110 protein-coding genes, 3 tRNA genes and 1 other RNA gene (2 of these 114 only partly in view) are annotated in these 114,004 nt (G+C 64.9%); 59 read left to right on the forward strand and 55 right to left on the reverse strand.

What is annotated here, in order from left to right; all coding sequences use genetic code 11:
- The 7 genes from CH292_RS16210 to CH292_RS16240 form a co-directional block, all read left to right on the forward strand.
- Window positions 1-189, forward strand: the final stretch of a protein-coding gene (locus CH292_RS16210; protein ID WP_019662840.1) for a tRNA adenosine deaminase-associated protein. It extends 375 nt beyond the left edge of the window; 189 of the gene's 564 nt are visible here — the last part of the coding sequence; the start codon falls outside the window, past its left edge; it ends in the stop codon at window positions 187-189.
- On the forward strand, window positions 186-638 hold the full coding sequence (locus tag CH292_RS16215) for a nucleoside deaminase (protein ID WP_094655240.1): 453 nt from the start codon (window positions 186-188) through the stop codon (window positions 636-638). Before CH292_RS16210 ends, CH292_RS16215 begins: the two co-directional genes overlap by 4 nt.
- A gap of 92 nt (window positions 639-730) precedes the next feature.
- A complete protein-coding gene (locus tag CH292_RS16220; RefSeq protein ID WP_033190058.1) occupies window positions 731-928 on the forward strand; it encodes a CsbD family protein in 198 nt (65 codons plus the stop codon).
- 58 nt (window positions 929-986) lie between these two features.
- A tRNA-Ser gene (locus CH292_RS16225) sits at window positions 987-1,077 on the forward strand.
- A gap of 102 nt (window positions 1,078-1,179) precedes the next feature.
- Window positions 1,180-1,896: a siderophore-interacting protein gene (locus CH292_RS16230; protein ID WP_094655241.1), complete on the forward strand. Its 717-nt coding sequence runs from the start codon at window positions 1,180-1,182 to the stop codon at window positions 1,894-1,896.
- A 235-nt stretch (window positions 1,897-2,131) separates the two neighbouring features.
- Entirely contained in the window at window positions 2,132-2,707 is a 576-nt protein-coding gene (locus tag CH292_RS16235) for a TetR/AcrR family transcriptional regulator (protein WP_019662846.1), read from the forward strand.
- 18 nt (window positions 2,708-2,725) lie between these two features.
- Entirely contained in the window at window positions 2,726-3,214 is a 489-nt protein-coding gene (locus tag CH292_RS16240) for an FBP domain-containing protein (protein ID WP_094655242.1), read from the forward strand.
- A gap of 42 nt (window positions 3,215-3,256) precedes the next feature.
- On the opposite strand, the gene CH292_RS16245 is transcribed toward CH292_RS16240, so the two are convergent.
- Genes CH292_RS16245 through CH292_RS16255 form a run of 3 tightly spaced genes read right to left on the reverse strand, consistent with a single transcriptional unit; the run spans window position 3,257 to window position 5,645 of the window.
- On the reverse strand, window positions 3,257-3,712 hold the full coding sequence (locus CH292_RS16245; protein WP_094655243.1) for a hypothetical protein: 456 nt from the start codon (window positions 3,710-3,712) through the stop codon (window positions 3,257-3,259).
- 20 nt (window positions 3,713-3,732) lie between these two features.
- Window positions 3,733-4,638: a S9 family peptidase gene (locus CH292_RS16250; RefSeq protein WP_094627898.1), complete on the reverse strand. Its 906-nt coding sequence runs from the start codon at window positions 4,636-4,638 to the stop codon at window positions 3,733-3,735.
- On the reverse strand, window positions 4,635-5,645 hold the full coding sequence (locus tag CH292_RS16255) for a PHP domain-containing protein (protein WP_033190063.1): 1,011 nt from the start codon (window positions 5,643-5,645) through the stop codon (window positions 4,635-4,637). The genes CH292_RS16250 and CH292_RS16255 overlap by 4 nt, the downstream gene beginning before the upstream one ends.
- Before the next feature lie 119 nt (window positions 5,646-5,764).
- Here CH292_RS16255 and CH292_RS16260 point away from each other — a divergent pair, with 119 nt between their 5' ends.
- Window positions 5,765-6,451 carry a YceI family protein gene (locus CH292_RS16260; RefSeq protein WP_037143157.1) on the forward strand — a complete coding sequence of 229 codons (687 nt, stop codon included), beginning with the start codon at window positions 5,765-5,767 and terminating at the stop codon, window positions 6,449-6,451.
- Here the strand turns inward: CH292_RS16260 and CH292_RS16265 are convergent.
- Window positions 6,432-7,343, reverse strand: coding sequence for a sterol desaturase family protein (locus CH292_RS16265; protein ID WP_176458756.1), 912 nt, complete (start codon window positions 7,341-7,343; stop codon window positions 6,432-6,434). The two genes, CH292_RS16260 and CH292_RS16265, sit on opposite strands and share 20 nt — an antisense overlap.
- 208 nt (window positions 7,344-7,551) lie before the next feature.
- Between CH292_RS16265 and CH292_RS16270 the strand changes: the two genes are divergently transcribed.
- The 6 genes from CH292_RS16270 to tgt all read left to right on the forward strand — a co-directional run bounded on the left by CH292_RS16270 (window position 7,552) and on the right by tgt (window position 16,099).
- Entirely contained in the window at window positions 7,552-8,007 is a 456-nt protein-coding gene (locus CH292_RS16270) for an Rrf2 family transcriptional regulator (protein WP_179277984.1), read from the forward strand.
- Window positions 8,008-8,111: 104 nt separating this feature from the next.
- Window positions 8,112-8,768, forward strand: coding sequence for a TetR/AcrR family transcriptional regulator (locus CH292_RS16275; RefSeq protein ID WP_019662854.1), 657 nt, complete (start codon window positions 8,112-8,114; stop codon window positions 8,766-8,768).
- Window positions 8,769-8,771: 3 nt separating this feature from the next.
- The gene (locus CH292_RS16280) at window positions 8,772-11,066 is read left to right on the forward strand and encodes an MMPL family transporter (RefSeq protein WP_019662855.1); all 2,295 of its coding nucleotides are present in this window, start codon (window positions 8,772-8,774) and stop codon (window positions 11,064-11,066) included.
- Window positions 11,067-11,149: 83 nt separating this feature from the next.
- Window positions 11,150-12,880 carry an ABC transporter ATP-binding protein gene (locus CH292_RS16285; protein WP_019662856.1) on the forward strand — a complete coding sequence of 577 codons (1,731 nt, stop codon included), beginning with the start codon at window positions 11,150-11,152 and terminating at the stop codon, window positions 12,878-12,880.
- On the forward strand, window positions 12,877-14,832 hold the full coding sequence (locus tag CH292_RS16290) for an ABC transporter ATP-binding protein (RefSeq protein WP_020111046.1): 1,956 nt from the start codon (window positions 12,877-12,879) through the stop codon (window positions 14,830-14,832). The genes CH292_RS16285 and CH292_RS16290 overlap by 4 nt, the downstream gene beginning before the upstream one ends.
- A gap of 28 nt (window positions 14,833-14,860) precedes the next feature.
- A complete protein-coding gene (gene tgt, locus CH292_RS16295) occupies window positions 14,861-16,099 on the forward strand; it encodes a tRNA guanosine(34) transglycosylase Tgt (RefSeq protein ID WP_019662858.1) in 1,239 nt (412 codons plus the stop codon).
- On the opposite strand, the gene CH292_RS16300 is transcribed toward tgt, so the two are convergent.
- From CH292_RS16300 to CH292_RS16330, 7 genes are all read right to left on the reverse strand, one after another.
- Window positions 16,056-16,796, reverse strand: a complete 741-nt coding sequence (locus CH292_RS16300; RefSeq protein WP_019662859.1) for a MerR family transcriptional regulator — start codon at window positions 16,794-16,796, stop codon at window positions 16,056-16,058. The two genes, tgt and CH292_RS16300, sit on opposite strands and share 44 nt — an antisense overlap.
- Before the next feature lie 32 nt (window positions 16,797-16,828).
- Window positions 16,829-18,418, reverse strand: coding sequence for an NAD(P)/FAD-dependent oxidoreductase (locus tag CH292_RS16305; protein WP_094655246.1), 1,590 nt, complete (start codon window positions 18,416-18,418; stop codon window positions 16,829-16,831).
- The gene (locus CH292_RS16310) at window positions 18,415-19,335 is read right to left on the reverse strand and encodes a reductase (protein ID WP_019662861.1); all 921 of its coding nucleotides are present in this window, start codon (window positions 19,333-19,335) and stop codon (window positions 18,415-18,417) included. Before CH292_RS16310 ends, CH292_RS16305 begins: the two co-directional genes overlap by 4 nt.
- A gap of 1 nt (window position 19,336) precedes the next feature.
- Window positions 19,337-20,152, reverse strand: a complete 816-nt coding sequence (locus CH292_RS16315; RefSeq protein ID WP_019662862.1) for an SDR family oxidoreductase — start codon at window positions 20,150-20,152, stop codon at window positions 19,337-19,339.
- Window positions 20,153-20,283: 131 nt separating this feature from the next.
- Window positions 20,284-21,033 (reverse strand): queuosine precursor transporter, encoded by a 750-nt coding sequence (locus CH292_RS16320; protein WP_094655247.1) that lies wholly within the window; start codon window positions 21,031-21,033, stop codon window positions 20,284-20,286.
- Window positions 21,034-21,094: 61 nt separating this feature from the next.
- Window positions 21,095-21,976: a tRNA glutamyl-Q(34) synthetase GluQRS gene (gluQRS, locus tag CH292_RS16325; RefSeq protein ID WP_094655248.1), complete on the reverse strand. Its 882-nt coding sequence runs from the start codon at window positions 21,974-21,976 to the stop codon at window positions 21,095-21,097.
- Window positions 21,977-22,046: 70 nt separating this feature from the next.
- The gene (locus CH292_RS16330; RefSeq protein ID WP_094655249.1) at window positions 22,047-23,021 is read right to left on the reverse strand and encodes a LysR family transcriptional regulator; all 975 of its coding nucleotides are present in this window, start codon (window positions 23,019-23,021) and stop codon (window positions 22,047-22,049) included.
- A gap of 77 nt (window positions 23,022-23,098) precedes the next feature.
- Between CH292_RS16330 and CH292_RS16335 the strand changes: the two genes are divergently transcribed.
- Window positions 23,099-24,511, forward strand: a complete 1,413-nt coding sequence (locus CH292_RS16335; protein WP_037183203.1) for an MFS transporter — start codon at window positions 23,099-23,101, stop codon at window positions 24,509-24,511.
- Window positions 24,508-25,254, forward strand: coding sequence for a 3-hydroxybutyrate dehydrogenase (locus CH292_RS16340; protein ID WP_033190068.1), 747 nt, complete (start codon window positions 24,508-24,510; stop codon window positions 25,252-25,254). The genes CH292_RS16335 and CH292_RS16340 overlap by 4 nt, the downstream gene beginning before the upstream one ends.
- A gap of 86 nt (window positions 25,255-25,340) precedes the next feature.
- Here the strand turns inward: CH292_RS16340 and CH292_RS16345 are convergent.
- Window positions 25,341-25,425: transfer RNA gene (locus tag CH292_RS16345), tRNA-Ser, on the reverse strand.
- Between the two features lie 139 nt (window positions 25,426-25,564).
- On the opposite strand from CH292_RS16345, the gene ffs reads away from it, so the two are divergent.
- Window positions 25,565-25,659: signal recognition particle sRNA small type (gene ffs, locus CH292_RS16350), an RNA gene on the forward strand.
- Between the two features lie 35 nt (window positions 25,660-25,694).
- Window positions 25,695-26,984, forward strand: a complete 1,290-nt coding sequence (locus CH292_RS16355) for an aminotransferase class I/II-fold pyridoxal phosphate-dependent enzyme (protein ID WP_037164420.1) — start codon at window positions 25,695-25,697, stop codon at window positions 26,982-26,984.
- Window positions 26,985-27,059: 75 nt separating this feature from the next.
- Here the strand turns inward: CH292_RS16355 and CH292_RS16360 are convergent, their stop codons facing one another.
- The gene (locus CH292_RS16360) at window positions 27,060-28,586 is read right to left on the reverse strand and encodes a DHA2 family efflux MFS transporter permease subunit (RefSeq protein ID WP_094655250.1); all 1,527 of its coding nucleotides are present in this window, start codon (window positions 28,584-28,586) and stop codon (window positions 27,060-27,062) included.
- 126 nt (window positions 28,587-28,712) lie between these two features.
- On the opposite strand from CH292_RS16360, the gene CH292_RS16365 reads away from it, so the two are divergent.
- The 6 genes from CH292_RS16365 (at window position 28,713) to CH292_RS16390 (ending at window position 35,440) form a co-directional block, all read left to right on the forward strand.
- On the forward strand, window positions 28,713-29,360 hold the full coding sequence (locus tag CH292_RS16365; RefSeq protein ID WP_019662871.1) for a TetR/AcrR family transcriptional regulator: 648 nt from the start codon (window positions 28,713-28,715) through the stop codon (window positions 29,358-29,360).
- Between the two features lie 108 nt (window positions 29,361-29,468).
- Window positions 29,469-30,776, forward strand: a complete 1,308-nt coding sequence (locus CH292_RS16370) for a lipase family protein (RefSeq protein WP_230595752.1) — start codon at window positions 29,469-29,471, stop codon at window positions 30,774-30,776.
- A 122-nt stretch (window positions 30,777-30,898) separates the two neighbouring features.
- Entirely contained in the window at window positions 30,899-31,552 is a 654-nt protein-coding gene (phoU, locus tag CH292_RS16375; protein WP_019662873.1) for a phosphate signaling complex protein PhoU, read from the forward strand.
- Window positions 31,553-31,605: 53 nt separating this feature from the next.
- Window positions 31,606-32,409: a transglutaminase family protein gene (locus tag CH292_RS16380; protein ID WP_026347385.1), complete on the forward strand. Its 804-nt coding sequence runs from the start codon at window positions 31,606-31,608 to the stop codon at window positions 32,407-32,409.
- A gap of 33 nt (window positions 32,410-32,442) precedes the next feature.
- Entirely contained in the window at window positions 32,443-33,018 is a 576-nt protein-coding gene (locus CH292_RS16385; RefSeq protein ID WP_179277985.1) for an HhH-GPD-type base excision DNA repair protein, read from the forward strand.
- 85 nt (window positions 33,019-33,103) lie between these two features.
- Entirely contained in the window at window positions 33,104-35,440 is a 2,337-nt protein-coding gene (locus tag CH292_RS16390; protein WP_094655343.1) for a DNA polymerase III subunit gamma and tau, read from the forward strand.
- A gap of 101 nt (window positions 35,441-35,541) precedes the next feature.
- On the opposite strand, the gene CH292_RS16395 is transcribed toward CH292_RS16390, so the two are convergent.
- Window positions 35,542-35,781: a hypothetical protein gene (locus CH292_RS16395; RefSeq protein WP_019662877.1), complete on the reverse strand. Its 240-nt coding sequence runs from the start codon at window positions 35,779-35,781 to the stop codon at window positions 35,542-35,544.
- A 285-nt stretch (window positions 35,782-36,066) separates the two neighbouring features.
- Here CH292_RS16395 and CH292_RS16400 point away from each other — a divergent pair, with 285 nt between their 5' ends.
- Window positions 36,067-37,278, forward strand: a complete 1,212-nt coding sequence (locus tag CH292_RS16400) for an acetyl-CoA C-acetyltransferase (RefSeq protein WP_020111033.1) — start codon at window positions 36,067-36,069, stop codon at window positions 37,276-37,278.
- 10 nt (window positions 37,279-37,288) lie between these two features.
- Window positions 37,289-39,439: a 3-hydroxyacyl-CoA dehydrogenase NAD-binding domain-containing protein gene (locus CH292_RS16405; protein ID WP_094655252.1), complete on the forward strand. Its 2,151-nt coding sequence runs from the start codon at window positions 37,289-37,291 to the stop codon at window positions 39,437-39,439.
- Window positions 39,440-39,475: 36 nt separating this feature from the next.
- Here CH292_RS16405 and CH292_RS16410 read toward each other — a convergent pair whose 3' ends face one another.
- The 15 genes from CH292_RS16410 to CH292_RS16480 form a co-directional block, all read right to left on the reverse strand.
- Window positions 39,476-40,156: a GntR family transcriptional regulator gene (locus CH292_RS16410; protein ID WP_179277986.1), complete on the reverse strand. Its 681-nt coding sequence runs from the start codon at window positions 40,154-40,156 to the stop codon at window positions 39,476-39,478.
- A 253-nt stretch (window positions 40,157-40,409) separates the two neighbouring features.
- Window positions 40,410-41,567: a cation:proton antiporter gene (locus CH292_RS16415; RefSeq protein ID WP_094655254.1), complete on the reverse strand. Its 1,158-nt coding sequence runs from the start codon at window positions 41,565-41,567 to the stop codon at window positions 40,410-40,412.
- A 4-nt stretch (window positions 41,568-41,571) separates the two neighbouring features.
- Complete coding sequence (locus CH292_RS16420; RefSeq protein WP_019662882.1) at window positions 41,572-42,051, reverse strand: cation:proton antiporter regulatory subunit; 480 nt, start codon at window positions 42,049-42,051, stop codon at window positions 41,572-41,574.
- A 68-nt stretch (window positions 42,052-42,119) separates the two neighbouring features.
- The gene (gene mihF, locus CH292_RS16425; RefSeq protein ID WP_026347388.1) at window positions 42,120-42,434 is read right to left on the reverse strand and encodes an integration host factor, actinobacterial type; all 315 of its coding nucleotides are present in this window, start codon (window positions 42,432-42,434) and stop codon (window positions 42,120-42,122) included.
- Between the two features lie 235 nt (window positions 42,435-42,669).
- Complete coding sequence (locus CH292_RS16430; protein ID WP_094655255.1) at window positions 42,670-43,140, reverse strand: hypothetical protein; 471 nt, start codon at window positions 43,138-43,140, stop codon at window positions 42,670-42,672.
- Entirely contained in the window at window positions 43,137-44,342 is a 1,206-nt protein-coding gene (locus tag CH292_RS16435; protein WP_094655256.1) for an MlaD family protein, read from the reverse strand. Before CH292_RS16435 ends, CH292_RS16430 begins: the two co-directional genes overlap by 4 nt.
- Window positions 44,339-45,376, reverse strand: coding sequence for an MCE family protein (locus CH292_RS16440; protein ID WP_256978168.1), 1,038 nt, complete (start codon window positions 45,374-45,376; stop codon window positions 44,339-44,341). Before CH292_RS16440 ends, CH292_RS16435 begins: the two co-directional genes overlap by 4 nt.
- Window positions 45,373-46,467: an MCE family protein gene (locus CH292_RS16445; protein WP_094655258.1), complete on the reverse strand. Its 1,095-nt coding sequence runs from the start codon at window positions 46,465-46,467 to the stop codon at window positions 45,373-45,375. The genes CH292_RS16440 and CH292_RS16445 overlap by 4 nt, the downstream gene beginning before the upstream one ends.
- Window positions 46,464-47,441, reverse strand: coding sequence for an MCE family protein (locus CH292_RS16450; protein WP_094655259.1), 978 nt, complete (start codon window positions 47,439-47,441; stop codon window positions 46,464-46,466). Before CH292_RS16450 ends, CH292_RS16445 begins: the two co-directional genes overlap by 4 nt.
- The gene (locus CH292_RS16455) at window positions 47,438-48,448 is read right to left on the reverse strand and encodes an MCE family protein (RefSeq protein WP_094655260.1); all 1,011 of its coding nucleotides are present in this window, start codon (window positions 48,446-48,448) and stop codon (window positions 47,438-47,440) included. The genes CH292_RS16450 and CH292_RS16455 overlap by 4 nt, the downstream gene beginning before the upstream one ends.
- Complete coding sequence (locus CH292_RS16460) at window positions 48,445-49,575, reverse strand: MCE family protein (protein WP_094655261.1); 1,131 nt, start codon at window positions 49,573-49,575, stop codon at window positions 48,445-48,447. The genes CH292_RS16455 and CH292_RS16460 overlap by 4 nt, the downstream gene beginning before the upstream one ends.
- The gene (locus CH292_RS16465; protein ID WP_080732928.1) at window positions 49,572-50,420 is read right to left on the reverse strand and encodes an ABC transporter permease; all 849 of its coding nucleotides are present in this window, start codon (window positions 50,418-50,420) and stop codon (window positions 49,572-49,574) included. The genes CH292_RS16460 and CH292_RS16465 overlap by 4 nt, the downstream gene beginning before the upstream one ends.
- Window positions 50,420-51,229: an ABC transporter permease gene (locus CH292_RS16470; RefSeq protein ID WP_033190078.1), complete on the reverse strand. Its 810-nt coding sequence runs from the start codon at window positions 51,227-51,229 to the stop codon at window positions 50,420-50,422. Before CH292_RS16470 ends, CH292_RS16465 begins: the two co-directional genes overlap by 1 nt.
- Before the next feature lie 3 nt (window positions 51,230-51,232).
- Entirely contained in the window at window positions 51,233-52,780 is a 1,548-nt protein-coding gene (gene fadD5 / locus CH292_RS16475; RefSeq protein ID WP_052083221.1) for a fatty-acid--CoA ligase FadD5, read from the reverse strand.
- A 104-nt stretch (window positions 52,781-52,884) separates the two neighbouring features.
- On the reverse strand, window positions 52,885-53,673 hold the full coding sequence (locus tag CH292_RS16480; RefSeq protein ID WP_179277987.1) for an enoyl-CoA hydratase-related protein: 789 nt from the start codon (window positions 53,671-53,673) through the stop codon (window positions 52,885-52,887).
- Window positions 53,674-53,848: 175 nt separating this feature from the next.
- Here CH292_RS16480 and CH292_RS16485 point away from each other — a divergent pair, with 175 nt between their 5' ends.
- Window positions 53,849-55,075: a TetR/AcrR family transcriptional regulator gene (locus CH292_RS16485; protein WP_020111019.1), complete on the forward strand. Its 1,227-nt coding sequence runs from the start codon at window positions 53,849-53,851 to the stop codon at window positions 55,073-55,075.
- Window positions 55,076-55,078: 3 nt separating this feature from the next.
- On the opposite strand, the gene CH292_RS16490 is transcribed toward CH292_RS16485, so the two are convergent.
- On the reverse strand, window positions 55,079-56,014 hold the full coding sequence (locus tag CH292_RS16490) for a DUF808 domain-containing protein (protein WP_094655262.1): 936 nt from the start codon (window positions 56,012-56,014) through the stop codon (window positions 55,079-55,081).
- A gap of 117 nt (window positions 56,015-56,131) precedes the next feature.
- Between CH292_RS16490 and CH292_RS16495 the strand changes: the two genes are divergently transcribed.
- On the forward strand, window positions 56,132-57,196 hold the full coding sequence (locus CH292_RS16495) for an alpha/beta fold hydrolase (RefSeq protein WP_052083222.1): 1,065 nt from the start codon (window positions 56,132-56,134) through the stop codon (window positions 57,194-57,196).
- Here CH292_RS16495 and CH292_RS16500 read toward each other — a convergent pair.
- Window positions 57,146-58,090 (reverse strand): oxygenase MpaB family protein, encoded by a 945-nt coding sequence (locus CH292_RS16500; protein ID WP_020111016.1) that lies wholly within the window; start codon window positions 58,088-58,090, stop codon window positions 57,146-57,148. The two genes, CH292_RS16495 and CH292_RS16500, sit on opposite strands and share 51 nt — an antisense overlap.
- Before the next feature lie 4 nt (window positions 58,091-58,094).
- Window positions 58,095-59,591: an aldehyde dehydrogenase family protein gene (locus tag CH292_RS16505; protein WP_019662899.1), complete on the reverse strand. Its 1,497-nt coding sequence runs from the start codon at window positions 59,589-59,591 to the stop codon at window positions 58,095-58,097.
- Between the two features lie 159 nt (window positions 59,592-59,750).
- Between CH292_RS16505 and CH292_RS16510 the strand changes: the two genes are divergently transcribed.
- Both CH292_RS16510 and CH292_RS16515 read left to right on the forward strand, forming a co-directional pair.
- Window positions 59,751-60,926: an acyl-CoA dehydrogenase family protein gene (locus CH292_RS16510; RefSeq protein WP_026347391.1), complete on the forward strand. Its 1,176-nt coding sequence runs from the start codon at window positions 59,751-59,753 to the stop codon at window positions 60,924-60,926.
- Window positions 60,923-61,579 carry a GntR family transcriptional regulator gene (locus CH292_RS16515; RefSeq protein WP_019662901.1) on the forward strand — a complete coding sequence of 219 codons (657 nt, stop codon included), beginning with the start codon at window positions 60,923-60,925 and terminating at the stop codon, window positions 61,577-61,579. Before CH292_RS16510 ends, CH292_RS16515 begins: the two co-directional genes overlap by 4 nt.
- Window positions 61,580-61,586: 7 nt before the next feature.
- Here CH292_RS16515 and CH292_RS16520 read toward each other — a convergent pair whose 3' ends face one another.
- Window positions 61,587-62,300, reverse strand: coding sequence for a TetR/AcrR family transcriptional regulator (locus tag CH292_RS16520; RefSeq protein WP_094655263.1), 714 nt, complete (start codon window positions 62,298-62,300; stop codon window positions 61,587-61,589).
- Between the two features lie 85 nt (window positions 62,301-62,385).
- Here CH292_RS16520 and CH292_RS16525 point away from each other — a divergent pair, with 85 nt between their 5' ends.
- A complete protein-coding gene (locus CH292_RS16525) occupies window positions 62,386-63,204 on the forward strand; it encodes an oxygenase MpaB family protein (RefSeq protein WP_094627881.1) in 819 nt (272 codons plus the stop codon).
- An 82-nt stretch (window positions 63,205-63,286) separates the two neighbouring features.
- Here the strand turns inward: CH292_RS16525 and CH292_RS16530 are convergent, their stop codons facing one another.
- From CH292_RS16530 to CH292_RS16540, 3 genes are read right to left on the reverse strand one after another with little or no spacing between them, the layout of a single operon-like run.
- Window positions 63,287-65,641 (reverse strand): FdhF/YdeP family oxidoreductase, encoded by a 2,355-nt coding sequence (locus tag CH292_RS16530; RefSeq protein WP_094655264.1) that lies wholly within the window; start codon window positions 65,639-65,641, stop codon window positions 63,287-63,289.
- Window positions 65,642-65,681: 40 nt separating this feature from the next.
- Entirely contained in the window at window positions 65,682-65,939 is a 258-nt protein-coding gene (locus CH292_RS16535) for an acyl-CoA-binding protein (RefSeq protein WP_026347392.1), read from the reverse strand.
- Window positions 65,940-65,982: 43 nt separating this feature from the next.
- Window positions 65,983-66,561 (reverse strand): TetR/AcrR family transcriptional regulator, encoded by a 579-nt coding sequence (locus tag CH292_RS16540; RefSeq protein ID WP_094655265.1) that lies wholly within the window; start codon window positions 66,559-66,561, stop codon window positions 65,983-65,985.
- An 11-nt stretch (window positions 66,562-66,572) separates the two neighbouring features.
- Between CH292_RS16540 and CH292_RS16545 the strand changes: the two genes are divergently transcribed.
- On the forward strand, window positions 66,573-67,490 hold the full coding sequence (locus CH292_RS16545; RefSeq protein ID WP_026347393.1) for an oxygenase MpaB family protein: 918 nt from the start codon (window positions 66,573-66,575) through the stop codon (window positions 67,488-67,490).
- On the opposite strand, the gene CH292_RS16550 is transcribed toward CH292_RS16545, so the two are convergent.
- The gene (locus CH292_RS16550) at window positions 67,487-68,803 is read right to left on the reverse strand and encodes a class I SAM-dependent methyltransferase (RefSeq protein WP_020111013.1); all 1,317 of its coding nucleotides are present in this window, start codon (window positions 68,801-68,803) and stop codon (window positions 67,487-67,489) included. The genes CH292_RS16545 and CH292_RS16550 overlap by 4 nt on opposite strands.
- On the reverse strand, window positions 68,800-70,224 hold the full coding sequence (locus tag CH292_RS16555; RefSeq protein ID WP_230621072.1) for an FAD-binding oxidoreductase: 1,425 nt from the start codon (window positions 70,222-70,224) through the stop codon (window positions 68,800-68,802). Before CH292_RS16555 ends, CH292_RS16550 begins: the two co-directional genes overlap by 4 nt.
- Window positions 70,225-70,488: 264 nt before the next feature.
- Between CH292_RS16555 and CH292_RS16560 the strand changes: the two genes are divergently transcribed.
- The gene (locus tag CH292_RS16560) at window positions 70,489-70,923 is read left to right on the forward strand and encodes an SRPBCC family protein (protein WP_019662910.1); all 435 of its coding nucleotides are present in this window, start codon (window positions 70,489-70,491) and stop codon (window positions 70,921-70,923) included.
- Here CH292_RS16560 and CH292_RS16565 read toward each other — a convergent pair.
- Window positions 70,920-71,558: a TetR/AcrR family transcriptional regulator gene (locus CH292_RS16565; RefSeq protein WP_256978169.1), complete on the reverse strand. Its 639-nt coding sequence runs from the start codon at window positions 71,556-71,558 to the stop codon at window positions 70,920-70,922. The genes CH292_RS16560 and CH292_RS16565 overlap by 4 nt on opposite strands.
- 107 nt (window positions 71,559-71,665) lie before the next feature.
- Here CH292_RS16565 and CH292_RS16570 point away from each other — a divergent pair, with 107 nt between their 5' ends.
- Genes CH292_RS16570 through recR form a run of 3 tightly spaced genes read left to right on the forward strand, consistent with a single transcriptional unit; the run spans window position 71,666 to window position 73,339 of the window.
- Window positions 71,666-72,355: a siderophore-interacting protein gene (locus CH292_RS16570; RefSeq protein WP_019662912.1), complete on the forward strand. Its 690-nt coding sequence runs from the start codon at window positions 71,666-71,668 to the stop codon at window positions 72,353-72,355.
- A 26-nt stretch (window positions 72,356-72,381) separates the two neighbouring features.
- Window positions 72,382-72,720 (forward strand): YbaB/EbfC family nucleoid-associated protein, encoded by a 339-nt coding sequence (locus CH292_RS16575; protein ID WP_026347394.1) that lies wholly within the window; start codon window positions 72,382-72,384, stop codon window positions 72,718-72,720.
- Between the two features lies 1 nt (window position 72,721).
- Window positions 72,722-73,339 (forward strand): recombination mediator RecR, encoded by a 618-nt coding sequence (gene recR, locus CH292_RS16580; protein ID WP_026347395.1) that lies wholly within the window; start codon window positions 72,722-72,724, stop codon window positions 73,337-73,339.
- A gap of 42 nt (window positions 73,340-73,381) precedes the next feature.
- On the opposite strand, the gene CH292_RS16585 is transcribed toward recR, so the two are convergent.
- From CH292_RS16585 to CH292_RS16595, 3 genes are all read right to left on the reverse strand, one after another.
- The gene (locus tag CH292_RS16585; RefSeq protein WP_094655266.1) at window positions 73,382-74,092 is read right to left on the reverse strand and encodes a type 1 glutamine amidotransferase; all 711 of its coding nucleotides are present in this window, start codon (window positions 74,090-74,092) and stop codon (window positions 73,382-73,384) included.
- A complete protein-coding gene (locus CH292_RS16590; protein WP_019662916.1) occupies window positions 74,085-75,350 on the reverse strand; it encodes a Mur ligase family protein in 1,266 nt (421 codons plus the stop codon). Before CH292_RS16590 ends, CH292_RS16585 begins: the two co-directional genes overlap by 8 nt.
- 91 nt (window positions 75,351-75,441) lie before the next feature.
- Window positions 75,442-76,350 carry an EamA family transporter gene (locus tag CH292_RS16595; protein ID WP_094655267.1) on the reverse strand — a complete coding sequence of 303 codons (909 nt, stop codon included), beginning with the start codon at window positions 76,348-76,350 and terminating at the stop codon, window positions 75,442-75,444.
- 72 nt (window positions 76,351-76,422) lie between these two features.
- Between CH292_RS16595 and CH292_RS16600 the strand changes: the two genes are divergently transcribed.
- Window positions 76,423-77,322, forward strand: a complete 900-nt coding sequence (locus CH292_RS16600; RefSeq protein ID WP_019662918.1) for a LysR family transcriptional regulator — start codon at window positions 76,423-76,425, stop codon at window positions 77,320-77,322.
- A 51-nt stretch (window positions 77,323-77,373) separates the two neighbouring features.
- Here the strand turns inward: CH292_RS16600 and CH292_RS16605 are convergent, their stop codons facing one another.
- From CH292_RS16605 to CH292_RS16620, 4 genes are all read right to left on the reverse strand, one after another.
- Window positions 77,374-77,766 carry an SHOCT domain-containing protein gene (locus CH292_RS16605; RefSeq protein ID WP_094655268.1) on the reverse strand — a complete coding sequence of 131 codons (393 nt, stop codon included), beginning with the start codon at window positions 77,764-77,766 and terminating at the stop codon, window positions 77,374-77,376.
- 202 nt (window positions 77,767-77,968) lie between these two features.
- Window positions 77,969-79,780, reverse strand: a complete 1,812-nt coding sequence (gene leuA / locus CH292_RS16610) for a 2-isopropylmalate synthase (protein WP_094627874.1) — start codon at window positions 79,778-79,780, stop codon at window positions 77,969-77,971.
- A gap of 179 nt (window positions 79,781-79,959) precedes the next feature.
- Window positions 79,960-80,193 (reverse strand): hypothetical protein, encoded by a 234-nt coding sequence (locus tag CH292_RS16615; protein ID WP_019662921.1) that lies wholly within the window; start codon window positions 80,191-80,193, stop codon window positions 79,960-79,962.
- A gap of 107 nt (window positions 80,194-80,300) precedes the next feature.
- Window positions 80,301-82,952 carry a LuxR C-terminal-related transcriptional regulator gene (locus CH292_RS16620; protein WP_256978170.1) on the reverse strand — a complete coding sequence of 884 codons (2,652 nt, stop codon included), beginning with the start codon at window positions 82,950-82,952 and terminating at the stop codon, window positions 80,301-80,303.
- A 447-nt stretch (window positions 82,953-83,399) separates the two neighbouring features.
- Here CH292_RS16620 and CH292_RS16625 point away from each other — a divergent pair, with 447 nt between their 5' ends.
- From CH292_RS16625 to CH292_RS16685, 13 genes are all read left to right on the forward strand, one after another.
- Window positions 83,400-84,665, forward strand: a complete 1,266-nt coding sequence (locus CH292_RS16625) for an aspartate kinase (protein ID WP_094655270.1) — start codon at window positions 83,400-83,402, stop codon at window positions 84,663-84,665.
- Window positions 84,662-85,684, forward strand: coding sequence for an aspartate-semialdehyde dehydrogenase (locus CH292_RS16630; RefSeq protein WP_019662924.1), 1,023 nt, complete (start codon window positions 84,662-84,664; stop codon window positions 85,682-85,684). The genes CH292_RS16625 and CH292_RS16630 overlap by 4 nt, the downstream gene beginning before the upstream one ends.
- A 113-nt stretch (window positions 85,685-85,797) precedes the next feature.
- Window positions 85,798-87,567 carry a multicopper oxidase family protein gene (locus tag CH292_RS16635; protein WP_256978228.1) on the forward strand — a complete coding sequence of 590 codons (1,770 nt, stop codon included), beginning with the start codon at window positions 85,798-85,800 and terminating at the stop codon, window positions 87,565-87,567.
- A 90-nt stretch (window positions 87,568-87,657) separates the two neighbouring features.
- On the forward strand, window positions 87,658-88,239 hold the full coding sequence (locus CH292_RS16640; RefSeq protein ID WP_019662926.1) for a TetR/AcrR family transcriptional regulator: 582 nt from the start codon (window positions 87,658-87,660) through the stop codon (window positions 88,237-88,239).
- Window positions 88,233-89,708, forward strand: a complete 1,476-nt coding sequence (locus CH292_RS16645; protein WP_037164357.1) for an NAD(P)/FAD-dependent oxidoreductase — start codon at window positions 88,233-88,235, stop codon at window positions 89,706-89,708. The genes CH292_RS16640 and CH292_RS16645 overlap by 7 nt, the downstream gene beginning before the upstream one ends.
- On the forward strand, window positions 89,705-91,393 hold the full coding sequence (locus CH292_RS16650) for a GMC oxidoreductase (protein WP_020110990.1): 1,689 nt from the start codon (window positions 89,705-89,707) through the stop codon (window positions 91,391-91,393). Before CH292_RS16645 ends, CH292_RS16650 begins: the two co-directional genes overlap by 4 nt.
- 6 nt (window positions 91,394-91,399) lie before the next feature.
- Window positions 91,400-92,056 carry a hypothetical protein gene (locus tag CH292_RS16655; protein WP_094627871.1) on the forward strand — a complete coding sequence of 219 codons (657 nt, stop codon included), beginning with the start codon at window positions 91,400-91,402 and terminating at the stop codon, window positions 92,054-92,056.
- Window positions 92,057-92,246: 190 nt separating this feature from the next.
- A complete protein-coding gene (locus CH292_RS16660; RefSeq protein ID WP_094655272.1) occupies window positions 92,247-93,764 on the forward strand; it encodes a catalase in 1,518 nt (505 codons plus the stop codon).
- Window positions 93,765-93,840: 76 nt separating this feature from the next.
- Window positions 93,841-94,314: a Dps family protein gene (locus tag CH292_RS16665; protein ID WP_019662931.1), complete on the forward strand. Its 474-nt coding sequence runs from the start codon at window positions 93,841-93,843 to the stop codon at window positions 94,312-94,314.
- Between the two features lie 87 nt (window positions 94,315-94,401).
- A complete protein-coding gene (locus CH292_RS16670; RefSeq protein WP_019662932.1) occupies window positions 94,402-95,079 on the forward strand; it encodes an HAD family hydrolase in 678 nt (225 codons plus the stop codon).
- Window positions 95,076-96,854: a glycoside hydrolase family 15 protein gene (locus CH292_RS16675; RefSeq protein ID WP_094655273.1), complete on the forward strand. Its 1,779-nt coding sequence runs from the start codon at window positions 95,076-95,078 to the stop codon at window positions 96,852-96,854. The genes CH292_RS16670 and CH292_RS16675 overlap by 4 nt, the downstream gene beginning before the upstream one ends.
- Window positions 96,855-96,877: 23 nt before the next feature.
- Window positions 96,878-97,678, forward strand: a complete 801-nt coding sequence (locus tag CH292_RS16680; RefSeq protein ID WP_019662934.1) for an SDR family NAD(P)-dependent oxidoreductase — start codon at window positions 96,878-96,880, stop codon at window positions 97,676-97,678.
- 10 nt (window positions 97,679-97,688) lie between these two features.
- Window positions 97,689-98,660, forward strand: coding sequence for an LLM class F420-dependent oxidoreductase (locus tag CH292_RS16685; protein ID WP_094655274.1), 972 nt, complete (start codon window positions 97,689-97,691; stop codon window positions 98,658-98,660).
- Between the two features lie 131 nt (window positions 98,661-98,791).
- Here CH292_RS16685 and CH292_RS16690 read toward each other — a convergent pair.
- Window positions 98,792-98,865 (reverse strand) — tRNA-Pro (locus CH292_RS16690).
- Between the two features lie 18 nt (window positions 98,866-98,883).
- The gene (locus CH292_RS16695) at window positions 98,884-99,822 is read right to left on the reverse strand and encodes a metallophosphoesterase (protein WP_170947552.1); all 939 of its coding nucleotides are present in this window, start codon (window positions 99,820-99,822) and stop codon (window positions 98,884-98,886) included.
- Window positions 99,823-100,007: 185 nt separating this feature from the next.
- Between CH292_RS16695 and CH292_RS16700 the strand changes: the two genes are divergently transcribed.
- The gene (locus CH292_RS16700; protein WP_019662937.1) at window positions 100,008-100,472 is read left to right on the forward strand and encodes a GatB/YqeY domain-containing protein; all 465 of its coding nucleotides are present in this window, start codon (window positions 100,008-100,010) and stop codon (window positions 100,470-100,472) included.
- Window positions 100,473-100,541: 69 nt separating this feature from the next.
- Here CH292_RS16700 and CH292_RS16705 read toward each other — a convergent pair whose 3' ends face one another.
- Complete coding sequence (locus CH292_RS16705) at window positions 100,542-102,902, reverse strand: transglycosylase domain-containing protein (protein WP_020110986.1); 2,361 nt, start codon at window positions 102,900-102,902, stop codon at window positions 100,542-100,544.
- A gap of 370 nt (window positions 102,903-103,272) precedes the next feature.
- Between CH292_RS16705 and CH292_RS16710 the strand changes: the two genes are divergently transcribed.
- Window positions 103,273-103,596: a WhiB family transcriptional regulator gene (locus tag CH292_RS16710; RefSeq protein ID WP_026347399.1), complete on the forward strand. Its 324-nt coding sequence runs from the start codon at window positions 103,273-103,275 to the stop codon at window positions 103,594-103,596.
- Window positions 103,597-103,602: 6 nt separating this feature from the next.
- On the opposite strand, the gene CH292_RS16715 is transcribed toward CH292_RS16710, so the two are convergent.
- The 3 genes from CH292_RS16715 to CH292_RS16725 all read right to left on the reverse strand — a co-directional run bounded on the left by CH292_RS16715 (window position 103,603) and on the right by CH292_RS16725 (window position 107,158).
- The gene (locus CH292_RS16715) at window positions 103,603-104,727 is read right to left on the reverse strand and encodes an ArsA family ATPase (protein WP_020110985.1); all 1,125 of its coding nucleotides are present in this window, start codon (window positions 104,725-104,727) and stop codon (window positions 103,603-103,605) included.
- A complete protein-coding gene (locus CH292_RS16720) occupies window positions 104,724-105,731 on the reverse strand; it encodes an ArsA-related P-loop ATPase (RefSeq protein WP_094655275.1) in 1,008 nt (335 codons plus the stop codon). The genes CH292_RS16715 and CH292_RS16720 overlap by 4 nt, the downstream gene beginning before the upstream one ends.
- Window positions 105,732-105,796: 65 nt before the next feature.
- Window positions 105,797-107,158 carry a wax ester/triacylglycerol synthase domain-containing protein gene (locus CH292_RS16725; protein ID WP_033190095.1) on the reverse strand — a complete coding sequence of 454 codons (1,362 nt, stop codon included), beginning with the start codon at window positions 107,156-107,158 and terminating at the stop codon, window positions 105,797-105,799.
- 93 nt (window positions 107,159-107,251) lie between these two features.
- On the opposite strand from CH292_RS16725, the gene CH292_RS16730 reads away from it, so the two are divergent.
- Both CH292_RS16730 and CH292_RS16735 read left to right on the forward strand, forming a co-directional pair.
- Complete coding sequence (locus tag CH292_RS16730) at window positions 107,252-107,419, forward strand: DUF4177 domain-containing protein (RefSeq protein ID WP_019662943.1); 168 nt, start codon at window positions 107,252-107,254, stop codon at window positions 107,417-107,419.
- Between the two features lie 2 nt (window positions 107,420-107,421).
- Window positions 107,422-107,874, forward strand: coding sequence for a RidA family protein (locus CH292_RS16735; protein WP_026347400.1), 453 nt, complete (start codon window positions 107,422-107,424; stop codon window positions 107,872-107,874).
- A gap of 4 nt (window positions 107,875-107,878) precedes the next feature.
- Here CH292_RS16735 and CH292_RS16740 read toward each other — a convergent pair whose 3' ends face one another.
- Window positions 107,879-108,724 carry a Gfo/Idh/MocA family protein gene (locus tag CH292_RS16740; RefSeq protein WP_037183172.1) on the reverse strand — a complete coding sequence of 282 codons (846 nt, stop codon included), beginning with the start codon at window positions 108,722-108,724 and terminating at the stop codon, window positions 107,879-107,881.
- Between the two features lie 17 nt (window positions 108,725-108,741).
- On the opposite strand from CH292_RS16740, the gene CH292_RS16745 reads away from it, so the two are divergent.
- Entirely contained in the window at window positions 108,742-109,521 is a 780-nt protein-coding gene (locus tag CH292_RS16745; protein ID WP_019662946.1) for an MBL fold metallo-hydrolase, read from the forward strand.
- Here CH292_RS16745 and CH292_RS16750 read toward each other — a convergent pair.
- Together CH292_RS16750 and CH292_RS16755 are read right to left on the reverse strand one after the other, a co-directional pair.
- Window positions 109,518-110,192: a Crp/Fnr family transcriptional regulator gene (locus CH292_RS16750; RefSeq protein ID WP_019662947.1), complete on the reverse strand. Its 675-nt coding sequence runs from the start codon at window positions 110,190-110,192 to the stop codon at window positions 109,518-109,520. The genes CH292_RS16745 and CH292_RS16750 overlap by 4 nt on opposite strands.
- A 246-nt stretch (window positions 110,193-110,438) precedes the next feature.
- Window positions 110,439-110,690 carry a hypothetical protein gene (locus CH292_RS16755; protein ID WP_019662949.1) on the reverse strand — a complete coding sequence of 84 codons (252 nt, stop codon included), beginning with the start codon at window positions 110,688-110,690 and terminating at the stop codon, window positions 110,439-110,441.
- 80 nt (window positions 110,691-110,770) lie between these two features.
- Here CH292_RS16755 and nth point away from each other — a divergent pair, with 80 nt between their 5' ends.
- The 4 genes in view from nth to marP are tightly spaced (each overlapping or abutting the next) and all read left to right on the forward strand, a layout consistent with a single transcriptional unit that may run on beyond the window.
- Window positions 110,771-111,670 carry an endonuclease III gene (gene nth, locus CH292_RS16760; RefSeq protein ID WP_094655276.1) on the forward strand — a complete coding sequence of 300 codons (900 nt, stop codon included), beginning with the start codon at window positions 110,771-110,773 and terminating at the stop codon, window positions 111,668-111,670.
- Window positions 111,667-112,326 carry a TlpA disulfide reductase family protein gene (locus CH292_RS16765; RefSeq protein ID WP_033190098.1) on the forward strand — a complete coding sequence of 220 codons (660 nt, stop codon included), beginning with the start codon at window positions 111,667-111,669 and terminating at the stop codon, window positions 112,324-112,326. Before nth ends, CH292_RS16765 begins: the two co-directional genes overlap by 4 nt.
- Complete coding sequence (locus CH292_RS16770; protein ID WP_019662952.1) at window positions 112,323-113,033, forward strand: CoA pyrophosphatase; 711 nt, start codon at window positions 112,323-112,325, stop codon at window positions 113,031-113,033. The genes CH292_RS16765 and CH292_RS16770 overlap by 4 nt, the downstream gene beginning before the upstream one ends.
- A protein-coding gene (gene marP, locus CH292_RS16775; RefSeq protein ID WP_094627869.1) for an acid resistance serine protease MarP crosses the window boundary here: on the forward strand, window positions 113,030-114,004 show its 5' portion. 216 nt of this gene lie beyond the right edge of the window; only the first 975 of its 1,191 coding nucleotides appear in the window; it begins with the start codon at window positions 113,030-113,032; the stop codon falls past the right edge of the window. Before CH292_RS16770 ends, marP begins: the two co-directional genes overlap by 4 nt.

Genomic DNA, 114,004 nt, shown 5'->3' on the forward strand with positions numbered 1-114,004 from the left:
CTCGACGACATCGAACCGTGGCCCGAAGGCGACATGGGCCTGCTGTCGGATCTGGGGCTGCCGGAGGCCGTCATGGGCATCATCGTCGCCGAGACCGACCTGTACCCGGACGAGCAGCTCGGCTCCATCGCAGGCCGCCTCGGATTCGCCGACGAGTTGTCCGCTGTGCTGGACAAGCTGCCTCGGTGACCGACGAGGACCTCGTTCGCGCAGCGCTGACCGCTGCGCAGGGAGCGTCCGACCTCGACGTACCCGTCGGTGCCGTCGTGTACGACGCCGACGGGCGAGAACTGGCCCGCGCGGCCAACGCCCGTGAAGCGACCGGCGATCCAACGGCGCACGCCGAAGTTCTTGCACTCCGCGCCGCAGCGTCGCTTCACGGCGACGGCTGGCGACTGGAAGGCTGCACGCTGGCCGTCACGCTCGAGCCGTGCACGATGTGTGCGGGAGCTCTGGTGCTCGCACGGGTCTCGCGCGTCGTGTTCGGGGCATGGGAACCGAAGTCGGGCGCCGTCGGCTCGCTGTGGGACGTCGTGCGGGACCAGCGGCTGGCCCACCGCCCCGAAGTCCGTGGCGGCATCCTGGAGAACGAATGCGGCGACGTCCTACGCCGGTTCTTCGACGCCAGACGCTTATGAAACTCTCATGTTTGTGGCCTCTACCTGTGGGTAAACCGTCGTCGGGGAACGCGGAACACGCGTTCTGAACGACGCATCCTCAGGAGGCAAAAATGGGACTCGACGACAAGATCGGTAACAAGGCCGAGGATCTGGGCGGCAAGGCCAAGGAAGCCACCGGCGCAGCCACCGGCAACGAAGAGCTCCGCCAGGAAGGCAAGGGCGATCAGCTCTCGTCCGCAGTCAAGGACGGCGCCGAGAAGGTCAAGGACGCAGCCTCCAACATCAAGGACAAGCTCACCGGACACTGATCCGGCCGCTTGACCAGGCGATTTAGCCACAGGCCGCTACTGCGGTATTGTTCTTCGCGGTGGCGTGTCCGAGCGGCCTAAGGAGCACGCCTCGAAAGCGTGTGACGGGTAACCCCCGTCCGAGGGTTCAAATCCCTCCGCCACCGCCACAACTCCCCATCTGCATCACGCAGGTGGGGAGTTTTTTTGCGTCACTGTCTCGCGTCGATCTACACAACAAACCACTCGGTTGATTAGGGTACCCTGCCCTCATGAGCAGAGGCGTTGAAGGCATCATCATGAAGGCGTACAAGACGGACGACTACAAGTTGACCGTCACGTCCAGCGAACACGTCAGCGACAAGTACGTTCGCGTCGGCTTCGACGGCGGCGGATTGCTGAAGAACCACCCGGTCCACCCGACGCAATGGGTCCGCCTGTGGATCGACGACGGCACCGGCAAGGAACGCCAGCGTGGGTACACGCTGACGCAGCAGGACCCCGCAACGGACACATTCGTCATCGAATTCGCCGTCCATTACGGCCCCGCGTCGAAGTGGGCCGAAACCGCCGAAGCCGGTGACGTCCTCGAAGCCACCCTGATGCGCGGAAACAACGGTTCCAGCTTCGAGATCCCCGAGCCTGCGCCGTCCGAGTTCTTGCTGTTCGGCGACACCGCATCGCTCCCGGCGATCAACACCATCCTCGACACCCTCGGCGACACTCCGGCGAAGGTATGGCTCGAATGGCAGTACGAATCCGACCCGACCCTCCCCGTCCACGCAGGACCCAACACCGAAGTGACCTGGCTCCAGCGCGTCGACGACGGTCGTCTCCTGCGCGAGCAAGCAGAAGCTCTCACCCCAGCGGCCGACGCCTTCGCCTGGGTCGCATGCGACGGCCGAACCACGCGCTCGATCGTCAAGACCTTCAAAACCGTCCACGGCTTCGCGAAGGACCGCATCAAGTCACAGGCGTACTGGAAGTAGGGCCGGCTCTCCTTCTCGCTTGAATGACCCATTCATGTTGTCTGTCAACATGAATGGGTCATTCATGCGTTCGGGGGTCGCGTCGAACTTCGTTTGAATGAGCCTGCCAAGCTGTCTACGCGTGTGAATGGACCATTCATGCGATGGGTAAACGGTTTGCAGCAAACCTTGCCCGCGTCTACTATTTCCTAGTGTTATTAGGCAAAAGCCGGTTCAGGCTAGGAGGGAGGTAACGATGGCACGCGCAGGCCTCAATGCTGCTCGCCTCACCGCGGCGGCCGCGGACATGGCGGACGAGATCGGGTTCGAGAACGTCACTGTTCTTGCCCTGGCCAAATCGTTCGGCGTGAAAGACGCCAGCCTCTACTCGCACATCAAGAATTTGCGAGATCTCCGGCAACGGGTGGCTGTCGCCTCGCTGTCCGAACTGGCCGATTGGGTATCCGACGCCGTGGCGGGGCGGGCGGGCAGAGATGCGCTCGTCGCGTTCGCCAACGCGTACCGCGATTTCGCCCGTCAACATCCAGGGCGATACAACTCGACTCGATACGAGCTCGACGCGGACGTAGCGCTCGCGAGTGACGCACGCAAACACTCGCACATGTCGCGCGCGATCCTACGCGCGTACAACTTGCCCGAACCCGACGAAACCGATGCAGTCCGATTGCTGGGCAGCACATTTCATGGCTTCATCGAGATCGAGAGCTCGGGGGGATTCGGCTACGGCATCCCCCCGCGAGAATCCGAACAGACGTGGCAGCGAGTACTCGACGTACTCCACCACGCACTCGAAAACTGGCCGAAGGCCTGACGTTCCGGGAGAACACACATGCAGTCCATCACCGAGAAAGAGATCAGACAGTCGTTCGTGAACTGTTCCAAGGGCGACGCCAAACGAATGAACCTGCCATCCACCCTGACCGACACCGACTGGGAACAGCTGGATTTCCTCGGTTGGTCCGACCCGTCGTACGCAGGTCGAAGCTACATCGTCCTACCCAAGGGCGACGAGCTGGTCGGCGTCGCGCTCAAACACGAATCCGGCGGATCCGACCGCGCGCAGATGTGCACCATCTGCACGACGACGCACTCCCGCGGCGACGTATCGCTCATGACCGCCAAGAAGACCGGCGAATCAGGGCGGCGCGGAAACACCGTCGGCACCTACATGTGCACGGACCTACTGTGCTCTCTGTACGCACGAGGCAAGAAGACCCCGGCGCTGGGCAACCGGTACCGCGAGAACCTCAGCACCGAGGAGCGCGTCGTACGGGTTCAGGAGAACATCGAATCATTCATCGCCAGGCTGTACACCTGACAGCTGTACACCTGACAGCTGCTTCACTCCTACCTCCTTGGTTCAGCAGCTGCCGCGACCGGCAGCGTCCAAACCGCGGAGCATCTGCTGCTGGTCCTCGGGAGGGACCGTCGACCAGCTCGAATTGGCCTGCAGCTGTGCGGAAATCCCGTCGACGGTCACGTTTCGTGGAGCGCCGGTGACGGCGAGGGCATCGATCGCGGCAAGGAACTGCTGGCAGGTCTCGACGTACAGTTGCTCGCCGGTGGGCCGGTTCGACCCGTCGCCCTGGTCGATGGGCAATTGCACGGGTGCCGGTGGGGGAGCGTCCGCCGGGGTGGTCTCGGGTACGAAGGATTCGGCCGGAGCGGCAGGCGGCGGCTCCGCAGTCGTGGAAGGGGCGGCCGTCACCGTCGTCGACGTGGAGGATGTGCTGGGCGCGGCCGAGGACTGCTCGTCCGAGCCGCATCCAGCAAGGGCGAGCATCAACACTGCGCCGGTGACGATGGTCCGCTTCATGGCCAACTGTGTACCAGACGTCACTCGACATCGGCCGCGTGGGCAGCAATGGCGACGACCGTCGTGCGCCACGCAACCGAACCGCTGTTCGTGAAGTCCCCGTGCCCGGCTCCCGGCAGAACGACGACGTCGACGGTATCGCCCGCGGCACGTGCGGCGTCGGCATAGGCCGTGCTCTGGTTCACGGACACGGTCTTGTCGGCGTCGCCGTGGATTGCCGTCACCCGTGTGCCGATGGGCAGATGCTCGATCGGTGAGGCGACGCGATACCGGTCCGGAACCTGATCGGGCATACCACCGAGGAACGCGGGCACGAGTTTGTCGCCCCCGATGTTCGCGGCACGTGCCATGTCGAAGACGCCGGCCATGATCGTCGCGCTGCGGGGCATGATCTTCGGCTGCGCGCCAGGAGCCGACGCATCCAGGGTGTGACGCCCCGCCAACCACGCGGCCAGCTGGCCGCCGGCCGAGTGGCCGGCCACATGAACGCGGCCCAGGTCCAACCGGCCACCCGCAGCCTCCTGGACCGTGTTGGCCAGCGCCTCCGTCGCGTTGTCGACGTCGGCGAGCGTGTCGCGGTAATCGCCGGTGCCACGGCGGTATTCGATGTTCCACACGGCAATTCCGCGATCGGCAACGGCTTCCGAGATCGGTCCGAAGTACGACATGTCGTACCGCTGCTGCCACCCGCCACCGTGCACCATCACGACAACAGGCAGGGAGTCCGCGCCGTTGTCCGGCAGATACAGGTCGCCCACGTTGTCCTCGTCGGCGCCGTAGAGCAGTCTGATCGGCGGATCCGCCAGGGCCGGGATCAGTGCGGGAGAAGGCGTCGGAATCGGGGGCGGCGTGTGCACGGTGGATCCACTGCATCCAGCCGTCAACGCTGCCGTCACGAGGAAGGCCGCTAGTCGTGTGAATTTCACCGGCTGCCACCGGTCCAGGCGAGAAGTTCGTCGGCCGACCAGGTGTTGACGACGCGTTCAGCCGGCACGCCCCGAGCTTCGGCGCGTAGGGCCCCGTAGCCCTGCCAGTCGAGCTGCCCGGGCGCATGTGCGTCGGTGTCGATCGAGAACAGGCAGCCCCGCTCGAGGGCGACATCGATGAGGCGCTCCGGCGGGTCCTGACGCTCGGGCCTGGCGTTGATCTCCACCGCGGTACCGAACTGCTTGCATCCCTCGAACACCACGTCGGCGTCGAACTTCGATTCCGGTCTCGTTCCCCGGCCACCCTCGACGAGCCTGCCGGTGCAATGTCCCAACACGTCGACGTGGGGGTTGGCGATTGCGTTGACCATGCGGCGGGTCATCGACTCGGAGTCGGCCCGCAGGTTCGAATGCACGCTGGCGACAACGATATCCAGTTCGGCCAGCAAGCCCTCGTCCTGATCCAGGCTGCCGTCGTCGAGGATGTCCACCTCGATACCGGTGAGAATGCGGAACGGCGCGAGTTCCTCGTTGAGTTCGGCAACGACGTCGAGTTGCTTCCTCAGCCGATCGGCCGACAATCCGTTGGCCACCTTCAACCGGGGTGAATGATCGGTCAACGCGCAGTACTCGTGACCGAGCCGGGCTGCGGTGCGCATCATCTCCTCGATCCCGCTGCCGCCGTCGGACCAGTTGGAATGGGTATGCAGATCCCCTCTGAGGGCAGACCGGAGATCGTTGTCGCCGATCGGCTCGGCCTCGGCACGCTTCTCGGCAAGAAAGTCCGGTACGTCGCCCGAGAGGGCCTGACGGATGATGAGCGATGTCTTGGCTCCGATGCCCGGCAACGCGGACCACGAATCGGCCTTCCGACGCTCGGATCGCGCAGTCTCGCTCAACGATTCGACCACGTCGGCTGCACGCCGATACGCCTTGACGCGGTGAGTGTCCGCGCGCGAGCGCTCGAGCCAGTAGGCGATCTCGCGCAGAGCTTCGATCGGGTCCATGTCCCTATTGTCCAGCAGCGGGGTGGCAGCCCGACACGGCGGTATCGGACAAACTTCTCAGCAAGTTGCCAGGTGCACGAACCCCCACAGGGTTGAAGGTGCAACTAGCATCGCGAGGCATGACAAAGAAATGGTGGATAGCCGGCGCACTCGTCGTCGTGATCGCGCTCGGTGCGTACTTCGGCCCCAAGATCTATGCGTCGTTCCAAGAAGACGACGCGCCCGCCGCGACGGTCTCGACCGAGGGAGCGCAAGCCGCCTCCACCGACGACCTGGACGGAACATGGACCATCGTCCCAGGCGACGCGTCGAACACCACGGCCGCGGGATACACCGTCGACGAGGTGCTCAACGGCTCCGACGTCACAGTTGTCGGCACGACCCCCGAGGTCAGCGGCGACGTCACGATCACGGACAACACCCTCACCGACGGTGAGGTGACAGTGCAGACGGGGTCGATCACCACGGACAGCGACCGTCGCGACAACCAGTTCCGCGGCAACATCTTCGACACCGCCACCTATCCGACGGCGACCTTCACCTTCGACTCGCCCGTCGACCTGGCATCACTTCCCAAGGACGGAACGACGGCCACCGTCACCGCGAACGGAACGTTGACCCTGAAGGACCAGTCCCGTCCTGTCTCCGTCGAGATGGAGGTCCTGCAGTCCGGTGACACGCTCATCGCGTCGGGAAGCATTCCGACGACGTGGACGGACTTCGGCATCGAGCCTCCGTCGCTCGGATTCGTGACCGTCGAGGGCTCGGGATCGGTCGACTTCCTGATCAACCTGAACTCGAACTAGTCTCTTTCGCCTCGGCCCCGCTCGGCGTCCACCCCGGCGGGCCGAGGACGAAACCGAACCGTTCACGCCACGACCGCGATGCCGCTACATCCCGTGCGATGGAGCGGTATTCGTGTGTCTGGAGTGTCCAGATGTTGAATGTGTCGACCTTCTTCGTCAGGCCGTAATGCGGCCGCGCCACCTCGTCGGCGTAGCTGCCGAACAGCCTGTCCCACACGATGAAGATGCCGCCGTAGTTCTTGTCGAGATACTGCGGATCGTTCCCATGATGGACCCGATGATGCGACGGCGTGTTGAACACGAACTCGATCACGCGAGGCAGCTTGTCGATCCGTTCCGTGTGAACCCAGAACTGATACACCAGGTTGATCGAGAAACCCACGAACACCATCCACGGCGGAATCCCCAACAGTGGCAACGGAAGCCACATGACGATTTCGCCACTGTTGTTCCACTTCTGGCGAAGAGCGGTGCTGAAGTTGAAGTACTCACTGGAATGATGCGCCTGATGCGTCGCCCAGATGATCCGCGTGCGGTGCGCAGTGCGGTGATACGCGTAGAAGAGGACATCGACGCCCACGATGAGAATCACCCACGTGTACCAGGCGTCGGCCGGCAAATGCCACGGAGCGACGTACACGTACAAGGCCGTGTAACCGAACAGGGCCAGCGTCTTCCACACCGTCGTCGTCGCAATCGAGACAACACCCATCCCGAGGCTGGCCCGCGCATCGGCCCCCTTGTAGCTGCCCCGGTCGCCGTCCTCGAGCTTGATCGCGGCACACCACTCGATCACCAGAAGCAGAGCAAACGCCGGAATCGCCAACGCCACCGGATCACGTAACGGCTCGGGGAGTGCATTCCAGGCCGACTGAACCCACTCGCCCACCATTCGACTCCTTTGCGTGACACTTGTAGCTGAAGTGTAACGCTTCGACGTGTCGTGGAACACACCCTGCCGACCCTCTTCGAGACCGAACGTGGCATTTGGTCACTTGGAGTGACCGAACGGTTCATTCGGTCCCGAGGGGTTCGGGATTCGCCTATTTCCTATTCGAATGGTAGGAATTAGGGACCATTCGTCGGCCGAGGAGATTGCTGTGCACATTACCGCCAAGGCGGATTATGCCGTGCGGACTTTGCTGGAGCTGGCGGCCGCGGATGGGGTTCCGGGGAAGGCCGAGGCGCTGGCGGGTGCGCAGAAGATTCCGCACAAGTTCTTGGAGTCGGTGCTGTCGGATCTGCGGCGTGCTGACCTGGTGCGCAGTCGGCGAGGGCCCGACGGAGGGTATTGGCTTGCTCGGCCGGCGTCGGAGATTTCGGTTGCGGATGTGATCAGGGCGGTGGAGGGGCCGTTGGCGTCGGTGCGCGGGCAGCGTCCGGAGGATGTCGACTACCCGGGCCCCGCGAAGCCGTTGCAGCTGGTGTGGCTGGCGGTGCGGGCGAACATGCGCGCGGTGTTGGAGGAAGTGTCGCTGGCGGAGATCGTTGCCGACGATGTTCCCACGTTCGTGTTCGAGCTGACTGCCGACCCGGCGGCCTGGGCGCGACGCTGACTCACGTCGGGGTGTGAGCTGATACACCCGTGTGCGTTGGGTGTGACTCAATCGTCAAACTTGCACCCTTCTGCAATAGTGCAGAACTCTGCAACTTCCGTACCTTGGAGTTCGTGACCGCTCCCCGCACTGGCCTTCGTGATCTGAAGAAGGCCGCCACGCGCGACGCTCTAGGCCTCGCAGCAGTTCAGTTGGCGAAAGCGCGGGGACTCGACGCCGTCACCGCCGACGCCATCGCCGCCGAGGCGGGTGTGTCGACGCGGACCTTCCACAATTACTTCGCCAACAAGGAAGAAGCGGTTCTCCACCACATCGAGGCTTCGGCGCTCGAATGGTTCGAGATGCTGCGTGATCGCCCTGCCGACGAGCCCATCTGGGACGCGATGAGACACGTCGCAGTGTCGATCGTGTCCGATCCGGACAAGGACCTCGCGGAGACCTTCGCCGTTGCGCAACTGATCGAAGCGACGCCGAGTGTCATGGCCCGCAAGCTCGAAGTTCACCACTCGCTCATCCGAGTTCTCGGCGAAGCAATTGCCGCGCGTACCGGCACGGACATCGACCGTGACCTGTACCCGAACCTTCTCCAAGCTGCCGTCGGCAATGCCGTCACAGCTGCCTTGACGATTTGGACCGCCGACCCTGAAGGAGATTCTTCGCCGAAACAGCTCGTCGAAGACGCATTCGACCAACTGCAGGCCGGGCTTCCGGACCCTCGCGAAACGAAAACCAGCGCACCGAACACAGACTTCAGGAGCTGACCTGTGGCTACATTTCTCTATCGAGTCGGTAAGTTCGCCTTCCGACGAAAAGGCATTGTCCTCGCCCTATGGCTGGCGATTCTCGTACTGGCAGGCGTCGGCGCCGCCACTCTGTCCGGCCCGACGGCCAACTCGTTCAACATCCCCGGCACTCCGGCGCAGGAAGCTCTCGACCTGCAGAGCGAGCGATTCGGCAACGCCGAGGATCCGCTGACGGCGGTATCGGCGCAGTACGTCTTCAAGGCGCCGGACGGCCAGACTCTCGACACTCCGGCGTACACCGCCGCGATCGACGCGACCATCGCGGACATCGACCAGATCGCCGACGTCGACGCCGCCGCCAAGCCCGGTGGGGCGCAACCGCTCGCCAACCCGGTCGCGGGCAACACCGCCATCGTCGAGCAGTACAGTTCGCTGGCCGAGCAGGACGGAACCCCTGCCGACACCGCCGCAGCCAACGCGGCTGCACTGTCGCCGCTGAGCCCGAACGGCAACATCGGCACGCTCGAAGTTCCGCTGTCCGTCGAGCTCGCCGACGTCACGGAGGACCTGCGCACCTCGCTCGACGAGGCTGCTCAGCCTGCACGTGACGCCGGATTGACCGTCGAGCTGGGCGGCAGCGTCGCCCAGGATGCATCGCCGCCGGGCGGCACGTCCGAGCTCGTCGGCCTTGCTGTCGCCGCCGTCGTCCTGCTGATCATGTTCGGTTCCGCCTTCGCGGCCGGCCTCCCGCTCGTCACCGCCATCGTCGGCATCGGCATCAGCAGCTTGACGATCACCACGGCGTCGGGATTTGCGGACCTGTCCACCTTCACCCCGATCCTCGCGGTGATGATCGGCCTGGCCGTCGCGATCGACTACTCCCTCTTCATTCTCGCCAGGTACAGGCACGAGCTCACGCTCACCGACGACCGAGAGGAAGCCGTCGGACGGTCGGTGGGTACCGCCGGATCTGCGGTCGTGTTCGCCGGCGCAACGGTGCTCATCGCGCTCGTCGCACTGCGTGTCGTCGGCATCCCGTTCCTGTCGCAGATGGGTTACGCAGCCGGCTTCGCAGTGTTCGTCGCAGTCCTGATCGCGCTGACGTTCCTCCCCGCGTTGCTCGGTGTGTTCAAGGGCAAGGCGTTCGGCGGCAAGATCAAGTTCGTCAACACCACCGATCCCGAGGACCCGAACGCACCGCCCACCAACGGTCTCCGCTGGGCACGTGCGCTGGTCAAGCGTCCCGCGATCGGCCTGATCGGCGGCGTCGTACTGCTCGCCGTCATCGCAGGCCCGACGACCGGCCTGTCGCTGGCACTGCCCAGCATCGCCACGTCGGACCCGTCGACCTCGGTCCGAAAGGCGTACGACCTGGTCGACGAGGGCTTCGGGCCCGGCCGCAACGGACCGCTTCTCGTCATCGCCGACGCCTCCGCAACGCCGGAAGCGGATCGCACGGCCGGATTCGGCAAGGTCATCGAGTCGATCTACGAGGAAGACGACGTCGAGAACGCGCAGATCGTCGCGGTGAACCAGGCTGGCGACACGGCACAGATCCTCGTCACGCCCAACAGTTCGCCCAACAGCGATGCGACGAAGGACCTCGTTGCGAACCTTCGTGCAGCAGAGCCGGGCTTCGCCGAGACCGACGGCGTGTCCTACGGCGTGACCGGTCAGACCGCGCTCGAACTCGACGTGTCCGAGCGTCTGCAGGATGCACTCGTGCCGTACCTCGCCGTGGTCGTCGGACTGGCGTTCGTCCTGCTGATGGTGGTGTTCCGGTCGATCTTGGTGCCGCTGACCGCGACACTCGGATTCCTGCTCAGCGTCCTCGCGACGTTCGGTGCGACGGTGTTCATCTTCCAGGAAGGCGGGCTGGGGCTGATCAGCAACCCGCAGCCGATCGTCAGCTTCATGCCGATCTTCCTCATCGGTGTCGTGTTCGGCCTCGCGATGGACTATCAGGTGTTCCTGGTGTCGCGAATGCGCGAAGAGTTCGTCCACGGCACTCCGGCGAAGGACGCCGTCGTCAACGGGTTCAAGTACGGAGCCCGTGTGGTGACGTCGGCAGCGGTCATCATGATCTCGGTCTTCGCGGCCTTCATCGCCGAGCCCGACTCGTTCATCAAGTCGATCGGTTTCGCCCTCGCGGCCGCAGTGTTCTTCGACGCGTTCGTCGTCCGCATGGTCATCATCCCATCGGTGATGGCACTGCTCGGCGACAAGGCGTGGTGGTTGCCGAAGTGGCTGGACAAGATCCTGCCCGACGTCGACATCGAAGGTGCCAAGCTGCAGAAGGCGCCCCCGAAGTCCTGACCAGCCTCGATGGCCGAAGATTGATGTTCACCGGTAGAAATGTGGAGACTGTTACCCATGTGTACGAGTAATCTTCGGCCATCATGCTGATCCCGCTTCTCAAGAAATTTCTCGCTCCCTACAAGGGCGCGATCGCGGGGTTGGTCACCCTGCAGCTCGTGGCCACGGCCGCGTCGCTGTACCTGCCCAGCCTCAACGCCGACATCATCGACAACGGCGTCACGCGCGGCGACACGGGCTACATCCTCACGACCGGTGGGTGGATGTTGCTCGTGTCGCTGGTGCAGATCGTGTGTTCGGTCGCGGCGGTACTCATCGGGGCCAAGGCCGCGATGGGCGCAGGCCGGGATCTGCGCGGTGCCATTCTGCACCGCGTCGGCACGTTCTCCGCTCGTGAGGTCGGCCAGTTCGGTGCACCCTCACTGATCACTCGTAACACCAACGACGTTCAACAGGTCCAGCTTCTGATCGTCATGGGCTTCACCATCGTCGTGATGGCGCCGATCATGTGCATCGGCGGCGTCGTGATGGCGTTGCGCGAAGACATCGGACTGTCCTGGATTCTGCTCATCGCCGTACCTGGCCTGGCCATCGCCATGGGCTTGATCGTCGCGAGAATGGTCCCAGGTTTCCGTGCCATGCAGGTGCGGATCGACGCGGTCAACCGGGTACTCCGTGAGCAGATCACCGGCATCCGTGTCGTGCGGGCCTTCGTCCGCGAACGCAAGGAGATCGACCGGTTCGGCGTCGCGAACGATTCGCTCACCGCCGCAGCACTGCACGTCGGCCGTCTGATGGCGTTGATGTTCCCGACGGTCATGCTGATCTCCAACGTCACCAGCGTCGCCGTCATCTGGTTCGGCGGGCACGCGATCAACAACGGCACCATGGAAATCGGCGCACTGACCGCGCTGCTCAGCTACATCATGCTCATCCTGATGTCGGTCATGATGGCGTCGTTCATCGCCATGATGGTGCCCCGCGCCTCGGTGTGCGCCGACCGCATCAGCCAAGTCCTGTCGACCGAGTCCTCCGTCGTCCTGCCCGCCCAGCCGAAACCGTTCGCAACAGCGCCCGGAATCGTCGAGATGCGAAACGCCGAGTTCGCCTACCCCGGAGCCGAGTTCCCGGTTCTGTGCGGCGTGAACTTCACAGCGGAACCCGGCAAGGTGACTGCCGTCATCGGTGGAACCGGATCCGGAAAATCCACTCTGATCAACCTCGTCCCACGGCTCATCGACGTCACCGCCGGCCAGGTTCTCGTCGGCGGCACCGATATTCGTGACCTGGACATCGATGCGCTCCGGCAGGAGATCGGCCTGATCCCGCAGAAGCCCTTCCTGTTCTCCGGCACCATCGGATCCAATCTCCGCTACGGCAAAGCCGACGCCACCGACGACGAACTCTGGGAAGCACTGGAGATCGCGCAGGGCGCAGACTTCGTTCGCAAGATGCCGGAAGGCCTCGAAACCGAAGTTTCACAAGGCGGCACGACGGTCTCCGGCGGCCAGCGTCAACGCCTGGCCATCGCACGAGCGCTGGTCCGCAAGCCGAGCATCTACCTGTTCGACGACTCGTTCTCCGCCCTCGACCTGACCACCGACTCCAAACTCCGAGCCGCGCTGAAGCCGGTCATGAAGGACGCCTGCATGATCGTTGTCGCCCAACGAGTCTCCACCATCATCGACGCCGACCAGATCCTCGTACTCGACGACGGGCAACCCGTCGGGCTCGGAACACACGACGAGCTCATCGCCACGTGCCCGACGTACGCGGAGATCGTCGACTCCCAGCACGCGGTGGCTGCATCATGACGCGACCGGTCCCTCCCACCAGCCAGCCCACACCCGCACCGCCGAATGCACCGGTTGCGCCGGCGAAACCCGGCAAGACGATAGTGCCGGGAACGAGAGCGAAGAACTTCAAGCCGTCGCTCAAACGCATGATCGGCCTTCTCGCTCCCGAGAAGATGCTGCTCTCGATCATGCTCGTCTTCGCGGCCTCCAGCGTCGTACTGTCGGTGGCGTCACCGACGATCCTCGGACACGCGACCAACCTGATCTTCAACGGCGTGATCGGCGGTCAACTCGAGCCCGGACAGTCCAAAGCGCAAGCGGTGGACGGCCTTCGCGCGCAAGGGCAGGACACGTTCGCCGACCTGGTGAACGGAATGGACGTCACGCCCGGCATCGGAATCGACTTCTCCGCCGTCGGCAACGTCCTACTGTTCGTCCTCGCGCTGTACGTGGTCTCGGCACTGCTGGCGTGGGCTCAGGGGTACATCCTGAACATTGCGTTGCAGCGCACCATCCGCAACCTTCGCGGCAGCGTCGAACGGAAGATTCATCGGCTTCCACTGAAGTACTTCGACTCTCACACCCGAGGAGAACTGCTCAGCCGAGTCACCAACGACGTCGACAACGTCTCGACCAGCCTGCAGCAGACCCTGAGCCAGCTGATCACCGGCATCCTGACCGTCGTCGGCATCCTCGGCATGATGATCTGGATCTCGCCGCTGCTGGCTCTCGTTGCCCTGCTGACGGTTCCGGCGTCGTTCCTCGTCACCGCGGTGATCGCCAAACGCTCGCAACCGCACTTCGTCAACCAGTGGAAATACACCGGCAAACTGAACGGTCAGATCGAGGAGACCTACACCGGACACGAACTGGTGAAGGCGTTCGGCCGCCAAGCCGAGGTCGAGCGCGAGTTCGGCGAACGAAACAACAAGCTTTTCGAGTCCAGCTTCCGGGCACAGTTCATCTCCGGCATGATCATGCCCGCCATCATGTTCCTCGGGAACGTCAACTACGTCATCATCGCCGTCGTCGGCGGACTGCGCGTGGCGTCGGGCACCCTGAGCCTCGGTGAAGTCCAGGCCTTCATCCAGTACTCGCGACAGTTCACTCAGCCACTGACGCAGGTCGGTTCCATGGTGAACCTGGTGCAGTCGGGAGTGGCGTCCGCGGAACGCATCTTCGACCTCCTCGACGCCGACGACGAGGACCCCGATCCTTCTCGCCCTGCCCTCCCGGCCACCGATCACGGCCGCGTCGAATTCGAGAACGTGTCCTTCAGCTACCGCGAAGATCAACCGCTCATCGAGGATCTCTCGCTCGTCGCGGAGCCGGGGCACCTCGTCGCCATCGTGGGCCCGACAGGTGCAGGCAAGACCACACTGGTGAACCTCATCATGCGCTTCTACGACATCGACGCAGGCCGGATCACCGTCGACGGCGTCGACACCCGCTCCATGACGCGAGACGAACTCCGCGAGCGCACCGGAATGGTGCTGCAGGACACCTGGCTGTTCGGTGGAACCATCCGGGACAACATCGCCTACGGAGATCCCGACGCCACCGAGGAAGAAATTCTCGAAGCTGCGCGCGTCAGCTACGTCGACAAGTTCGTGCATTCGCTGCCGGCCGGCTACGACACGATCATCGACGAGGAAGGCAACAACGTCAGCGCAGGCGAGAAGCAGCTCATCACCATCGCGCGCGCGTTCCTGGCGAAACCGCTGATCCTGATCCTCGACGAGGCCACCAGCTCCGTCGACACTCGCACCGAACTGCTCGTGCAGAAGGCAACAGCCGCTCTACGCAGTGACAGGACCAGCTTCGTCATCGCCCACAGGCTCTCGACCATCCGCGACGCGGACCTCATCGTCGTGATGGAGGACGGCCGAATCGTCGAGCAGGGTGACCACGACTCGCTCGTCGGCGCGGGCGGTGCATACGGGCGGTTGTACGCCTCTCAATTCAGCTAGCCAGGGAAGGACGTTTAGGGTTGGGCCTGTGAGCACTCCGAACGATCCCTTCTTCAGCATCGACACCCGGCTGGAGGACCGCCTGGGACGTACGGGGACCATCCACACGCCCCACGGAGACATCGCGACGCCCGCGTTCATCGCCGTCGGTACGAAGGCGACGGTGAAAGCGGTGCTGCCGGAGGCCATGAAGGACCTCGGTGCGCAGGCGGTGCTCGCCAACGCCTACCACCTCTACCTCCAGCCCGGCCCCGACATCGTCGACGAAGCCGGTGGCCTCGGCACGTTCATGAACTGGGACGGGCCGACGTTCACCGACAGCGGCGGCTTCCAGGTGATGTCGCTCGGTGTCGGATTCAAGAAGGTCATCTCGATGGACGCGAGCCGCGTCGAATCCGACGACGTCATCGCCGAGGGCAAGGAACGCCTCGCCCATGTCGACGACGACGGAGTCACGTTCAAATCGCACCTCGACGGATCGCGGCACCGGTTCACTCCCGAAGTGTCGATGCAGATCCAACACCAACTAGGCGCGGACATCATGTTCGCGTTCGACGAGTTGACGACCCTGATGAACACCCGCGGCTACCAGGAGATGTCGGTAGACCGCACACAGGCATGGGCGAAACGCTGTGTCCTCGAACACGAGCGGCTGACGGCGGAGCGCGTCGGGAAGCCGTATCAGGCACTGTTCGGGGTGGTGCAGGGCGCGCAGTACGAGGATCTGCGCCGCAAGGCCGCACACGACCTCGAGACCATCACCGGCGAGACCGGCCGAGGCTTCGACGGCTACGGCATCGGCGGCGCGCTGGAGAAGCAGAACCTCGGCACCATCACCCGGTGGGTGAACGAAGAACTGCCCGAACACAAACCGCGCCACATGCTCGGCATCAGCGAACCGGACGACTTCTTCACTGCCATCGAGAACGGCGCGGACACGTTCGACTGCGTCAACCCGTCACGCGTGGCCCGCAACGCAGCGATCTACGTACCAACCGGCCGATTCAACATCAACACCGCCAAGCATCGTCGAGACTTCACGCCGATCGACGAGAACTGCGACTGCTACACCTGCGCGCACTACACCCGGGCCTACATCCATCACCTGTTCAAGGCGAAGGAGATGTTGGCGTCGACGCTGTGCACCATACACAACGAACGATTCACCGTGAAACTCGTCGACGACATCCGTGAATCCATCCAGCAGAACAGATTCCACGAATTCAAGGACGAGTTTCTCGGTCGTTTCTACGCATCGCGGTCGTGAGATAGTCACCGAGCTCGCGCTGAAGATTCTCGTCCAGAGCCCGGGCGAGCGTCGAGTTCACCGAATACACGGCCAGCTCGCGCATGCGGGTGAGCATGTCCGCCGTCGCGCCCACCTCGGTCTCGCCCGGTAGCCACCCTTCACCGTGCTGGTCGACGATGTGCTGCTTCGCCGTGGCGATCATGTCCTTGGCAACACCGTCGACCGCTGCATGAATACGTTCGTGGACGTCGATGAGCTGCCCGACGGTGAAGCCGTGGCCCGACAACGACGAGAACCCCTCGAGTAACTCCGGGTCGGTGAACACACAGTTCTCACCCTCGACCCGAGCCAGGCCCAGCGCCTCGAGCCGCGCCAATTGGTCACCCTCACCGAGGAATTCGTCGACCAGCGCCAGTGGAATCTCCACCGAGTCCTGGCGGGACCACTGCTCGGTGACGGCATTCTGCAACCCGAGGACCTCCGCGAGATCCTTACCGTTCTCCCACCCACTGATGAAGTCGCTGATGTGCGACGTCGTGAAACCACGCTGCAGCAGAATGTCGATCAACTTCAGACGCGCCAGGTGCGTGTCGTCGTAGATTCCGACGCGACCACGCTTCTCGGGAGGAGGCAACAAGCCACGTTCACGGTAGGCGCGCACGTTCCGGGTGGTGGTACCGGCCGCATGGGCCAGATCGTCGATCCGATACTCCACCCGTGATCCTCCCGACAGCCTGCCTGTGTCGGTTACACGGTAGCCGCACGGGCGGCGGTCACCCTCGCCCGGTACTCGGTGACGGTGTAGTCGTCGTAGTTCACCGACTTCAGCTGCCCGACGTACTGGCTCGCGAAGCCGGGGAACATGGTCGCGTTGAAACCGTCCTCGGTGAGATACCAGCTCGAGCAGCCGGAATTCCACGTCGTCCGCTGCAGCCGACGCTGCAGATCCGTGTTGTACTCGCTCTGCTTGTCCGCCCTGACCTCGAGTACCGAGTTCCGTGCGATCGCGTGGGAGATGGCGTCGACGAGATAGTCGATCTGAGCCTCCATGTAGACCAGCGCGGAACTGTGCCCCGGACCCGAGTTGGGGCCGAACGTGAAGTACATGTTCGGGTAGCCCGCGACGCTGATGGACTTGTACGCCTTCGCGCCCGAGCTCCACTCGTCGGCCAGCACGCGGCCGTCGCGTCCGGTGATGGGAACCGGCGTGCCCGTCTTGGACACGTCGAATCCGGTTGCGAAGACGATCACGTCCGCCTGATGTTCGATACCTTCGACGGTGCGAATTCCCTTGGGTGCCAGACGCGCGATCGGCCAGGTCACCAGAGTGCAGTTGTCCCGCTGCAGTGCCGGATAGAACTCACTCGTCATGAGCAGTCGTTTGCATCCGGCCCGGAAATCGGGAGTGAGCTGCCGTCGAAGCCAGGGATCTCGAACCTGTCGCCGCAGGTGCAGCTTGCCGACGGCTTCGACGACGCGGGTGAGCGGCGAATTCCAGACGACGCCGAGGGCGACGGACTCGTGACCCCAGAACCAGGCCTTGCGTGCGATCGACTGCGCAGCCGGGAACTTTCGGTACAGATCCTTGGTGGTCCGACGAGTGGTCAGATTGGTGCGGGGGAGGGCCCAGCCCGGCGTGCGCTGGAAGACCTTGACCGACTGCGCTACCTTGACCAGCTCCGGCACGATCTGAACACCCGACGCCCCGGTCCCGATGACGGCCACCTTCTTGCCGGTGAAGTCGAACTCGTGATCCCAACGAGCGCTGTGGATCTTGTGGCCCTCATATGTGTCGAGGCCGCGGATGCCCGGGAAGCTGACGTTCGCCAACGGGCCCGACGCCATGACGACAGACCGTGCACGTACCGAGGGGTGATCGTCGAACGTGACCTCCCACAGTGACGATGCCTCGTCCCAATGGACACCGGTGACGTTGTGCCCGAAGCGCAGCATCGGACGCAGGGCGAAATCGTCGACCATCCGCTCGATGTACTTCAGGATCTCGGCGCTACCGGAATACGTGTGCGACCAATCCGGATTCGGGGCGAAACTGTACGAGTACAGCCTCGACGGGATGTCACACGCCGCGCCGGGGTAGGTGTTGTCACGCCACGTGCCGCCCGGAGCCGATCCCCGCTCGAAGATCGCAAGGTTCTCGATTCGCTTCTGCTTGAGTCGAATTGCGGTACCGATCCCGGCGAAGCCGCCGCCGATGATGGCTACATCGAGCGGGAGTGGAGCCTGCTGGAATGACCCATGGGACGGGAGTGGAGCCTGCTGGAATGACCCATGGGACGGGAGTGGAGCCTGCTGGGATGAGAGCTGCGTTTCGCTCATGCGACTGGCTCGTAGGTGAGTTCCTTCGACCAGGTGGGCTGGGGGCGCAGCAGCTTCTTCGGGTACTTGGCCGTTGCTCGGACCAGGGCGTCGGCGAACTTGTGGTACGGGTGCGCGCGGTTGATGACAACGCCGGAGTGCCAGCTGATGAAGCGGTACATGGGCAGACGCTTCGGGAATTCGCTTCTCTCGCCGACTTTCTTGAACCTCCGCATCGCGGTGTAGAGGCGTTCCTCGTCGACACCCATGGCCACGATGTTGTCGCGCATCTTGTTCAGCAGTGGGATGTAGCGGAGGGTGCCGATGATCAGCGACGGATTCATCCAGGCTCCGACGGTCTCCACCAGGATTTTGCGCATCGTCGCGTGCCCCAGGAGTTCGATGACCTGGAAATCGACTGCAAGATGGCGTGATTCGTCGGAGTTGATCTTCTTGAAGACCTCCTGGCAGACCGGGTCGTCGATCTCGTCGACGATGAACTTGACCAGTGCGCCGTCGAGTGCGACCTCGAGCATCGGGATGACGGTCCCGAGCACGGCGAGCGACGTCTGATCCGAGTACTTGTCCAGCCAGTCGATGACGAGTTTGACGTTGACATTGGGCTGAGGGATCTCGTCGCCGTCGAGCATGCCCCACCGCCGCATCAGTGCGAGTTCGGCGTTGGCGTGTTTCTGTTCCTCTGCGTGGAAGTAGGTGTAGATCTCCTTCAAGGTGTCCGTCGGAGCCTTCTTCGCCATGGCCGCGAAGCCGCGGGCGCCGACGTTCTCGATCCACATCAGGTCCGACATGAACGGCTTCAGCTTGGTCCAGAGTTCAGGACCGATGGTCTCCGCTCCCGGTGCGTCCCAGTCGATGTCGGCCAACGCCCACTGCTTGTCCTTGATCTTGACGAGCATCTCGTCGAAGTCGAATGCCATGTCAGACTCCTGCTTCCTGTGTGGTTTCCTGTGGTGCGAACCGAGCGAGCAACCCGAGCGTTCGGGTGTAGAGCGCAGGGGCGATGCGCTTGAGGCGCCAGATGACCTTGGCGTCGATCTGCGGCACGACGTAGAGGCGTCCGCGGTCGTACTTGTTCAAGGTGTCGACCGCGACTTTCTCCGGCGTGAACCCCGTCGTGCGCATCAGTGTCTCGGCGATCTTGTTGCCGGCAGCGGTGATACGTCCGTCCTTGGCGACATTCGTCTTCACGAACGTCGGACACAGCACGGTGACTCGGACGCCTTCGGCAGCCATGGTCTCCGACAGCGAGATCACGCCGGCCTTCCCCACGTTGTACGGCGCCATCAACGGCGCAGCACCGAATCCGGCTGCGGACGCGACATTGATGAACCCGCCCTCGCCGACCGCCTTCATTGCAGGCGCGAAGATCTCGCATCCGTGGATCACTCCCCAGAGATTGATCCCCAGCGCCCAGTTCCAGTCCTCGAACCCGATATCGCCGACGGGTGTGCCACCGATCCCGACGCCCGCATTGTTGATCACGAGAGTCGGAGGACGGCCGAGGGTCAGTTCTGCGAACAAGGCAAGGTCCTCGACCTGCTCACGTCGAGAGACATCGCACTTCACCGCATGCGCTTTGTCGCCGATGAGAGCAGCGGTGTCCTCGGCGCGCGTCAGGGAAATATCGGCGCAAATCACCTCACCACCTCGCTTCGCGAGTTCGAGCGCAAACGCACGGCCGATGCCACTGCCTGCTCCGGTCACCACGGCACGAGCGTTGTACGACGGATTCATTCGTTCAGACTCATACTGATTGTGCCATTTGTCAATGGCTCAATAGGCGCGGAAGGTGTATGGACGAGTTCGGGCGTGACCGAATGTGTCGTTCGGTCACGCCCGAGGGGTGAGAGGTACCAGGCCGGAAGCTATGCCGCGACGGATTCCTGGTAGCTGGGTTCGCGCTTCTTGATGTAGGCGATGACGCGGTAGGTGATGGGAAGTACGAGGATTTCGACGAGGGTCTTCCAGATGAAGCCGACGATGACGTAGTTGATGAAGTCTTCCCATGTCGAGATGCCGATGACGCCGGCGGCGATGGAGCAGAAGATCAGGGTGTCGAAGAATTCGCCGACGACGGTCGAGCCGATCAGTCGGGCCCAGAGGTGCTTTTCCTTGGTGCGCTGTTTGATCTTGACGAGGACGAGGGCGTTGAGCATCTGCCCGACGAAGTATCCGGCGAGGCCGGCGATGACCAGCCGCGGCACCACGCCGACGACGGTTTCGAGTGACTCCTGATTCTCGTAGAAGCTGGCTGCGGGGAGCTCGATGGCGATCCAGAAGCAGACGGCAGCGAGGATGATCGACCCGAACCCGAGGTAGATCGCGCGTCGCGTCGCCTTGAAGCCGTACACCTCGCTGAGGACGTCGCCCAGGATGTAGGCGAGTGGGAAGAGGAAGAATGCGCCGTCGGTGTTGATCGGCAGCAACTGGAACGGGCCGAGGAATACTTCGCTGTCACCGAAGAACGCGACGCCTTTGCTCGCCGTCACATTCGAGATGATCAGGGTTGCGGCGAACAAGGCCACGATGGTCGGGTAGTAGCCGCGGCTGACGTGCGCGAACTGCGCAACGGCGCCTGGCGTGTCTTCGGATTTCTGAGCTGTCACGTGCCTCATCCAAACACGGGAAATCCCCAGGTCCGAATCGGAAGTGCACAGAATCGACCGACCGAGTCCGTTATGTCTCGAATACCCAGGGGGTCGTCGGAAGCTTCTGCGGGTCGAATCGCCGAAGAATGTTGCCCGGGGACACTTGCTCGTCGGCTTCGGCCAGTTCCAGTGATCGGGCCAGAAGGTGCAGGACGTCTCGCGGCCCGAGACCCAGCGCAGCCTGGTCCTCCAGCGTCACCGCGCCGTCGCGCTTCGCCAATCGTTTTCCCTGAGCATTGAGTGCGAGCGGCACGTGGGCGTAGGTGGGAGCGGGGATGTCGAGCAGCGACGCGAGGTACGCCTGACGCGGGGACGACGTCAGGAGATCGTCCCCGCGGACCACTTGATCCACGCCCTGTTCGCCGTCGTCCACCACCACCGCGAGGTTGTAGGCCGCGACACCGTCGACGCGGCGAAGTACGAGGTCGTCGACCTGGCCGTGAAATGCGCCGAGCACGTCGTCGTGAACGGAGAACTCGGTCACGTCGGCCTTCAGGCGCACTGCGGGAGGCCTGGTTTTCGTTGCCCGTTCTGCGGCCGTCAGATTTCTGCAGGTTCCGGGGTAGGCGCCGTCGGGCGCGTGGGGTGCCGACGCTGCCTCCTGTATTTCCCGACGCGTGCAGAAACACTCGTAGGTCATTCCCGCCGCGGTGAGGTGGGCGATGGCGTCGTCGTACAGCGCGGCGCGCTCGGACTGTCGAACAACGGGGCCGTCCCAGTCGAGGCCGATGGCGCGGAGGTCCGCGAGTTGACGGGCCTCGGCGCCCTCGCGCACGCGATCGAGATCCTCCACGCGCATCAAGAACTGTCGTCCTGTGGATCGCGCGAACAGCCACGCGAGCAGCGCGGTACGGAGGTTGCCGAGATGCAGGTCGCCCGACGGGCTCGGGGCGAATCGGCCGGCAGGCATGGCTCGATGCTAGGACAGTCTCGATGCTAGGACACCGCGGGCGTGGAGCGGCAGTTGCGCGAAGTTCGGGCTACGCGCGACCCAACAGCGCGTCGCGCTGGTCCAGGACGGAGGCTTTGATGGCCTCGACGACTCGGGCGACTTCCGGGCGTCGCAAAGTCTCGGCGCGCGAGACCAGCCAATAATCCAACCGGACGGATACTTCCTGCGGCAGCAACCGCACGAGATCGTCGTGCCGATCGGCCATGAAACAGGGGAGCAGTCCGATCCCTGCCGCCGCACGGGTCGCCTCGACGTGCACGAACACGTTGGTCGACGTCACCGACTCCCGCATCAGCGGTGCGAAGCCGGGAGCGATGTCGAGGTCGTCGACCTGCAGCATCGAGTCGATGAAGTAGACCAGCGGATGAGCAGCGAGATCGTCGACGGTGGCCGGTCTGCCGTGGGCTTCGAGATAACTCGTCGACGCATACAGCCCGAGGTGGTAGTCGCTGAGCTTCATCGCCTCCGCGCGGTGCACCTGAGGTTCGCCGACGACTATCTCCACATCCATTCCGGAGCGTTGCTGCGAGGCGCGCCTGGTGGTCGCGACGATCTCCACGGCGATACCGGGGTGGCGAAGTCGAACTCGGGCGACTGCGGGGGCGATGACGTATGCGCTGAATCCGTCGGTCGCGGACACTCTGACCACGCCTTCTGCGTCGTCGTCCGGTCCCATCAGGGAACGGACCGCGGCTTCGATGTTCTCGGCGGCGGCGAGTGCATCCTTGCCGCGGGCGGTGAGTTCCCAACCGTTGCCGGACCTGGCGAGAACTCTGCCGCCCAGGCGTGCTTCGAGCGCGGCGATACGCCGGGAGATGGTGGTGTGGTTGACCCCGAGGTCGTCCGCCGCGGTGTTGTACCGGCCGGTTCTGCCTACTGCCAACAGGATCAACAGGTCGTCTGCGCTGGGCGGCCGACCATGATCGGGGTGAGCATGCGACACATGTGCATTCTTGCAGATCCCACTTGCGTTGTTGGGTATTGCGGGCGGTCCGATCTGCATCGATACTCAGCGATACCGATATGTGTGGTGGTAGTCACAATCTAGCCCGCACATGTCCCAGAACACGAGGAGTAGCAATGAGCGTCGAAGAACGCACCGAATCACCGGGGAACGACCCCGACGCCACTCCGAGCGGCCTCAAGAAGGTCGTCGGTGCATCGATGGCGGGCACCATCGTCGAATGGTACGAATTCTTCCTCTACGGCACCGCGGCCACGCTGGTCTTCTCCAAGATCTTCTTCGCAGCAGGCACGAGTGAGCTCGACGCCATTCTCGCTGCCTTCGTCACGTACGCCGTCGGCTTCGTCGCACGTCCGCTCGGCGGCATCGTATTCGGTCACTTCGGTGACAAGTACGGCCGAAAGAAGCTGCTGCAGTTCAGCCTCGTCCTGGTCGGCGGCGCAACGTTCCTGATGGGATGTCTGCCGACGTTCAACCAGATCGGCTACTGGGCGCCTGCACTTCTCGTCGCGCTCCGGTTCATCCAGGGCTTCGCCGTCGGCGGCGAATGGGGTGGCGCGGTTCTGCTCGTCGCAGAGCACAGCCCTAACAAGAGCCGTGGATTCTGGGCCAGCTGGCCGCAGGCAGGTGTACCCGCTGGAAACCTGCTCGCCACCGTCGTGCTGCTCATTCTGACCACCGTCCTTCCGGAGGACGACTTCCTCAGTTGGGGCTGGCGCGTTGCGTTCTGGCTCTCCGCAGTGATCGTCTTCGTCGGTTACTACATCCGCACCAAGGTCACCGACGCCCCGATCTTCGTCGAAGCACAGAAGCAGGCCGAGGTCATCAAGGCAGCGTCGTACGGTGTCTTCGAGGTCCTCAAGCGCTACCCGCGTGGCGTCTTCACGGCCATGGGCCTGCGTTTCGGTGAGAACGTCATGTACTACCTCGTCGTCACGTTCACGATCACGTACCTCAAGGTCGAGGTCGGTACCGACACCCAGACGATTCTGTGGTGGATGCTCGTCGCCCACGCCGTGCACTTCTGCGTGATTCCGTTGGTGGGCAAGCTCGCCGACCGCGTCGGCCGCCGTCCCGTCTACTTCTTCGGCGCAGTCACCGCAGGAACCTGGGGCTTCTTCGCCTTCCCGATGTTCAACAGCGGTCACAACGTGGTCATCATGCTCGCGATCATCATCGGCCTCGTGTTCCACGCCTTCATGTATGCAACGCAGCCGGCGATCATGGCAGAGATGTTCCCGACGCGTATGCGTTACTCCGGCGTGTCCCTCGGCTATCAGGTGACGTCGATCGTCGCGGGCTCGCTGGCGCCGATCATCGCGGTTGCGTTGCTCGACCGCTTCGGCTCGGGCGTTCCGATCGCCTGGTACCTCGCGGCGTCCTGCGCGGTCACGTTGATCGCCGTCATCGCCGCCCGCGAAACCAAGGGCCTGGCACTCGAGACCATCGACATCGCCGACGCGAAGAATCTGGCCACGGAAGCCGAGCTCGCCAAGGCAGGGCTGCTCGAACCGGACGTGAAGCGATGACCGACCTGACCGGACGCACCGCACTCGTCACCGGTGGTGCGTCCGGAATCGGGGCAGCGTGTGCACGCGAACTGGCCTCGCGCGGAGCGACCGTCACCATCGCCGACGTCGACGAAGTAGCGGCGAAGGAACTTGCGTCCGAGCTCCACGGCGAGACCTGGGCAGTGGACCTGCTGGACGTGGCCTCGCTCGAAGAGCTGCACCTCGACACCGACATCCTGGTCAACAACGCGGGAATCCAAACCGTCGCCTCGATCGTCGACTTCGACCCAGCCGCGTTCCGGCGGATCCAGACCCTGATGGTGGAAGCCCCGTTCCTGCTGATCCGAGCTGCGCTGCCCGGCATGTACTCGCGAGGGTTCGGACGAATCGTCAACGTCTCCTCGGTGCACGGCCTCCGCGCATCGGAATACAAGGTCGCGTACGTGACCGCCAAGCACGCCTTGGAAGGACTGTCCAAGGTCACGGCACTCGAAGGCGGCCCACACGGCGTCACGAGCAACTGCGTCAACCCCGGTTACGTGCGAACGCCGTTGGTGGAGAAGCAGATCGCCGACCAAGCGGCCGCGCACGGGATCGACGCAGACCAGGTGCTGGAGAAGGTCATGCTGACCGAGAGCGCAGTCAAACGACTCGTCGAACCGGCAGAAGTGGGATCCCTCGTCGGATGGCTGGCGTCCTCGGATGCCGGCATGGTCACCGGCGCGTCGTACACCATGGACGGTGGTTGGTCGGCGCGATAGGGCTGTCGCCCGTCACGTCCGGACGTGATGCTCGCGGACCCGAGAACGAAGAAAGCCCCCTGCACATGCAGGGGGCTTTCTCACCGCGGAGGATAGGGGATTTGAACCCCTGAGGGCGTTAACCCAACCCGCGTTCCAGGCGAGCGCCATAGGCCACTAGGCGAATCCTCCGTGGGGAAGCATACCGGGTTACCCCCGTCCGATCCCAAACCGGCTGCTCGTGGGCCGATTCGGAGGCCTGTAGCGGGGCCTCGCGGCAGTCGTGGAACCCTGCCGGTCACCCGTCGTCGACGGTGCGGCTACACTCTTCACTGGATCCCGCGCGGCGCGCATCCTGTGAACTCCCCCAGGGCCGGAAGGCAGCAAGGGTCAACGGGCTCTGCCGGGTGCGCGGGGTCCCCTTTATGTCAAGGGACCAGCATCACGAGAGGCCGCTCCGCATGTCAGCGCAAACCCAGTTCGGGTTGATGAACCATGAGGAGCTCGTCGCCGAGCACGAGCGACAGGCAGCGAGCTACGAGCAGCTGAAGGCCCAGAATCTCTCCCTCGATCTCACCAGAGGCAAGCCGTCGCCCGAGCAGCTCGATCTGTCCTCGGATCTGCTGACACTGCCCGGTGACGATTTCCGCGACGGCAGCGGCACCGACTGCCGCAACTACGGCGGCCTCGCCGGCCTGCCGGAACTGCGCGCGATCTTCGGGGAGCTGCTCGGGATCCCCGTCTCGAACCTCCTTGCGGGCAACAACGCAAGCCTCGAGATCATGCACGACCTCGTCGTCTGGTCCCTGCTGCACGGCCTGCCGGACTCACCGCGGCCGTGGTCGGCGGAACCCAACATCCGTTTCCTCTGCCCAGCTCCCGGATACGACCGCCACTTCGCGATCTCCGAGAGCTTCGGCATCGACATGATCCCGGTCCCGATGAACCCGGACGGCCCCGACGTCGAGGAAATCACGCGGCTCGTGGCGTCGGATCCGCAGATCAAGGGCCTGTGGGCGGTCCCGAACTACTCCAACCCGACGGGTGCAGTGTTCTCCGAAGAGGTCGTGCGCGCACTGGCGTCCGTCCCGGCTGCGGCACCCGACTTCCGGATCTTCTGGGACAACGCCTACGCCGTTCACCCTCTGACCGCGGAGTTCGCACCCGCGTACGACATTCTGGGCTGGGCAGCCGAGGCCGGGTATCCCAACCGCCCGTTCGTGTTCGCGTCGACCTCCAAGATCACGTTCGCCGGTGCAGGCGTCAGCTTCTTCGGAAGTTCCGACGCGAACCTCGAGTGGTACCTGAAGCGTCTCGGCACCAAGAGCATCGGGCCGGACAAGCTCAATCAGCTTCGCCACCTTCGCTTCTTCGGTGATGCCGACGGTGTGAAGGCCCACATGGCCAAGCATCGGGAGATCCTGGCACCGAAGTTCGCTCTCGTCGGACAGATTCTGGAAGATCGCCTCGGAGCGTCCAAGATCGCCTCCTGGACGGAGCCGAAGGGCGGGTACTTCATCTCGCTCGACGTGCTGGACGGTACGGCAGCCCGGTCCATCGCTCTGGCGAAGGACGCGGGCATCGCACTGACCGGCGCAGGCTCGGCTTTTCCGTACAAGAAGGACCCCGAGGACCGCAACATCCGCCTCGCGCCGAGCTTCCCGTCGCTCTCCGAGCTGGAGAAGTCGATGAACGGCGTGGCGACCTGCGTACTTCTGGCCGCGGCAGAAAAACTCCTCCGCACCACGTGAGTACTTATGTAGCGCCCATGGTCGCTACGCAGGCTTCGCTCCTGCCCCAGGGCCTACACAAGTACTCACAGCGGATCAGTGGCCTACTACGACTGCGCCTTCCGGGGCTGCGGGGAGCAGACCGGGCTTGACGACGATGGCCGAGATGACGGCTCCGAGCAGGAAGATGCCCGTCGCCCACCAGAACGTCGTCGTGTAGCTGGCGATTTCAGCGTTGGCTTGGAGTGCGGCTGCATTCGACGCCGACGCCAGGTTGTCGGTCACGTAGTTGGTGGCCGCGGTGGCCGCGATGGTGCTCAGAAGTGCGGTACCGATGGATCCGCCGACCTGCTGCATGGTGTTGACCGTTGCCGAGGCAACACCGGAATCGTCGGGGTTTACTCCCGAGATGGCGCCCTGCATGGCCGGAGCCATCGTTGCGCCCAAGCCGAGGCCCATGATGATCAGGCCGGGCAGGATGTGCGTCGCATACGCGGAGTCGACGGCGATCTGGGTGAGCAGTCCCATGCCCAGTGCGGCGACGAGAAGGCCCGACGTCATGAGAACACGAGGTCCGAAGCGCGGCAGCACGATTGCCGTCGACAGCGTCGCGGTGACGATGAGGGCGGCGATCATCGGCATGAACGCGAAACCGGTGCTGATCGGTGTGAACCCGAGTGTGTTCTGCAGGTAGTACGTCAGGAACAGGAACACCGCGAACATGCCCGCACCCGTCACGAAGACGGCGAGGAACGATCCGGCGCGGGTGCGGTCGAGGATGATGCGCAGCGGAAGCAACGGGTGCGACACACGCTGCTGGATGGCGAAGAACACGCCGAGTAGCACCACGCCGGCGGCGAGGAATGCGATGGTGACCGTGTTGCTCCAGCCGTCGGACTCGGCGTGAGCGAAGCCGTAGACGATGGCGAACAGCGCTGCCGACACGGTCAGCGTTCCGGGAATGTCCAGGCGTGGACGGACGTCGGCCTTGTGCTTGGCGAGCAGGAGGAATCCGGCGACGAACGCGAGTGCGGCGAACACCAGGTTGATGTACAGGCTCCAGCGCCAGTTGGCCCATTCGGTGAGCATTCCGCCGAGCAGTAGGCCGAGTGCACCGCCGCCGCCTGCGATGGCGCCGAAGATGCCGAACGCCTTTGCTCGTTCCTTCGGGTCGGTGAACGTGGTGGCCAGGAGCGAGAGCGCCGCGGGTGCGAGCAGGGCGCCGAACACGCCCTGGCCGGCGCGTGCCGCGACCAGCATGCCGAAGTTGACGGCTGCGCCACCCACCGCGGACATCACGGCGAATCCGACGAGCCCGATCAGGAAGGTGTTACGACGTCCGAACAGGTCGCTCAGACGTCCGCCGAGCAGCAGGAGGCTGCCGAATGCCAGGGCGTAGGACGTGACGACCCAGGAGCGGTTGGCGTTGTCGAAGCCGAGGTCGAGCTGGGCGGCGGGCAGAGCGATGTTCACGACGGTGGCGTCGAGCACCACCATGAGCTGGGCGAGGCCGAGGGTGGCGAGGATCAGCCAGCGGTTTCGGTGTGCCCTGGCGTCGGTGGTCCCCTCCGTCGCCAAGGTCGACGACGAGGTGTCGTCCGGTGACAATGCGGTCATGGTCATCCTTCGATTCGGCTATACGGAGGTGTACCCTCCGGTTACGAAGACGAAGGTAGCAGCTAAGTGGAGGAATGTCCTCCGCTTTTCGGGTGAAACGGACATCGAATGAGTGTGAGAGCCGACACAGGCGTGAAGAAACCGTTGCGAGCGGACGCGGAACGCAACCGCCGACGAATCGTCGACGCGGCTCGCGAACTGTTCGCCTCGCGCGGAATCGACATCACGCTCGACGACGTTGCTGCTCATGCGAAAGTCGGTGTGGGGACGGTGTATCGGCGGTTCTCCTGCAAGGAGGAGCTGATCGACGGCGTGTTCGAGCAGCGTATGCAGGAAATGCTGGCCACCGCGGAAAGCGCTCTGGCTGCTGAAGATCCATGGGACGGACTCGTTCTGTTTCTCGCGGATCTGTTCGCAGGAATGTCGGCGGACAAAGGTCTCGGCGAGGTCGTGCTCGGCACGGACGAAGGATGCAACGGAATCGCCCAGATGAGAGAGCGGATCGACCCGTACGTCGACCGCATCGTGATGCGTGCGCGCGACTCCGGCCAACTGCGCGCCGACGTGGAGGTCAACGACCTATTTCCGCTGATCGGAATGATCGGTGCGGCTTCGGAATTCATGAAGACGGTAGAGCCGGACAACTGGAAGCGGTACTTCACGATCGTGCTCGACGGCCTGCGTTCGACGCCGGGCGCCGCGACGGAGCTACCCGGTAGGCCGTTGACGGCGGAGGAGATCTCGATCGCGAAAGCGGACATGCATCGCCGACGACGCTGACGCACTCTCGGTGATGCGCTACCCCACTCTTCCCAAGTGTGTCCCCTGTCACGTATGGTCCCAGTCGGATATCACTACCGGTGGGTAAGTACGGGGGTTGGACGATCGATGCGAGTATCACGATTGCTGGGCACTGCGGTGGGCGTTGCACTGCTGGCGGCGGTGGCGGGAGTCCCGCTCGCGTCGGCGCAGCCTGGAGCGGGATCGTCCACCGGGTCGACGGGTGAGTCCGACTTCTACCTCCCGCCCACCCCCTTGCCCGACGGCGGTGCCGGAGACGTGATTCGCACCGAGCCGTCGCCTCTGGCGCTGTCGGTCCCCGGTATCGGCGGACCGCTCCCGGGGACGGCGACGCGAATCATGTACCGCAGCACCGACTCCAACGACGCACCCAACGCGGTCACCGGTACCTATATCGATCCGGCGGCGGAATGGACGGGACCCGGCCCGCGGCCGCTCGTCGTGCTGGCACCGGGGACGCAAGGCCAAGGAGATCAGTGTGCGCCGTCGCGCATGCTGAATCGGCTGATCACGTACACGCCACCACTCGGATTCATGGTCGAGTACGAGGTCCTGGCCGCGTACTCCTTGCTCTCGCAGGGATACGGCGTCGTGATCACCGACTACGACGGTCTCGGAACACCCGGCGCGCACACCTACGTCAACCGCGCGGCCGAGGCGCACGCTGTTCTCGACGCCGCCCGCGCTGCCCAGCAGCTACCCGGCACCAAGATCGCTGCGGGCGGACCCGTCGCGACGTACGGATACTCCCAGGGCGGTGGCGCAGTGGCGGCCGCAGCCGAGGTGGCGGGCGATTACGCTCCCGAACTCGACCTCGTCGGCAGCTACGCAGGCGCTCCGCCTGCCGACCTGAAGCAGACCCTCGAACAGGTCGACGGCACCATCCTCACCGGCGTCATCGGGTACACCCTCAACGGTCTGCTGAAATCGGATCCCGACCTTCAACCTCTGATCGACGAGAACATCAACGACGCAGGCCAGGCCATGCTGCGGCAGGTGGCGAATCAATGTGTGGGCGAGACGATCCTGACCGTCGGACTGCATCGAACCACCGAGTACACCCGCACGGGCGAGCCGATGTCGGTCGTCCTGGATCGGCTTCCCAAGGCCCAGGAGATCCTCGCGAAGAACAAGATCGGCCTGCGCACGCCGACCGCCCCGGTGCTCGTCCAGTCCGGGACGTCCGACGACATCGTCCCGCACGGTCAAGCCGTCGAACTCGCGGGTGCCTGGTGCAGCAGGGGAGCGACGGTTCAGTTCAGCGCCGCGAATGTTCCGTCCATCGTCCCCGGTTCGGGTGCGGGACATATCATTCCGGACCTCCTCGGACTCGGCGAGGCGCAGAACTGGATCAAGGACCGTTTCTACGGCGTGCCCGCCCCGACCAACTGCTGACGCAGGCGATCCCACCAGCACAGCGCCTGGTGTAGAAAGATCAAGGTCCGGGTACAGGACTGAAGGACTTTCGACAGGCAGAGGACGGCGGATGGGGATCTCGATGGACAGGTGGGCTCGCTGTGCGTGAGAACTACAATGAGCAACTCGTCGAGATCCGAGCCGACCTCGCGGACATGTGCACCCTGGCCGAGAAGGCGATGGCGTCGGCGACGCAGGCGTTGCTGACGGCCGATCTGGCGCTGGCCGAGGAAACCATCAGCAGCCGGGAACGCATCGACGAACTCGCCGCGGCGTGGGAGCACAAAGCATTTTCGGTACTCGCGTTGCAGTCACCCGTCGCGCTGGACCTGCGAATCATGGTGAGCGGGATCCACATCGTCGCCGATCTGCAGCGAATGGGTGGCCTCGCCATCCACATCGCCGAGCTCGCGCGCAGACGTCACCCCGCTCACGTCCTCCCCGTCGAGGTGGAGAGCGTCTTCGCCGAGATGGGCCGCGTCGCGGTCGAGCAGGCCGACGCCACCCGCGAGGTTCTGCTGACCAGGGACGCAGACCTGGCCGCCGAGCTGCAGGTCAAGGACGAGAAAATGGACGAGCTGCACCGCAGCCTGTTCACCCTGACCTCGTCTCCCGACTGGCCGCACGGTGTCCCCGCCGCCGTCGACATGACGCTCCTCGGACGCTTCTACGAGCGCTTCTCCGATCACACGGTCGAAGTCGCCAAGCGTGTCATCTTTCTCGTCACGGGCGAATTCCGCCCCGACGAGTCCTGAGGGTGCTCGAGTCCGATCTGCAGGATCGAATGAACGGTGGCAGGATCATCACAATGAAACGCGAAGTCTCGGCCTACCTCGACGTGGACGTCACCGAGGCGAGCACCCTGGAATTCCAGATCGCCATCGCTCCACACCCGGGCGCCGAAGTGTGGGAAGCGCTGTCGTTCACTCTCGATGGCCAGCCGGTCGATTTCCAGGAGATCAGCGGCGCGCACGGCACCCGAATCCACAAGTTGCATGCGGGCGTCGGAAAGCTCGAGGTGTCGTACTCGGCCACCGTGTACGGCAACACCGACCCGGCGCCTGTGTCGGATTACGATCTCTCGCTGTATCTACGTCCCAGCAGATATGCCGAGGCCGACAAGTTCTTCGGTTTCGCGGCAACGGAATTCGGTTCCTACGCGGCGTCGGAGAAATTGCTCGCCGAGGTGTCGTCCTGGGTCGGCTCACGGCTCAACTACGTTCCGGGAAGCAGTGACCCGATCGACGGTGCAGTGGACACCCTCCTCGCAGGTGCAGGTGTGTGCCGGGATTACACCCATCTCGTCGTGGCGTTGCTGCGTGCGGTGAACGTACCGGCACGGCTCGTCGCGGTGTACGCACCCGGATGCGACCCCATGGACTTCCACGCCGTCGCCGAGGCATTCGTCGACGGCCAGTGGCGTGTGGTCGACGCGACGTGCCTGGCTCCGCGGTCGACGCTGGTGCGGATCGCCACCGGTCGTGACGCCGCGGACACGGCATTCCTCGACAACCACGGCGGTTCCATCACGCTCAACAACGCAGTCGTCGGGGCCGTCGTCGACGGACCACTGCCCTTCGACGACATCACTCAACTGGTATCCATCACCTAGGAGCCTCGATCCACAGGTGGCATGATCGACGACATGTCTCCCACCTTGCATCTGACTGGCGACGCGGAAGCCGACGCGTTGTTGGCCGAGGACCCGTTCGCGCTGCTCATCGGGATGCTGCTGGATCAGCAGGTGCCCATGGAATCGGCATTCGCGGGCCCGAAGAAACTCGTCGACCGTCTCGGTGACCTGAAGGTCGACACCATCGCGCAGGCCGACCCCGACGAGTTCGCCGCGGTGTGCGCGACGACCCCTGCAGTGCACCGCTTTCCGGGCTCGATGGCCAAGCGGATTCAGGGTCTCGCGGAGTTCGTCGCCGAGAACTACGACGGCAAACCCGACGAGATCTGGCGTCGCAACGACCCGAACGGCGCCGAGGTTCTGAAGCGGCTGAAAGCACTACCGGGATACGGCGACCAGAAGGCCCGCATCTTCCTCGCGCTCCTCGGGAAGCAGATGGGCGTCACTCCCGAAGGCTGGCGGGACGCCGCAGGGGCCTACGGCGACGACGGTTCCAGGCGTTCCATCGCCGATGTCGTCGACGAGAAATCCCTGCTCGAGGTCCGCGAGTTCAAGAAGGCAGCGAAGGCAGCCGCGAAGAACAAGTGAGACGCGCTCCGGCCATGGCGGCGGGCATGCTCGACCGCCCGACGGGGTTGTGCCGGTGTCGGTGCGCGCCGGTACCCTTCCATGCGTGGCTCTCTACCGGAAGTACCGTCCTGCGACGTTCGCTGAGGTCGTCGGGCAGGAGCACGTAACCGAACCGTTGAGCACCGCGCTCAACTCCAATCGGATCAACCACGCATACCTGTTCTCCGGGCCCCGAGGCTGCGGTAAGACGTCGTCGGCGCGCATCCTCGCGCGGTCGCTGAACTGCGTCGAAGGCCCGACGTCCACGCCGTGCGGCGTCTGCAACTCCTGCGTCGCTCTCGCGCCGGGTGGGCCGGGCAACCTCGACGTCGTCGAGATGGACGCGGCAAGCCACGGTGGCGTCGACGACGCACGAGATCTCCGAGACAAGGCGGTCTACGCGCCCGCCGAATCGCGCTACGTCATCTTCATCATCGACGAGGCCCACATGGTCACGACAGCAGGCTTCAACGCACTGCTCAAGGTCGTCGAAGAGCCGCCGGAGCACCTTGTCTTCATCTTCGCGACGACGGAGCCGGAGAAGGTGCTCCCGACCATCCGTTCGCGTACGCACCACTACCCGTTCCGGCTGCTCCCGCCGTCGACCATGCGTGGGCTGCTCGAGAAGATCACCGCGCAGGAGTCGGTCCCCGTCGAGGATCCCGTCTATCCGTTGGTGATTCGAGCCGGCGGCGGATCGCCGCGTGACTCGCTGAGCGTGCTGGACCAGCTGCTCGCAGGCGCAGGACCCGAAGGCGTCACGTATCCGCGGGCACTGTCCCTGCTCGGCGTCACCGACGTCGCGTTGATCGACGAAGCCGTGGATGCACTCGCGGCCGGGGACGGTGGATCACTGTTCGGGACGGTCGACAAAGTGGTCGACGCCGGACACGATCCGCGCCGCTTCGCGACGGACCTGCTGGAAAGGCTCCGCGACCTCATCCTCATGCGCGCCGTCCCCGACGCAGGTGAGCGCGGGCTGGTCGATGTTCCCGGTGACGTTCTCGAACGTCTGCGCGACGAAGCGGGCCGCATCGGCTCGGCGACCCTGGCGCGCTATGCAGAGATCATCCACGCCGGTCTGGGGGAGATGCGCGGCGCCACCGCACCGCGCCTGCTGCTCGAAGTCATGTGTGCGCGGATGCTGCTTCCCTCGGCATCCGACGCCGAATCTGCTGTGCTGCAGCGTCTCGAGCGTCTCGAGCGGCGCCTGGACGTCACGTTGCCCGCCGGCGAGCAAGCAGCCGTCGACCAGGCTCCGCGGCGTCGTGCTGAGCCGTCGACCCCCAGCGCGCCGCCGGTCGACGACACACCGCCCAAGTTCGTCCGGCCGTCCCAACGGGCGGCTGCGGCCCCCGAGCCTGCAGCGCCCGCGCCTGACGTACCTCCCGTGGTTCCGACCGCTCCCGCAGTCCCTCCGGCACCTGCCGCCAGCATTCCGACGACGCCCGAGCCCGAACCCACTCCTGAGCCCGAGCCGACGCCGCACCCCGAGCCGACGCCGCAGCCCGAGCCCGAACCCACTCCTGAGCCCGAGCCGCAGCCCGAGCCCACTCCAGTGCCGCAGCAGGACCCCGAGCCGACCCCGGAACCCGAGCCTGTTCCGGAGCCTGTGTCGACCCCGGAACCCGAGCCGACCCCGGAACCTGAAGCGGCGCCCGTAGAGCCCGAGCGTCCGGTCGCCGAACCGACCCGCGCGTTCGACTTCCCTGCGCCGGTCGAGCCCGAGCCTGCCCCGGAACAGATACCAGCCCCTGAACCAGTGCCGAATCCGGAGCCCGAGCCGGTTGCGGCGGCGTTCACTCAGCCGGACGCCGCGGCGATTCGTGCGGTCTGGTCCGAGGTCCGAGCCAAGGTGCGCGAGCGCAGCCGCACGGTCGAGGTCATGCTGTCCGGTGCCTCGGTTCGAGCGGTGAGCGACGGCTCGATCACGCTCGGCCACGATTCCGCGCCGCTCGCGAAGCGGCTGCAGGAAGGACGGAATGCCGACGTCATCAGGGATGCGCTGCGTGATGTGTTCGGTGTCGACTGGCAGGTGACGTGCGTCGTCGGAGCAGTAGCTCCTGCTGAGGAAGCTCCGGTCGCCAAGGCCGCGCCCGAGCCTCCGAAAGCGCCTCCGACCAAGTTCTCGCGTCCGAGCCAGGCGAACAAGCCGGCTTCGACGGCGCGGGAGTCGGGAGCGACCGACCACGGATACGACGACATACCGCCCCCCGAGGCGCCCGACTATCCCGACGACCCCGAGCCGGCCGGTCCACCGCCCCCGGAAACACCGGAGGACGAGGAAGAGCTGCTCAAAGCGGCCGCCGAACCTGCCGACCCGTCGGTGCGGCGCGACCCGGAAACGGTGGCCATGGAACTGCTGCAGGCAGAACTCGGAGCAACTCCGCTCAAGGAGTAGGAGTCAGCACCCTTTTGCCGAGCTGACACGCCCAGTCCGCGGATAGAAGGCGTGCTGGGTCGGTAGAAAGGGTGCTGAGTCGACCACATGACCGACCTTGGTCAGGTTGCTTCGATGTCCTCGGGGTCGACGAAGACGAGTCGGCCGTCGTCGAGGGCGACGGCGTAGCGGTGAGCCCGGGCCCAGGTGCGGTCGACCGATGCCGTCTGCTCACCGAAGTCTTCCTTGACGACGCCTGATTCCTTGGGCCACTGGTCGCGTGGCAGGGAAGAATCGGAGCTGTAGCGCACTTTGACGTGCGCTCCGACCGCGAGCGGCTTCTGGGTGTCCATGGTCATCATCTCCGTAACTGGCCGAGCTCGAACCTCCCCCGCAGGCTCCACTCTGTGGAACCGGTTCGTGCCGCTGGCTCCACTCCCATATCCCCCCGAGTGGTGATGCTATCTCTACCCCTGTCTCGTCGAGCTGAAACGCACGCGCCGGTCACGGACCGCGCTCGTTTCGGTCCTTCACCGGGTTGTGTACCGCGTTCTAGTGTGAGAGGAGCCGAGGTGTGATCCTCGAGTCCTGCGGCGCCCTCGGGTGCCGCCGCCGAGTCAGAAGTACGTGGAAGGAACGACCGCGCTGTGACTACAGAAGCGTTCATTTACGAAGCCATCAGGACCCCACGCGGCAAGGGGAAGAACGGCTCACTGCATTCCGTCAAGCCCATTTCGCTGGTCACCGGCCTGATCGACGAGTTGCGTCGACGGTTCCCCGACCTCGACGAGAACCGCATCTCCGACTTGATCCTCGGTGTGGTCTCCCCGGTGGGCGATCAGGGTGCCGATATTGCGCGCACCGCGGTTCTGGCCGCGAAGATGCCGGACACCGTGGGCGGATTCCAGCTCAACCGGTTCTGCGCGTCCGGCCTCGAAGCCGTCAACCTGGCTGCGCAGAAGGTGCGTTCCGGCTGGGACGAGGTCGTCATCGCCGGTGGTGTCGAGTCCATGTCCCGCGTCCCGATGGGCAGTGACGGCGGCGCGTGGGCGATGGATCCAGCCACCAACTACGACACGTACTTCGCGCCGCAGGGCATCGGCGCCGATCTCATCGCGACGATCGAGGGGTTCAGCCGCGAAGACGTCGACGCCTACGCAGTGCAGTCGCAGGAGCGTGCTGCCGCTGCATGGTCGGGTGGCTACTTCGCCAAGTCCGTCGTACCGGTCACCGACCAGAACGGCCTGCTGATCCTCGACCACGACGAGCACATGCGTCCGGGCAGCACGGTCGAATCGCTCGGCAAACTGAACCCGGCCTTCACCGGTGTCGCTGCAATGGGCGGATTCGACGACGTCGCGCTGCAGAAGTACCACTGGATCGAGAAGATCGATCACGTCCACACCGGTGGTAACAGCTCCGGCATCGTCGACGGTGCAGCCCTCGTCCTTGTCGGCAGCGAGCAGGCAGGCAAGGACCTGAATCTGGTTCCGCGTGCGCGCATCGTCGCGACGGCCACCTCCGGTGCAGACACGACGATCATGCTGACCGGCCCGACACCCGCGTCGAAGAAGGTTCTCGCAACCGCAGGATTGACCGTCGACGACATCGATCTCTTCGAATTGAACGAGGCGTTCGCGTCCGTCGTCCTTCGCTTCCAGAAGGATCTGCAGATCCCGAACGAGAAGCTCAACGTCAACGGTGGAGCCATCGCGATGGGCCACCCGCTCGGCGCCACCGGAGCCATGATCACCGGAACCGTGCTCGACGAGCTCGAGCGTCGCGGTGGCCGGTACGCACTCATCACCCTGTGCATCGGCGGCGGCATGGGCGTTGCCACCATCATCGAGCGAGTCTGAGGAACACACCATGAGCGAAAACATGATCACCTGGGACCAGGATTCCGACGGCATCGTCGTGCTCACGATGGACGACCCCAACCAGGGCGCCAACACGATGAACCAGTTGTACAAGGACTCGATGGGCGCGACCGTCGATCGACTGGAGAAGGAACTCGACTCCATCACCGGCGTCGTGATCACCTCGGCGAAGAAAACGTTCTTCGCCGGTGGTGACCTCAACAGCCTCATCACCGCGAAGCCCGAGGACGCCCAGCGCGTGTTCGACGAGGTACAGGAAGTCAAAGCGCAGCTGCGACGCCTGGAGAAGCTCGGCAAGCCCGTCGTCTCCGCGATCAACGGTGCTGCACTCGGCGGTGGACTCGAGATCACTCTTGCGACCCACCACCGGATCGCCGCGAATGTCTCGGGCGTTCAGCTCGGTCTGCCCGAGGTATCCCTCGGTCTTCTGCCCGGTGGCGGTGGCGTCACACGCATCACGCGCCTGCTCGGCATCCAGAACGGATTCATGACGGTCCTCGCCCAGGGCACCCGGTTCCGTCCGGAGAAGGCTCTGGAGATCGGCCTCGTGCACGAGCTCGTCGACAGCATCGACGCCCTCGTGCCCGCGGCGAAGGCGTGGATCAAGGCCAACCCCGAGGGTGGCGTCGCACCATGGGACGTCAAGGGCTACAAGATCCCCGGCGGCACCCCGTCGAACCCGAAGCTCGCTGCCGTCCTGCCTGCGTTCCCGTCGAACCTGCGTAAGCAGATCAAGGGTGCGCCGATGCCGGCGCCGCGCGCGATCCTGTCGGCCGCAGTCGAGGGCGCTCAAGTCGATTTCGACAATGCGTCGACCATCGAGTCCCGCTACTTCACCGAGTTGGTCACCGGCTCGGTATCGAAGAACATGATCCAGGCGTTCTTCTTCGATCTGCAGGCGATCAATGCAGGCAAGTCCCGCCCGGACGGCATCGAGAAGACGACGTTCACCAAGGTCGCAGTGCTCGGTGCAGGCATGATGGGCGCCGGTATCGCCTACGTGTGTGCCAAAGCGGGCATCGAGGTGATCCTCAAGGACGTCGCCATCGAATCCGCGCAGAAGGGCAAGGCGTACTCCGAGGCCATCGAGGCCAAGGCACTCTCGCGTGGCAAGACCACTCAGGAGAAGTCCGACGCGCTGCTCGCGCGGATCCATCCGACCGCCGACGCCAAGGACGTCGAAGGCGCCGATCTCGTCATCGAGGCGGTCTTCGAATCCGAGGAGCTCAAGCAGAAGGTGTTCCAGGAGATCGAGGACCTCGTCGACCCGTCGGCGTTGCTCGGTTCCAACACCTCGACGCTGCCGATCACGAGCCTCGCTCAGGGCGTGAAGCGTCAGGAGGACTTCATCGGAATCCACTTCTTCTCGCCCGTCGACAAGATGCCGCTGGTGGAGATCATCCGCGGCGAGAAGACGTCGGACGCTGCGCTGGCGAAGGCCTTCGACCTGGTACAGGTCATCAAGAAGACTCCGATCGTCGTCAACGACAGCCGCGGATTCTTCACCTCGCGCGTCATCGGCACTTTCATCAACGAGGCCATCGCGATGCTCGGTGAAGGTGTGGAGCCGTCGACCATCGAGCAGGCAGGTCTGCAGGCCGGCTACCCGGCGGCGCCGCTGCAGCTCTCGGACGAGCTGACGCTCAACCTGATGCAGAAGATCCGCAAGGAGACCTACGACGCCATCAAGGCCGCGGGTGGAACTCCTCCCGAGGATCCGGCCGGCGCAGTCATCGACAAGATGGTCGACGAGTTCGAGCGTCCGTCGAAGGCCAAGGGCGCAGGCTTCTACGAGTACGCCGACGGTAAGCGCGCCGGCCTGTGGCCTGGCCTGCGTGACGCGTTCAAGTCAGGTACCGCGGACATCCCGTTCGAGGATCTGAAGGAGCGCATGCTGTTCATCGAGGCCATCGAGACGCAGAAGTGCTTCGACGAGGGTGTCCTGAACACCACCGCCGACGCCAACATCGGCTCGATCTTCGGCATCGGCTACCCGGCCTGGACCGGTGGTGTGCACCAGTACATCGTCGGCTACGAGGCCCAGGACGGTTCCCTCGGTCAGGCTGCGTTCGTCAAGCGTGCCGACGAGCTGGCTGCCAAGTACGGCGAGCGGTTCACCGCGCCGGACTCGCTCCGGTAGGTGAGTGGAAATGTGTCCCCTGGGACACATTTCCATTTACAGGGCGCGGTACGCGATCAGGCGTTCCGCGCCATCGGTGAACTGTCGGCGCATCAGCGTGCAGGCCGCATCCACGTCGCCCGCACGGAGAGCGTCGATCAACTGTTCGTGATTACGCACCGCCGCTCGCCCCCATTCCGGATCCGACGCGTACAGCCGGGTGGGGGTGTAGCGGGTGGCGTTGTTGAGAAACCACGCCAGCTTGGTTGCACCGGTGAGGCGATTGAGAACCCGGTGGAACTCGAACTCGGCGATCTCGACTTCCTCGGCCTGATTCTTTTCCACCGCCGCGGCCAGGGACTCGTTGAACCCCTCCAGCTCGGCAACGACGTCGTCGGTGATCTTCGGTGCCGCCCGGCGGACCAGTTCGACTGCGATCTGTCCCTGTAGCCAGAAGATGTCGACGATGTCCTCGGGCGTGAGCGGGGAGACGACATAGCCGCGGTGCGGCACCAGTTCCACCATTCCTTCGCCCCGCAACGTGAGCAGTGCTTCGCGGACCGGGGTGACGCTGACACCGAGTTCGGCAGCCGTCTCGTCGAGTCGGATGAAGTCGCCCGGACGGACCGCGCCGGACATGACGATGTGCCGCACGTGGTTGGCGACGTCCTCGGACAATTGTGGGCGCCGACGCAATGCGGGGGCACCGTCCGCTGGTGATCGACGCTGCTGGGCCATTCGGTCAGCTTAGGCGTCGCAGGAGTGGAGCCTGCGGAATGACTCAGAGAAGGCAGGAGTGGAGCCTGCGGAATGACTCAGAGAAGGCAGGAGTGGAGCCTGCGGAATGACTCAGAGAAGGCAGGAGTGGAGCCTGCGGAATGACTTGATAGAAGCAGGAGTGGAGCCTGCGGAATGACTCAGTGGGGGCAGGAGTGGAGCCTGCGGAATGACTCAGTGGGGGCAGGAGTGGAGCCTGCGGAATGATGGGTTGTCAGTCTGCACGGACTGCGGGTGGAGCTGCAATGACTCGTGCGGCTACTGGACCCAGGACGGCCATGAGCAGTACGTAGGCGGTGGCCAGGGCGGCGAGTTCGCCTTCGACGGCTCCGGCTGCGACGGCCAGGCCTGCGATCACGATCGAGAATTCTCCTCGGGCGACGAGGGCGGCGCCGGCTCGGAGTTGTCCGGGTCTGCCGATGCCCTGACGTCCGGCGGCCCATGCGCCGGTCATCACTTTGGTGATGGTGGTGACGGCGGCCAGCAGTAGTGCCCAGCCGAGTACCGGTGGCACTGTCGCGGGGTCGGTCTGTAGTCCGAAGACGACGAAGAACATTGCTGCGAACAGGTCGCGGAGGGGTTCGAGTACGCGGGTGGCGTTGTCGGCCGTCGAGCCGGAGATCGCGATTCCCAGGAGGAACGCGCCGACGGCGGCGGAGACTTGCAGCTCGGAGGCGATTCCGGCGACGAGGAGCGCGGAGCCGAGCACTTTGAGCAGCACGACTTCGCGGTCTGGGCTGTCGACGATCGCGGACACGAATCGTCCGTACCTCAGGGCGACGACGAGCACGACGGTGATGACGAGCAGGGAGATGCCGAGCGCTTCGAGGCCGCCGAGGAAGCTGACGCCGCTGAGCACCGCTGTCAGGATCGGCAGGTAGATCGCCATCGCCAGGTCTTCGAACACGAGGATCGACAGGACGACGGGCGTCTCGCGGTTGCCGAGTCGCCCCAGGTCGGTGAGGACTTTTGCGACGATTCCCGACGACGAGATGTAGGTGACTCCGCCGAGGACGAGCGCGCTGACGCCGCCCCAGCCGAGTACGAGTGCGAGCACCGCGCCCGGGGTGAAGTTGAGGACGATGTCGACGATTCCGGCCAGCGATGACCGGCGTAGTCCGGTGACGAGTTCGGCGGCGGTGTATTCGAGCCCCAGGAGCAGCAGGAGAAGGATGACGCCGATTTCGCTGGCGATTTCGCTGAATTCGTCGATTCCGCCGAGGGTGACGAATCCGCCGTTGCCGAATGCGAGGCCGCCGAGCAGGTAGAACGGGATGGGCGACACGCCGATCTTGCCGGCGAGGCGAGCGAGAAGTCCTAGTGCGAAGAAGACCGCGCCGAGTTCGATCAGCGCGAGCGCGCTCTCGGCCATGTCGCTATCTGCCGAGCAGCTTGGCTGCGGCGTCGAGGCCGTCGGCGGTTCCTACGGCGACGAGCAGGTCGCCCGCGACGAGCGTGAAGTCGGGATTGGGTGACGGTTGCACCTGGCCTGCGCGCATGACGGCGACGATGGACACACCGGTCTTGGTGCGCATGGTGGTGTCGCCGAGAGTGCGGCCGTCGAATCGCGAGCCCAGTTTGATGGGCAGTTGGCGTGTGTTGATGCCGGGAAGGTCGCGATGCTCTTCCCCGAGCTGAGCAATGAGTTGCGGCGTGCCGAGCAGGTTGCCCAGCGCCGCCGCTTCCTCATTGCTCAGGGTGATGGACGCCTGTGTTGCGTCGGGGTCGTCTTTACGCGAAACGATCAGCTCGTTCGCCCCGTCTTTGCGGGTGATGACACCGATGCGGCGCCCGGATGCGAGGGCGAAATCCTTCCGCACCCCGATCCCGGGCAGCAGGGTCACTTCGACGTTCATGGGGAAATGCTAGCCCCGCACGAGCGAGATATGTCCTCGATAACCCTGCAGGCCGATCCAGCGTCGTATCAGGACGCGACAGCCGCCAGAAGTGCCTCGCGCTGGTTTGCGCCGAGTCCACCGATACGGCGGGTGTCTGCGATGGACAGCTGCTCGAGCAGCTGAGCGGCGCGCACCGAGCCGACACCCGGAAGTGCCTTGATCAGGGCGGACACCTTGGTCTTCTTCACGATCTCGTCGTTCTCGGCCTTCGCGAGAACGTCAGCGACGCTGAGCTCGCCGGACTTGACGGCGGCCAGCAGCTTCGACCGGGCGGTGCGTGCCTCGGCAGCCTTGGCCAGAGCCGCGGTGCGCTGTTCCGGAGTCAATACTGGTAAAGCCATGGCCTGTTCTCCTCGATTGTGGTGACCCGTCGCTTTGTTGACATGGTCTTCGACCCTCTTGCATCGTGCCTGGTGGCTCCGACAATCTATCGAACCAACACGCGTGTGATTCGACGAGAGCCACCGTTCCTTCCCCGCCAGGCTACGTCCTTTGCGTTTCGGGGTGTGCCCCGACCAGCAGTTAGGTCCGACCCGAGGGGCTGCGATCATGCGGCGAGCACCCCCGCGACGGGTGTCAGCGAGGCTCGGCCGACGCCAGCAACCACCGGTCTCCGCTCCGCTCGAGCTCGATGATCATGCGCGACGAATCGGTGCGGCCGTCGGGTGCCGCGAGGTTCCGTACTTGCTGATCGAGGAACACCGCGACGGTGGCTCGATCGTCGGTCAGTTCGACGATTCCGGCGGCGACGACGTGCCCGGTCGCGGTGCCCTGTCCGGTCGTCAGGAGGTCCTGCAGTTTCGTGGAGACGTCGCGGTAGGTGCCGGCGAATTCTTCGGTCGATGCGGCGGTCACTCGGTCGAGGTTCGCACCCGGATCGCCGAAGTCGTACGTTGCGAGTTCTTCGGTGTACTGCGTCGCCGACGCCAGTGCCGCGGACCGGAGGTCGTTCTGCTCGCGGTCGTTCAGGTGGAGGTATCCGAGGACGGCCACACCCACTGTGAGAGCGGCGATCACGACTGCGACGACGCGTGTGCGGAGTGTCATTTCCGTACTCCTTCCAGGAGTTGCTTCCAGTAGTTCAGTGCCTCCACACCGGTCGGGACGAGGAGGGGATTTTCGGCGATCGGGGGCCCGGTGACGCTGCCGGGGACGGTCGACCCGGACAGTCCGAGGTCGTTCGGTCTCGGCGCGTTCTGGGCGCCGCGCTGTTCGAGGTCGTCGCCGGGTGGGCAGTAGAGGTTCAGGTTCGCCTCGCGCGGTGTGGTGTCGCCGACGACGCGGCGTGGTGTGTCGTACCAGCAGACCGGGCCTTGGGTACCGACGAGGGTGAAGTCGCCTCGGTCGCCGTGCACGATGGATGTCAGTTTTCCGAGCGTTTCGGGCATCGCGATCAGCAGTGCGTCCAGTGCAGGGGTGCGTTCTGCGAGGACTCCGGTGACGGTGACGAGGTTGGTCATCAATGCGCCTACTGTTCCGCGCGTGTCGTCGAGCAGTCGCTGTGTTCGTGCCAGGGCGTCGGGTGATCGATCGAGTAGGTAGATCAACGACGGTTCCTGCGCGAGCAGTTGTTGGGTGACGTCGGCGGCGGCGCGCGCAGCTCCTGGCAGCGCGTCCGAGCGGGACGCGAGGGTATCCAGTATCGGTACCGAACGGTCGACGATGTTCGCCAGCGCGGGGGCGTGCTCGTCGAGCATCCGGCTGAGGGTGTCGGCGTCGTCGAGTAGTTGCTGCAGTTGGGTGCCGGTGCCGCCCACGGCGGCGCTGAACGTCTCGCCGATCGTGGTGATCGAGGCTGGATCGATGGATTCGGCGAGGGCCGCCATCCGGGTCAGCAACTCGTCGAGTCGAACGGGTGCCAGTTCGGGCGGAACGTCCAGGCTGTCGCCGTCGGTGAGGTACGGGCCTCGTTCGGTGGTCGGCGAGATGTCGAGGGTCTGTATTCCGAGGGCACTGTTGCTGGTCACGGATGCGGTGGATCCGACGGGAACGCGGGTATCGGGATCGAGGGCGATTCTCACCTCGGCGCCGCCTGCGGTGACCGAGACGTCGGCGACGGATCCGACCGCGACACCTCGGTAGGTCACACCGGTACCGACACCGATGTTCGACGCGTCGGCCATGGTTGCGTGTACGTCGATCGAGCCGCGCAGCGATTGCGATCCGAGCGCGTAGGTGCTGCCGACGACGAGTGCGACGACGGCGGTGATGGCAAACAACACCAGCTGTATGCGGACCGGCCTGTTCATCGCGGTGCCTCGGGGGCGAGCAGTGGATCCAGTGCCCCGGGGATGTCCGCGAGGCGACCCCCGGTGGTCAGTTCTCCGACGGTCTCGGGGAGGTCGAGTGCGCCGTCGAAGACGAGGTAGTCGCCGTGGACCGCACCGTTGAATCCGGCGATGAACTGGTTCATGTTGGTCAGTGCCGGAGTCACGGACGCGTTGAAGCTCTGGATCGAGTGCACGATGTGGGCCAGATCGTCGATGCCGTCGGAGATCTGGGACTGGTTGTCCGCGAACAGCTTCTGTGCGGAGGCTGCGAGTGACGCAGTGGAGTCGACGAGCGAGGCGATGTGGTCGCGTTGGGAGACGAGGAGCTCCATCAAGGGAGCGGCTACGGTCAGCCCGGCGTCGATCGCAGCGCGGTTGTCCGCCAGCATCGCAGAGACGGAGCGTGCCGCGGCCAGGACGCGGTCGAACTCGGCTTGGTGCTCGGCGGCGTTCGCCAGAATCCGGTCGGCACCGACCAGGAGCGTACGGATGTCGGGACCCCGGCCGTCGAACGCGGCGTTCAGCTCGGTGCCGATGGTGCGAAGTTGGTCGAGTCCGCTGCCGTTCAACACCAGACCCAGCGTGGCGAGCGACGTCTCGAGCTCGGGCCCGATCTCGGTGTTCTCGAGCGTGTCGCCGTCGGCCAGCGTGTCGTTGTTCGTCGAGGCATCGCCCGGGATCGTCAGCCGTACGTAGGGTTCACCCAGGGCGGAGGCGAGTTCCAGTGACGCCGTGACATCGGCCGGGAGCGGAACGGACTGGGACAGGCTCAGTCCCACCGCTGCGACGACGCCATCGGTGGACAGGTCGTCGACACGCCCGACCAGCTGCTGGCCGACGCGGACCTCGGTGCCGAGCCGAATCCGGTCGGCACGGGGAAATTGTGCGGTGACGTGGTAGTCGTCACCGTCCGCCGACCGGCCGACGGGGAGTTGTCCCAGACCGATACCGCAGCCGGACAACAGCATGCCGGACAACAACATACAGGCGGATACCAGCGCTGGACGTCTCATCGTGGTCCCCCCAACAGTTGCGGCAGGCCCAGCGGATCGGGCGTCTCGAACGGCACGGTGATCGGGTTGGTGATGCCTGCACCGGTGCAGATGGGCAACGCGTATTCGCGACACAGCGGTACCGCGGCGGCGAACTGGTCGAGATCGGTCGAGATGTTCAACCGGATCCGGGCGCGCTGGTCTTCGCCGATGGTGTTGCCGATGTTCTGCATCATCAGCGGCAGTACGTCCATGAATTCGGCGAACTGTGCTTCTCGCGCCGCGAACTGCCCGGTGAGTGCGCCCGCATTCTGCACCACGGCCCGCACGTCGTCCCCTCGGTCTGCCAGCAGTCGGTCCAGATGGTCGAACATCGACCTCAGCTGGGCGATGGGTTCCCCGATCTCGAGGTCCTGACGCTGTATCTCGTTCCCCAGATCCGCAAGCGAGTCGGTGACCGACTGCACCGCGCCCTGACGGGCCGTGACGGCGGTGATCAAGCGGTCGAGGTTATCGATCAGCGCACCGAGTTGTTCACTGTTGCCTCCGACGACTGCGGTTGCGCGCGAGATGTCTCCTATGGCGTCGTTGATCTGCGGCCCGAGACCGGCCGTTCTGTCGGCGAGGGCGGACAGAGCGCCCCCGACATCGGCGCCCTCTCCGCCGGTACCACTGTCGGGTCCGAGCGCTGTGGCGATGGTGTCGAGGCTGTCCTGCAGTTGGTCCCAGTTGATCGGGGAGTGACTGCGTTCGACTCCGATGACCTCGTCGCCGAGGACGGGTCCGCCGCGGTATGCCGGTCCGAGTTCGACGAAGCGGTCGCTGACGACCGACGGGTTCATGACGAATGCCTGTGCGTCCGCGGGGATGTCGACGTCGCCCGCCACCGTCATGGTCACGCGGACCGAGGTGCCCTGTGGAGCGACGGCGTCGACGGTCCCCACCGGGACTCCGAGGACCTGGACCGGGCTACCCGGGTAGATTCCGTTGATGTACGCGAAATCCGCGGTGACGGTGGTGTTGTCGCCGCTTCCGTGGAACACGAACCACGCGCTTGCGGTCACTGCGACGGTGGCGAGGGCGAGCGCGGCTCTCGCGGCGCGGGTGTTCATCGGGTGCAGCCCTGTTGAACTCCGAGGGAGCAGAGGAGGTTGTCCGGAATCGGTCCCGCGGGGGCGGAGACATCGACCCAGTTGCCGTTACCCGTGGCGTCGGTGACGGCGCGCAAGGCGGGAGGAAGTGTCGTCAGGAGCGTGTCGATGTTCTGTCCGTTCCGTTCGAGGGTGTCGGTCACCGACGTCATGTCGACCAGGAGACGGTCGAGTTCGTCGGCATTGTCGTCGAGTAACGCCGACGCGGTGCCGATCAGCGTTCGGAGGTCGGTTACCAAGCGGCCGAGTGCGGTTCGGCGATCCGACAACGTGGACAGCACGAGCTGTGCGTTCCCGAGGAGTGTCGTCATCGACTGGCTTTCTGCGGCGACGGTCGACGTCAGCGACTGCGCGACGTCGAGCAGGCTCGCTATCTTGTCGTCGCCCAGGGCCAGGACCTCCGACGCCGCACTGATACCGGTGAGAGCATCGGACATCACGGACGAGTCCTCCGGCACGGTCTCGCGCAGGGTGGTGACCATGGACTCGAGCGCGGATACGTCGAGTTCTTCGGCGACCGTGCGTACTTCGGTTCCGATGTCGTCGAGAGAGTAGGGAACCGACGTCCGTTCCGTCGGAATCGTTCGATCGTCGCCGACGGGTCCGCTTCCGTCGGGAACGATCTCGAGGTATCGCTTCCCCAGGATCGTGCGGAGTTTGACGGCAGCATGGGTGCGGTCGCCGAGCGGCTGGTCGCGGTCGAGTCGGAAGTGGACGTCGACGTGATCTCCGGCCAGTTCGACGCTGTCGACGCGTCCGGCCGGCACGCCGGCGAGGAACACGGGGTCGGCTTCGGTGAGTCCGCCCGCGTGCGCGAATTGTGCTGTGTACGGCGCAGTTCGAATCAGATACCAGCCCTGTGGAATCAGGAGGGCGGACGCGAGCAGGACTGTCACGGCGAGAATTCCGACGATGCCGAGTCTGGTGGTGTTCATCGGCAGATCTCCGTGTGCGCGTCGCCGAAGATGTTCGTCTCGGCGTCGCCCGCCGTCAGGGTGAAGTTGCAGGTGTAGAGGTTCAGCCAGCCGCCGTAGTCGCCGATGCTGTTGATGGAGCTCGCCAGCTCGGGCAGCAACGTCATCGTGCGATCGAACTGCTCGGTGTTGGGTATCCACGATCGGGTCGTCGCACGGAGATCGGCGACGGTGCCGTCGAGTGGCGCCGACGCGTCGGTCGCCAGTTCGGCCAGTGCCGCCACAGCGGTCGATCCGTCGTCGAGAAGAGTGATGAGGGAGTCGTTACGGTCGGCGACGACCCGGCTCATATCGGTCAATCCGGTGATCAGGCGGGTGATGTCGGCGTCGTGGCTGTTCATGGTCTGCAGTACCGCGTCGAGGTCGGCGATCAGGTCGCTGAAGAGCTGGTCGTTGTTCGCGAGTCCCCGAGTCACGCCGGCGACGTGACGCAGCAGTGAGTCGACGGTGCCGGCTTCGCCTTGGAATGCGTCGGTGATGGACCGCGCCAGCGCGTTGACCTGACTGGGCTCGATGGCGTCGAACAGTGGTTTGAAGCCGTTGACCAGGGCCGTCAGGTCGACGGGTGGCGACGTGCGGTCCAGGGGAATCGTGGAATCGAGGGTGCCGGCGGGGTCTGCGGGTGGCACGAGCGCAAGATAGCGTGCACCGAGCATGTCGCCGTATCTGATTGCTGCCGTGACGTTTCCGGGAATCGGCACGGAGGTCTGCACGTCGAAATCCACCACGGCGATGGTTCTGGCGCCGTCGGCTTCGTAGCGCACGTCGTCGACCTTGCCGATCCGTACACCTGCGAGCGTGACGTCGTTGCCGGTGCGGAGCCCTTCGACACCGGTGAATTCTGCAGTGTGACTCCTCGTCTCACCGCTCACCGGCACACTGAGGGTGTCGACGACAACTACGGCGGACAGTAACCCTGCCACCGCGAACGCAGCGAGTGCGAACATCGGACGTGCCAGCGACGTCATCTGATGGTCACCTCCGTTCCGCGGAGAAGGGGAGCGAGCAGCATGGTGCTGGCCGGGTTCAACGGTTCCGATGTCCCGCTCGCGCTGTCCTGAACCTCGGCAAGTGCACAGTTCGGCCCGTTCAGCCCGGGGTAGCGGGGGCAGTCCGCCGCGGTGTAGGGCAGCGGCGACGAGAAGTCCGGGACGGCGGTGATGTCGAAGCGACCGGTCGCGAAGATCCGCGCTCCCGCTGCCCCGAACGGCGCGAACTGATCGAGTGTCGACGCCAGGCCGGATGAGTTCTCGGACACCGTGCCCAGTACGGGCGAGCCGCGACGAACGACGGTGATGGCGCCGGGCAGGTTCTCGTCGGCGACGGTCACTGCGGCGCCGCCGAGTCGCGCGGCCGTCGTCAGCAACGCTTCGACCCCGGTCGAGTGGTCCAGCATCGTCTGCGACAGGCTGGTCGCTGCCCCGATGGTCGCCAGGACGTCCGGTGTTGCCGCAGCGGCTGCATCGGCCACCTGCAGGGTCTGCGGGGTGCTGTCGAGGACGGCGTGGATGGACGGTTCGAGCGTCGTCGACAGTGATGCGAGCCGCTCGATCGTGGCGCCGAGTTGTTCACCTCGGCCGCGTAGGGCGGTGCTGATCGCCGTCAACGCGGCCTGTGCCTCGGCCGGTTTCAGGCTGTCCAGCAGGTCGGTGACCTGTCGATAGACCTCGCTCAGTTGCACGGCGTCCTGCCCGGTGTCCATCGCGAGTTCGTCGCCCGCACGCAGAGGTTCGGAGCCTGCCCCGTCATGGTCGACGAGGCGTAGGTAGACATCGCCGAACAACGTCCGCGGCACGACGCGTACGAGCGCCGACGCGGGGACCTCGGTGTCGAGGCGCATGGTGACGCGGGATCGATCGACGCCGCTGTCGATGTCCACGACTTTTCCGACCTGCACTCCGTGGTACTGGACGCCGATTTCACCGATCAGTAGGCCCGCGGACGACGGGATCTCCGCGTACACCTCGGGGGCACGTTCGAACGCGCCGTTCCCGTACGCCACAGCGGCGACGGCTGCGACCACGAGGGCTGCGGCCGTGGCCAGTCCGCGCAGGGCGAGCGCTGTCCGGCTCGGGCCCAGTACACGTGGTCTCACGACACACCGAGCCCGGGGACGGAGGGGACGACGCCCCAGAGAACGAAGGTGAGGAACACGTCGGTGATACCGATCGCGAGGATCGACGTACGAAGCGCGCGCCCGGCCGCCCGTCCGACGCCCTCGGGGCCACCGGATGCGTGAAAACCGTAGGAGCAGTGCACGAGTGCGACGATGATCGCGAACACGACGGCCTTGACGACCGAGTAGACGAGGTCGCCGGGGGACAGTGCGAGGTGGAAGTAGTAGTCGTAGGTCCCGGCCGAACTGCCCCCGAAGGTGACGACGACGAGACGCGTCGCGACGAACGTCGCGATGAGTCCGACCATGTAGATCGGCACGATGCAGATCACTGCTGCGATCACCCGAGTCGTCGCCAGAAACGGTATGGGGCGCACCGACATGGAATCCAGCGCGTCCACCTCGTCGGAGATCCGCATCGCGCCGAGTTGGGCGGTGAACCCGGTCCCTACCTTGGCGGCGAGGGCGATGCTGGCGATGACGGGTGCGAGTTCGCGGGTGTTGGCGATGGCGGAGAGCAAGCCGGACAGCGATGTGAGGCCGATCAGGTCCAACCCACGATAGGTTTCGACGCCGACCATCATCGCGGCGACGGCGGACATCGCGAACACGATGCCGATGGTTCCGCCGCCGGCGAGCAGTGACGCGTAGCCGAAGCTGACCTCGCCGACGTGCTGTGCCACGTGCTTGGGGTAGCGGCGAAGGGTGTACGGCACGGATGCAACGGTTTCGGCGTAGAACGTCACGTGACGGCCGAGTTCGGCGAAGACGTTCGTGACACCCCGGCCGCGTCGCCTCAGCCGAACGAAACTGTCGTAGTTCATCAGTAGGTCCCCACCGCGGGAACGATCACTGCATACAGTTGCGACAGAACCGTGTTCACGACGAACACCATGACGAAGGCCAGGACGACGGCTTCGTTGACGGCGTCGGCGACCCCGCTCGGTCCGCCCTTGGCGTTCAGGCCCTTGTACGACGCGATGAGAGTCGACGTGATCGCGAAGCACACGGACTTGACCATCGCCATCGCGAAATCGGACACCCGGCCGTATTCGCTGAACGTGGCGAGGAATGCACCTGCGGATTGGTCGGCGACGAAGACCTGGTAGAAGAAGCAGGCTCCCACCCCGACCACGGTGACCATTCCGCACACTGCGAGTGCGACGAACATCGAAGCGATCAACCGGGGCACGACGAGCCTGGCGATCACGTCGAGCCCCATCACCTCCATGGCGGCGATCTCCTCGCGGATGGTGCGCGAGCCGAGGTCGGCGCAGATCGCGGACCCGGCGACCCCCGCCAACATCAATGCGCAGACGAGTGCGGCGGCCTGGCCGACGACCACGAAGGCGACGACTGCGCCCGAATACGCTCCCGCGCCCAGTCTTCCGGCCAGCGACCCGACGGACACCGCGATCAACACTCCGATGGGAAGCATCAGCAACAGCGCGGGGATCGTGCACACCCGGGCGACGAACAAGGCCTGGGTGACCGTCTCCGTGAGGGAGAGCCTCCGTTGTGCGATCGTGGTGACCGTGCGGGTCGCCGCGGTGACCGAGAACGCGATCAGACCGCCGACCTGATTCGCGAGGTCGCGCGTCGGCGACGCTTTCGCCGCGGGGTCGACAGTCACCGGTTACGCGGGTGTCGGTGAATAGGACGTGCGCAGTGCAACTTTGACGACCTTGCCACTGGCGTTGCGGGGGAGTGAATCGACGACGACGAGTTCCTTGGGGTGCTTGTACCTCGCCAGGTGATCCCCGAGCCACGAGGTCAACTCGGCCAACGTGAGGTCGTCGGAGTCGCTCAGGGCGACCACGGCAACCGGGACTTCGCCCCACTTTCCGTCCGGGCGTCCGATGACAGCCGCCTCGAGAATGCGCGGATGCCCGTAGAGGACGTTTTCCACCTCGGCGCAGTAGATGTTCTCACCGCCGGAGATGATCATGTCCTTCTTGCGGTCCACGACGAACACGAATCCTTCGTCGTCCTGCCTGACCAGGTCACCGGAGTGGAACCAGCCGCCGTGGAAAGCGTCGGCGGTGGCGTCGGGGTTCTGCCAGTACTCCTGCATGAGAGTGGGTCCGCGGTAGACGATTTCGCCGATCTGTCCGGTCGGTACGTCGTTCATCTCGTCGTCGACGATCCGCGCCGACACGGTGGGTACGACGCGTCCGACCGAGCCCAGTTTGCGTAGCGCGTCCTTGCCGTCGAGCACGCAGGTGATGGGCGACATCTCGGTCTGGCCGAACACTGCCACGTTCAGGGCGTTCGGGAACGTCTCGGCCATGGCTTTCAAGATCGTGTCCGACGCCGGTGCCGCGCCCCACGAGATGACGCGAAGGCTCAGATCTCTCGGCTTGCGTGTCTGCTCGGCGCACATGGCCTGCCACTGCACGGGCACGAGGAACAGGGTGGTGACGCCTTCTTCGGCGAGGACGTCGAGAAGGGTCGAGGGGTCGAATGCACCGACGGGGTAGATCACCGTCGGTATGCCCAGTTGCAGACTCGGTGCGAGGCTGCCGAGAGCGGCGATGTGGAACATCGGCGATGCGCAGAAGCCGACCTCGTCGACACCGTGCATCTGCAGTGCTCGAATACAGGTCAGCGACTGGGCCTGCATGTTGGAGTGTGTCAGCACAGCGCCTTTGGGTCTACCGGTGGTTCCCGAGGTGTACATGATCAGCGCGGGTGCATCGTCGCGCACGTCGACAGGTGGTGCAGGCTGCGCGTCGGCGAGCAGTTCTTCGTAGGCGTCGCCGACGACGATGATGTCGCCCAGTGAATCGACCTGTGCTGCAACTGCATCGGCCAAGGGGGACAGTGTCTCGTCGGTGATCAACAGGTGGGAACCGCTGTTCTGCGCGAGGTAGGCGACCTCGGGCGGAGTCATGCGGAAGTTCACGGGGACGGCCAGTGCGCCGAGTGCGTTGATCGCGAGCACGGCTTCCAGGTACTCGGGCCGATTGAGCATCAGGATCAGCACACGGTCTCCTGAGCCGACCCCTCGTCGGCTCAGGACGCCGGCGAACCTGCCGACCCGGCTGTCGAGCTGGGCCCAGGTGATGGTGGCGCCCTGGAAGCGCAGGGCAGTGGCGTCGGGCTGCATCAGCGCATGCCGACGAACCTGGTTGTTCCAATTGTTTCGAATCGAACGATGGGGTTCGTTCAAGGGAGCGGACATCGCTCTTCCTCTTTCGTCGAAGGCGGGATGTGCAGTGAGCGTACCGAAGGTCGGGCTTACCCGAGGGCAAATCGAGACGTTTGTTTCTGCATGTCATGTGCTGTCTAAGTTTGCCGTGATTCGCCTTTGTCGCCGAGTAGTGCGCCTACTCGATTGCGAAATTCCGGCGCAGTCAGCAGTTCGATCTGCCCTTCCCTCTCGCGCGCCAACGCATCGCCCAGAAGTGCAAGCGTCGATGCCGTCAGTGCGTGCTTGGTCAGCTGCAGGGCGCGGGCCGGTCCGTGTGCCAGTCGGCGCGCGACCGATGCGACCGTGTCGGCGAGCTCGTCCGCCGGAAGCGCCTGGGTGATCAGACCCGACGCGGCGGCGTCGCGCGCGGTCATCGGCTCACCGAGCAGTGCCATCGCGGTGGCTCGGGCGCGTCCTATCGCTGCCGGGACGAGCAAGCTCGCCCCACCGTCGGGCATCAGCCCGACGCCCGTGAAGGCCAGAAGAAACGTGGCGTCCTCGGCGGCGTAGACGAGGTCGGCGGCCAGTGCCAGAGACACCCCGATGCCCGCGGCGATGCCGCTGACCTGTGCAATCACCGGAACGGGTGCGTCTATGACGGCCCTGATCAAGGAGGATGCGACGTCCATCGTGTGGTCTGCCTGCAGGCGTGCTTCGGCGTCGCTTCTCGGCTGGGCGCGGGAAAGTTCGACGATGTCTGCTCCGGTGCTGAACGCAGGTCCGCGCCCGGTGATCACGACGACCCGAACGCTCGGCCCGAGTGCGGTGAGTGCGTCGATCAGTGCGGTCGTGGTGGCGCCGTCGAGCGCGTTCATTCTTTCGGGTCGATCGATTTCCAGCGTGAGTACGCCGTCGTCTTCGGTTCTGTGCAAACCGTGGGTCATCGAGAGCTCCAGCCGGGTGTCAGGACGTGGGGCGGATGCAGGAAGGGTGCATGCGAATTGCCGCTAACTTAACTCCTCAAATCGGATGTCTGTCAAGGGTCGTGGAAAATTCCTGAACCGACGGGCCGGCGACGGTCACGCGCTATCATGGTTTCTGCTGCTCTCGAGCAGCTTCATGTGCGGTGGCGCGGTGACGGATGGAGGTGTGGTGACGGAAGCGGAAGTGACGGTGAAACGTCGTCGTCCTCGAAATCGGAAGGCGCAGATTCTCACGGCTGCGGCCGAAGCGTTCAGCGAACGTGGCTACCATCCGGTCGGCATCGACGACATCGCTGCGACGGTCGGCATCTCCGGCCCGGCGCTCTATCGTCATTTCCCGACGAAGTACGCACTGTTCGTGCACACCGTCATGCGTCTGGCGGATCAACTGCTGGCCGCGACGGATCCCGCGGTGGTCACCGAGGACGATCCGGAAGCGCGTGTCGAGGCCATGATCACCGCGATCATCCGTACGACCATCGACAACCGCCGGACCGGTGGTCTGTATCGCTGGGAGGGTCGGTACCTGATCGGCGAGGACAAGACGTCGCTGCGGGACAAGCTGTACACCCTGCACGGGCGCGTGGCCGAGCCGCTTCGTCGGGTACGTCCGGCGTTGACGGAAGCCGACGCCGCGCTGCTGGCCACCGGTGCGATCAGTGTGGTGGCGAGCATGACTGCGCACCGAACCGCACTGTCCGCCAAGCAGATCGAGGTCACCGTCCTCCAGGCCGCGTGGTCGGTACTGAGGACGGATCTACCGAAGCTCTCGACGGACGAGTCGGGTGCGGAGCGCCGAGGCGGCGACGGAGGAGATTCCAAACGCGAAGTGCTGCTGCGGGAATCGATGCAACTGTTCTATCAGCGCGGTTATCACGACGTCAGCATCGAGGACATCGGCGCAGCAGCCGGCATCAATGCGTCGAGCGTCTACCGTCATTTCTCGAGCAAGGCCGACCTGTTGGCCGCGGCATTCCACCGCGCGAACGAAAGACTGATCGCGACACTGGACGAGGCGCTTGCGGTATCGACGGAACCGGAGGCCGCTATCGCGACACTGTGCCGGCTCTACACCGAGCTGACGTTCCGTCAGAGCGAGCTCGTGGCCGTCTACTTCGCGGAGATCGGCAATCTCCCGGCCGACCAACGGTCCGGACTTCGGAACGTACAGCGGCAGAACATCGAACAGTGGGCCCGGCTTCTGCGTGATGCGCGGCCCGAGCTGTCGGTGGTGACGTCACGATTCCTGGTGCACGCCGCACTCGGAATCGTCTTCGACGTCGGCCGCGCCGTGCGGTTCGATCGGTCCGACACCACGGTCACGCGGGTGACCGCGGTCATGACCTCGGTTCTTCTGAACTGAAGCTCAGTTCTTGCGCCGCGCCAGCGCGGACTTCACGCCCAACTGTGCGAGTACGACGACGACGCCGACGATCAGGCCGAGCAACGCCGACGCGAGGGTGTTGACGATCCACGCGAGGATCGGTCCGATCCCGGCGATGTCGTGCACCGCTTCCTCGCCGTGGTGGACGAGTTCGTAGAGGGGATGGAAGCCGAGCTCGTCGATGCCGACGAGGAGGATGTGGCCACCGACCCACAGCATCGCCGCGGTGCCGACGATGCCGAGAAACGACATGACCTTCGGCATCGCCTTGACGAGCCCACGGCCGAACTTCGAGGTGAATCCCGTCGACTTGTCCGCCAGGCGCAACCCGATGTCGTCCATCTTCACGATCAAACCGACGACGCCGTAGACGATCACCGTGATGACGACGGCCACGACGGCGAGGATGATCAGCCTGCTCCAGAAGCCTTCGGCAGCAATCGTGTCGAGCGCGATGACCATGATCTCGGCGGAGAGAATGAGGTCGGTGCGGACGGCGCCGGAAACGACGGAGTCCTCGTCCTTCGGCTTGTCGGCGGCCTCGTCGTGGTGGTCACCGTGGCCGAAGACGGCGCCCCAGATCTTGTGCGCAGCTTCGTAGGCGAGGTAGCAACCACCCAGCATCAGAATCGGTGTCAGCAGCCACGGCAGGAATTGGCTCAGCAGCAACGCGATCGGAAGAATGATCAGCAGTTTGTTGCGCAGCGAACCAATCGCGATGCGTTTGATGATCGGAAGCTCACGCTCGGCAGCGAGGCCGCGGACGTACTGAGGCGTCACCGCGGCGTCGTCGATCACGACACCCGCAGCCTTGGCCGTCGCACGTCCGGTTGCCGCTCCCACATCGTCGATGGAGGCCGCGGCCAGGCGCGCGAGTGCGGCCACATCGTCCAACAGGGCAACAAGTCCACCCGCCATCACTGGCCTCCACTTCGAATCGTCCGAACTGCGGCATCACCGCAGGCAGCCCACTCGAGAACGATACCGCCTGCACAGGTAATGCTTTGGTCAAGCAAAGTTGTTAGCATGCGTCACATGTCGTCGACTCGAAAGCTCGTAGCAGGTCTGTCCGCCTCCGTGTTGATGCTGGCGGGGGCGGCCACCGCTCACGCCGCTCCCATCAACACCCCGTGGTCCCCGGACGCGTCCGTCGACAGCGAGCTCGAATTCGTGTCCGACGGTGTCACCTACTACGGCAGCCTAAGGCCCGCGATCGGTGAGGTACGCGGCGCTGCGCTCCTCCTGCCGGGCAGCGGACCGATCGATCGCAACGGCAATTCGCCCGAAGGCAACATCACCCCGAACACCATCGCCTACCTCGCCGACGCCCTCGCAGCCAAGGGCATCACGACGCTGCGTTTCGACAAGATCGGAACGGGCCGCACCGGCACCGAGGGAATCGACACGTCCGTTCCGCTCGGATTCACGCAGCAGATCGACACAGCCGAAGCTGCGGCCGCAGCGCTCTCCGACGCCACCGGCATCAGCGGCGAGAAGTTCTCCGTGCTCGGACACAGTGAAGGCGGGCTGACTGCACTGGCCCTTGCGGACCGCGGCGTCGAGATCGGCAACCTCGGACTGCTGGCACCGTTGGCCATCCGCTACCTCGACCTGCTCCACGCTCAGCTCGACCGCGTCCTGGACAACGTCGTCGCCTCGGGTGAAATGACACCGGAAGAAGCCGACGCCGAGCGAGGCCGAGTCGACGAGACCATCGACGCCATCCGCAACGGACGCCCGGTTCCATACCCCGACGACGAAATCCTGGCGTCCGTAGGACTCAGCGACTCGGGCGCGAAGTTCTTCTCCGAAGCAGACGCGCTGGACCCCGCCGTTCTCGCAGCCGCACTTCCCGCCGACACCGACGTGCTGCTGACCTGCTCGGAGAAAGACCTCAACGTCTCTTGCGGACAGACCGACCGCGTCGCCGACGCACTCGCCGGACGCGACCTGCAGTACTCGCGCTTCGTCAACTCGTCGCACATGCTGAGCGAACTCGGCCCGCTGCCGGCGACCGGCCTGGACATCTACGCCCCGCTGCCCCAGTCGTCAGAGTTTCGCGGCGCTCTCGACGCGTGGGCGGACAGCGCTCTGTCCTGACGCACCTGGGTACGGACAACCGAGCGCACCGAGATCGCTCGGCCGGTAGTTGTTCGGATACCCCGGATACGTCTTGTTGTGCGGGTCGGTGGTACTGCGCGAGGACTTGCGGGTCGGGAGAAATCTCTCGGCCCGCGCCTTCGTTCGTAGGCCCGCCACAGCAAGGCGTCGAACAGTGGGGGAGCCTGCGGGGAAGCCGAACGCGTGGGCCATCTTCTCGTCGAGAAGAGCGAACACGCCCTGCGCGACGGCGGGGCGCAGAGGCGTCGGGAACCAGGAGCAGAACAGGTCGAGCGTGTACGTGCCGACTTTGTGGTTGTCCTCGGTGTACCGGAACGTGCGGTCCTCGTAGTCCAGTTTGAACCGGGCGAGCTCGGTGTAGGACTCTGGAATGTCCTTGATGCCCATGCGAATTCCGACCTGGCGGTAGAAGTGGAACGTCGCCAGGCGCTCCGAGGGATGCAGTCTGCGCCACCCGAAGGTGTCGATCCACTCGATCGGTTCGTAGATGAAGGTCGTCAGCACGTAGAGCATGTCGTCGTTCGAGATGGCGTACTGCGAATGCATCCGGTTGACCATGCGTAGCGCTTCGCGGCCGCGCTCGGAATCGTAACCGTGCTCGACCATCTCGCCCATCAGCAGCGCAGTGTCGTCGTAACGCCGTTGCGGCCGGTCACGGAACTCGCCGGTCTTCTCCAGCAACTCGGAGATGGTGGGAACGCAATAGGTTCGGAACAGAGCGAATTCGAGGGCGCGTTGGTAGTCCCACGGGAACTCGTATCCGGCAGTGATGCGGTGAATGGTGTGGCAGTCCGCAACGGGGTCGAGTTCCTCGATCCGCTTCAGCCAGCCGTAGCGGCCGCGTTTCGGAGTGAGTTCCTGCGTCGTCGTCATGGCGTCAGCCTCTGCCGTGGCGAAGCTTGAGCACCAGTGCGGAGATCTTGAGATCGCGCGCTTTTCTTCGCATCGTCAGTAGATTGAGTGGCGCGGCGAACTTCTGCACGGCAAGGGATTTGACGGTACTGAACTCGCGGAGACCGTCGGCGCCGTGGATGCGGCCGAAGCCGGAGTCCCCGGTTCCGCCGAACGGCAGCGCTGGAATGCCGGCGAAGCCCAGGACGGAGTTGACGGTGACGACGCCACAGTCGAGCTTCTCCGCCGCGCGTCGTCCGGCTGCGTTGTCCTTGGTGAACACCGATGCACCGAGGCCGTAGGACGATGCGTTGGCGCGTTCGATGCCCTCGTCGAGATCGCGAACCTTGTTCACGACGACGGTGGGGCCGAACGTCTCCTCGGTGATCGCTGTGGAGTTCTCGGGTACGTCGGTGAGAATCACCGGGTCGATGTACGGGCCGTGCAGCGAATCCAGGCCTCCCAGAACGGCTCTGCCACCCTTGGCGAGAGCGTCCTCGATCTGGGATCGGACGATGCCGCTCTGCTTGCCCAATGTCATCGGGCCGTACGAGGACGTGCCCGCGCCGCCGGGTTTCAGGGCCTTCGCCGACGCGGCGAACTTCCGCAAGAACTCGTCGTAGACCGGTGCGGCGACGTAGATGCGCTCGACGCCCGCGCACGTCTGGCCGGCGTTGCCCATGGCGCCGAAGGTCGCGAATTCCACTGCCGCATCGAGATTCGCGTCGGCGTCGACGAGCATGGCGTCCTTTCCTCCGCACTCGGCGACCAACGGAGTGAGGGACTGGGCGCATGTCGCCATGACCTTCTTGGCGGTCGCGGTGGACCCGGTGAACGCGATCTTGTCCACACCGGCGGTGCACAGCGCAGTTCCGGTCGAGCCGTCGCCGGTGATCGTCTGGAACACCGGATGAGCAGCAGCGATGGACTCCCACTTCTGTGCCAGCCAGACCCCGACGCCCGGAGTCAGTTCGCTGGGCTTGAACACCACGGTGTTGCCGGCAGCGAGCGAGTACGCGATGGATCCCATCGGGGTGTAGAGCGGGTAGTTCCACGGCCCGATGACGCCGACGACGCCGAACGGCCGGTACCCGACGTAGGCCTGCTGGTTGGGGCTGATCAAGCCGGAGGACACCTTGCGTTGTTTCAGGATCTTCTCGGCGTTTCTGGCGGCCCAGTCGATGTGTTCGACGCCCAGCATGACCTCGAGCAGCGCGTCCTCGTCGGGCTTGCCGCTCTCGGAGGCGATGACGTCGGCGAGAGATTTCGCGTCACGAGCGATGGCGCTCTTGAATTCGAGCAGCCACCGTTTGCGGCCGGTGAACCCCTGGACGTCCCACCACCTGGCGGCGGACCGTGCGCGATCGACTGCGGCCGACACCTCGGCGTCCCCGGCAATCGGATAGGTAGCGAGTACGTCACCGGTGCGTGGGTCGAGGCTGTCGAACGTACGGGCTTTCGTCTCTACGACCTGGTCCGTCATGGTTGTCCTCCGCGTTGTCGAAATCGCATCACATATATTTGATGTGATTTACTGTTGTGGAGCTCACACTATGCGCCGCGTCCGGTCGATAACAACCCCCACCGTCGAAGACGGCCCGGGGCGGCCAAGATCCCGGCCCTCTACCGTCTGGAGCACTTCATGAGTACGGACTTCACCCAGGAACAAGCATCCTTCGCCGCGGCGGTCGCAGCGTTCTGCGCTCGCGAAGCCGGTACTCGAGAGCAGCGCGACGCGTTGACCGAGCACGGACAGCACACCCACAACCAAGGCCTGTACGACAAGATGGCCGAACTCGGATGGCTGGGCGCGACGATTCCCGAGGAGTACGGCGGAGCCGACGGCAGCGTCGTCGACATGTGCATTCTGCTCGAACAAGCAGCCAAGGGCATGGCCCCGATCGGCGGCATCGGCCCGACGCTGATCACCGGCGCCGCCTACGAGAAGTTCGGCACCGCGTCGCAGAAGGAAACGGTGCTCGGCGGCATCGTCGAGGGAAAGAGTTATTCGATCTCGATGTCCGAACCGGAAGCAGGCTCCGACGTCGGCAACCTCAGTTGCAAGGCCGAGAAGACCGAGGGTGGCTGGCTCATCAACGGCCAGAAGACCTGGTGCTCCAACGCGCACTTCGCGGATCGCATTCTGTTGGTTGCGCGAACCGGCAGGAGCGTAGCCGGTGGAGCGACCCGACAGGAGCGCGGGGAAGGGAAGCACGAGGGATTGACGATGTTCGATGTGCCCGCCGACATCGACGGCCTCAACATCGTGGGAATCGGCACGATGGGTGGCAAGGAGGTCAACGACCTCTATTTCACCGATTGCCTGCTCCCCGAGGATTCGGTGGTCGGAGTCGAAGGGCAAGGATGGGCGCAGCTGATGACGGGCCTGAACATCGAACGCCTCATCTTGGCGGCGATGATGCTCGGGACGGCGCAGCGCGCATTCGACGACACCCTCGAATTCATCACGCAACGCAAGCAATTCGGTCGTCCCGTCGGCACCTTCCAAGCACTGCGTCACCGCGTGGCAGACCTTGCGACCGAGATCGAATGCGGTCGGCTACTGGTGTACCACGTCGCCCGGCTCGTCGACGAGAACCCGACGAAGCTGTTCCCGCGGGAAGCGTCGATGGCGAAACTGAAGCTGACCGAAACCGCCAAGAAGGTCGCACTCGAAGGCATGCAGATGATGGGCGGCTACGGCTACGCCACCGAATTCGACATGGAGAAGCACGTCCGCACCACGCTCGTCTCGTCGATCTACGGCGGTACCAACGAAATTCAGCGTGACATCATCGGCAAGACATACGGGCTGTGACTGCTTCGGTACTGCGACGGCGGCCGCAACTGTCGGAAGAGGTTGCGGCGCGCCTGCGAGCGCAGATCATGTCGGGAGTGCTCGGGCCGGGCACGTTCGTGCGCATCGACGACACCGCAGCAGATCTCGGCGTCAGTGCTACTCCTGTCCGCGAAGCGCTCGTGACGCTGCGCGGTGAGGGACTCGTCGAGCAAGTGCCCAATCGCGGCTACCGCGTCGGCGAACTCAGCCGCGAGGACATCGACGACATCTTCTGGCTGCAAGGCACCATCGCCAGCAAGCTCGCCAGACGAGCAGCACGAGTCATCACCGACGTGCAGATCGAAGGGCTCGTCGGCCTCAACGCCCGGCTGCGGGACGCCGTGGCGCGCGCCGACGCCCAGGCCGTCGAAACCTGCGAATTCGAGTTCCACCGCTTCATCAACCGGGTGGCGGGCGGCAAGAAATTGGCGTGGTTCCTCTTCGGGGCAATCCGTTATACCCCGGCCAGGCTCTACGCCTCGGATCCGTCGTGGGGCGAGCAATCGGTCCGCAGTCACGACGCTCTGATCGCGGCCTTCTCGCGATGCGACTTCGACACCGTCGGCGAGCTTATGCGCAGGCAGTTCGCCGACGGGGCGGAGCGCCTGGTCGCGCACCTCGGTCTTCCGTGACGCCTGGTCAGGCAGGAGTGGAGCCTGCGGAATGACCAGGGTGAGCAGGAGTGGAGCCTGCGGAATGACCAGAGTGGGCAGGAGTGGAGCCTGCGGAATGGCCGGGGCGGGACCCGGTAGGGGCGGCGGCGAGGAGTAGGTCCGTGCACCAGTCGACCACGGCATCCTCGTCGAGAATCAGTTCGCCGCCCAGCCATGAGGTCAAGACCTGGGCGAAGCCGCCGACGACGAAGTGGGTCGTGAGGTCGAGGCGTTCGATGGTGTCGGTGGCGTAGAACTCGCTGGCCTGCGAGGCGAGCAGTCCGGCGAACATTCGCGTCGATTCTGATCGTTTGGCGGCGAGAACATCGTTGCTCAGGGTGGCCGAGAAGAGCAGCCGGCCTCGGCGTGGGTCCTCGGCGATCAGACGCACGATCGTGTGTACCGCGGCGTGGACACGGCCGTGTTCGGTGTCGGGTGCGGTGCCGACGGCTGCCAGGGTCGTCGTCGTGATTTCGCCGATCACGTGGTCGTACACCGCTTCCATCAGGTCGTTCTTGTCGCCGAAGCTCTCGTAGAAGTAGCGCGAGGCGACGCCTGCTCTGCGGCAGACGCCGCGCACGGTCAGTTCCGGTTCGGTCGTTCCGAGCAGGTCGAGGCCCGCGTCGACGAGGGCTCGGCGACGTTCGGCGACCCTGGCCGAGCCGTCGACTCCGCCGTAGGTGCGCGGTGATTCGGCCATGAACACATCTTGACACCGATCGTGCAGCGCGCCTAGCGTAATCTGCACACGCACGTATGCAGATATCCGATCAGAAGGATTCGCCATGACAGTCGACAACGAACTGCTCCGCAAATCGATGACCGGGGTCGGCCTGCTCGCCGGTGGCGCCAACGTCATCATGCAACTGGGGCATCCGGCGGTCGGGTACGGAGTGTTCGAGAGTCGCGTCGAAAGCGGCCAGATCAACCGACATCCGGTGAAGCGGACCCGGACCACGCTGTCCTATCTCGCCGTTGCGGGCATGGGCGACGACGACGTCAAGGCTGCGTACCGTAAGGCGACCAACAGATCTCACGCGGCAGTCAAGTCCACGGCGGACAGTCCCGTGAAGTACAACGCCTTCGACCCGAACCTGCAGCTGTGGGTAGCAGCATGCCTGTACCGAGGCTTCGAGGACGTCTACTACGCGCTCTACGGCGAACCCGACCCGGAGTTCCTCGACGAGATGTACCAGAGATGCCACGTTCTCGGATCGACGTTGCAGATGCCGCGCGACATGTGGCCCGCGGACCGCATCACGTTCGAGAAGTACTGGGACGCAGCGCTGGCCGACGTGCACATCGACCCGACCATCCGTCGGTATCTCCACGGAATCGCGTCGGCGACGTTCGTCAAACCCCGAGTGCTGCATCCTTTCATCGGCCCGTTCATGCGGTTCGTGACCACCGGGTTTCTCCCCGAACGGTTCAGGGACGAAATGGAACTGCCGTGGGACCCGATCAAGCAGAAGCGGTTCGATCGGCTCATGGGCACCCTCGCCGTGATCAACCGAGTGACGCCTCAGGTGGTCCGGGAAATGCCCTTCAACGTGCTGCTGTGGGACGTGCGGTCCAGAATTCGCGCGGGGCGCGCCCTGGTTTGATGTGAGTGGAAATGTAGTGCCTTCTGGTCGCCCCGCAGGCTCCGCTCCTGCCCCATGGCCTACATTTCCACTCACACAGGGGTCAGCTGAGATGCCGCGGCTGCGGGTGGTTCTTGTGCGCCTCGTCGGATCCGACGCGATCCTGCGTTCCCTCGCTTGCACATGCGTGCGAGGTTCCCGTGCGAACGAGCTGGATCACCACGGACTTCGAGGTCGGGCAGTTGCTGTCGGTGGCCGTCGAATCGAGTGGGACAAGGGGATTGGTCTCCGGGTAGTACGCCGCCGCGCAGCCGCGCGGAGTGTCGTACTCGACGATGCGGAAGCCGTCGGCGCAGCGGTCGACGTCGTCGTCCTCCCACCGCGTCAGCAAGTCCACGATGTCGCCGTCCTGAAAACCGAGCGCCGCGATGTCCTCGCGATGCACGAACACCACGCGTCGTCCGCCTTCGATTCCGCGGTACCGATCGCTCAGGCCGTAGATCGTGGTGTTGAACTGATCGTGGCTGCGCAACGTCTGCAACAGCAGGTGGCCGTCGGGCACATGCAGTACGTCGATCGGCGACGTCGTGAATTCGCCTCTACCCGACTTTGTCTCGAACGTTCGTGAATCCCGAGGTGGATGCGGAAGCACGAAACCGCCGGGCCGTCGGACATTGACCTCGTAGCCCTCGCACCCGTTGACGACGCGTGAGATGTGCGAGCGGATGGTGCTGTAGTTCTCGCGCATGCCCTTCCAGTCGATCCCGTGGCGGTCTCCGACGGCTGCTTCGGCGATACCGGTCAGGATGGCGACCTCGGATTTGAGCAGATCGCTCGCCGGCTTCAGCGGCCCGCGCGACGAGTGCACCGAGCACGTCGAGTCCTCGACCGAAATCCACTGCTCGCCGGTCGCCTGAACGTCCTTCTCGGTGCGGCCGAGAGTAGGGAGGACGAGGGCGATGTCGCCGGTGACCAGGTGCGAGCGGTTGATCTTCGTGGAGATGTGCACCGTCATCGCCATGCGTCGCATCGCCAGATGCGTCACCGTCGAGTCCGGCGTCGCCTGAACGAAGTTGCCGCCGAGGCCGAGGAAGAAACTGGCCTTTCCGTCGCGCATGGCTCGGATGGAATCGACGGTGTCGAGGCCGTGCTCGCGCGGCGGGTCGAAGCCGAACTCGGCCTGGATGGAATCGAGGAAGTGATCGGGCACCCGTTCCCAGATTCCCATGGTCCGGTCGCCCTGGACGTTCGAGTGACCACGAACCGGAAGCAATCCGGCGCCGGGCTTTCCGATGTTGCCCTGCGCGAACGCGAGATTGGTCAGTTCCTTGATGGTCGCGACGGCGTTGCGGTGCTGCGTCAGGCCCATCGCCCAACAGAAGACGGTGGCCTTCGAGTCGCGCAGCATCTGCGCTGCCTCGGTGATCTGGTGTCGGGACAGGCCCGTCGACGCGGTCACGACGTCCCAGTCGACGGCGGTGACGTTGTCGCGCCAGGATTCGAAGCCGGTGGTGTACTGCTCGACGAAGGCGTGGTCGATCGAGTCCCACTCGACGAGCAGCGACCCGATGGCCTGGAACAGTGCGAGGTCACCGTTCACACGAATGGGGAGGTGGAAGTCGGACAGGTCCGTTCCCGGCCCGACCATCCCGCGGGGCGTCTGTGGATTCTTGAAGTTGACCAGTCCGGCTTCGCGCAACGGGTTGATCGACAGAATCTTGGCGCCGTTCTGCTTCGCCTTCTCCAGCGCGGACAGCATGCGTGGATGGTTGGTGCCGGGGTTCTGGCCTGCGAGGACGATCAGCTCGGCGTCGTACACGTCCTGGAGGGTGACGCTGGCCTTGCCGATACCGATGGTCTCCTGCAGAGCGATCGACGTCGACTCGTGGCACATGTTGGAACAGTCGGGCAGGTTGTTGGTGCCGAACGCACGGGCGAAAAGCTGGTACACGAAGGCGGATTCGTTCGACGCGCGGCCCGAGGTGTAGAAGATCGCCTCGTCGGGGGAGTTCAGGGACCTGAGTTGTTCGCCGATGAGTCGGAACGCGTCGTCCCAGTCGATCGGCTCGTAGAACCGTCCGCCGGGAAGTTTGACCATCGGGTGGGTGATGCGACCTTGCTGGCCGAGCCAGTGTTCGCTCTTGGAGTCGAGCTCGGCGATACTGTGGGCCGCGAAGAACTCCGGCGTCGCGCGGGTCGTCGTCGCCTCTTCGGCAACTGCTTTCGCGCCGTTCTCGCAGAACTCTGCCGCGTGGCGGTGGCCGGGATCAGGGTCCGGCCACGCGCAGCTCATGCAGTCGAAGCCCTCGGCCTGATTGAGGTCGAGGAGGGTCTTGGCGGTGCGCACCGGCCCCATGTGTCCGAGTGCGCGTTTCATCGACACCGCAACGGCGACGGGTCCAGCCGCGTGTGTCTTGGGCTTGTCGATCTTCAGGTCGGCTTCGTCGTAGTCGCGCACGCGGTCCCTTTCCTCGCCGGTGACCGCGGCACCCGCCGGGTCAGCCGAGAAGCTTTCCGACCAGGTCGACGTAGGACTGCTTCGCCGAATCCTGGCTGGTGCCCTCGAGCTTCGCCCAGGCGTCGTACTTGGCGCGGTTCACCATGTCCAGTCTTCCCGGACGCTTACCCGTGACGTCGCCGTTCGAACCTTGCTTGTACAACGAATACAGGCTCAGCAGGTCGTCGTTGCTCGGCTTGGAGGTGAGGGTCTTGACGTCGACTTGAGCTTGCTGGAACGACTGATCGAGATCGGACATCTTCACTCCTGGGGCATGTGCGTCGGTGGTGCGGTCGCGTCGATCATGGCACGAGGGTGGAAGCGTCGGAAACCAGTCGGACGCAATGGGCTACGAACTTCTCTCGCGGTGTGCGGACGGTCCCGTCCAGGTATCCGACGAACAGTGCGGTGAGCGCGCCGACGACACCCACGGCAACCAGATGCCTGTCGTCCTTGGAGAGTCCCTTCAGCTGCGCTTCGACCAGGGAGACGAACGTCGGTGCGAGCGCGAGGCCGCTGCCGCTGATGGCGGACTCGGACATCGGCGCCAGCAGCAGGACTCGGCCGACGCTGGGTTGATCGAGGACCAGTTCGACGAACGCGCGCACCGGGGCCTCCGGACTGGTGGCGGGTACCGCGCCGGCGATGGCGGCGCGCGCGAGCTCGCCGACGTGGCCGTACACGGCGCGGATGAACGTGTCGCGGTCGGTGAAGCTCTCGTAGAAGTACCGCTCGGTGAGTCCCGCCGTGCGGCAGACCGCCCGGACGGTGACCGACGGAGCTTTCGGGTCTCCCAGCAACTCGATCCCTGCGTCGAGCAGGGCGTGATAGCGCTGGTACTGCCTGTCCGCGAGGGATTGACTACGCATGTTGTCAATCATAAGCTGACAACATGCGTAGTCAGAATGAGCCGCTCGGACCTGACTCACTTACCTGGAAGTACTTCGGAGACTGGCGGGGGCTGCTGCAAGGCGTCTGGGCCGGGTCGATGCAGAACATGCACCCGGGTCTCGGGGCGGGCGTCGAGCAACACTCCACCTTCTTCGACGAACGGTGGGAGCGGCTCTACCGATCGCTCTATCCCATCGGCGGCGTGGTGTTCGACGGCGACCGGGCGGAACAGACTGCGCTGCAGGTGCGCGGATACCACACCGACATCAAGGGCATCGACTCGCAGGGCAGGCGATACCACGCGCTCGACCCGGAGACGTTCTACTGGGCGCACGCGACGTTCTTCATGGGCACCGTCCTGACGGCCCAGCATTTCATGGGCGGGGTCACCGAGGACCAGAAGCGTCAGCTCTTCACCGAGCACATCCAGTGGTACCGGTTGTACGGCATGAGCATGAAACCGGTGCCGAAAACGTGGGAGGACTTTCAGCTCTACTGGAAACGGATGTGCACCGAGGTCCTCGAGGACAACAGGGCAACCCGCGGAGTGCTCGATCTGTCGAAGATCGAACAGCCGCCCCGTGCGACCTGGATTCCCGACGCAGTGTGGGCGGTCATGCGGGTGCCGATAGCACGTGGAGCCGTGTGGATGACGGTAGGAATGTACGACGAGCCGGTGCGTCGGCTGTTGGGCTACACGTGGAACGACCGTGACGAGAAGTTGTTCGAGTTGGTGGGGCGGGGAGTGAATGCGGCGTTCTCGCTGGTTCCGCGCAGGCGCCGCATGCATCCGCGGGCAAGGGCCGGATGGGACCGGGCAACCGGGCGGATCGCGCCGGACAGTCCGCTGGTGCAGACTCCGGCGCGCAACCTACCGCCGGCCAGCGCCGCGGGCGATCCGAGGCACTACCACGGTTAGCCCTCCCACCAGGGGCGCAGGGGTACGTCGGCAGCGCCCTTCGGTCCGAGCTTGACGCCGAGGACCTGGTGCAGCTGAACGACATTGCGCTCGAAGCCGAGACGTGAGCCGGCCATGTACAGGCCCCACACTCGTGCGGTTCCCTCGCCGGCTTCGGCGACACAGGCATCCCAGTTGTCCACCAGGTTCTTGCACCATGCCTTCAGGGTCAGCGCGTAGTGCTCACGCAGGTTCTCCTCGTGCCGGACCTCGAGGCCCACGTCCTGCATTTCGGCGATGATGCGGCCGGAGCCGGTCAGTTCACCGTCGGGGAAGACGTACCGGTCGATGAAGGATCCGGCGCGGGCGTGACTCCGGTTGTCCGGGCGGGTGATGCAGTGGTTCAACACCCGGCCGCCGACGCGCAGTTTCGACTTGATGGCCTCGAAGTACGACGGGTAGTTCTGCACGCCGATGTGTTCGGTCAGGCCGATCGAGGACACCGCGTCGAAGTTCGACTCCGGAATGTCGCGGTAGTCGGAGAAGCGAACCTCCGCGAGGTCGGACAGTCCTTCGTCGGCGATGGCCTTCTGTGCCCACGCCGCCTGTTCCTTCGACAGCGTCGCGCCGATGGTCTTGACGCCCCGGCGTGCGGCGTATCGCACCATTCCGCCCCAGCCGCACCCGATGTCGAGCAGCCGGTCGCCTTCCTTCAAGCCGAGCTTCTCGAACACGAGTCGGTACTTGTTCTCCTGCGCGGCCTCGAGCGAATCGTCCTCCGAGGTGTACGCGGCGCAGGTGTACGTCATCGACGGCCCGAGGACGTACTCGTAGAACGTGTTCGACACGTCGTAGTGGTGGGAGATCGAGTCGGCGTCGCGCGTCTTCGAGTGGCGAAGGCCTTCGGCGATTCGACGCCACCTCGGCACCACTTCCTGCGGAGGAGGTGCGATGGGTCGCAACAGATCCCAGCCGAGCGAGCGAGTGATCGACGCCAGGGTCAGCGCGCCGGGGCGCCGGAAATGCAGTTCGTCGCCCATGACGCGGAGGATGTCGTACGGGTCTCCGGGATGGACGCCGACGGCTTCGAGGTCACCGGAGACGTAGGCGCGTGCCATTCCGAGGTCGCCGGGAGCTGTTGCCAGGTAGGTGGTTCCGCGGGGACTCTTGAGGTTGAGGCCGAGGGTCGCGTCCTCGGGGCCTGCGGCGCTTCCGTCGTACGCGGTGAAGCGCAGTGGGATGTTTCCGTCGGACAGAAGCTCGAGGATCTGAGAGATGGTGAGCTTGTTCGCTCGGTGCGCGTCCTGCGCCGTGGGTTCCTTGAACGTTGTCATTTTCCTTGCACCGCCTTCGAATACAGATCCAGCAATCGGGAATCGGGGTCGTATCGTTTCTTCAGTTCTGCGAGCCTCTCGCCGCCGTAGAGCTCGGAGAACTCGGCTTCGGAGTAGAACGCATCGGAGTAGAGCGACTTGTGGCCGTCGAAATCGGTGACCTTCTTCTCGATGGCGCGGTTGGCCGCACCGTCGGGCTCACCGGGGACGATGGGGACCGAGGACCAGAAGCCGACGTTGACGTAGGTTCGTTTCGGTTCGAGGGGGTAGAGGGGCCACGGGCGCGCAGCGTCGGCGCCGGGAGGGGCCGGCTCGCGAAGTCGCAACGGGCACAACCACAGTGGCTCGATGGGGATTTCCTTCAGGAACCACCGCAGGAACGAGGCCGTGTTCTCGATCGGGACCTCGATGTCCTGAACCACCCGTTCGCGCGGCGGGTTTCCCTTGCGGGCTTCGAGTCGATCGGCGATGTCGTACTTACGGTCGAGCGCGATCAATTTCCAGTAGAAGCTGGACCGGCGGTACTTCTTGGGCCAGAAACGCCTGATCCTGGGGTTCTGAGTTCCGAACGCGCGGGAGCACCAGAACCAGTCGGTGTCCCAACGCCACAGGTAATCGGCGATGGTCAGGCGGTCTGTGGTCTTCTGCTGTATCGAACGGTAGTAGATCTCGGACCCGGCGTGGTACTCGCTGACCGGACCGGGAGCGGAAGTCTGGACGCCGAGGGTCAGGTAACTTTCCTCCGGCGTGAACACGACGCCGTCGAGGTACTGCACTCCGATGCCCTCGTAGGAGCGGTCCCGCACGATGTCGTCCATCGTGGCCTGCATGACGTCGAGGTCGTGGAAACGGAGGTGGCGCAACTCCACGTACGGCAGCACGGGCTCGAGCTGGATCTTCAGGCGGGTCGAGTATCCGAGCGTTCCGTAGGAGTTGGGGAAACCCCAGAACAGGTCGGAATTCTCGCCGTCGGGAGTGGCGGTGACGACGGTCCCGCTGCCGGTGAGGATGTCGATCTCCAGGACCGATTCGTGAGGCAGCCCGTTACGGAACGACGTGCTCTCGATGCCGAGGCCGGTGACCGCGCCACCGAGGGTGATGGTCTTGAGCTGCGGTACGACGAACGGTGCCAGACCGTACGGAAGCGTCGCGGCGACGAGGTCCTCGTACGTGCACATTCCGGCGACGTCGGCCGTCCGGTCCTGTGGGTTGACCGTGATGACGCTCGTCAGGCCCGATACGTCGAGGCCGGGGGCCGTCGATGCCGCGCGGGCGCGGAAGAGGTTCGAGGTCTTCTTCGCCAGGCGCACGGTTGCGGAAGCGGGGATGGCGCGGTAACTCTCGAGCAGCAGTTCCACGCCGGCACGATGTGCGGCGAATCCGCTTTCTCGCGGGGCGGGCCTACGTCGGGGAAGAGCAATCGCAGATGGCACATGAAGACGCTATATCCAGGCGTGCCGCGGAGCCACCGAGTATGCGGCCTCGACTGGGAAATTTCACGTAAATGTTGTCGTCGAACGAGGCATTACGGACAAATGTATGCAGCATGCATGTCGTTTGTGCAGCTAAATAAATCCCGGTGAACCCTGTCACACACCCTGACATCCTGTTCCCGTCCGGGTCATCGGGAAGGGCAGGATGGAGCGCCAGGACTCACAATTCGCGTCGACCCGAGGAGACACCACGTGGCACAGGTAAGCGCCAGCAGTTCCATCACCATCGCTCAGGCACCCGAGCAGGTGTTGGCGGCACTCGTCGACTACGAGACGGTACGCCCGCGGATCCTCCCCGAGCAGTACCTCGACTACACCGTCGTCGAGGGCGGTCAGGGCAACGGCACCGTCGCGCAGTGGACACTGCAGGCCACCTCGAAGCGGTCGCGCAACGTGAAGGCGACCGTCGCGGTCGACGGCTCCACCATCGTCGAACGCGACGCCAACTCCTCGATGGTCACCACCTGGACCGTTGCCCCGTCGGGAGCTGGCAGCGAGGTCACCACCACGACCGAGTGGAAAGGCGCCGGTGGCATCGGTGGCTTCTTCGAGAAGACCTTCGCGCCGCTCGGTCTGAAGAAGATCCAGGCACAGACTTTGGCCAATCTCGAGCGCGAGGTCCGCTAGTAGGTCGAGAACCGCGGGTGGTCGATGACGACCGATGCGCCCATGATGAGGGCGCGCATCGACCACTCGTAGTTCGAGTCGTCGTCACGCTTCTTTCCGTCGATGGTGCGCGGAATCAGCTTCAGGTCCGACCTCGCGAGGACTGCCGCGTCGTCCTCCCGCTCACGTCCCTCGACGTGCACCATTTCCGACAACGCCGCCGCGTGCTCCGCGACCACCGTCACGATGAAGTTCGCTTGCTTGGGCGTCAGCTCGTACAACGTCGAATATTCCATCTGCACCTCGTCGATCCGCGCCAGCGCGCCCGGCGACGACGTCCCGATGTCGAGGAGATACCGAGCGATACCTGGATTACGGTGGACCAGGGAGCGCAAACGCAGGCTGAGGTCCATCAGCGATTCCTCGAGCGTGGCGTCCGCGTCAGGGATGGGGAACTCCCATCGAGCGAGGATCTCTTCCGCCACCGCGGTTCTGAGTGCATCCAGGCTGTCGATGTTGTTGTACACGGCGACGATGCTGACACCCAATTCTTCCGCCAATGCCTTGACCGTCAGGTTCGGCAACGTCAGCGAGATGCCCGTCTCGATCAATTTTTCGAGGGTCACGCGGCGACGGCTGGGTCGAGACTCTTGCATATCTGCAGCTTAAGGCGTGTTCACGTGTCGACAGGGGCCGACGTGTGGCAAACTTCGAGCAAAGTTTAGCCTTACTCAAGTCACGGTCGGGGTGAAGGGAGCGGGCTGTGGAGTATCCGCACGGCGTCATCGACGCCGCGGTGCCGACGATGCACACGTTGGCGATCGGCAGGCCACGACCAGGCACGATGCGAATGACGTCGCTTCTGTCGGCCGGGAGCTACCAGCGTGATTGGGACGAGGACGCGATAGCCGAACAGTTGCGATTCCCCGGCGTCGACGAGCGGGATTTTCGTGTCCGACGGTTCGACGCGGCGCACGGCATCGTCGACATCGAGTACACGCCGTCGCACGAGAGCACGATGATGTCGCGGTGGCTGGATTCGGTCGAGGTCGGCACGCGCACGCGAATCGCGCCGATAGGCGCTGGATTCGGACCTCGTTTCGGCGACGGTCGACGTGTGCACATGTTCGTCGACGAACCGTCCATCCCCGCCGCCCGCGCCGTTCTTCGCTCGTGGCCCGCAGGAACGCTCGGCACGCTGTGGGTGGACACCCCTCGGCCGGAGGATGTCGCCGACCTGCCCGACGTGGACGGTGTCAGCGTGATGAGTTTCCACACCGAACTCGGATTCGACCCGCTGGTCACCGCCGCGAGGCGGATGAGGCTGGACAGCTCGGTCACGGTGTGGGGAACCGGCGAGTCCGGTCGGATGGACGAGATCCGAGCCGCGTGTCTGGCCGCTGGGCTGGCGGACGATCACGTCCGCGTGTTCGGCTACTACTCTCGTAGGTGACGTACCCGAACCGAGAGGACATCACTGTGCAACCCGGTGAGCAGCCAGACATCGCCTCGATCATGCAGCAGGCCCAGCAGATGCAGCAGCAGTTGATGGCGGCCCAGGCGGAGATCGCCGACGCAGAAGTGACCGGTCAGGCGGGCGGCGGGCTCGTCACCGCGACGGTGAAGGGAACCGGCGAACTCGTCGGCTTGGTGATCGACCCCAAGATCGTCGACCCGGAGGACGTCGAAACGCTGCAGGACCTCGTCATCGGAGCCATCGCCGACGCGTCGAAGTCGGCGTCCGCGGTCGCAGCGGAGAAGCTCGGTCCTCTGGCGGGTGGCCTCGGCGGTGGGTCGCTCGGCCTGCCTGGATTCTGAGGTGTACGAAGGTCCTGTACAGGATCTGATCGACGAGCTCGGCAAAATGCCCGGCGTCGGGCCGAAGAGCGCTCAGCGCATAGCATTTCACCTCCTCGGCGTCGAACCGCCCGAGGTGGACCGGCTGATCAAAGCGTTGGCGCGTGTACGTGACGGGGTTCAGTTCTGCACCGTGTGCGGCACCGTCTCGGACAAGGAACTGTGTCGTATCTGTGCCGACCCGCGGCGGGATCGGTCGATTATCTGCGTCGTCGAAGAGCCGAAAGACGTTCAGGCCGTGGAGCGTACGCGCGAATTCAAGGGCCGATACCATGTCCTCGGCGGTGCGCTCGATCCACTCAACGGCATCGGTCCGGACCAGCTCAGGATCCGAGAACTTCTGGTGCGCATCGGAAATCAGGACGACGGTGTGGACGTCTCCGAGGTGATCATCGCCACCGACCCCAACACCGAAGGGGAGGCGACGGCGACCTACCTGGCGCGCATGATGCGCGATTTCCCCGGTCTGGCCATCAGCCGGCTGGCCTCGGGTCTCCCCATGGGTGGGGATCTGGAATTCGCCGACGAATTGACTCTGGGCAGGGCGCTGACCGGTAGGAGGTCGCTCCGCGACACGTGAATGGAGCGGAGCCTGCGCGTCACTCCGCAGGCTCCGTTCTGCTCACGTGCGGCGGAGCCGCTCCCGACGCAACTGTGTGACCTCCGCCAGATCGAGGGGGGCCAGGATGGTCCCGGTCGCCCGCTCGAGCAGGTAATCGGCCAGTTGGGGGTTTCGGGCGAGGACCGGACCGTGCATGTAGGTCCCGATCACCGACCCCTGTACGACGCCTTCGCGGCCGTCGCCGACGCCGTTGCCGACGCCGTGGGTGACCGTCGCCAGTGGACTTGCATCGGGTCCCAGAGTTGTTCCACCGCGGTGGTTTTCGAATCCGGAGAGCTTCTCGGTGAGACCGGTGACGACGGGTTCGGTGATGACTTCACCGATGGATCGTGTTTCCTGGGGTGCCGTCGTGACGTCGAACAGGGATATGCCGTCGACCTTTTGGCCGGACGAGGTCTCGTACCAGTGACCGAGTACCTGGATGGCGGCGCAGATCGCGAGCACCGGGACCCCGCGCGCCGCGGCGTTCTGCAGGCCGGGGTACTGCGTCAAATGCCGCGTCGCGAGGCGCTGAGCGGAATCCTCGGCGCCGCCCAGGGTGTAGACGTCCAGCGACTCGGGAACGGGATCGCCCAGGGTGACCTGGACGATCTCGGCGTCGATGTCCCGCATCCTGAGCCGTTGCCGCAGGATCAAAGCGTTTCCGTTGTCGCCGTACGTCCCCATGACATCGGGGAGTACCAGGCCTATGCGGACGGTGGATTCAGACATTGCCGTGCTCCCGTGCGAGTGCGCGCCCGAGGTCGCGGAACGCGGTGTAGTTGGCCAGTACCTCGACTCGCCCTGGTGGGCAGGATGCGATGGCCTTCAGCGGATCTGCGACGGTGGTGTGCTTCGACCCGGCGTACAGCAGGCGCACGCCGAGATCGGTTGCGCGCTCGCCCGATGCGACGACGGCGACGTTCTCGAAGTGTTCGAACCGCACGTCCCACAGCCAGGACAGGTCCTCGCCGTCCGGAACCTGCCCGTTGACGGCGATGACGAGTCCGTCGACGGTCGGGTCGATCATCGACAGTGCCTCCTGCCAGCCTGCTGGGTTCTTCGCGAGAAGCATTCGGACGGAATGAGATCCGTACTGGACCGTGGAGTAGCGACCGGCCACTTCGTCGACTCCCGACGCGGCGGCCACTGCGTCCTGGGGATCCGCGCCCAGCGTCACTGCTGCAGCTACGGCCTGAGCTGCGTTGCCGCGGTTGGCTTTTCCGGGGAGGGACAACGACATCGGTACGACGAGGCCGTCGGGGCCGTACAGGTTGTTCTCGTCGAGCCACCAATCCGGTGTGGGTCGGGCGAAGTCGCTTCCGGTCGAGTACCAGTGTTCGCCGTCTCGGATGATCGGTTCTCCGGTGCGGGGGCACGACACCGAGTCGCCCGCCCAGCCGCCTCCGGCAGCGACCCACACGACGTTCGGGGCGTCGAACGCAGCCGAGGTGACCAACACGTCGTCGCAGTTGGCGATCACGACGGTTTCCGGGTGTCGTGCGAGACCCGCACGGAGTTTACGTTCGATCATGTTGATCTCGCCGACGCGATCGAGTTGGTCGCGGCTGAGATTGAGAAGTACCACCGCGGCGGGGGATACGGCGTCGCAGACGTGCGGGACGTGCAGTTCGTCCACCTCGAGGGCTGCAAGCGGGGCATCGAAATGTGCGTGCAGTGCAGCGACGATTCCTGCGTCCATGTTGGCGCCGTCGGCCTGAGTCGCCACGTCGCCGAGCGTCCCCAGCGCGGCGGCGGTCATTCGCGTCGTCGTCGATTTTCCGTTCGTTCCCGTGACGACGACGGTGCGACGCCCGGACCCGAGTCCGGTCAGAATGTCCGGGTCGATCTTGAGGGCGACGAGCCCGCCGATCATCGACCCTTTGCCGCGTCCTGCCTTGCGTGACGCCCACGTTGCAGCCTCGGCTGCCCGGAGTGCCAGCCGGCCGCGCGCTCCGATAGCCGCTCTGCGCTCGTCTGCTCGAACCATGCGCCGAGTCTGGCACAAACCTGCCGGTGGATTCTCGTCGGCGTCGACGGTGGCGCGGCCCCCTCGGCGCGGTTGTGAGGCCCACCACGTCTCACACGCGTAAAGGTTCCACGGTGGTCGCGGCGGTCCGTGTCCTTCGCCTGGTCGACATTCCGCCGAGGCACCCGGCGATGACGACGGCTGCTCCCACCATCGATAGGACGCTGGGGGTCTCGTCGAGGAAGATCCAGGCGCCCGCGATGCCGACGACGGGGACCATCAGTGAGAACGGTGCGACGACGCCTGCGGGGTGGCGGCTGATCAGGACCGTCCACAATCCAGATCCGGCGATCGTCCCCAGCAGCACGATGTAGGCGAGTCCGGCGAGCGCAGGCCAACCGTCCCAGCTGAACGCGGTGGCGAGAGCGTGCCATCCGGTGGTCGGTCCTTCGACCACGGTGGAGAGGGCGAGCATCGGGATCGGTGGAACGACGCACATCCACAGCATCGAGCGCATCGGTTCTTCCCCGCGGGCGAGGCGGTTGCCGAGGTTGCCGAACGCCCATCCGAGCCCGGCGAGAAGAGTGAGTACGACGGGTATCAGGGATGCCGCTTGGGCGCGGTCGTACCCGATGAGGCACATTCCGGCGACGGCGACGGTGATGCCCAGAATCTGACGCCTGCTGACCTTCTCGCGCAACAGCAGAGCACCGAGGATGATCGTGAACGGCGCGGAGGACTGCAGCACCAGGGAGGCGAGGCCTGTCGGCATTCCGGCGTTCATCGCGGCGAACAGGAACGCGAACTGAAGGAAGCCGAACCCGAATCCGTAGAGCAGGAGCCACTTCACGGGGACGTCCGGGCGGCGGACGAACAGGATCACCGGTACGGCGATGACCAGGAACCGGAGTCCAGCGAAGAAGAACGGTGGGAAGTGGTCGAGGCCGACGCGGATGGCGAGAAAGTTCAAGCCCCAGAGCACGGCCACGGTCACTCCGAGGAGGCGGTCACGAGTGGGCACGGGTCCATCGTCGCGGAGTTCGATGCATCAGCACAATCGAATTATTCAGCACTGACAGTTAAGATTCTCTACATGAACGTGGAGCGGTTGCGGATACTCCGGGAGTTCGCCGATCGAGGGACGGCCGGGGCAGTGGCCGACGCCCTGTCGATGACCCCGTCCGCGGTGTCGCAGCAACTGAAGATCCTTGCTCGCGAGGCCGGTGTGCCGCTCCTCGAGCCCGACGGTCGACGCCTCCGACTCACGGATGCGGGTGCCGCACTGGTTCTGCGGGCCGACGAGGTGCTCGGCGCACTGGACCGGGCGAGCGCGGAGATGGCGTCGTACGGTGCATCGCCGCGGGGACGCGTGCGCGTGGCGTTGTTTCCCTCGGGCGCTGGGCTGCTGTTGCCGGGTGTGCTGAATCGTTTGCACGACAGCGGAACACAGGTCGACGCACGCGACGAGGACGTTCCTGCATCGTCGGTGCCTGCGCTGCTGGCCGACTACGACGTCGTGCTGACCCATCGCGACGACAGTGCACCCGCCACGGCCGCGCCCCGCCTCGAAGTGCGAACGCTGATGCGAGAGCCCATCGATCTACTTCTACCCCTGACGCACCGATTGGCCTCCGAGGAGTCCGTCGACGTGCGCCGGCTCGTGGACGAGGAGTGGATCAGCGTCCGCGACGGGTTCCCGGTGGACGACGTGTTGCTGTCGGTCGCCGCCGCCACGGGCGTTCGGCCACGAGTGATCCAGCGCATCAACGACTTCCGGGTCACCGAGGAACTCGTTGCCCGAGGCCACGGAGTCGCACTGATGCCGCGCTACGCCGTCGGGCACCCGGGTGTGATCACCCGACCGCTGGCAGGTGTGCGTGCGGGCAGGATCTACGAACTCGCGACGAGGCCGAATGCGACGACGCTGCCGGCCATCGCCGCGACAGTGGATGCATTCGAGAAGGAAGCCGCCGCTGTGAGCAGAAATGTATAGCAGGGGGCGGCAGGAGCGGAGCCTGCGGAGCGACCCGAAAGCAGGTAAAACTCACGTGAGGGCTTTGGCTTTGAGCTGCGCGAATTCCTCCTCGGTGATGGTGCCGGCATCCAGGAGTTCCTTCGCGTGCGCGATTTCCTCGGCAGAGGTGCGCCCCGCGACCTGCTTGATGTACTGCTCCTGCTCGTCCTTGGCGTGCTGGAGGGCCCGCACCTGACGCTTGGTCATGTCGCCGCCCTTGACGATGATGTAGACGAGAGCGGTCAGGAACGGCGCGATGATGAGGAACAGCACCCACGCAGCCTTGGCCCATCCGGAGCTCTTGTGGTCGCGGAACAGGTCGCCGATGATCGAGAACAGCACCATCAGGTAGGCGACGAAGGCAAAGCTGACGACGATCAACCACAGAAAATCCCAGAAGGAATCCACGATTCGGTGCTCCATTCGGCAGAAGGTCCCCAAATGGTCTCAGGCAGCACCGAACAAGATCATCATCCTCAGCGGGTGAATTGGTCCCGTTCCGCTCCAGCTCACCTGCATCGGCAGGTACAGATGGAGTCATCGGAGCCGGGGGCGGTGGGAAACCACGAGAGCCCCTGCCCCGCCCGAACGGCGGAACAGGGGCCCTCGTGGGTGATCTGGAGTCCTACTTCAGCGCCCGGTTGACGGCCGAGACGACGGCGCGCAGGGATGCTGTGGTGATGGAGGTCGCGATGCCCGCGCCCCAGACGGTGACGGCGGTGCCGTTGGGTCCGGTGACGGAGGCTTCGACGTAGGCGGCGGCCTGGGCGTCGTCGCCGGCGGACATGGCGTGCTCGGAGTAATCGAGGACGCTGACGTCGTAGCCGACGGTCGACAGTGCGTCGACGAAGGCTGCGAGCGGGCCGTTGCCGGAGCCGGTGATGTCCTGTTCGACGCCGTCGAGCTTGACCGTCGCGACGATGTTGTCGGTGCCGCCGTCTGTTTCGGCGGCGATGACGCGCTGCTTGATGCGTTCGAGCGGGCGGATCGGCGACAGGTATTCCTGCGCGAAGACGTCCCATATCTCCTTGGGCGAGACTTCGCCGCCTTCACCGTCGGTGATGCGCTGCACGGCCTGAGAGAACTCGATCTGCAGTCGACGTGGCAGTGCCAGACCGTGATCGGACTTCATGATGTAGGCGACGCCGCCCTTGCCGGACTGCGAGTTGACTCGGATGACGGCCTCGTAGGTGCGGCCGACGTCCTTCGGGTCGACGGGCAGGTACGGAACCTGCCAGGTGATCTCGCCGATGTCCGAACCCTGCTCGTCCGCAGTGGCTTTCATCGCGTCGAGGCCCTTGTTGATGGCGTCCTGGTGGCTTCCGGAGAACGCGGTGTACACCAGGTCGCCGCCGTACGGGTGGCGCTCGTGCACGGGCAGCTGGTTGCAGTACTCGACGGTGCGGCGTACCTCGTCGATGTTGGAGAAGTCGATCTGTGGGTCGACGCCGCGGGTGAACATGTTGAGCCCCAACGTGACCAGGCAGACGTTGCCGGTGCGCTCACCGTTGCCGAACAGGCATCCCTCGATGCGGTCGGCGCCGGCCTGGTAGCCCAGTTCGGCGGCAGCGACGCCGGTTCCGCGGTCGTTGTGCGGATGCAGCGACAGGATGATGCTGTCGCGCCGGTTCAGGTTGCGGCTCATCCACTCGATCGAGTCGGCGTAGACGTTGGGCGTCGCCATCTCCACCGTTGCGGGCAGGTTCAGGATGATCGGCTTCTCGGGCGTCGGATCGATGATGTCGACGACGGCGTCGCACACCTCTTTGGCGTACGCCAGCTCGGTGCCGGTGTAGGACTCGGGCGAGTACTCGTACCGCCAGTCGGTGTCGGGGTAGTTCGCGGCGACCTCGAGGCATTTACGTGCGCCGTCGGTGGCGATCTTCTTGATGACGTCACGGTCGGCGCGGAAAACGACGCGCCGCTGAAGAATGGACGTCGAGTTGTAGAAGTGGACGATCACGTTCTTCGCGCCCTCGCAGGCGAGGTACGTGCGTTCGATCAGTTCCGGCCTGCACTGAGTCAGGACCTGGATGGTCACGTCGTCGGGGATCGCGCCGTCTTCGATGATCTCGCGGACGAAGTCGAAGTCGGTCTGGCTCGCGGAGGGGAACCCGACCTCGATCTGCTTGTAGCCCATACGAACCAGCAGATCGAACATCCGACGCTTGCGTGCGGGGCTCATCGGGTCGATGAGGGCCTGATTGCCGTCACGCAGGTCGACGGCGCACCACTGCGGTGTTCGGTCGATGACCTTGTCCGGCCACGTGCGGTCGGGGAGCGTGATGGGCTCGACCTCGTCGGCGAACGGGCGGTACCGGTACGTCGGCATCGACGAGTTCTTCTGGGTGTTCCACACGGGCTGATCGCTGGGCGCGGGCCGTGACGGAGGGGTGATGGTGCGCGATCCGGATGTGAATGCGTCGGCAGGTGACATTGGTGTGATCTCCGAGGTTACTGGCTGTACTTGGATATCGACCGGCGCGATGAAACCCCGCGACGGGAAGCCAGTCTGGATCAGACCCCGTCGCGGCGATCGAGGAGAAGCGCGCGCTGCATGGATGCGAGTGTACTACTGCACCTCCACCTCTCACGGCCGGGTTCGCCGATCTCGTGTCAGTCGGGTAAACGACGCAATTCGACGACGGTCAGACCGAGGGCGTCGAACCGAGCCAACATGCCGCGCAGGGCGGTGTCGTCGTCGATCGGCCCGAACATTCGAGTGAACGTAGCGGGGACACGTGCGATCGACAGATCGGGGAACGCGGCCTTCGCACGTTCGGACAGGTCGCCTTCGACGACGAACTCGTACCGAACTCCGTGCGATATGCCGCCAGCGGGTTGAGCCATGTGCCCTCGCTCCACGAAGAGAATCGATGCTTCTCCACCAGCGTCCGCGCCCGGGTCGTCCACTGCATCACCCGTAGCAGATGAATGAATCGCAAGGGGAGCGTCCGTCAGAGCAGCCCGAGTTCGTGGGCGGCGGCGATGGCGTCGCGGCGAGAGCGGACTTCGAGCTTGCGGTAGATGCCGCGCAGGTGTGTCTTGATGGTGTTGACGGAGACGAAGTGGTCCGCGGCGATCTGCTCGGCCGTCCGCCATGACGGGAGTTCGCGCAGCAGTTCCAGCTCGCGACGGGTCAGTGCGGCATTCGGTGACCGGTCGACTCCGGCTCCCGAGTGTGGAACCGAGGCGCGGGCGAGGTCCGCGAAGGGCTCGAGCAGCCCGAACCTGCCGTGGTTGTGGGTCAGGACGTCGCGCACGGTGGTGCCCGCTTCCGCGAACGGAAGCAGAATCGACTCCGGTTGTGCGGCGGTCAGGGCAGCGACGGTGGAGTCGAAGGCGCGGGTGGGGTTCTTGCGTTCGACGGCGACAGCGGCGGCTGCGAGCAAGGCGCGGATCGAATTCACCGGGTTCAGGCAGCGCTTGGTGCCGTCGATGACGCGGGTCAGTTCGGCGTCGGCGGCGTCGAGACGCCCGGCTCGGCGGTGCAGTTCGGCCGCCAGGAGGTGGACTTCACCGACCGGACCGAGCCTCCGCGCGGTCAGGTCGACGAACTCCGCGGCGCGATGAAGTTCTCCCTGCGCGAGGTATCGACGTTGAATCATCGGGGCCAGCAAGGCCTCGAATCCGGGTAGCGCCGGCCGTTCCAGGTCGGCTCGATCACGCTCGCTCGGCGCGGAACGGCCCGGCTCGTCGGATGCGCCGAGGGCCCACCGTGCCCGGCGTCCGTAGCTCGCGATGGCCAGGTCCGGTGAGGTGCAGATCGCGCGCCAGACGTCGTCGGGTGCAGCGTCTGCCGGCGTCAGCCGCACGATGCCGACGAGCAACTCGACCGACTGCGCGACGGCATGCACGGGCGATCCGGTGAGTCCGTGCGTCCGCGAGTAGTGGAGTGCGTCGTGCGCGGCGGTGTGTGCGTCGGTCAATTGTGACGCGAGGAAGTGACTTCCGGCGATCGTCGCCAGGCATGTGAGTGCGGTGAGGTGCAGATGTCCAGCCTGTGCGTGCGCGACGGCGTCGGACAGATGGACGTCCGCGGCGGCGCGTCGTCCGAGATGCAGTTCCGCGAGGCCCGCGACCATCGACGCGTAGGCGTCGAGATCCGGAGACCCTGATTGTCCGATTCCGACGCGCAGGGCCCGGTCCAGCGGCGTCGCCACGGTCCCTGTGTAGAGCGATGCGTGCAGATCGAGGGCCCTGCGCAGTACCTCGGCGCGAGGGTCGCCGAGGCCGTCGCCCGATCGTCGAAGCGCGGACAGGATGCTCACCGCGGGTGCGATCCGGCCGGTTGCCAGGAGAGCGGCCGCGCTGACCAGTCCTGTCCGAACATCGCGTCGAACATCTGCCGGGCTCTGCTCGACGGCGTCGAGTACCTGGGGGCCGTCTCCGCGCAACACCATGCCCAGGCCGGACTCGGACAGTATGTCGACGATTCGTGTGCAGTCGGCGGCGTGCACGCTGTGCTGGAGTGCGAACAATGGGTGGCGAGTGTCGGTGAACCACGAGGACGTGACGCGTTCGAGGTTCCTGATCTGCTCCGCCCCCAGACGTGCGATCTCCGCGCGGAGATAACCGCGCATGAGCGGGTGGTACCGGTAGCCGGTCTCGGGCCCGGGAATGCGATCGACGAGGAAGTTCTGGGCGAGAAGGCCGTCGATGATGTCCTGGCACCGACGGTCACCGGTGAGCTTCTCCGCGAGGTCGGCCGTGAACCAGTCGGGAACGGACGTCTCGATCAGGAACGTCCGGACGTGAGGCGGAAGGTTGGAAAGGACTTCCCCGACGAGGTAATCCGCGACGGTGTGCTGCGTCCCGGTGAATGCGTCGATGACCTCGGACGGCGGTCGCGCGCCCGTCAACGTCATTCCCGCAAGCCGCAGACCGGCCGCCCATCCCTCGGTCCGAACCATCAACTTGGACAGATCGTCCTCTGCGAGAACGGTTCCGGTGCGCGCCAACATCGCGGCAGCTTCGTCCGCGGTGAACGCGATGGCGGCCGGGGAGATGTCGTGCACTCGACCGTCCAGACGTAACTTCTGCAGCGCCAGAGGTGGTTCGAACCGTCCGGCGAGAACCGTGCGGACAGTGCGCGGCGGCCACCGCAGGAAATTGCCGAGCAACGACAGTGCGTCGTCGTCGTGGAGTAGATGCGCGTCGTCCAGGATCAACGTCACCGGACCGTCCACCGTGTCGAGTGCCTCCACGAGCAGCGCACCGAAGCTGCCCGGCGGGCCTGCAGGTGACGGCACCCGTGCCATCGCCTCGCTCAGCTCGTGCGAGCCCGCATGCTCGAACGCCGAGACGACCGACGATCGCAGATGCGCGACATCGTTGTCGGACTCCTCGACGGTCAGCCAGGCCACCGACCCGGCACGCGCACGTTCGTCGGCGCCGATCCAGTCGACCAACAGGGTCGTCTTACCCGACCCCGCCGGTGCGGTCACCAAGGTCACCACCGAGGGATCGGCGTCGTCGAGCATCGTGAGCAGGCGCGGCCGGCTGATCGTGGTTCGAGGACGAAGCGGAATTCTGCTGCGCAGCTCGGGCGGCGTCACCGAGGGCTGCCGAGACGGCGTCGAGAGTGAAGACAGGGGCAACGTGGTCATACACGACCCTCTCCCGACGAAAAAGGCGCATGTGATGCGATGGACCGGCCAATAGTATTCCGGTTCTTGCGATTTCGGGAAGTAACGCTCGATTCGGACACCGTTCGGTTCGCTTTGGAGGGGCTCAGGCGGAAGGCCGTCCGAGGAGAGTCGGCCGATCGGCACCCACCCGCCGAAACCGCCCGTTTATCCGGATGGACTCCACGTTTCACCCTCCTCGTATCGGGGTGACCCGGGCACCGGCGTCGGACGAATATCCTGGATTCGGGGCCGGGCTGGGACGTGAGCGGCCGGGGGAGACGCTCCCGGTGCCCGTCGGCCGACGGAAGACGCAGGTCAGGGGCGCTGTTGCCGTACCACCAGCGCAAGGAGAGGCCGGACCTCGGTAAGGTAGCTCCGGCAAGTTGCACCAATCGAGACGCACCCAAGCAGCGGAGGTACACACGCGTGGCTCTCATCGTCCAGAAGTACGGTGGATCGTCGGTGGCTACCGCCGAACGTATCCGACGCGTTGCTGAACGAATCGTCGAGACCAAGAAGGCGGGCAACGACGTGGTCGTCGTCGTGTCCGCGATGGGTGATACCACCGACGAGCTCCTCGACCTGGCCGAGCAGGTCTGCCCAGCGCCACCCGCGCGTGAAATGGACATGCTGCTGACGTCGGGTGAGCGCATCTCCAACGCCCTCGTCGCGATGGCCATTCATTCCCTCGGTGCCGAGGCACGCTCCTTCACTGGCTCGCAGGCAGGCGTCGTCACGACGAGCGTGCACGGCAACGCCAAGATCATCGACGTCACCCCCGGCCGCGTGCGCGACGCCCTCGACGAGGGTTCGATCGTTCTCGTCGCCGGTTTCCAGGGCGTCAGCCAGGACAGCAAGGACGTCACGACGCTCGGACGCGGTGGCTCGGACACCACGGCCGTCGCCCTCGCGGCGGCATTGAACGCCGACGTCTGCGAGATCTACACCGACGTCGACGGCATCTTCACCGCCGACCCCCGCATCGTTCCGAATGCACGCCACCTCGACACGGTCTCGTTCGAGGAAATGCTCGAGATGGCGGCCTGCGGAGCCAAGGTGCTCATGCTGCGCTGCGTCGAGTACGCACGTCGCTACAACGTTCCCGTACACGTTCGGTCGTCGTACACCACGAAACCCGGAACCATCGTCTCCGGATCTATGGAGGACATTCCAGTGGAAGAAGCCATTCTCACCGGCGTCGCACACGATCGCAGCGAAGCCAAGGTCACCGTGGTCGGCATCCCCGACTCCCCGGGGTACGCGGCGAAGATCTTCCGCGCCGTCGCGGATGCGGAGATCAACATCGACATGGTGCTGCAGGGAGTGTCCAAGGTCGACACCGGCAAGACCGACATCACGTTCACCTGCCCCAAGTCCGACGGCCCGACGGCCGTGGAGAAGCTCACCAAGCTGCAGTCCGAGATCGGGTTCGCGCAGGTCCTCTACGACGACCACATCGGCAAGGTCTCCCTCGTCGGCGCAGGCATGAAGAGCCACCCGGGCGTCACGGCCACGTTCTGCGAGTCCCTCGCGGACGCAGGTGTCAACATCGACCTGATCAGCACGTCGGAGATTCGTATTTCCGTGTTGGTCAACGACAATCAGCTCGACGAGGCCGTGCGTGTACTGCACGAGGCATTCGATCTCGGCGGCGAAGAAGAAGCCGTCGTACACGGAGGTACAGGACGATGACCGTAGTTGCAGTCGTAGGAGCCACCGGCCAGGTCGGCGCCGTCATGCGAACCCTGCTGGAAGAGCGCAACTTTCCTGCAGACACGGTTCGGTTCTTCGCGTCGGCGCGGTCGGCGGGCAAGAAGCTGCCGTTCCGCGGCGAGGAGATCATCGTCGAGGACGCATCCACCGCCGACCTCGCCGGGATCGACATCGCGCTGTTCTCCGCCGGTGCGACCCTCTCTCGCGAGCAGGCCCCGCGCTTCGCCGCGGCCGGTGCCGTCGTCATCGACAACTCCTCGGCGTTCCGCAAGGACCCCGAGGTTCCCCTCGTGGTCAGCGAGGTCAACCCCGACGCGGCGAAGAACCCGCCCAAGGGCATCATCGCCAACCCCAACTGCACCACGATGGCCGCGATGCCGGTCCTGAAGGTGCTGCACGACGAGGCGGGCTTGCAGCGCCTCATCGTCTCCAGCTACCAGGCGGTCTCCGGCAGTGGCCTGGCCGGAGTAGAAGAACTCGCCACCCAGGCGCGTGCCGTCATCGACGACGCGGAAAAGCTGGTGCACGACGGTTCGGCGGTCGACTTCCCGGCGCCGAACAAGTACGTCGCGCCCATCGCCTTCAACGTGTTGCCGCTCGCGGGATCGCTGGTCGACGACGGTTCCGGCGAGACGGACGAGGATCAGAAGCTCCGTAACGAGTCGCGCAAGATCCTCGGGCTGCCGGACCTGCTGGTCAGCGGCACGTGCGTCCGTGTTCCCGTCTTCACCGGCCACTCGCTGTCGATCAACGCCGAGTTCGCGTCGCCGTTGTCGGTGGAGCGCGCACGGGAACTGTTGGCGTCGGCACCGGGCGTCGAGCTCGTCGACGTTCCGACCCCGCTGCAGGCTGCGGGCAAGGATGCATCGCTGGTCGGTCGGATCCGTCAGGACCCGGGCGTTCCCGAGGGCCGCGGACTCGCGCTCTTCGTGTCCGGCGACAACCTGCGCAAGGGCGCTGCTCTGAACACGATCCAGATCGCAGAACTGCTCGTTTAGGCGCCTTCGGCGCGCGTGAGTGGAAATGTAGGCTCCGGGGCAGGAGCGGAGCCGACGGAGCGACCAGAATGCACCGAATTTCCACTCACAACAGGGGGTGTCGTGTGAACGAGATGTCACGGCGATCCGCGTTTCGCCTGGCCGCCTTCGGTGTCGTCGCCGCGGCGCTGCCGGCGTCGTCGGCCGTGCGCCGCGCGACTGCGGACGACATCTTCGGCGGCCACAGTCCACTGCTGTTCCATTCGCCGCCCCTGCAGCCGTTCCGCGACGAGCTACCCCGTCTGCCCGTCGTCTCCGGCACTGCCGTCGAGCTGAGGGCGCGAAGCGGATCGCATTCCTTCCACGCGGATCTCGCGCCCGGTCCGACGTTCGGTTACGGCGATCTCGACTACCTCGGGCCGACGATCGAGAGCGTCCAAGGCCAGCCCTGGACGTTGCGCTACAGCAACGACACGGACGGTAACCCGTTGGCCGCCGATGTCGACACCTCCCTGCACGGCATGAGCGAACACGACCGGCACATGACGCCGACCTCGCTGCATCTGCACGGGGCGATCACGCAGCCCGATTCCGACGGGCACTCCGAGATGCTGGTCCGTCCCGGCGAGTCGCTGACCCACAGTTTTTCCGGCCTGAACGACGCGGCCGGGTTGTGGTACCACGATCACGCGATGTCCATGACGCGCATCAACGTCTACGCGGGGCTCGTCGGCGTCAATATCGTTCGTGATCAGCATGATTCGGGGGCAGCGGACAATTCGCTCGGACTCCCGTCCGGCGAGTTCGAGATCCCGCTGGTACTGCAGGAGAAGATCATGAATCCCGACGGATCGATGAGCATTCGGTCCAACATTACTGTGCCGCAGGGCAAGTGGGAGGGCGGCGGAACCGGCGACGTCGGCGTCGTCAACGGAAAGATATGGCCGACGATGGAAGTCGCGCGCGGCCTCTACCGGTTCCGTATCGTCAACGCAGGTTCGTACTCGGTGTGGAATCTGTTCATGTCGGGCCAACAGAGCGCGCAGCGGCTGCAATTCTGGGTCATCGGGAACGACGGCGGACTGCTCGACGCACCCGTTCGAACCGACAGTGTTCGCCTCGCGCCCGCGGAGAGAATCGACGTCCTGGTCGACTTCGGGGCCGCAGAACCCGGCGAGTTGATCGAACTGCGCAACGACGAGCCGCCACCGGCGCAAGCCGCGTCGCTGGGAGCGATACCGATGCCGTTGTTCTGCCAGTTCAGGGTGGCGTCGGGCCGCGGGTTCACCGGCGACGTCATGACCATGTACCGAGGTGGGAAGGGGCAACCTCCGCTTCTGCCCGCGCTGCCTCAGGTGCAGGTGCAACGCACCGTGACCGTGAATCAGCCGTCGGCAGGCCTGGCGTTGGCACCGCCGATGATGACGCTCAACAATCTGCGGTACAGCGACCCGGACATCGAGATGCCCGCGCAGGGAGCCGTCGAGCAGTGGAACATCGTCAACACCACGCTCGAACCGCATCCGATTCACCTGCATCTGGTGCATTTCCGGACCCTCGGTCGTGCTCCGATCGACCTCGCTGCGTACCAGCGTGACAATCCACGCCCCGACATCGGGGTCAAATGGGCCCCCGACGTCGAACGGTACGTCACCGGGCCGCTTGCTGCGCCTGCGCCGTGGGAAGCGGGTGCCAAGGACACAGTGAACACGTACCCGGGGACGGTCACGCGGATCCTCGTCCGGTTCCCCCGCGCCGACGAACTCGGATTCGACCCGGACGCAACGTTTACCGCCGGGTCCGGTGGCCACCACGGCTCGGCCGAGCTGCAAGGGTACATGTGGCACTGCCACATGCTCGACCACGAAGACCACGAAATGATGCTCCGCTACCGCCTGGTGTGAGGCCCGCCGTGTGATCGTCGACGGCCGATCCGGCTGTCGAACTAAAAAGCAGTCTGGACTGTTTGTTGATTTTCGGATACGGTCAGCAGTGTGACCCAGAGCACCGAACTGACCGAACGCCGCACACAAGCGGAACGCACGGCGGGCACGCAGGCCAAACTGCTCGACGCGGCGATCGAGTGCCTCGTCGAACTCGGCTTCGCGCGGACCAGCACGCAGGAGATCGCTCGACGTGCCGGCGTGTCCCGAGGAGCGCAACTGCATCATTTTCCGACGAAGGAAGCGTTGGTCACCGCGGCCGTCGGCCATCTGGTGGACAAGCGACTCGCAGAAATCCTGGCCGCGAAGCCCGATCCCGAGCGCGGTGTCGAGGTGTTGAGCGAAGCATTCTCCGGCCCACTCTTCTACGCGGCGCTCGAACTGTGGGTCGCCGCCAGGACCGACGCCGCCCTGCACGAGGCGATGCTTCCGCTCGAACGCAAGGTGTCCGAGGCGCTGATGGGAGGTGCGTCCATCGTCATGGGTAGCCGGATGTCCACCGAGAGCATCGAACTCAGCATAGAACTGGCTCGCGGACTGGCCGTGTCGGCCTTGTTCCGTAGCCCCGACGCCGACGCCGCACTCCGGTCGCGGTTGTTGCCCGCATGGGAGCAGAAGGTGATGGAATGGTGATCCCCAGTTCGGTCGATGTACTGGTCGTCGGCGCAGGATTTGCTGGAATAGCCGCGGCCACCAAGGTTCTCGACGCAGACCCGTCGGCGGACGTGCTCGTCATCGAACGTGCTGCCGACGTCGGCGGAACGTGGCGCGACAACACGTACCCCGGGTGTGCGTGTGACGTGCCGACGTCGCTCTACTCGTTCTCGTTCGCGCAGAGCCCCGAGTGGACGCACACGTTCGCCCGTCAGCCGGAGATCTACGCATACCTCAGGGGAGTCGTGGAACGGACGGGTCTGCGCGAGCGCATCGTCACCGAATGCGAATTGCTCGGCGCCACCTGGGATTCCGCATCCTCTCGGTGGAACGTGCAGACGTCGTCCGGCCCGGTGTCGACGCGTGTGCTCGTCGCGGCGACGGGTGCTCTGTCGACTCCGAAACTTCCCGAGGTGCCCGGTATCGAGACGTTCACCGGCGAGATGTTCCACTCCGCGACGTGGAACCACGATCACGACCTGACGGGTAAACGCGTCGCCGTCATCGGCACGGGCGCATCCGCCGTGCAGTTCGTGCCCGAGATCGCCGACCGTACCGAGCGGCTCACGGTGTTCCAACGAACTCCCGCCTGGGTCATTCCTCGGTTGGACCGCACTCTCGGCCGCGTCGAGAAGGCGATGTATCGGCGTTTCCCCCTGTCGCAGAAAGTGGTTCGGGCGGCCATCTACAGCTACCGGGAGGCGTACGTCCTCGGTCTGGCGCGCTTTCCCAAGGTGCTACCGCTGGTGTCGATCGTAGCGAGGACGCACCTGCGTCGGCAGGTGAAGAACCCGGCGAAGCGGGCGGCTCTCACACCGAACTTCGTCATCGGATGCAAGCGGATCCTGCTGTCCAACGACTGGTTGAAGACCCTCGACCGAAGCGATGTCGACCTGGTGGCAAGCCGGCTCGCTTCGATCGGGGAGAACTCGGTCAGCGCGGCCGACGGCACGTCCTACCCGGTGGACACGATCATCTTCGCCACCGGATTCACCCCGACGGAGCCACCCGTCTCCCACCTGCTCGTCGGCGACAACGGGGAGACGCTCGCTCAGAAGTGGGGTGGCAGCCCCAACGCATTCCGAGGCACCACCGTCAGCGGATTCCCGAACCTGTTCCTGATGTACGGGCCCAACACCAACCTCGGCCACAGTTCCATCGTCTACATGTTGGAATCCCAGGCCGAGTACGTGGTGTCCGCGTTGGCGCAGATGCGTGAGCGGGGCATCGGCTCCGTCGACGTCACGGAAACCGCCCAGAAGGAATACAACACGTGGATCCACGACTCGCTGGCCGGAACGGTGTGGAACTCCGGCGGTTGCTCGAGTTGGTACCTGGACTCCGAGGGAAAGAATCCGGTGATGTGGCCGACCTACACGTTCACGTTCCGTAACTCGACCCGGACGTTCGACTTGGACAAATACGAAACGAAAGGATCTGCGAGATGACCCATTTCGACGTTCTTGTCATCGGATCAGGGTTCGGCGGTAGCGTCAGCGCGCTCCGCGCCGTCGAGAAGGGGTACAGCGTCGGCGTGCTCGAATCCGGCCGGCGCTTCGCCGACGATCAGCTGCCGAAGACCAGTTGGCGACTCAGAAAGTACCTGTGGGCGCCCGCCCTCGGATGCTACGGAGTACAGCGCATTCATCTGCTCCCCGACGTTCTCGTCATGGCGGGGGCAGGCGTCGGCGGTGGATCGCTGAACTACGCCAACACTCTGTACCAGCCCCCGAAACGGTTCTTCGAGGATCCGCAGTGGGCAGGTATCACCGACTGGCACCGTGAACTCGGCCCGTACTACGACCAGGCCAAACGCATGCTGGGCGTCGAGACCAACCCCACGATCACCCCGTCGGACAAGGTCATGAAGGAAGTGGCCGAGGATATGGGGGTCGGGGAGACGTTCACCAGCACACCCGTCGGTGTGTTCTTCGGTCAGCCGGGAAGGACCGATCCGGACCCGTTCTTCGGCGGCGTCGGGCCGGCACGGACCGGCTGCACCGAATGTGGATCCTGCATGACGGGATGCCGCGTCGGGGCGAAGAACACACTCGTCAAGAACTACCTCCATCTCGCGGAACACGCCGGCGCACAGATCTTCCCGCTGACGACGGTCACCTCCGTCCGGCCGCGCGCAAGGGGAGGCTACGAGGTGGTGACGCGTCGCACGGGCGCAAAACTGCGCCGGGCCGACACCGTCATGACTGCCGACCAGGTGGTCTTCGCGGCGGGTACCTACGGCACCCAGAAGCTGCTGCTGGCGATGAAGGAGACCGGGCAGCTGCCCAAGCTGTCCGACCGGATCGGCGGCCTCGTCCGAACGAACTCCGAGGCTGTCCTCGCCGCAACCGCGCGGGGTCGCGAGATCGACTACACCCAGGGCGTCGCCATCACGTCGTCGTTCCATCCGGACGATCACACGCACATCGAACCCGTTCGATACGGCAAAGGCAGCAACGCAATCGGTCTCCTGCAGACAGTGCTGAGCGACGGAGGGGGTCGCACGCCTCGGGTGCTGAAGACTCTCGGCGTCGCGCTGCGTCACCCCGGTGCTGCGCTGCGCAGCCTGTCCGTCCGTCGCTGGTCCGAACGCACCGTCATCGCACTCGTCATGCAGACCGACGACAATTCACTGGAACTGGGTTCGAAGAAAGGGCTGTTCGGCAGGCGTCTGACCAGTCGTCCCGGCCAGGGCGACCCACCTCCGCAGTGGATCCCGCAGGGGCACGAGGCAATACGCATGCTCGCGGACAAGATCGGGGGTGACCCGGGTGGCTCCATCGCAGAAATCGTCAACATCCCGATGACGGCGCACTTCCTCGGAGGGTGCGCGATCGGGGAGAACCCCGAGCGCGGCGTCGTCGACGCCTACCACCGGGTCTACGGATACGACGGCCTTCACGTCGTCGACGGCTCAGCAGTGAGCGCCAATCTGGGCGTCAATCCGTCCCTGACGATCACCGCCCAAGCCGAGCGCGCCCTCGCGTTGTGGCCGAACAAGGGCGAGACCGATCAGCGCCCGTCTCAGGGTCAGCCCTACCGCGAGATCAAGCCGACACAGCCACGCTCGCCGGTAGTGCCCGCCTCGGCCCCCGGTGCCCTGCGGCTGCCCCTGACCGTGAAAGGAGCGTGACGTCCCATGTGGAGCGTCAGTGAATCCGAGTCACCCAGAACCGAGTGGCCGCAGAGCCCGCCACCGCCGTGGCCTGCGTCGGTACGCGCCACGATCTGGTGGCATCGCGCGACCGACGAAGGACGCGCACTGCTTCCGCAGAAAGATCTGCCGGTGACCATGGCCATGGTCGTCGACTATCTGGATTCACCGGTCGGCCCGTACCGAGAGATCCTCGCCAGCCCGGTCCTGCGGCGGCCGGGGAAGCTCATCGGCGCGATGCCTCGCATGGCCGTGCCGTTCATCGCCGTCGACTCCGAGACATCCGTGCACGGAGGACGCACACATTGGAACCTCCCCAAGGTGCTCGCACACTTCGGCGGTGACGTGCTGGGGACATCGACGGCCAGCGGCGACGGATGGGCTGTCGACGTCGCCGCACGAGGCGTCGGGCCGCGGTTCCCGATTCGGGGCGGTCTCGGCTTCGCGCAACCCGTCGACGAGGAAGTCTCCCTGGCCGGCGCCTCGCTCAAGGGCAAGGCGAGACTGTGCCGCGTGCAGGTCGACGCGACAGGACCGTCGCTGGGGGACTGGCTGCGTCCCGGTTCCCACTTCGGCCTTCAGATCGTGTCCGGGACCATGTCGACAGGTGCATCGCGGCTGGTGGGTGACATCGAAAACTGACGGCCGGTGTCATCCGGTCGGTCCCGCTGGCTCCACTCGCGTCTTTTGACTGATTCAAAAAAATGGCCCGAACAGGTTCGAAAACACGCAGACCGGTTATACGAGCGTGATAGACGTTCCGAGTACAGCCATGGCAGTCGGAGCCAGCCCCTCCGACTGTCCTCAGTGAATCTCTCAGGAGGCAGCCCGAATGACAGAACCGGCCACCACCAGCAACTCCGGAATCCCCGTACCCAGCGACGACCAGTCGTTGACGGCAGGAACACAAGGCCCGATCCTTCTTCAGGACCACTACCTCATCGAGAAGATGGCTCAGTTCAACCGTGAGCGTGTCCCGGAGCGCGTCGTGCACGCCAAGGGTGCGGGTGCGTTCGGAGTCCTCGAAATCACCGAGGACATCTCGAAGTACACCAAGGCCGCCGCCCTGCAGAAGGGCGTCAAGACCGAAGCGCTCGCCCGATTCTCCACCGTCGCCGGTGAGCAGGGAAGCCCGGACACCTGGCGGGACCCGCGCGGATTCGCGCTGAAGTTCTACACCACCGAAGGCAACTGGGACCTCGTCGGAAACAACACCCCGGTGTTCTTCGTCAAGGATCCCATCAAGTTCCAGGACTTCATCCGCAGCCAGAAGCGCATGCCGGACTCCGGGCTGCGCGACCACAACATGCAATGGGACTTCTGGACGCTCTCACCCGAGTCCGCCCACCAGGTCACCTGGCTCATGGGTGACCGGGGTATCCCCAAGAGCTACCGCCACATGGACGGCTTCGGCTCACACACGTACCAGTTCATCAACGACGCCGGCGAGCGTTCCTGGGTGAAGTTCCACTTCAAGACCAACCAGGGCATCGACTTCCTGACCCAGGAGAAGGCCGACGAGCTCGCGGGAACCTCCCCCGATCACCATCGTCAGGACCTGTTCGGTGCGATCTCCGAAGGCGACTTCCCGAGCTGGGACTTCTACATCCAGGTCATGCCGTACGACGAGGCCGAGGGCTACAAGTACAACCCCTTCGACCTCACGAAGGTGTGGTCGCAGAAGGACTACCCGAAGATCAAGGTCGGCAAGCTGACCCTGAACCGCAACCCGGAGAACTTCTTCGCGCAGATCGAGCAGAGCTCGTTCGAACCGTCGAACCTGGTACCGGGAATCGCCGCCAGCCCGGACAAGATGCTGCTCGGACGCATCTTCTCCTACGCCGACGCGCACCGTTACCGCATCGGCACCAACTACGCGCAGCTGCCGGTCAACGCACCCAAGGCCCAGGTCAACTCCTACTCCAAGGAAGGGTCGATGCGGTACTCGTTCAACTCCGCCGACACTCCGGTGTACGCACCCAACTCGTACGGCGGCCCGCACGCGGACACCGCGAAGTACGGAGACGACGGATCGTGGGACTTCGAGCCACGTTTCGTCCGCACCGGATACATCGAGCATCCCGAGGACAGTGACTTCGCACAGGCCGGCATCCTCGTCCGCGAGATCATGGACGACGATCAGCGAGAGCGTCTGGCGGGCAACATCGTCGGCCACGCACTCAACGGAGTGACCGAGCCCGTGCTGCAACGCGTCTTCGAGTACTGGACGAACGTCGACCCCGACCTCGGCAAGAAGGTCGAGGAAGGTGTGCGCGCAGGCCAGAGTGACGCAGCGCCGACGACCAGTCAATCGCCGACCACCCCCGGCGACGAGGCCGAGAAGGTCTGACGCGTCACAATCGGGAACATCGTCCACGTCCGGGCCGTTGAGCCGAGCGACCGTTGAGAACGTAGGAGGCGCACTCATGACCAACCCCATCAGCAGCACTCTCGATGCAGGTCAGCAGAAGATTGCCGGAGATGCCCTGCAGGGCACCGTCGTCGACCTGATCGACCTGTCCCTCATCGCGAAGCAGGCGCACTGGAACGTCATCGGCAAGAACTTCCGTTCGGTGCACCTCGCGTTGGACGAACTCGTCACCGCAGCACGGGACTTCACCGATGAGGCCGCCGAACGTGCAACGGCGATCGGAGTCAGCCCGGACGGACGCTCGGCCACGGTGTCGGCCACAGCAGGCACCAAGGGATTCGGTGAAGGCTGGACCAAGGACGAGCAAGTGATCGCCGCCGTGGTGGACAACCTTGCCGCAGTGGTGGATCGGCTCCGAGGACGCATCGCGGACACCGAGGCCGCAGATCCCGTGACGCAGGATCTGCTCATCGCCATCACCGCCCGTCTGGAGCAACTGCACTGGATGTGGCAAGCGCAGGTCGACTGACCGCGACCCTGTGAGCAGGCCCTCTTCCCCATCGGGAAGGGGGCTTGCTCACGTTTCACCCCGGTACGACGCGGGTAGCCGTGGGCAATGACTTCGACTTCAGGCGCAGTCCTGTTCGACATCGACGGCACCCTGGTGGACTCCAACTACGTTCACGTGGACGCGTGGTCCAGAGCGTTCGCCGACGCCGGGGTGACCGTCCCGTCGTGGAGGATCCACCGGTGCATCGGCATGGACGGCGACAAGCTACTCGAATCGCTCGTCGGGTCCTCCGACAGTGCCGCAGCACTCGAAGCGAAGGATTTGCACACCAGCTACTACCAGCAAGCGATCGCGCGGCTGCAAATTCTGCCCGGCGCGCGAGAGTTGCTGCAGCGCATCGACGATGCAGGCCTGACCGTCGTACTGGCCACGTCGGCACCCGAGAACGAACTCGCCCACCTCCGTGACCTCCTCGACGTCGAGGACATCGTGTCCGTCGTGACTTCGTCCGAGGACGCCGACGTGGCCAAGCCGAGCCCCGAGATCGTCGACGTCGCTCTGCAACGCGCAGGCGTCGAAGCCCGCGGAGCGGTCATGATCGGCGACAGCGTGTGGGACATGAAGGCGTCCAGACGCGTCGGAGTGGCAGGAATCGGCGTCCGGTGCGGAGGAGTACCCGACGCCGAATTACGCGCGGCCGGCGCAGAAGCGGTCTACGAGGACCCGGCCGACCTCGTCGAACAACTGACCGACAGCCCCATCGCGAGGTTGACCGCCGTATGAGTCGTCAGGACGGCTACGCAGCAATCGAAGACTACGCAGCGATCGGAGACGGACGGACGGTCGCCCTGATCGCCGACGACGGCCGAATCGACTGGCTTTCCATCCCCAACCTCGACTCGCCGCCCCCGTTCGCCGCCGTCCTGGACGCCGAGCACGGCGGCACCTTCGCGCTCGCCCCCGTCGAACCCTTCTCCGTAGAGCGTGAATTCGTCGAGGGAACCAACGTGCTGACGACGTTGTACACGACCGACACGGGAACTGTCCGCGTCACCGACTCGCTCAACACCGGGGTGGCCGGCAGGCTGCCCTGGGTGGAACTCGGACGTCGCATCGACGGTGTGCAGGGAACCGTCGACATGGCGTGGAAGGTAGCCCCGGGAACCATGCTCGGTATCGCGTCCCCGTGGGCGTACGACACCCAGCACGGCACCGTGCTCCGCGCCGACGGCCTGACGATGGCCGTTCGCACCCTCGAGGCGGACGACGTGACCGTCGGAGACCAGATCATCGACGGCACGTTCACGACGGCGCCCGGATCACGTCACCTGATCGGGCTGGTCGGCACCGAGAACGAACCGCTGCATCTGCCCGAGCCCATCAAGGTCGACGAAGGTATCGACCGCACCGTCGGCAACTGGAGGATGTGGTCCGACGAATTCCACTACGACGGACCGTGGAAAGAGCACGTGGCTCGCAGTGCCCTGGCTCTGAAACTGTTGCTGCACAGTCCCTCCGGTGCAATAGCCGCAGCCGCGACGACGTCCCTGCCGGAGAACAGGACCGGTGGCAAGAACTGGGACTACCGCTACGCATGGGTCCGCGACACCGCGTACACGATCCGAGCGCTCATCAGGTTCGGTCTTCGTGAAGAAGTACACGCCGCAGTGGCCTGGCTGCTGAAGGTCATCCGGCTCAACGATCCTCTCGTCAACGTGTTCTACACGCTCGGTGGCGAACTCCCCGGCGGTACCGAACAACCCGACGTACCGGGATGGCGCGGCGTCGGACCCGTCGTCAACGGTAACGCCGCCGCAGATCAGTTGCAGCTGGGGATCTTCGGAGACCTGTTCGCGATCGTGCGGTTGTACGTGGACGCAGGCAACGTGCTCGACGCCGAAACCGGCAGACTGCTGGCCACCATCGCCGACGAAGCCTGCGACTCCTGGCAGCGCCGCGACGCCGGAATCTGGGAACTCGAGGACGAACAGCACTACACCAGCTCCAAACTGGGCTGCTGGCAAGCGCTCGACTGCGCAGTCCACCTCGCCGAAGAGGGGCAGATCCCCGGCGTCGCCGACAGGTGGCGCGCCGAACGCGGGCGCATCAGGCGCTACGTCGAGGAGGAATGCTGGTCCGAAGAACGACAGGCCTACCTCGCCTACCCGGGAGCAGACGGTCTCGACGCCTCGGTGCTACTGGCCGCGGAGATGGATTTCGACCGGGGAGAACGGCTTTCGTCGACCATCGATGCGTTGGGCCGTGAGCTCGGCGTCGGTCCACATCTCTACCGATACAGCGGCGTCGACAAGGAGGAGGCCACGTTCGTCGCGTGCGGCTTCTGGCGTGTCTCGGCGCTCGCCTGTGTCGGACGCGACGCCGAAGCATCCGAACTGATGGACCAACTCGTCGAGACGTCCAACGACGTCGGTCTCTACAGCGAGATGATCGATGCTTCGGACGGGTCGTTTCTGGGTAACTTCCCGCAGGGCTTGAGCCACCTGGCCCTGGTGAACGCAGCGCTGACGATTGCGCATTCGCACGACGCAACGAACTGACTCGTAGGAACGAGGACGCACACATGGATCTGGGAATCGAAGGCCGCGTTGCGGTCGTGACAGGGGCGGACTCCGGCATCGGTTGGCACACAGCTCGATTGCTTCTCCAAGAGGGAGTCACGGTCGTGGTCACCGACCGGGACGAAGAGACGCTGACGAAAGCAGCAGCCGAACTCGACGCCGCCCCGGACAAATTGTTCGCCTTCGCCGCCGACGTGACCGACGCCGACAGTGTCGCCGAACTCGCCCGGAAGACAGCAGCGGCGGTCGGCGACATCGACATACTCGTTCAATCCGCGGGAGTGACCGGCGCGCAAGGACTCTTCCACGAAATCGACGACGAAGGATGGGCCAGCACCGTCGAAACCGACCTGCTCGGGCCGGTGCGGGTGGTCCGAGCCTTCCTGCCCGCACTGCGGCGCGGTGGGTGGGGACGCATCGTTCTGCTCGCATCCGAGGACGCCGAGCAGCCCTACATCGACGAACTGCCGTACTGCGCATCGAAGGCAGGAATCCTGTCGCTGACCAAAGGACTGTCCAAAACCTATGCATCCGAAGGTATTTTGGTCAATGCGGTCTCGCCCGCCTTCATCCACACCCCGATGACGGACAAGATGATGGACAAACGCGCCGACGAACGCGGCACCGACCGCGACGAAGCAATCGAGACCTTCCTCGACGAAGAACGACCCTTCATGGAACTGAAACGACGCGGCGAACCCGACGAGGTCGCATCCGTCGTCGTGTTCCTCTGCTCGGAACGCGCATCCTTCGTCAACGGCACCAACTACCGCGTGGACTCCGGGTCCGTCGCAACCATCTAGAGGAGGCACCATGACCAACTTCGGCTACACCCTCATGACCGAACAGAGCGGCCCCAAAGAGCTCGTGAAGTACGCCGTCGGCGGCGAGAACGTCGGCTTCGACTTCGAGGTGGCAAGCGACCACTACTCACCATGGCTGTCCTCGATGGGCCACGCACCGTACGCCTGGACCACGCTGGGAGCCGTCGCACAGGCCACCGAACGCGTCGAGCTCATGACCTACGTGACGTGCCCCATCATCCGGTACCACCCCGCCGTCGTCGCACAGAAAGCCGCAACCCTCCAGATCCTCGCCGACGGACGCTTCACCCTCGGCCTCGGCAGCGGCGAAAACCTCAACGAACACGTCGTCGGCGAAGGCTGGCCGTCCATCGACAAGCGCCAGGACATGTTCGCCGAAGCACTCGACATCATCGGCAAACTCCACGCAGGCGGCTTGGTGACATACGAAGGCAAGCACTTCCGCGTCGACTCCGCACGCATCTGGGACCTACCCGAAGGCGGCGTGCCCATCGGCGTCGCCGTGTCCGGTGAAAAATCCATCGCCCGATTCGCGCCCTACGCCGACCACCTCATCGCCGTCGAGCCCAACGCAGACCTCGTGAAAGGCTGGGTCGACCACCACGACGGACCATCACGCACCATCGGCCAGATCCCCATCTCCTGGGACCCGGACAAGGACGCCGCCATCGACCGCGCCCACGACCGATTCCGCTGGTTCGCCGGCGGCTGGGCCGTCAACGCAGACCTCCCCACCACCGCAGGCTTCGCAGGCGCAACACAATTCGTCCGCAAAGAAGACGTAGCCGACACCATCCCCTGCGGCCCCGATCTCGACGCCATCGTCGAGGCCGTCAAGCCCTACTGGGAAGCCGGCTTCACCGACATCGCCCTCGTTCAGGTCGGCGACGAAACCCAGGAACGCTTCCTCGCCGAAGCCGCAGGCCCGTTGCTGGAGAAACTGCGCGCCGCATCGAGCTAGGTCCCCCCGTTTCCGGACCGAACGTGCCGTTCGGTCACTTCAAGTGACCGAACGGCACATTCGGTCTCGAAACGGAAGTACGCAGACAACAAAAAGACCCTGATTCGTGAACCGAATCAGGGTCTTTGCTGTCGGGGTGGCGGGATTCGAACCCACGACCTCTTCGTCCCGAACGAAGCGCGCTACCAAGCTGCGCCACACCCCGTGTACCGCACGCAGAAGTCTAGCTTACGACTGCCTCGGAACGCGAAACGCCCTCGTCGGACCCCTCTTTTGGGCCCTTTCGGGGTGCTGGAGTGAGTGTCAGCAGTGTCGCTTCGGGGCGGCAGCAGAAACGTGCAGGCGCGTACGGCGACGTACCTATTCCGGCCGAGACGTGCAGCTGCGTGTGCGCGCCCCACTTCGACGGGCCCTTCACACGTGACCGATCGATCTCGCAGTTGGTAACCAGAGCGCCGTAGAACGGAAGGCACAGCTGACCGCCGTGGGTGTGTCCAGCGAGAACAAGGTCGTAGCCGTCCTCGGCGAACTTGTCGAGAACCCGCGGTTCGGGGGAGTGCGTGATACCGAGCCGCAGGTCCGCCAGTGGATTGGGTTGGCCGGCGATGGTCTCGTAGCGATCGCGCTTCAAATGAGGATCGTCGACGCCCGCGGACGCGATGCGCACGCCCGCGATCTCGAGTTCGCGACGGACGTGGGTGACGTCGTGCCAGCCACGCTCGGAGAACGCTGCTCGGAGGTCGCGCCAGGGGAGTGATTCACCCAGAACGCGCTTGTGGTTCTTCTTGAAGTACTTCAGCGGGTTCTTCGGCTTGGGCGCGAAGTAGTCGTTGCTGCCGAACACGAACAGGCCAGGCCTGGACAGGAGCGGGCCGAGAGCCTGGACGACGGCGGGGACGGACTTCGGATGCGACAGGTTGTCGCCGGTGTTGACGACCAGGTCGGGTTCGAGCCGGTCGAGCTCCCGCAGCCAGTTCTGCTTGAGCCGCTGATTCGGCATCATGTGCAGATCGCTGATGTGCAGAACACGCAGCGATGCCGATCCCGGCTCGAGGACAGCCATCGTGGCTTCGCGGAGAGCGAAGGCGTTGCGCTCGATGAGCGTCGCGTACCCGAGGCCGAGCGCTGCAGCACCGGCCGTGGCCAGGGCTGCCGTCTGCAACGGCGCCTGCTCCGCGTTGGCACGGGCGCGTGTCGCGGCGGCACGGAGAGCGTCGGATGCGAGCTGCGACTGCGGGGCGAACGGGAGGGTCCAAGCATTGTTTTTCACGGACACGTTTCCCACGATACGTCAGTACAGGTAATCGACGTGCGGATGCGGACGGCGCCCGCGTAGCGTTCTGGTACATGTCCGAACTGAAATCCCAGCTCCGAGCCGACCTGACCACATCCATGAAGGCCAAGGACAAGCTCCGCACGGCCACGATCCGTATGCTTCTCGCCGCGATCCAGACCGAGGAGGTCTCCGGCAAGGAAGCGCACGATCTGACCGACGAGCAGGTACTGAAAGTCCTTGCCAAGGAGTCGAAGAAGCGCGGCGAATCCGCCGAGATCTACACCGAGAACGGCCGCGGAGAGCTCGCAGCGAACGAGCGCGCCGAAGCGCAGATTATCGACGAATACCTGCCGACGCCGCTCACGGACGCCGAATTGGCCGATGTCGCCGACACCGCCATCGCCCAGGTGGCCGAAGAAATCGGCGAACGGCCTGGGATGAAGCAGATGGGCCAGGTCATGAAGGTCGCCTCCGCACTGGCTGCGGGTAAGGCCGACGGATCGCGCGTGTCGAAGGCCGTCAAAGACCGCCTCTGACACTGATGCCCTATGTGAGTGGAAATGCAGGCCCTGGCCTACATTTCCACTCACATGCGGCGGAGCCGCTTATCGCGGTGCGGTGATGCCCGGGATGGCGGGAATCTGCAGCCCCGGCGGAATGGCCGGTAGTTCGATGCCCGGCGGAAGTTCCGGCAGAGCCGGAGCAGGTGGGGCCTCCCGCACCGATCCGTCGCTGACGTAGATCGTGATGGTCGATCCCGGGATTGCCGAACCCGACGGGGACACACCCGTCACCGTGCCGCGGGACGCCGAGTTGGCTGTCGTCGCGACCGTCACCTGGAAGCCTGCGCCCTGGAGCGTCGAGGTTGCCGAGCTCTGGCTCTGACCGGTCACGTCGGGAACCTGACCGTTGGCCGACCCACGCACGTACTTCTGGTCGACGGGTGGCAGCTCGACGGGGCCGAAGTTGTTCGCAACGGGGTCGATGGCGTCGTACCAGGTGCGCGCAGGTTCGTTACCGCCGTACAGGTTGCCGGACCCGCACGGACGAAGTGGGAACGAGCAGATCTCACCGGGGGTCGGCGAGTCGCCGTAGGTGTACACGGCTGCGGCGTAGCGGTTGGTGAAGCCGAGGAAGCCCGACGACATGTGAGACTCCGTCGTACCGGTCTTGCCGGACATCGGGAGCGTCCAGCCGACGGATCCCGCAGCCGACGCCGATGTGCCGCCTGCCTGGTCGTCCTTGCTCATCGCGTTCGCGAGAGTGTTCGCCAGACCGGGCTCGACGACCTGCTCGCAGGCCTGCTGAGTCACGGGAACCGGCTTGCCTTCGCGGTCGAACACCGAGTCGATCGGAGTGGGCGGGCACCACTTGCCGCCCGACGCCAACGTCGCGGCCACGTTGGACAGCTCCAGTGGGTTCACCCAGGTGGGTCCGAGTGTGTAGGAACCGAGGTTTTGGTTCTTCTGGAAGTCGGCCATGCTCTGTTCGTCGAAGCCCGAGGTGTTCGGGTCCGCGTAGGACCGCAGGCCGAGACGAACGGACATGTCGACGACGGGTGCGACTCCGACGGATTCGATCAGCTTCACGAATGCCGTGTTGGGCGACTGGGCGAGCGCATCGGTGATGGAGAGCGACGCCGGGTAGTTGCCTGCGTTCTCGACGCAGTACGTGTTGGCCGGGCAGCCACGAGCACCGCCGTCGCCCAGGCCCTTGACTTCGGCTCGGCGGGGTACCTGCAGGGTGGCGCTGGTTCCGAGTCCTCGTTCCATCGCTGCGGCGGTGGTGAAGACCTTGAAGATCGATCCGGCGCCGTGCCCGACGAGTGAATAGGGCTGCGGCTGAACCGTTTCGTCGGTGTCGGCGTCGAGACCGTACGTGCGGCTGCTTCCCATCGCCAGGATGCGGTGCGAGTCCTGGCCGGGTGCGATGACGTTCATGACGGTGGCGACGCCGTCGAGCGTCGGGCTCGAGTTCGACGACAGCGATGCCTTGGTGGAGTTCTGCACAGCCGGATCGAGCGTGGTGCGGATGAGGTAGCCGCCCTTGTCGATCTGTTCGCGGCTGATACCGGCGTTCGCGAGGTACTGCAATGCGTAGTCGCAGAAGAATCCGCGGTCACCGGCGGCGATGCATCCTCGCGGAAGAGTCTGCGGCACCGGGAGAACGCCGAGAGGTTCGGTTTTGGCCTGGCGGAACTCGTCGGCCCGGTCCGGGATGTTCTGGATCATCGTGTCCAGCACGATGTTGCGGCGTTCGGTGACGCCCTGCTCGTTGGTGTACGGGTTGAGCGCCGAGCTGGACTGCACCATGCCCGCGAGCATCGCGGACTGCTTCGCGTCGAGCTGGCTGGCGTCGATACCGAAATAGGTCTGCGCGGCGTCCTGGATGCCGAACGACGAGTTTCCGAACGGCACCAGGTTGAGGTAGCGGGTGAGGATCTCGTCCTTCGTGAGTTCCTTGTCCAGCGTCAACGCCATGCGGATCTCGCGGATCTTACGAGCGGGCGTCGTCTCGATCGCGGCGCGGCGCTCGGCGTCGGTCTTGGCGACGACGAGAAGCTGGTAGTTCTTCACGTACTGCTGATCCAACGTCGACGCGCCCTGTTCGACCTGGCCGCTCGTGGTGTTGGTGAGGAACGCGCGCAACGTGCCCTGCCAGTCGACGCCCTGGTGCTCGGCGAACCGCTTGTCCTCGATGGAGACGATGGCGAGCTTCATCTCGTTGGAGATCTTGTCGCTCGGTACCTCGAAGCGTCGCTGCTCGTACAGCCACGCGATCGGGTTACCTGCGGCGTCGACCATCGTGGACACCGCCGGGACCGCGCCTTCGACCAATTCGGCGGACACGTTGTCCACCGTGTCCGCAGCCCGATTCGACGCATAGCCGAACCCGCCTGCCAACGGGAACATGACTCCGGCCAACAGCGCACCCGCGAGTGCGGAACATCCGGCGAGCTTCGCCACGGTTTTTCCAACTGACACGAGCACAGCGTACGTGGACTACTGCAGCTGGCCCAGAAACGCAGATGATCCCGCCGCTTCCGGGGTGCGCTGTCGAGTCGTTACGGAGCGCGTCTGCTTGTAATGGATCACAGGTCGAGCGAGGAACCGCAGGTCGGGACGGTCGTACCAGAAAGTTGCCTCTCTCGTCTTGCGTTCGTCGCCGGATTTACCTAAATTATGAGCACGGTGTGATTCGCATAACACTTGTATATGAATGTGGGGCAGCTCCTAGACCGATGTGCTTCGAGCAGTGGAGATCGAGGTCGAAGCAGCGCCGCAGGGGCTTCTGGAACGTTCAGCAAGGACGTTCGAACTGCAAAGGGGATCCGCAATGCACACGACAGCAGCACCGACGCGGCTAGATGTGGAAGAAGCAGAAGCACGCATTGCGTGGGTAGCGCAGGCACGGTGCAAGGGCACCGATCCTGACCAGCTGTTCGTACGGGGAGCAGCGCAGCGCAAAGCCGCGACCATCTGCCGGCACTGCCCGGTGTTGATGCAGTGCGGTGCCGACGCGCTCGACAATCGCGTGGAATTCGGTGTCTGGGGTGGCATGACCGAACGTCAGCGTCGTGCATTGCTCAAGCAGCACCCCGAGGTCGACTCCTGGTCGGACTTCTTCGAGACGCAGCGCCAGCAGCAGGCCGCGATCTGAACGGACCTACGCGGACCTGGTGAGTTGATCCGCCACCGCGCGGAGCGCATGCAGGTCCGACACCTCGAACGGAAGGGACGGCACGCCGACGATCGGGACCCGTGGGTGTGCCGAGGTGAACCGTCGGAGCAGGCGCAGTTCGCGAGCGGCCGTCACTGCCCGGGCGGCGTGAATGCGCAGCACCGCGGCGGCGAGCTTCCCGTCGTCCGAGCCCTCCAACTGATCGGCAGCCGTGACGGCGTGATCGGCAGGCAGCGACAACAGCGTCGGGTGCGTCCGGTTCAGGATCAGGCCGGCCAGCGGCATTCCCTCACCGCTCAATCGATCCACGAAGTACGCAGCCTCGCGTAACGCATCCGGCTCGGCCGCCGCGACGACGACGAAGCTGGTGCCGCTCTCGCGAAGCAACTGGTAAGTGCGCGTCGCGCGCTCGCGGAAGCCCCCGAACATCGAGTCGAGCGACTGCACGAACGCCGACGCATCGGTGAGCATCTGACTACCGATCACCGTCGACACGCCGCGCAGGGCCAGGCTCATCGCGCTGGTCACCATCCGCGTCAGGCCGCGTCCCGGCGCCATCAACAACCTGATGAACCGTCCGTCGAGGAACGAGCCGAGACGCTGCGGCGCATCGAGAAAATCCAGAGCATTGCGCGACGGTGGGGTGTCCACGACGATCAGATCCCACGTCGAGTCGGACGCGAGCTGGCCGAGTTTCTCCATCGCCATGTACTCCTGCGTTCCGGAGAACGACGAGGCCACCGTTTGATAGAACGGGTTGGCCAGCACCTGCTCGGCTTTCTCCGGCGTCGAGTGCTCGATCACCATCTCGTCGAACGTCCGACGCATGTTCAACATCATGGCGTGCAGTTCGCCCGTCGCCCCGGCAGGCAGTTTCACCGGCTGTGGCGAGTTGTCGAGCTCGTCGACCCCGAGTGCTTGGGCCAGACGCCGCGCTGGATCGATCGTCAACACCACGACCTTGCGGCCCTGCTCCGCCGCTCGAAGCGCCATCGACGCCGCTGTCGTCGTCTTCCCGACGCCACCTGCCCCGCACACCACGACGATGCGGGAGTTGGCACCCCGAAGAATCTTCTCGACGTCGAGTACGGGCGCTGCTGCCTTGCTCATTTCACACCCTGCTCCCTGAGTTCTGCCGCCAGTTCGTACAACCCGCCGAGGTCGACGCCGTCCGCCAGCATCGGCAGGCGCAGTCTCGCGGAATTTAACTCGTCGAGCTGACGGCCACTGTCCACCTGAGCTGCCAGCGTCGACGCGTGCTCGATCGTTTCCGTCAGCAAGCCTGCGAAATCGTCGTCGGACAGGGAAATTCCTGTCTTCTCCAGCCCGGTTCTGAGTGCGGCGACGTCGACGGTTCCGTGTGCCGCGTCGTCGAGCGACTCCTCCGGCAGGTACGTCGGCTCGGTGCGGTTGACGATGACGGTGCCCAACTGCAGATCGGCTGCCTCCAGCTCCGTCACGGCATCCGCCGTCTCCTGCACCGGCAACGCCTCGAGCAACGTCACGAGATGTACGACGGTGTCGGCCGAATGCAGCAACCGGACGACGCCCTCGCTCTGCGAGCGGACCGGGCCGCCCTTGGCCAGGTCGGCCATCGCCTTGGTGACATCGAGGAAGTTGCCGATACGGCCCGTGGGAGGTGAATCGACGACCACCTCGTCGTACACGCGTTTCCCGGCTTTGTCGGTGCGGACGACGCACTCCTTGACCTTGCCGGTCAGCAGGACGTCGCGTAGACCGGGGGCGATGGTGGTCGCGAACTCGATCGCGCCGATCTTGCGCATCGCGCGCCCGGCGAAACCCAGGTTGTAGAACATGTCGAGGTACTCGAGAAACGCAGTTTCGATGTCGATGGCCAGCGCGTAGACCTCCCCGCCGCCGTCCGCGGACGCCACCCGCGTCTCGACGGGCGGGAGTGGGGGAACGTCGAACAGCTGGGCTATGCCCTGCCTGCCTTCGACTTCCACCAGCAACACTCGCCGACCGTCGGCCGCGAGTGCCAACGCAAGCGCGGCGGCAACCGTCGACTTACCGGTGCCGCCTTTGCCGGAGACGAAGTGCAACCGCGCAGTGTCGGCCTTCTCCGGCCAACCTTCGAAACTCGATGTGACCACAACACGACCATATAGACGAATCGGATGTCACCTCGGCGGAACCGTGCGGTCCGAGGTCGCGGCGACTATCTCGCGTCCTTGATCACGGCGACTACGTCGTCCACGGCCTGCTTCAGAATGTCGACGTAGCGGGCGTGGTCGGGGAAGGTGTCGGGGCACGCAGTCACGCAGATCGTGACCGTGTCGCCCAGGCCGTAGAAGCCGTGGGTGACGGAGCGGGCGGGGCCGAGCATCGGGAAGCCGCCGGAGAAGAGACAGGGCGCCCCGCACAGTTCCAGATCGGTGTCCCCGCGGTCGACACTGACGACCGTCAGGTTGCTCGTCACCGATTCGTGAACGGTGCGCTCACGAGGTGCATGTTTGCGTGCGCGTCTGTCCACAGCGAGAAAGACCGGAGCGGGTACGAGATTCTCGGCTTCGATCCACCGCAGAAGGAGCGGGTCGAGGACGTTCCTGCGTGTCTCGGACAACGACGCCGCGGTTCGTCTTGCGCGCTCGGCGATGTCGGGCACGCCGACGTGAAGGTCGACGTCTCCGTTCACGACGCGGTTCTCGGCGGGCCACGACACGTCCTCGGGAAGTCCCATGGGCACGAGCGCGTTCAGTGTGTCCGGGACTGGATCGCCGATGGTCTCGAGGTAGCGCTCGGTGGCGAGGCCGACGGCGGTCAAGGCCGTGGTCGTGACACTGAATCGGGTCCCGGTGACCCGAAGTGGAGCACAAGGGATCACATGGGCGACACGGTTTCCGGTGGGCTCGACGTTGCCCACGATGGACGGTCGAAGGACGTTTCGATCGGTGATGGACCCGCGCGCACGCTCGAAGGTACGGCGTGAGCGGCGCGCGGCAAGACGCGCGGCCACCAGACGAAACGGAAGGGCGGCAGCGGCTCCCACCGCCACCGGAACACGCAGGTGAGGCTTGAACAGGCGTGCCTGGGATGGACGAGGGCGTGGCGGCTCCACCGAGAACAGGGCCCGCGCGAGCCGCGTCGCCCCTCGTCCGTCGGTCAGTGCGTGGCTTACCTGAAAGACCACGACCAGTGCGCGCCCCGATGCGTGCGGTACGTCCTCGACATCTCGTGCCACGTGGACCTGCCAGGCGGCTCGAGTTGCATCGACGGGCGTCTGCACCAGCAGACCGAGTTCGTCGACGACGCCTTCCCATGTGCGAGAATCGAATTGGAGAATCCTCGGAGGTTCGCCGCTTCGGGACCAATACGGGTAATCGAGGTTTCCGGGGATCTCGACGAGACGCTTGTTCAGGTCCGGAATCGATCGGGCACGTACGCCGATGAACTCCGTGATCTCGTCGAACGTCGGGGACGGGAGGTCACCTGTGTCGAAGGTCAGCAGCACGTATTGGTCTCGTGATGTGCTCTTCGAGGCATAGTGAAATGCCGCGTCGAGGATGTCCAGACGGCTCACGGCTTCGACCCTCTCACATGACGCCCGGCCGATACACCGTCGAAGCGTCCGGTCGATCGGACTGCGGCATGACCGCCGACTAGGCTCACCGGCATGAGCGAAAAGACCATCTGGGAGTACTTCACCGCGCCGGTGCTGATTCACGCGACCAAGCAGATTCTGGACAACTACGGTGCCGAGGGCTGGGAACTCGTCACCATCATGTCCGGTCCCAACGGTGGCGACACGTTGGTGGCCTACTTCAAGCGCCCGAAGGCCTAGCGATGGCGTGGAGTGAGCGCTTGGCCGAACTCGGGATCGAGTTACCTCCGGTAGTGCCGCCGCTGGCTGCGTACATTCCCGCCGTGCAGACCGGATCGCTGGTCTACACGTCGGGTCAGCTGCCGTTGGTTTCCGGTGAGCTGACGGCCACCGGGAAGGTCGGCGCGGACGTGTCGGCCGAGGATGCCGCCGACGCTGCGCGTGTCTGCGCACTGAACGCGCTGGCGGCGATCAATTCGCTCGTCGGTGTCGATTCGATCAAGCGCGTCGTGAAGGTCGTCGGATTCGTAGCGTCGGCTCCCGGTTTCACCGGTCAGCCTGCCGTCGTCAACGGGGCGTCGAACGTGATCGGCGAGATCTTCGGTGACGCGGGAAAGCACGCCAGGTCCGCCGTCGGTGTAGCCGAGCTCCCGATCGATGCCCCCGTCGAGGTCGAGCTGATCGTCGAGGTCTGAGCCGTCACACGGCGTCGAGTGCTCGCTGAAGATGGAGCCCGCGGCGAACGGAACAGGGATGCTCGACGCCCCCGGCGATCGACTCGAGGAATTCGTCGAGAAGAACTCGGAAGCAGTCGGTCGCCGGTGTCGAACGGTCCTGCAGTGACAGCACACCGTCGCTGCCGCTGATCTCCACCCGGAAGACCGACGGTTGCACCGGTGTGGCGAGCGACAGGCGCGACGTGCTCAACTTCCCGCCCTCGTGTTCGAGCACCACGGTCCAGGTGTCCGAAGACTCGTCCCGACGGCTCAGCGCCACGCCGGTGATGGGCCCGAGGGTCAGGTCCAGCAGGTCGAAGACGTGCGGCCCGACGTCGAACAGGGCGCCGTCGCGTCGACGCCACGGTGAATTCGAGTACTCGCCTCCGAGCACTGCCCCGGACAGCCAGGTCCCGGATGCCGAACTCCAATCCCGTCCGTCGGCCTCGGCGAGAAACTCACGTGTCTCCGGAGCGAACCGCCTGGTCAACGCCACGATCGAGCCGACGCCTGCGTCGGCGACGGCGTCGGCAAGCCGGGTGGCGTCGTCCAGGTTCGACGCGATGGGTTTGTCGAGCACGACGTGTTTTCCCGCCTCGGCTGCTGCGATGGCCAAGCCGGCCTGCACTTCCGGGGGCACGGCGAACGCGACGGCATCCACGTCGGCCATCAGTGTCTCGACGCTGTCGTAGACCGGGGCGCCCATCCCTGCAGCTGCGTCGGGGCGGCGGGCCCACACGCCCACGAAGTCGACGGCGGGGTGCGCGGTAAGGGACGGGGCGTGTGTGGCGCGAGCCCATGGACCCGCGCCGACCAATCCGATTCTCATGCTCTTAAAGTACGACTATGACTCTCGCGCACCCGGCATACGGTCAGCTTCGACAGGTCACACCGACGGCAGCGGTTCTGCTCGCCGACAATCCCGGAAAGATGACACTCGACGGCACCAACACCTGGATTCTGCGCGCACCCGGAAGCGATGACGTGGTCGTCGTCGATCCGGGGCCGAAGGACAAGAAGCATCTCGACGCGGTGGCCGCGTCGGGCACTGTGGTTCTCGTGCTGGTGACGCATCGGCACGGCGATCACACGGGTGGGTTGAAGCGGTTCCACAAGAAGACGGGCGCACCGATCCGCGCGTTCTCCGACGAATTCGTCTACGGCAGCACAGCGTTGGTCGACGGCGAGGTCATCGAGGCGGCCGGGTTGAAGATCACCGTTCTCGCGACTCCCGGCCACACAGCGGATTCGTCGAGCTTCGTACTCGACGACGCGATTCTCACCGGGGACACGATCCTCGGTCGGGGCACGACGGTCCTCGATCCCAAGGACGGGACTCTCGCGGACTACCTGGCGTCGCTGGACCGGCTCGAAGCCGCAGGGGCAGGCAAGATCGCGCTACCCGGGCACGGAGCCGAGGTGGCCGACACAGCGGAGGTTGCGCGAATGTACCGAAAGCACCGGCTGGAACGCCTCGAGCAGATCAAAGCTGCGTTGGCGGTACTCGGCGAGGATGCCAAGCCGATGAAGGTGGTCAAGCACGTCTACGCGGACGTGGACAAGAAGTTGTGGCCAGCTGCGCGCATGTCCGTCAAGGCGCAGCTGACCTACCTTCGAGAGAGCTAGCGAGCTCGGCGAGCCAGACGCTCGGAGTCGGAGATCAGCACGCTCTTGCCCTCGAGCCGCAGCCAACCGCGGTGCGCGAAATCCGCGAGTGCCTTGTTGACGGTCTCTCGCGATGCGCCGACGAGCTGAGCGATCTCTTCCTGCGTCAGGTCGTGCGTGACGCGGAGCGAACCGGCTTCCTGGGTGCCGAAGCGCTGCGCCAGCTGGAGAAGCGCCTTGGCGACACGGCCGGGGACGTCGGTGAAGATCAGATCCGCGAGGTTGTTGTTGGTACGACGCAACCGGCGAGCCAGCACGCGCAGAAGCTGCTCGGCGATCTCGGGGCGCTGGTCGATCCAAGCCTTCAGAGCGTCGCGGTCCATGCTGACCGCGCGGACCTCGGTGACCGTCGTCGCGGTGGACGTGCGGGGACCCGGGTCGAAGATGGACAGCTCACCGAACATGTCCGACGGACCCATGATGGTCAGCAGGTTCTCGCGGCCATCGGGAGAACGGCGTCCGAGCTTGATCTTGCCGGAGACGATGATGTACAGCCGGTCACCGGGCTCGCCCTCGTTGAAGACCACATGTCCACGAGGAAAATCGACCGGCTGCAGCTGCTTCGTCAGCGCTGCTACCGCAGAGGGTTCGACTCCTTGGAAGATGCCGGCCCGTGCCAGGACGTCGTCCACTTGCGCTCCTTTTGGGATGTCGCCGGCGTGGTCACCCGCGTCGACGAAAGGCGTTTCTCGCTTACGTGCTCCCGGCGAGCCTGAGGCTCGACGAGCTCACGTCAGTAATCAAACATGACAATTATCTCGGTGAAGTCTACTTCGCCGAGATGGATAACGAGTGATCGGCACCACCGACGTGCCGTGAAGGTTGTGAACTAAACGAATTGTTCAGCCGCTGTTCATCGGAAATGCGACATATCGGGCTCAGCTTGCGCGCTGATCCGCGAGTTCCTCGGAAGCCGGGGTACGACGCTTGCGGCTGTTGAAGCGAGCGAGAGCGTGCGGCATGCCCTCGTTCGCGAGGGTCGCGACCTCGGAGGTGCTGGCCTGATCGAGGAACTCCTGCACTTCTTGTTCGCGGACACCGAGCTTGCTCAAGCGGAACTCCACGCGCTCCATGGCGAGGGCGAACAACATCAGGAGCACAGGGAAGAGCACTACGGCGAGTCCTTGCATACCGAGCAGTAAACACCGAAAAGGTCTCGATAAGAACACAGGGCCGATTCGTTGCAGATTCTTGTCCGTACAGTTGTGGAGTGAAATCGACAGCTCCGTCGGCGCTCGACGTGCGCAAACGCGAAGAGACCGCATTGGGGCTCAAACGCCGAGCGCGACGAATGAACCGAGAGCTCGCCGTCGCGTTTCCGCACGTCTACTGCGAACTCGACTTCACCAACCCCCTCGAACTGGCCGTCGCCACCATTCTGTCGGCGCAGTGCACCGACAAACGCGTCAACATGGTCACTCCGGCGCTATTCGTGAGATATCGCACTGCCAAGGATTACGCCGAAGCCGACAGAACGGAACTCGAGGAGTACATCCGCACCACCGGCTTCTACCGAAACAAGGCGAACTCGCTGATCGGACTCGGATCCGCCCTGCTGGAGAAGTTCGACGGTCAGGTCCCGGCTCGCTTGAAGGACCTCGTCACGCTCCCCGGAATCGGACGAAAGACCGCAAACGTCGTGCTGGGGAACGCGTTCGACGTACCGGGGATCACCGTCGACACCCACTTCGGCCGACTCGTCCGACGGTGGCAGTGGACCGACGCGGAGGACCCGGTGAAAGTCGAGCATGCCGTCGGCGCGCTGATAGAGCGCAAGGAATGGACACTGCTCAGCCACCGCGTGATCTTCCACGGACGCCGCGTGTGCCACGCCCGCAAGCCCGCGTGCGGTGTCTGCGTCCTCGCCAAGGACTGTCCTTCCTACGGCCTCGGCCCGACCGACAAGGTGGAGGCAGCGGCGCTCGTGAAGGGCCCGGAAACGGACCACCTCCTCGAGTTGGCAGGAGTGGAGCCTGCGGAACGACCCCATGAAGCAGGAGTGGAGCCTGCGGAACGACCCGGTGAAGCAGGAGTGGAGCCTGCGGAACGACCCCATGAAGCAGGAGTGGAGCCAGAGTCTGCGGAACGATCTGGTGGGGGGCCGCGGTGACGGGGTCTGCGGCGAGGTGGTCGTTGGCGGCGTTGCTGGTGGTCGTGGCGTTGGTCTACGCGATCTGGCCGCGCGGCGACGATCCGGAGCCGGTGACGGGGATGCCCGGGCAGGGTGCGCCGGTCGTCGAGGAGCGGCGGTCCGCGGACACCGCCGAGGCGCTTGCCCCGCTGCGTGAGCGTGCCGGGTTGCAGAGTTGCCCGGCGCCGTCCGCCGAGAACGACTCGTCCGGTCCGTTGGCCGGGATCGTGCTCGAGTGCATCGGTGACGGTTCGCAGGTGGATCTGGGCCGCGCTCTCGCGGGGGCTCCGACGTTGATCAACCTGTGGGCGTACTGGTGCGGTCCGTGCGCGCAGGAGTTGCCGCATCTGCAGGAGTACGCGTCGCAGATGCAGGGACGGGTCACGGTGTTGACCGTGCACCAGGACCGGAACGAGTCGAACGGGCTGACGAAGCTCGCCGATTACGGGGTGACGTTGCCGGGTGTGCAGGACGGGGCAGGGCGCATAGCAGCAGCGGTCGGCGCACCGAATGTGCTCCCCGTGTCGATTCTCGTGGGCGCGGATGGCAATGTCGCCGAGGTGCTGCCACAACCGTTCGACAGTGTTCAGGAGATCGACGACGCCGTGTCCGCGGGGCTCGGAATCAGCCGATGACTCCGCAGTGGTTGAGGAAAGTCGTCGACGCAGCGAGTGGCGAACGAGGCTTGATCGACACGACGGGTACCAATCCGGTGCTCGAACGTACGGCGCCCGACGGCGCGATCGTGCGTGCGGCATCGGTGTTGGTGCTGTTCGGTGGTTCGGAGGATGCGGACCCGACGGCGCAGGGCGGAGTGCCTGCCGATGCGGACGTGCTTCTGACTCAGCGAGCAGCGACGTTGCGTCAACACAGTGGTCAGGTGGCTTTCCCGGGAGGGGCCACCGATCCCGAGGACGATTCGCCGGTCGCGACGGCTCTGCGCGAAGCGGTCGAGGAGACCGGCCTCGACCCGGGAGGCGTCGAGCCGCTCGCCACCCTGCCCGGCATCTACGTGCCGCCGTCGAGGTTCGACGTCGTCCCGGTGCTCGCGTACTGGCGCAACCCCAGCGAGGTCGGCGTCGTGGACACCGCCGAGGCCGCCCGGGTGGTGCGAGTGCCCATCCGGTCGTTGATCGATCCCGACAACCGATTCCAGGTCCGACACCCGGCGGGATATCAAGGCCCCGCATTCGCGGTCGACGGGATGCTGGTGTGGGGCTTCACCGGCGGTATTCTGGCAGGCCTGCTCGCGGTGTCCGGGTGGGAACTGGACTGGGACACCGACGACATCCGTGATCTGGAGACGAGTTTGGCCACAGTAGGGGAGGGTCTGGACCAGTGACCGGTTCGACATGGGTCGACATCATCGTCCTCGGTGTCGCCCTGGTGGCGGCATCCTCGGGATGGCGGCAGGGCGCGGTGGCGTCGGCGATGGCGTTTCTGGGTGTGGTGCTCGGCGCGGTCGCGGGCATCCTGATCGCCCCCCACGTGTTGATTCACGTGGACGGGTCACGTATGCGTGTGCTCGTCGGGATCGCGCTGATCGTTGTGCTGGTGATCGTCGGTGAAGTGTCGGGAATGGTGTTGGGCCGGGCGTTGCGCAGCGGAATGCATTCTCGCGGAGCACGATCGGTGGACAGCGTCGTCGGCGCTGGGCTGCAGGCCGTTGCGGTGCTCGCGGCGGCGTGGTTGCTCGCCATCCCGCTGACGTCGTCGTCGCAACCGGAGGTAGCCAGTGCCGTGCGCGGATCGACGGTGCTCGGAAAGGTAGACGACGTCGCGCCCGGGTGGCTTCGCGAGGTCCCCAAGGAGTTCTCCGCACTGCTCGACACGTCGGGTCTGCCCGACGTCATCGGACCGTTCGGCCGCACCCCGGTAGCGAACGTCGACGTACCCGATCCGGCTCTGCAGGCCAGCCCCGTCGTGGACCAGCTGCACGAGAGTGTGCTGAAGATCAGCGGTGTCGCGCCGAGCTGCCAGAAAGCGCTCGAAGGATCGGGATTCGTCGTCGCGCCGGAACTGGTGATGACCAACGCCCACGTGGTCGCGGGCACCGACGGAGTCACCGTCGACTCGCTCGGTACCGTCCTCGATGCCGACGTCGTCCTGTTCGATCCCGAGGAGGACGTGGCGATCCTTCGCGTGCCCGGGCTGCAGGCGCCGGTTCTGAACTTCGCTCCCGATCCTGCGGTGTCCGGCGAGAGCGCGATCGTTCTCGGCTACCCGGGCGGCGGTCCTTACACGGCCAGCCCGGCGCGGGTGCGCGAGATGCTCAACCTCAACGGCCCGGACATCTACCGCACCGGAACCGTC

Origin of the sequence: Rhodococcus sp. 14-2470-1a (genome assembly GCF_002259425.1) — a bacterium.
GTDB classification, from domain to species: domain Bacteria; phylum Actinomycetota; class Actinomycetes; order Mycobacteriales; family Mycobacteriaceae; genus Rhodococcoides; species Rhodococcoides fascians_E.

Coding starts and splice junctions, on each gene's coding strand:
- CH292_RS16535 (WP_026347392.1), bottom strand. CDS start 65,939: ATGTCCGATCTCGATCAGTCGTTCCAGCAAGCTCAAGTCGACGTCAAG.
- CH292_RS16405 (WP_094655252.1), top strand. CDS start 37,289: ATGAGCGAAAACATGATCACCTGGGACCAGGATTCCGACGGCATCGTC.
- CH292_RS16700 (WP_019662937.1), top strand. CDS start 100,008: ATGTCCGAACTGAAATCCCAGCTCCGAGCCGACCTGACCACATCCATG.
- CH292_RS16265 (WP_176458756.1), bottom strand. CDS start 7,343: ATGGTGGGCGAGTGGGTTCAGTCGGCCTGGAATGCACTCCCCGAGCCG.
- CH292_RS16410 (WP_179277986.1), bottom strand. CDS start 40,156: ATGGCCCAGCAGCGTCGATCACCAGCGGACGGTGCCCCCGCATTGCGT.
- CH292_RS16665 (WP_019662931.1), top strand. CDS start 93,841: ATGACCAACCCCATCAGCAGCACTCTCGATGCAGGTCAGCAGAAGATT.
- CH292_RS16435 (WP_094655256.1), bottom strand. CDS start 44,342: ATGAACAGGCCGGTCCGCATACAGCTGGTGTTGTTTGCCATCACCGCC.
- CH292_RS16685 (WP_094655274.1), top strand. CDS start 97,689: ATGACCAACTTCGGCTACACCCTCATGACCGAACAGAGCGGCCCCAAA.
- CH292_RS16545 (WP_026347393.1), top strand. CDS start 66,573: ATGCGTAGTCAGAATGAGCCGCTCGGACCTGACTCACTTACCTGGAAG.
- CH292_RS16585 (WP_094655266.1), bottom strand. CDS start 74,092: ATGTCTGAATCCACCGTCCGCATAGGCCTGGTACTCCCCGATGTCATG.
- CH292_RS16240 (WP_094655242.1), top strand. CDS start 2,726: ATGCAGTCCATCACCGAGAAAGAGATCAGACAGTCGTTCGTGAACTGT.
- CH292_RS16620 (WP_256978170.1), bottom strand. CDS start 82,952: ATGACCACGTTGCCCCTGTCTTCACTCTCGACGCCGTCTCGGCAGCCC.
- mihF (WP_026347388.1), bottom strand. CDS start 42,434: ATGGCTTTACCAGTATTGACTCCGGAACAGCGCACCGCGGCTCTGGCC.
- CH292_RS16440 (WP_256978168.1), bottom strand. CDS start 45,376: ATGAGACGTCCAGCGCTGGTATCCGCCTGTATGTTGTTGTCCGGCATG.
- CH292_RS16495 (WP_052083222.1), top strand. CDS start 56,132: ATGTCGTCGACTCGAAAGCTCGTAGCAGGTCTGTCCGCCTCCGTGTTG.
- CH292_RS16420 (WP_019662882.1), bottom strand. CDS start 42,051: ATGAACGTCGAAGTGACCCTGCTGCCCGGGATCGGGGTGCGGAAGGAT.
- CH292_RS16670 (WP_019662932.1), top strand. CDS start 94,402: ATGACTTCGACTTCAGGCGCAGTCCTGTTCGACATCGACGGCACCCTG.
- leuA (WP_094627874.1), bottom strand. CDS start 79,780: ATGTCACCTGCCGACGCATTCACATCCGGATCGCGCACCATCACCCCT.
- CH292_RS16490 (WP_094655262.1), bottom strand. CDS start 56,014: ATGGCGGGTGGACTTGTTGCCCTGTTGGACGATGTGGCCGCACTCGCG.
- CH292_RS16755 (WP_019662949.1), bottom strand. CDS start 110,690: ATGCAAGGACTCGCCGTAGTGCTCTTCCCTGTGCTCCTGATGTTGTTC.
- CH292_RS16770 (WP_019662952.1), top strand. CDS start 112,323: ATGACTCCGCAGTGGTTGAGGAAAGTCGTCGACGCAGCGAGTGGCGAA.
- CH292_RS16660 (WP_094655272.1), top strand. CDS start 92,247: ATGACAGAACCGGCCACCACCAGCAACTCCGGAATCCCCGTACCCAGC.
- CH292_RS16230 (WP_094655241.1), top strand. CDS start 1,180: ATGAGCAGAGGCGTTGAAGGCATCATCATGAAGGCGTACAAGACGGAC.
- CH292_RS16615 (WP_019662921.1), bottom strand. CDS start 80,193: ATGGCTCAACCCGCTGGCGGCATATCGCACGGAGTTCGGTACGAGTTC.
- CH292_RS16525 (WP_094627881.1), top strand. CDS start 62,386: ATGACAGTCGACAACGAACTGCTCCGCAAATCGATGACCGGGGTCGGC.
- CH292_RS16455 (WP_094655260.1), bottom strand. CDS start 48,448: ATGACGTCGCTGGCACGTCCGATGTTCGCACTCGCTGCGTTCGCGGTG.
- CH292_RS16315 (WP_019662862.1), bottom strand. CDS start 20,152: ATGAATCCGTCGTACAACGCTCGTGCCGTGGTGACCGGAGCAGGCAGT.
- CH292_RS16235 (WP_019662846.1), top strand. CDS start 2,132: ATGGCACGCGCAGGCCTCAATGCTGCTCGCCTCACCGCGGCGGCCGCG.
- CH292_RS16305 (WP_094655246.1), bottom strand. CDS start 18,418: ATGAGCGAAACGCAGCTCTCATCCCAGCAGGCTCCACTCCCGTCCCAT.
- CH292_RS16710 (WP_026347399.1), top strand. CDS start 103,273: ATGCACACGACAGCAGCACCGACGCGGCTAGATGTGGAAGAAGCAGAA.
- CH292_RS16330 (WP_094655249.1), bottom strand. CDS start 23,021: ATGCAGATCGGACCGCCCGCAATACCCAACAACGCAAGTGGGATCTGC.
- CH292_RS16650 (WP_020110990.1), top strand. CDS start 89,705: ATGACCCATTTCGACGTTCTTGTCATCGGATCAGGGTTCGGCGGTAGC.
- CH292_RS16630 (WP_019662924.1), top strand. CDS start 84,662: ATGACCGTAGTTGCAGTCGTAGGAGCCACCGGCCAGGTCGGCGCCGTC.
- CH292_RS16590 (WP_019662916.1), bottom strand. CDS start 75,350: ATGGTTCGAGCAGACGAGCGCAGAGCGGCTATCGGAGCGCGCGGCCGG.
- CH292_RS16510 (WP_026347391.1), top strand. CDS start 59,751: ATGAGTACGGACTTCACCCAGGAACAAGCATCCTTCGCCGCGGCGGTC.
- CH292_RS16320 (WP_094655247.1), bottom strand. CDS start 21,033: ATGAGGCACGTGACAGCTCAGAAATCCGAAGACACGCCAGGCGCCGTT.
- CH292_RS16740 (WP_037183172.1), bottom strand. CDS start 108,724: ATGAGAATCGGATTGGTCGGCGCGGGTCCATGGGCTCGCGCCACACAC.
- CH292_RS16645 (WP_037164357.1), top strand. CDS start 88,233: ATGGTGATCCCCAGTTCGGTCGATGTACTGGTCGTCGGCGCAGGATTT.
- CH292_RS16675 (WP_094655273.1), top strand. CDS start 95,076: ATGAGTCGTCAGGACGGCTACGCAGCAATCGAAGACTACGCAGCGATC.
- CH292_RS16380 (WP_026347385.1), top strand. CDS start 31,606: ATGAAACGCGAAGTCTCGGCCTACCTCGACGTGGACGTCACCGAGGCG.
- gluQRS (WP_094655248.1), bottom strand. CDS start 21,976: ATGCCTGCCGGCCGATTCGCCCCGAGCCCGTCGGGCGACCTGCATCTC.
- CH292_RS16540 (WP_094655265.1), bottom strand. CDS start 66,561: ATGATTGACAACATGCGTAGTCAATCCCTCGCGGACAGGCAGTACCAG.
- CH292_RS16395 (WP_019662877.1), bottom strand. CDS start 35,781: ATGATGACCATGGACACCCAGAAGCCGCTCGCGGTCGGAGCGCACGTC.
- CH292_RS16290 (WP_020111046.1), top strand. CDS start 12,877: ATGACGCGACCGGTCCCTCCCACCAGCCAGCCCACACCCGCACCGCCG.
- CH292_RS16260 (WP_037143157.1), top strand. CDS start 5,765: ATGACAAAGAAATGGTGGATAGCCGGCGCACTCGTCGTCGTGATCGCG.
- CH292_RS16550 (WP_020111013.1), bottom strand. CDS start 68,803: ATGACAACGTTCAAGGAACCCACGGCGCAGGACGCGCACCGAGCGAAC.
- CH292_RS16430 (WP_094655255.1), bottom strand. CDS start 43,140: ATGACACTCCGCACACGCGTCGTCGCAGTCGTGATCGCCGCTCTCACA.
- CH292_RS16335 (WP_037183203.1), top strand. CDS start 23,099: ATGAGCGTCGAAGAACGCACCGAATCACCGGGGAACGACCCCGACGCC.
- CH292_RS16340 (WP_033190068.1), top strand. CDS start 24,508: ATGACCGACCTGACCGGACGCACCGCACTCGTCACCGGTGGTGCGTCC.
- CH292_RS16565 (WP_256978169.1), bottom strand. CDS start 71,558: ATGCAAGAGTCTCGACCCAGCCGTCGCCGCGTGACCCTCGAAAAATTG.
- CH292_RS16220 (WP_033190058.1), top strand. CDS start 731: ATGGGACTCGACGACAAGATCGGTAACAAGGCCGAGGATCTGGGCGGC.
- CH292_RS16245 (WP_094655243.1), bottom strand. CDS start 3,712: ATGAAGCGGACCATCGTCACCGGCGCAGTGTTGATGCTCGCCCTTGCT.
- CH292_RS16480 (WP_179277987.1), bottom strand. CDS start 53,673: ATGACCCACGGTTTGCACAGAACCGAAGACGACGGCGTACTCACGCTG.
- CH292_RS16605 (WP_094655268.1), bottom strand. CDS start 77,766: ATGGAGCACCGAATCGTGGATTCCTTCTGGGATTTTCTGTGGTTGATC.
- CH292_RS16600 (WP_019662918.1), top strand. CDS start 76,423: ATGAACGTGGAGCGGTTGCGGATACTCCGGGAGTTCGCCGATCGAGGG.
- CH292_RS16680 (WP_019662934.1), top strand. CDS start 96,878: ATGGATCTGGGAATCGAAGGCCGCGTTGCGGTCGTGACAGGGGCGGAC.
- CH292_RS16445 (WP_094655258.1), bottom strand. CDS start 46,467: ATGAACACCCGCGCCGCGAGAGCCGCGCTCGCCCTCGCCACCGTCGCA.
- CH292_RS16385 (WP_179277985.1), top strand. CDS start 32,443: ATGTCTCCCACCTTGCATCTGACTGGCGACGCGGAAGCCGACGCGTTG.
- CH292_RS16485 (WP_020111019.1), top strand. CDS start 53,849: ATGTGCGGTGGCGCGGTGACGGATGGAGGTGTGGTGACGGAAGCGGAA.
- CH292_RS16355 (WP_037164420.1), top strand. CDS start 25,695: ATGTCAGCGCAAACCCAGTTCGGGTTGATGAACCATGAGGAGCTCGTC.
- CH292_RS16360 (WP_094655250.1), bottom strand. CDS start 28,586: ATGACCATGACCGCATTGTCACCGGACGACACCTCGTCGTCGACCTTG.
- CH292_RS16465 (WP_080732928.1), bottom strand. CDS start 50,420: ATGAACTACGACAGTTTCGTTCGGCTGAGGCGACGCGGCCGGGGTGTC.
- CH292_RS16635 (WP_256978228.1), top strand. CDS start 85,798: ATGTCACGGCGATCCGCGTTTCGCCTGGCCGCCTTCGGTGTCGTCGCC.
- CH292_RS16745 (WP_019662946.1), top strand. CDS start 108,742: ATGACTCTCGCGCACCCGGCATACGGTCAGCTTCGACAGGTCACACCG.
- CH292_RS16255 (WP_033190063.1), bottom strand. CDS start 5,645: ATGGACCCGATCGAAGCTCTGCGCGAGATCGCCTACTGGCTCGAGCGC.
- CH292_RS16310 (WP_019662861.1), bottom strand. CDS start 19,335: ATGGCATTCGACTTCGACGAGATGCTCGTCAAGATCAAGGACAAGCAG.
- CH292_RS16505 (WP_019662899.1), bottom strand. CDS start 59,591: ATGACGGACCAGGTCGTAGAGACGAAAGCCCGTACGTTCGACAGCCTC.
- CH292_RS16735 (WP_026347400.1), top strand. CDS start 107,422: ATGGCGTGGAGTGAGCGCTTGGCCGAACTCGGGATCGAGTTACCTCCG.
- CH292_RS16715 (WP_020110985.1), bottom strand. CDS start 104,727: ATGAGCAAGGCAGCAGCGCCCGTACTCGACGTCGAGAAGATTCTTCGG.
- CH292_RS16415 (WP_094655254.1), bottom strand. CDS start 41,567: ATGGCCGAGAGCGCGCTCGCGCTGATCGAACTCGGCGCGGTCTTCTTC.
- CH292_RS16370 (WP_230595752.1), top strand. CDS start 29,469: ATGCGAGTATCACGATTGCTGGGCACTGCGGTGGGCGTTGCACTGCTG.
- CH292_RS16655 (WP_094627871.1), top strand. CDS start 91,400: ATGTGGAGCGTCAGTGAATCCGAGTCACCCAGAACCGAGTGGCCGCAG.
- CH292_RS16450 (WP_094655259.1), bottom strand. CDS start 47,441: ATGAACACCACCAGACTCGGCATCGTCGGAATTCTCGCCGTGACAGTC.
- CH292_RS16520 (WP_094655263.1), bottom strand. CDS start 62,300: ATGGCCGAATCACCGCGCACCTACGGCGGAGTCGACGGCTCGGCCAGG.
- fadD5 (WP_052083221.1), bottom strand. CDS start 52,780: ATGTCCGCTCCCTTGAACGAACCCCATCGTTCGATTCGAAACAATTGG.
- CH292_RS16500 (WP_020111016.1), bottom strand. CDS start 58,090: ATGACGACGACGCAGGAACTCACTCCGAAACGCGGCCGCTACGGCTGG.
- CH292_RS16730 (WP_019662943.1), top strand. CDS start 107,252: ATGAGCGAAAAGACCATCTGGGAGTACTTCACCGCGCCGGTGCTGATT.
- CH292_RS16285 (WP_019662856.1), top strand. CDS start 11,150: ATGCTGATCCCGCTTCTCAAGAAATTTCTCGCTCCCTACAAGGGCGCG.